This window comes from Citrobacter sp. Cpo103, from assembly GCF_030332605.1.
Lineage (GTDB): Bacteria > Pseudomonadota > Gammaproteobacteria > Enterobacterales > Enterobacteriaceae > Citrobacter > Citrobacter portucalensis.
Window position 1 is genome coordinate 57,672 of the sequence record NZ_JAOWHO010000033.1, and the last position, 95,575, is coordinate 153,246.

At 52.8% G+C, this 95,575-nt stretch carries 83 protein-coding genes and 1 pseudogene (1 of these 84 running past the window's edge); 38 read left to right on the forward strand and 46 right to left on the reverse strand.

The window, feature by feature from the left end:
• Positions 1-297 carry the 5' portion of a quinone oxidoreductase gene (locus OGX89_RS15175; protein WP_123269156.1) on the reverse strand. 687 nt of this gene lie to the left of the window's left edge, so 297 of the gene's 984 nt are visible here — the first part of the coding sequence; the start codon lies at positions 295-297; its stop codon lies off the left edge, out of view.
• A 64-nt stretch (positions 298-361) separates the two neighbouring features.
• Here OGX89_RS15175 and dnaB point away from each other — a divergent pair, with 64 nt between their 5' ends.
• The 5 genes from dnaB (at position 362) to OGX89_RS15200 (ending at position 5,706) form a co-directional block, all read left to right on the forward strand.
• A complete protein-coding gene (gene dnaB / locus OGX89_RS15180; RefSeq protein WP_003826610.1) occupies positions 362-1,777 on the forward strand; it encodes a replicative DNA helicase in 1,416 nt (471 codons plus the stop codon).
• Positions 1,778-1,922: 145 nt separating this feature from the next.
• Positions 1,923-3,002 (forward strand): alanine racemase, encoded by a 1,080-nt coding sequence (gene alr, locus OGX89_RS15185; RefSeq protein ID WP_003826612.1) that lies wholly within the window; start codon positions 1,923-1,925, stop codon positions 3,000-3,002.
• A 128-nt stretch (positions 3,003-3,130) separates the two neighbouring features.
• Positions 3,131-4,324: an aromatic amino acid transaminase gene (gene tyrB, locus OGX89_RS15190; RefSeq protein WP_060683094.1), complete on the forward strand. Its 1,194-nt coding sequence runs from the start codon at positions 3,131-3,133 to the stop codon at positions 4,322-4,324.
• A gap of 184 nt (positions 4,325-4,508) precedes the next feature.
• Entirely contained in the window at positions 4,509-5,222 is a 714-nt protein-coding gene (aphA, locus tag OGX89_RS15195) for an acid phosphatase AphA (protein ID WP_126957369.1), read from the forward strand.
• Positions 5,223-5,349: 127 nt separating this feature from the next.
• The gene (locus tag OGX89_RS15200) at positions 5,350-5,706 is read left to right on the forward strand and encodes an MmcQ/YjbR family DNA-binding protein (RefSeq protein ID WP_008786927.1); all 357 of its coding nucleotides are present in this window, start codon (positions 5,350-5,352) and stop codon (positions 5,704-5,706) included.
• A gap of 581 nt (positions 5,707-6,287) precedes the next feature.
• Here the strand turns inward: OGX89_RS15200 and uvrA are convergent.
• Entirely contained in the window at positions 6,288-9,110 is a 2,823-nt protein-coding gene (gene uvrA / locus OGX89_RS15205) for an excinuclease ABC subunit UvrA (protein WP_126957367.1), read from the reverse strand.
• Between the two features lie 251 nt (positions 9,111-9,361).
• Here uvrA and ssb1 point away from each other — a divergent pair, with 251 nt between their 5' ends.
• Entirely contained in the window at positions 9,362-9,886 is a 525-nt protein-coding gene (gene ssb1 / locus OGX89_RS15210; RefSeq protein WP_003826621.1) for a single-stranded DNA-binding protein SSB1, read from the forward strand.
• A gap of 66 nt (positions 9,887-9,952) precedes the next feature.
• On the opposite strand, the gene OGX89_RS15215 is transcribed toward ssb1, so the two are convergent.
• Positions 9,953-10,234 carry a YjcB family protein gene (locus tag OGX89_RS15215; RefSeq protein ID WP_003826625.1) on the reverse strand — a complete coding sequence of 94 codons (282 nt, stop codon included), beginning with the start codon at positions 10,232-10,234 and terminating at the stop codon, positions 9,953-9,955.
• Between the two features lie 552 nt (positions 10,235-10,786).
• Here OGX89_RS15215 and pdeC point away from each other — a divergent pair.
• Positions 10,787-12,373 (forward strand): cyclic di-3',5'-guanosine monophosphate phosphodiesterase PdeC, encoded by a 1,587-nt coding sequence (gene pdeC, locus OGX89_RS15220; RefSeq protein WP_003826627.1) that lies wholly within the window; start codon positions 10,787-10,789, stop codon positions 12,371-12,373.
• 2 nt (positions 12,374-12,375) lie between these two features.
• Here pdeC and soxS read toward each other — a convergent pair whose 3' ends face one another.
• The gene (gene soxS, locus OGX89_RS15225) at positions 12,376-12,699 is read right to left on the reverse strand and encodes a superoxide response transcriptional regulator SoxS (protein WP_003031731.1); all 324 of its coding nucleotides are present in this window, start codon (positions 12,697-12,699) and stop codon (positions 12,376-12,378) included.
• An 86-nt stretch (positions 12,700-12,785) separates the two neighbouring features.
• On the opposite strand from soxS, the gene soxR reads away from it, so the two are divergent.
• The 4 genes from soxR to OGX89_RS15245 all read left to right on the forward strand — a co-directional run bounded on the left by soxR (position 12,786) and on the right by OGX89_RS15245 (position 17,794).
• On the forward strand, positions 12,786-13,244 hold the full coding sequence (gene soxR, locus OGX89_RS15230; RefSeq protein WP_003826630.1) for a redox-sensitive transcriptional activator SoxR: 459 nt from the start codon (positions 12,786-12,788) through the stop codon (positions 13,242-13,244).
• A gap of 608 nt (positions 13,245-13,852) precedes the next feature.
• Positions 13,853-15,202, forward strand: a complete 1,350-nt coding sequence (ghxP, locus tag OGX89_RS15235; RefSeq protein WP_003826632.1) for a guanine/hypoxanthine transporter GhxP — start codon at positions 13,853-13,855, stop codon at positions 15,200-15,202.
• 157 nt (positions 15,203-15,359) lie between these two features.
• Positions 15,360-17,006, forward strand: a complete 1,647-nt coding sequence (locus OGX89_RS15240) for a Na+/H+ antiporter (protein WP_126957365.1) — start codon at positions 15,360-15,362, stop codon at positions 17,004-17,006.
• 296 nt (positions 17,007-17,302) lie between these two features.
• Positions 17,303-17,794, forward strand: a complete 492-nt coding sequence (locus tag OGX89_RS15245) for an REP-associated tyrosine transposase (protein WP_126957363.1) — start codon at positions 17,303-17,305, stop codon at positions 17,792-17,794.
• Positions 17,795-17,853: 59 nt separating this feature from the next.
• Here OGX89_RS15245 and OGX89_RS15250 read toward each other — a convergent pair whose 3' ends face one another.
• A complete protein-coding gene (locus tag OGX89_RS15250) occupies positions 17,854-18,744 on the reverse strand; it encodes a LysR family transcriptional regulator (protein ID WP_003826636.1) in 891 nt (296 codons plus the stop codon).
• Positions 18,745-18,845: 101 nt separating this feature from the next.
• On the opposite strand from OGX89_RS15250, the gene OGX89_RS15255 reads away from it, so the two are divergent.
• Complete coding sequence (locus OGX89_RS15255; protein ID WP_003826638.1) at positions 18,846-19,256, forward strand: CidA/LrgA family protein; 411 nt, start codon at positions 18,846-18,848, stop codon at positions 19,254-19,256.
• Positions 19,249-19,938, forward strand: a complete 690-nt coding sequence (locus OGX89_RS15260) for an LrgB family protein (protein ID WP_003826639.1) — start codon at positions 19,249-19,251, stop codon at positions 19,936-19,938. The genes OGX89_RS15255 and OGX89_RS15260 overlap by 8 nt, the downstream gene beginning before the upstream one ends.
• 45 nt (positions 19,939-19,983) lie before the next feature.
• Here the strand turns inward: OGX89_RS15260 and actP are convergent, their stop codons facing one another.
• The 3 genes from actP to acs form a co-directional block, all read right to left on the reverse strand.
• Positions 19,984-21,633 (reverse strand): cation/acetate symporter ActP, encoded by a 1,650-nt coding sequence (gene actP / locus OGX89_RS15265; RefSeq protein WP_003826641.1) that lies wholly within the window; start codon positions 21,631-21,633, stop codon positions 19,984-19,986.
• Positions 21,630-21,944 carry a DUF485 domain-containing protein gene (locus tag OGX89_RS15270; protein ID WP_003826643.1) on the reverse strand — a complete coding sequence of 105 codons (315 nt, stop codon included), beginning with the start codon at positions 21,942-21,944 and terminating at the stop codon, positions 21,630-21,632. Before OGX89_RS15270 ends, actP begins: the two co-directional genes overlap by 4 nt.
• Before the next feature lie 191 nt (positions 21,945-22,135).
• Entirely contained in the window at positions 22,136-24,094 is a 1,959-nt protein-coding gene (acs, locus tag OGX89_RS15275; protein ID WP_003826645.1) for an acetate--CoA ligase, read from the reverse strand.
• A gap of 434 nt (positions 24,095-24,528) precedes the next feature.
• On the opposite strand from acs, the gene nrfA reads away from it, so the two are divergent.
• From nrfA to gltP, 7 genes and pseudogenes are all read left to right on the forward strand, one after another.
• A complete protein-coding gene (nrfA, locus tag OGX89_RS15280) occupies positions 24,529-25,965 on the forward strand; it encodes an ammonia-forming nitrite reductase cytochrome c552 subunit (RefSeq protein WP_003826647.1) in 1,437 nt (478 codons plus the stop codon).
• A 44-nt stretch (positions 25,966-26,009) separates the two neighbouring features.
• On the forward strand, positions 26,010-26,576 hold the full coding sequence (gene nrfB / locus OGX89_RS15285; protein ID WP_063941231.1) for a cytochrome c nitrite reductase pentaheme subunit: 567 nt from the start codon (positions 26,010-26,012) through the stop codon (positions 26,574-26,576).
• Positions 26,573-27,244 (forward strand): cytochrome c nitrite reductase Fe-S protein, encoded by a 672-nt coding sequence (gene nrfC, locus OGX89_RS15290; RefSeq protein ID WP_003031761.1) that lies wholly within the window; start codon positions 26,573-26,575, stop codon positions 27,242-27,244. The genes nrfB and nrfC overlap by 4 nt, the downstream gene beginning before the upstream one ends.
• Positions 27,241-28,197, forward strand: a complete 957-nt coding sequence (gene nrfD / locus OGX89_RS15295; RefSeq protein WP_003826653.1) for a cytochrome c nitrite reductase subunit NrfD — start codon at positions 27,241-27,243, stop codon at positions 28,195-28,197. The genes nrfC and nrfD overlap by 4 nt, the downstream gene beginning before the upstream one ends.
• An 8-nt stretch (positions 28,198-28,205) precedes the next feature.
• Positions 28,206-30,435: pseudogene (gene nrfF / locus OGX89_RS15300) on the forward strand (heme lyase NrfEFG subunit NrfF).
• The gene (gene nrfG / locus OGX89_RS15305; protein WP_126957357.1) at positions 30,432-31,043 is read left to right on the forward strand and encodes a heme lyase NrfEFG subunit NrfG; all 612 of its coding nucleotides are present in this window, start codon (positions 30,432-30,434) and stop codon (positions 31,041-31,043) included. Before nrfF ends, nrfG begins: the two are co-directional and overlap by 4 nt.
• A 344-nt stretch (positions 31,044-31,387) precedes the next feature.
• Complete coding sequence (gene gltP, locus OGX89_RS15310) at positions 31,388-32,698, forward strand: glutamate/aspartate:proton symporter GltP (RefSeq protein WP_003826659.1); 1,311 nt, start codon at positions 31,388-31,390, stop codon at positions 32,696-32,698.
• A gap of 78 nt (positions 32,699-32,776) precedes the next feature.
• On the opposite strand, the gene yjcO is transcribed toward gltP, so the two are convergent.
• Positions 32,777-33,460 carry a Sel1 family TPR-like repeat protein YjcO gene (gene yjcO, locus OGX89_RS15315; protein WP_032934129.1) on the reverse strand — a complete coding sequence of 228 codons (684 nt, stop codon included), beginning with the start codon at positions 33,458-33,460 and terminating at the stop codon, positions 32,777-32,779.
• Positions 33,461-33,551: 91 nt separating this feature from the next.
• On the reverse strand, positions 33,552-35,699 hold the full coding sequence (fdhF, locus tag OGX89_RS15320) for a formate dehydrogenase subunit alpha (RefSeq protein WP_126957355.1): 2,148 nt from the start codon (positions 35,697-35,699) through the stop codon (positions 33,552-33,554).
• Positions 35,700-35,987: 288 nt separating this feature from the next.
• Between fdhF and OGX89_RS15325 the strand changes: the two genes are divergently transcribed.
• Entirely contained in the window at positions 35,988-36,719 is a 732-nt protein-coding gene (locus OGX89_RS15325; protein WP_003826666.1) for a response regulator, read from the forward strand.
• A 154-nt stretch (positions 36,720-36,873) separates the two neighbouring features.
• On the opposite strand, the gene OGX89_RS15330 is transcribed toward OGX89_RS15325, so the two are convergent.
• The 3 genes from OGX89_RS15330 to OGX89_RS15340 are packed head-to-tail and all read right to left on the reverse strand — an operon-like array spanning position 36,874 to position 39,433.
• Positions 36,874-37,878: a carbohydrate kinase family protein gene (locus tag OGX89_RS15330; protein ID WP_122973898.1), complete on the reverse strand. Its 1,005-nt coding sequence runs from the start codon at positions 37,876-37,878 to the stop codon at positions 36,874-36,876.
• Positions 37,875-38,735, reverse strand: coding sequence for a ketose 1,6-bisphosphate aldolase (locus OGX89_RS15335; protein WP_126319506.1), 861 nt, complete (start codon positions 38,733-38,735; stop codon positions 37,875-37,877). Before OGX89_RS15335 ends, OGX89_RS15330 begins: the two co-directional genes overlap by 4 nt.
• A gap of 14 nt (positions 38,736-38,749) precedes the next feature.
• A complete protein-coding gene (locus OGX89_RS15340; RefSeq protein ID WP_126957353.1) occupies positions 38,750-39,433 on the reverse strand; it encodes a D-lyxose/D-mannose isomerase in 684 nt (227 codons plus the stop codon).
• Between the two features lie 514 nt (positions 39,434-39,947).
• Here OGX89_RS15340 and OGX89_RS15345 point away from each other — a divergent pair.
• The 7 genes from OGX89_RS15345 to OGX89_RS15375 are packed head-to-tail and all read left to right on the forward strand — an operon-like array spanning position 39,948 to position 48,709.
• Entirely contained in the window at positions 39,948-42,521 is a 2,574-nt protein-coding gene (locus OGX89_RS15345) for a type VI secretion system Vgr family protein (protein WP_232397761.1), read from the forward strand.
• Entirely contained in the window at positions 42,514-44,610 is a 2,097-nt protein-coding gene (locus OGX89_RS15350) for a T6SS effector phospholipase Tle3 domain-containing protein (protein ID WP_126957349.1), read from the forward strand. The genes OGX89_RS15345 and OGX89_RS15350 overlap by 8 nt, the downstream gene beginning before the upstream one ends.
• A 9-nt stretch (positions 44,611-44,619) precedes the next feature.
• Positions 44,620-45,393, forward strand: a complete 774-nt coding sequence (locus OGX89_RS15355; protein WP_126957347.1) for a T6SS immunity protein Tli3 family protein — start codon at positions 44,620-44,622, stop codon at positions 45,391-45,393.
• A 46-nt stretch (positions 45,394-45,439) separates the two neighbouring features.
• The gene (locus OGX89_RS15360) at positions 45,440-46,219 is read left to right on the forward strand and encodes a T6SS immunity protein Tli3 family protein (protein ID WP_126957345.1); all 780 of its coding nucleotides are present in this window, start codon (positions 45,440-45,442) and stop codon (positions 46,217-46,219) included.
• 45 nt (positions 46,220-46,264) lie between these two features.
• Positions 46,265-47,044, forward strand: coding sequence for a T6SS immunity protein Tli3 family protein (locus tag OGX89_RS15365; RefSeq protein WP_286560745.1), 780 nt, complete (start codon positions 46,265-46,267; stop codon positions 47,042-47,044).
• 1 nt (position 47,045) lies between these two features.
• On the forward strand, positions 47,046-47,306 hold the full coding sequence (locus tag OGX89_RS15370) for a PAAR domain-containing protein (protein WP_003826683.1): 261 nt from the start codon (positions 47,046-47,048) through the stop codon (positions 47,304-47,306).
• The gene (locus OGX89_RS15375) at positions 47,303-48,709 is read left to right on the forward strand and encodes a KPHS_23130 family T6SS system protein (RefSeq protein ID WP_286560748.1); all 1,407 of its coding nucleotides are present in this window, start codon (positions 47,303-47,305) and stop codon (positions 48,707-48,709) included. Before OGX89_RS15370 ends, OGX89_RS15375 begins: the two co-directional genes overlap by 4 nt.
• A 71-nt stretch (positions 48,710-48,780) precedes the next feature.
• On the opposite strand, the gene OGX89_RS15380 is transcribed toward OGX89_RS15375, so the two are convergent.
• From OGX89_RS15380 to OGX89_RS15390, 3 genes are all read right to left on the reverse strand, one after another.
• Entirely contained in the window at positions 48,781-49,722 is a 942-nt protein-coding gene (locus OGX89_RS15380) for an ABC transporter substrate-binding protein (RefSeq protein WP_003826688.1), read from the reverse strand.
• An 88-nt stretch (positions 49,723-49,810) separates the two neighbouring features.
• Positions 49,811-50,806 carry an ABC transporter permease subunit gene (locus OGX89_RS15385; protein ID WP_063941242.1) on the reverse strand — a complete coding sequence of 332 codons (996 nt, stop codon included), beginning with the start codon at positions 50,804-50,806 and terminating at the stop codon, positions 49,811-49,813.
• Positions 50,799-52,322, reverse strand: coding sequence for a sugar ABC transporter ATP-binding protein (locus OGX89_RS15390; protein WP_286560749.1), 1,524 nt, complete (start codon positions 52,320-52,322; stop codon positions 50,799-50,801). Before OGX89_RS15390 ends, OGX89_RS15385 begins: the two co-directional genes overlap by 8 nt.
• A gap of 114 nt (positions 52,323-52,436) precedes the next feature.
• Here OGX89_RS15390 and OGX89_RS15395 point away from each other — a divergent pair, with 114 nt between their 5' ends.
• From OGX89_RS15395 to yjdP, 3 genes are all read left to right on the forward strand, one after another.
• Positions 52,437-54,710: a hybrid sensor histidine kinase/response regulator gene (locus OGX89_RS15395; RefSeq protein WP_279892894.1), complete on the forward strand. Its 2,274-nt coding sequence runs from the start codon at positions 52,437-52,439 to the stop codon at positions 54,708-54,710.
• 175 nt (positions 54,711-54,885) lie between these two features.
• Complete coding sequence (locus OGX89_RS15400) at positions 54,886-55,518, forward strand: GNAT family protein (protein WP_063941245.1); 633 nt, start codon at positions 54,886-54,888, stop codon at positions 55,516-55,518.
• Positions 55,519-55,586: 68 nt separating this feature from the next.
• Entirely contained in the window at positions 55,587-55,916 is a 330-nt protein-coding gene (gene yjdP / locus OGX89_RS15405; RefSeq protein ID WP_003826698.1) for a DDRRRQL repeat protein YjdP, read from the forward strand.
• Positions 55,917-55,919: 3 nt separating this feature from the next.
• Here yjdP and phnP read toward each other — a convergent pair whose 3' ends face one another.
• The 17 genes from phnP to OGX89_RS15490 form a co-directional block, all read right to left on the reverse strand.
• The gene (phnP, locus tag OGX89_RS15410) at positions 55,920-56,678 is read right to left on the reverse strand and encodes a phosphonate metabolism protein PhnP (protein ID WP_126957337.1); all 759 of its coding nucleotides are present in this window, start codon (positions 56,676-56,678) and stop codon (positions 55,920-55,922) included.
• Positions 56,679-56,686: 8 nt separating this feature from the next.
• Positions 56,687-57,121, reverse strand: coding sequence for an aminoalkylphosphonate N-acetyltransferase (gene phnO / locus OGX89_RS15415; protein ID WP_126957335.1), 435 nt, complete (start codon positions 57,119-57,121; stop codon positions 56,687-56,689).
• Positions 57,108-57,662 (reverse strand): ribose 1,5-bisphosphokinase, encoded by a 555-nt coding sequence (gene phnN, locus OGX89_RS15420; RefSeq protein ID WP_126957333.1) that lies wholly within the window; start codon positions 57,660-57,662, stop codon positions 57,108-57,110. The genes phnO and phnN overlap by 14 nt, the downstream gene beginning before the upstream one ends.
• 2 nt (positions 57,663-57,664) lie before the next feature.
• Positions 57,665-58,801 carry an alpha-D-ribose 1-methylphosphonate 5-triphosphate diphosphatase gene (gene phnM / locus OGX89_RS15425; protein WP_126957331.1) on the reverse strand — a complete coding sequence of 379 codons (1,137 nt, stop codon included), beginning with the start codon at positions 58,799-58,801 and terminating at the stop codon, positions 57,665-57,667.
• Positions 58,798-59,484, reverse strand: coding sequence for a phosphonate C-P lyase system protein PhnL (gene phnL / locus OGX89_RS15430; protein ID WP_126957329.1), 687 nt, complete (start codon positions 59,482-59,484; stop codon positions 58,798-58,800). The genes phnM and phnL overlap by 4 nt, the downstream gene beginning before the upstream one ends.
• 11 nt (positions 59,485-59,495) lie before the next feature.
• Positions 59,496-59,726: a hypothetical protein gene (locus OGX89_RS15435; protein WP_232397764.1), complete on the reverse strand. Its 231-nt coding sequence runs from the start codon at positions 59,724-59,726 to the stop codon at positions 59,496-59,498.
• 74 nt (positions 59,727-59,800) lie between these two features.
• Entirely contained in the window at positions 59,801-60,559 is a 759-nt protein-coding gene (gene phnK, locus OGX89_RS15440) for a phosphonate C-P lyase system protein PhnK (RefSeq protein WP_003844769.1), read from the reverse strand.
• On the reverse strand, positions 60,556-61,347 hold the full coding sequence (gene phnJ, locus OGX89_RS15445; protein ID WP_049259807.1) for an alpha-D-ribose 1-methylphosphonate 5-phosphate C-P-lyase PhnJ: 792 nt from the start codon (positions 61,345-61,347) through the stop codon (positions 60,556-60,558). Before phnJ ends, phnK begins: the two co-directional genes overlap by 4 nt.
• A 46-nt stretch (positions 61,348-61,393) precedes the next feature.
• Complete coding sequence (locus OGX89_RS15450; RefSeq protein ID WP_003826713.1) at positions 61,394-62,461, reverse strand: carbon-phosphorus lyase complex subunit; 1,068 nt, start codon at positions 62,459-62,461, stop codon at positions 61,394-61,396.
• Entirely contained in the window at positions 62,461-63,045 is a 585-nt protein-coding gene (phnH, locus tag OGX89_RS15455) for a phosphonate C-P lyase system protein PhnH (RefSeq protein WP_003826715.1), read from the reverse strand. The genes OGX89_RS15450 and phnH overlap by 1 nt, the downstream gene beginning before the upstream one ends.
• Positions 63,042-63,494 carry a phosphonate C-P lyase system protein PhnG gene (gene phnG / locus OGX89_RS15460; protein WP_003826718.1) on the reverse strand — a complete coding sequence of 151 codons (453 nt, stop codon included), beginning with the start codon at positions 63,492-63,494 and terminating at the stop codon, positions 63,042-63,044. The genes phnH and phnG overlap by 4 nt, the downstream gene beginning before the upstream one ends.
• Positions 63,495-64,220: a phosphonate metabolism transcriptional regulator PhnF gene (gene phnF, locus OGX89_RS15465; protein ID WP_063941252.1), complete on the reverse strand. Its 726-nt coding sequence runs from the start codon at positions 64,218-64,220 to the stop codon at positions 63,495-63,497.
• 20 nt (positions 64,221-64,240) lie between these two features.
• Positions 64,241-65,020, reverse strand: a complete 780-nt coding sequence (gene phnE / locus OGX89_RS15470) for a phosphonate ABC transporter, permease protein PhnE (RefSeq protein WP_016155398.1) — start codon at positions 65,018-65,020, stop codon at positions 64,241-64,243.
• 133 nt (positions 65,021-65,153) lie between these two features.
• A complete protein-coding gene (gene phnD / locus OGX89_RS15475) occupies positions 65,154-66,170 on the reverse strand; it encodes a phosphonate ABC transporter substrate-binding protein (protein WP_126957327.1) in 1,017 nt (338 codons plus the stop codon).
• A gap of 23 nt (positions 66,171-66,193) precedes the next feature.
• The gene (gene phnC / locus OGX89_RS15480) at positions 66,194-66,982 is read right to left on the reverse strand and encodes a phosphonate ABC transporter ATP-binding protein (protein WP_126957325.1); all 789 of its coding nucleotides are present in this window, start codon (positions 66,980-66,982) and stop codon (positions 66,194-66,196) included.
• A gap of 132 nt (positions 66,983-67,114) precedes the next feature.
• Complete coding sequence (yjdN, locus tag OGX89_RS15485) at positions 67,115-67,564, reverse strand: VOC family metalloprotein YjdN (protein ID WP_003031832.1); 450 nt, start codon at positions 67,562-67,564, stop codon at positions 67,115-67,117.
• Positions 67,565-67,703: 139 nt separating this feature from the next.
• Positions 67,704-68,039 (reverse strand): zinc ribbon domain-containing protein YjdM, encoded by a 336-nt coding sequence (locus OGX89_RS15490; RefSeq protein ID WP_003031835.1) that lies wholly within the window; start codon positions 68,037-68,039, stop codon positions 67,704-67,706.
• A 541-nt stretch (positions 68,040-68,580) separates the two neighbouring features.
• Between OGX89_RS15490 and crfC the strand changes: the two genes are divergently transcribed.
• Together crfC and OGX89_RS15500 are read left to right on the forward strand one after the other, a co-directional pair.
• Positions 68,581-70,938, forward strand: a complete 2,358-nt coding sequence (crfC, locus tag OGX89_RS15495; protein WP_126957323.1) for a clamp-binding protein CrfC — start codon at positions 68,581-68,583, stop codon at positions 70,936-70,938.
• The gene (locus tag OGX89_RS15500; RefSeq protein ID WP_126957321.1) at positions 70,935-71,828 is read left to right on the forward strand and encodes a diguanylate cyclase regulator RdcB family protein; all 894 of its coding nucleotides are present in this window, start codon (positions 70,935-70,937) and stop codon (positions 71,826-71,828) included. The genes crfC and OGX89_RS15500 overlap by 4 nt, the downstream gene beginning before the upstream one ends.
• Positions 71,829-71,858: 30 nt before the next feature.
• Here OGX89_RS15500 and kdgT read toward each other — a convergent pair whose 3' ends face one another.
• Complete coding sequence (gene kdgT / locus OGX89_RS15505; RefSeq protein ID WP_003826735.1) at positions 71,859-72,857, reverse strand: 2-keto-3-deoxygluconate transporter; 999 nt, start codon at positions 72,855-72,857, stop codon at positions 71,859-71,861.
• A gap of 699 nt (positions 72,858-73,556) precedes the next feature.
• Here kdgT and proP point away from each other — a divergent pair.
• Entirely contained in the window at positions 73,557-75,059 is a 1,503-nt protein-coding gene (gene proP / locus OGX89_RS15510; RefSeq protein WP_003826737.1) for a glycine betaine/L-proline transporter ProP, read from the forward strand.
• A gap of 254 nt (positions 75,060-75,313) precedes the next feature.
• Entirely contained in the window at positions 75,314-75,403 is a 90-nt protein-coding gene (gene pmrR, locus OGX89_RS15515; RefSeq protein WP_003826741.1) for an LpxT activity modulator PmrR, read from the forward strand.
• Here the strand turns inward: pmrR and pmrB are convergent.
• The 7 genes from pmrB to melR form a co-directional block, all read right to left on the reverse strand.
• The gene (gene pmrB, locus OGX89_RS15520; protein WP_126957405.1) at positions 75,397-76,470 is read right to left on the reverse strand and encodes a two-component system sensor histidine kinase PmrB; all 1,074 of its coding nucleotides are present in this window, start codon (positions 76,468-76,470) and stop codon (positions 75,397-75,399) included. The genes pmrR and pmrB overlap by 7 nt on opposite strands.
• A 9-nt stretch (positions 76,471-76,479) precedes the next feature.
• Positions 76,480-77,148 (reverse strand): two-component system response regulator PmrA, encoded by a 669-nt coding sequence (gene pmrA / locus OGX89_RS15525; RefSeq protein WP_003826748.1) that lies wholly within the window; start codon positions 77,146-77,148, stop codon positions 76,480-76,482.
• A 4-nt stretch (positions 77,149-77,152) separates the two neighbouring features.
• On the reverse strand, positions 77,153-78,790 hold the full coding sequence (gene eptA, locus OGX89_RS15530) for a phosphoethanolamine transferase EptA (protein ID WP_003826749.1): 1,638 nt from the start codon (positions 78,788-78,790) through the stop codon (positions 77,153-77,155).
• A gap of 146 nt (positions 78,791-78,936) precedes the next feature.
• Positions 78,937-80,274, reverse strand: a complete 1,338-nt coding sequence (adiC, locus tag OGX89_RS15535) for an arginine/agmatine antiporter (RefSeq protein WP_003031853.1) — start codon at positions 80,272-80,274, stop codon at positions 78,937-78,939.
• 127 nt (positions 80,275-80,401) lie between these two features.
• Entirely contained in the window at positions 80,402-81,163 is a 762-nt protein-coding gene (locus tag OGX89_RS15540; RefSeq protein ID WP_008786968.1) for an AraC family transcriptional regulator, read from the reverse strand.
• 314 nt (positions 81,164-81,477) lie between these two features.
• Entirely contained in the window at positions 81,478-83,745 is a 2,268-nt protein-coding gene (gene adiA / locus OGX89_RS15545) for an arginine decarboxylase (protein WP_126957403.1), read from the reverse strand.
• A 237-nt stretch (positions 83,746-83,982) separates the two neighbouring features.
• Complete coding sequence (gene melR / locus OGX89_RS15550) at positions 83,983-84,915, reverse strand: transcriptional regulator MelR (protein WP_003826756.1); 933 nt, start codon at positions 84,913-84,915, stop codon at positions 83,983-83,985.
• A 269-nt stretch (positions 84,916-85,184) separates the two neighbouring features.
• Here melR and melA point away from each other — a divergent pair, with 269 nt between their 5' ends.
• From melA to OGX89_RS15565, 3 genes are all read left to right on the forward strand, one after another.
• Positions 85,185-86,540 (forward strand): alpha-galactosidase, encoded by a 1,356-nt coding sequence (gene melA / locus OGX89_RS15555; RefSeq protein ID WP_126957319.1) that lies wholly within the window; start codon positions 85,185-85,187, stop codon positions 86,538-86,540.
• Between the two features lie 92 nt (positions 86,541-86,632).
• Positions 86,633-88,063: a melibiose:sodium transporter MelB gene (melB, locus tag OGX89_RS15560; protein ID WP_032934134.1), complete on the forward strand. Its 1,431-nt coding sequence runs from the start codon at positions 86,633-86,635 to the stop codon at positions 88,061-88,063.
• 2 nt (positions 88,064-88,065) lie between these two features.
• Positions 88,066-88,320, forward strand: coding sequence for a SemiSWEET transporter (locus tag OGX89_RS15565; protein WP_003826761.1), 255 nt, complete (start codon positions 88,066-88,068; stop codon positions 88,318-88,320).
• A gap of 20 nt (positions 88,321-88,340) precedes the next feature.
• On the opposite strand, the gene OGX89_RS15570 is transcribed toward OGX89_RS15565, so the two are convergent.
• The 5 genes from OGX89_RS15570 to OGX89_RS15590 all read right to left on the reverse strand — a co-directional run bounded on the left by OGX89_RS15570 (position 88,341) and on the right by OGX89_RS15590 (position 95,258).
• Positions 88,341-88,964: a DUF2238 domain-containing protein gene (locus tag OGX89_RS15570; RefSeq protein ID WP_032934135.1), complete on the reverse strand. Its 624-nt coding sequence runs from the start codon at positions 88,962-88,964 to the stop codon at positions 88,341-88,343.
• Between the two features lie 147 nt (positions 88,965-89,111).
• Positions 89,112-90,758, reverse strand: coding sequence for a class I fumarate hydratase FumA (gene fumA, locus OGX89_RS15575; RefSeq protein ID WP_057068411.1), 1,647 nt, complete (start codon positions 90,756-90,758; stop codon positions 89,112-89,114).
• A 96-nt stretch (positions 90,759-90,854) separates the two neighbouring features.
• Positions 90,855-92,195, reverse strand: coding sequence for an anaerobic C4-dicarboxylate transporter DcuB (dcuB, locus tag OGX89_RS15580; RefSeq protein ID WP_003031873.1), 1,341 nt, complete (start codon positions 92,193-92,195; stop codon positions 90,855-90,857).
• A gap of 715 nt (positions 92,196-92,910) precedes the next feature.
• Positions 92,911-93,630: a two-component system response regulator DcuR gene (gene dcuR, locus OGX89_RS15585; RefSeq protein ID WP_008786975.1), complete on the reverse strand. Its 720-nt coding sequence runs from the start codon at positions 93,628-93,630 to the stop codon at positions 92,911-92,913.
• Positions 93,627-95,258 (reverse strand): sensor histidine kinase, encoded by a 1,632-nt coding sequence (locus OGX89_RS15590; protein ID WP_003826772.1) that lies wholly within the window; start codon positions 95,256-95,258, stop codon positions 93,627-93,629. Before OGX89_RS15590 ends, dcuR begins: the two co-directional genes overlap by 4 nt.
• Between the last annotated feature and the right edge of the window lie 317 nt (positions 95,259-95,575).

Consider the following 95,575-nt stretch of genomic DNA (forward strand, 5'->3'; position numbering starts at 1 on the left):
ATGCACTGAGCTGTAGGCGCCAAGGGCAGACTGGGCGTACACCACGCGATCGCCAGCTTTAATGTGTGTCACTTTGCTGCCGACTTTGCTGACCACGCCTGCGGCTTCGGTACCCAGACCGCTGGGCAGGGAAGGCGGTGGATAAAGACCACTGCGGATGTAGGTGTCGATATAGTTGATCCCAATCGCTTTGTTCTCGACCTGGATTTCGTTTTCCGCCGGGTCTACGGGCGTAAACTCCACCGCCTTGAGTACATCAGGGCCACCATGCTTGTGAAATTCAATACGTGTTGCCATGCTTCCTCCAAAAGAAATGTGGTAATCTTTCGACCCAATCATTATCTCGGTAACTCCATTCACTATGGCAGGAAATAAACCCTTCAACAAACAACAGACTGATGCTCGTGAGCGCGATCCCCAGGTCGCCGGGCTGAAAGTACCGCCGCACTCGATTGAAGCGGAACAGTCGGTGTTGGGCGGTTTAATGCTGGATAACGAACGCTGGGACGATGTCGCCGAGCGTGTGGTGGCGGAAGATTTTTATACCCGACCACACCGGCATATCTTCACGGAAATGCATCGCCTGCAGGAGATGGGAAAACCCATCGATCTGATCACGCTGGCAGAGTCGCTGGAGGTTCAGGGACAACTGGACAGCGTCGGCGGTTTTGCTTACCTGGCTGAGTTATCTAAAAATACGCCAAGTGCGGCGAATATTAGCGCTTATGCGGATATCGTCCGCGAACGTGCCGTTGTTCGTGACATGATTTCAGTTGCGAACGAAATCGCGGAAGCCGGTTTTGATCCGCAAGGACGCTCCAGTGAAGATCTGTTGGACCTTGCGGAATCCCGCGTCTTTAAAATCGCGGAAAGCCGCGCTAATAAAGACGAAGGCCCGAAAAATATCACCGATGTGCTCGACGCAACCGTCGCGCGTATCGAGCAACTGTTCCAGCAGCCGCACGACGGCGTCACCGGAGTGAACACCGGTTATGACGACCTCAATAAAAAGACGGCTGGTTTGCAGCCGTCAGACTTAATTATTGTCGCCGCGCGTCCGTCGATGGGTAAAACGACATTTGCAATGAACCTCGTCGAAAATGCGGCGATGTTGCAGGATAAGCCGGTTCTTATCTTTAGTCTTGAAATGCCCTCAGAACAGATCATGATGCGTTCCCTGGCCTCGCTCTCACGCGTCGACCAAACCAAAATCCGTACCGGTCAACTGGATGATGAGGACTGGGCGCGAATTTCCGGAACAATGGGTATTTTGCTGGAGAAACGAAACATCTATATTGATGACTCCTCCGGCCTGACGCCTACGGAAGTGCGCTCGCGTGCCCGTCGTATCGCCCGTGAACATGGCGGTATCGGACTTATCATGATCGACTACCTGCAGCTGATGCGCGTGCCGTCGCTCTCCGACAACCGTACGCTGGAAATTGCAGAAATCTCCCGCTCGCTGAAAGCGTTAGCGAAAGAACTGCATGTGCCGGTGGTGGCGCTGTCGCAGCTTAACCGCTCTCTGGAACAACGTGCCGACAAGCGTCCGGTCAACTCGGATCTGCGTGAGTCCGGCTCCATCGAGCAGGATGCCGACTTAATCATGTTTATCTATCGTGATGAGGTTTATCACGAAAACAGCGACCTGAAAGGGATCGCAGAAATCATTATTGGTAAGCAACGTAACGGCCCGATCGGTACGGTGCGCCTGACGTTTAACGGTCAGTGGTCGCGCTTCGATAACTATGCGGGCCCACAATACGACGACGAATAAATCTCCGTCATCCTTCATGCTGCAGATGTGTTGACTACGCCCGTTCACCCCGATCACTTAGTTTACTAAGCTTCCGGGGATTCTCTGGCTTGTCGCCCTCCAGCAACACGAATGATTTAGAAGATTCTTTTATAAAGGAATACAAATGCAAGCGGCAACTGTAGTCATTAACCGCCGCGCTCTGCGACACAACCTGCAACGTCTGCGTGAACTGGCTCCAGCCAGCAAACTGGTTGCGGTCGTGAAAGCGAACGCCTACGGCCATGGTCTGTTAGAGACCGCGCGAACGCTCCCCGATGCGGACGCTTTTGGTGTCGCTCGTCTTGAAGAAGCCCTGCGCTTGCGAGCGGGAGGGATCACGCAGCCCATCCTGCTGCTGGAGGGTTTTTTTGATGCCTCCGATCTGCCGACTATTTCCGCGCAGCGTCTGCATACTGCCGTCCACAACCAGGAGCAGCTCGAAGCCCTGGAAGCCGCTAAACTGGCTGAACCCGTTACCGTCTGGATGAAGCTCGACACCGGTATGCACCGCCTGGGCGTACGCCCTGAGCAGGCCGAGGCGTTTTATCAGCGCTTAACACAGTGTGAAAACGTGCGCCAACCGGTCAATATCGTCAGCCACTTTGCTCGCGCGGACGAGCCTGAGTGTGGCGCGACCGAAAAACAGCTCGATATCTTCAACAGTTTTTGTGAAGGCAAACCGGGGCAGCGTTCGATTGCCGCGTCGGGTGGTATTTTGCTGTGGCCGCAGTCTCACTTCGACTGGGCGCGTCCGGGGCTGATTCTGTATGGCGTATCGCCACTGGAAAATCACTCCATCGGCGCTGATTTTGGCTGCCAGCCGGTAATGTCGCTGACCTCAAGCCTGATTGCGGTGCGCGAGCACAAAGCGGGGGAGCCGGTTGGTTATGGTGGAACCTGGCTGAGTGAGCGCGACACGCGTCTTGGCGTGGTAGCGATGGGCTATGGAGATGGTTACCCGCGCGCAGCGCCTTCGGGGACGCCGGTACTGGTCAATGGCCGTGAAGTGCCGATCGTCGGTCGCGTCGCGATGGATATGATCTGCGTCGATTTAGGCCCCGAAGCGCAGGATAAAGCCGGCGATTCGGTGATTCTGTGGGGCGAGGGCTTGCCCGTTGAACGCATTGCTGAAATGACGAAAGTAAGTGCTTACGAACTTATTACGCGCCTGACCTCAAGGGTAGCGATGAAGTATATCGATTAGCAGCATGATGTGCCGGACAGGTGGTTACGCCGCCTTCCGGCAATATTCCTCTCAACATCCTCTCGATCTTCTCCCACTTCCGGTTTATTGTGTTCTTAACCCCTGCCTGTAAACCCGGAGAACCACACGTGTTTCAAAAAGTTGACGCCTACGCCGGCGACCCGATCTTATCGCTCATGGAGCGCTTCAAAGAAGATTCACGTAGCGACAAAGTGAATCTCAGCATCGGCCTGTATTACAACGAAGACGGCATTATTCCTCAGCTTAAAGCTGTGGCAGAAGCGGAAGCCCGCCTCAATGCCAAACCGCATGGCGCTTCGCTGTATCTGCCGATGGAAGGTCTGAACACGTATCGCCATACTATTGCGCCGCTGCTGTTTGGCGCAGAACATCCGGTTCTCCAGCAGCAGCGCGTCGCAACCATTCAGACGCTGGGCGGCTCCGGTGCGTTAAAGGTTGGCGCAGACTTCCTGAAACGTTATTTCCCTGATTCTGGCGTGTGGGTCAGCGATCCGACCTGGGAAAACCATATCGCGATTTTTGAAGGTGCCGGATTCGAAGTAAGCACTTACCCATGGTATGACGACACGACCAACGGTGTGCGTTTCAACGACCTGCTGGCAACGCTGAATACCCTACCGGCGCGCAGCATCGTGCTGCTACATCCGTGCTGCCATAACCCGACAGGGGCGGATTTAACGCCTGCGCAGTGGGATAGCGTTATTGAGATCCTGAAAGCACGCGATCTGATTCCGTTCCTGGACATTGCTTACCAGGGCTTTGGTGGTGGAATGGAAGACGATGCCTATGCGATTCGCGCCATTGCCAGCGCCGGATTGCCTGCTCTGGTCAGTAACTCATTCTCGAAGATTTTCTCCTTATACGGCGAGCGTGTCGGCGGACTGTCAGTGGTATGTGAAGACGCTGAAGCCGCTAGCCGCGTGCTGGGGCAGCTAAAAGCGACGGTGCGTCGGAACTACTCCAGCCCGCCAAACTTTGGTGCGCAGGTAGTTGCCGCGGTACTGGGTGATGACGCGCTGAAAGCCAGTTGGCAGGCGGAAGTTGAAGAGATGCGTACCCGCATTCTGGCGATGCGCCAGGAGTTGGTTAACGTATTGAATACGGAGATCCCAGGCCGTAACTTTGACTACCTGCTACAACAGCGCGGGATGTTCAGCTATACCGGGCTTAGCGCAGCCCAGGTTGATCGTCTGCGCGATGAGTTCGGTGTATACCTGATCGCCAGCGGTCGCATGTGCGTGGCCGGGTTGAATCACGGTAACGTGCAGCGCGTGGCGAAGGCATTTGCCGCCGTCATGTAACCGACTTTGCAGGCCTGATAAGCGTCGCGCCATCAGGCCTGTTTTCCAATGTGATCGTGCTCCTTTTCCAGGACAAAACCAGAGAAAATCCTTCCTTTCCCTCCCCCTAAGGGGTAAGGTCAGATAGTTTTTTGACCAGTTGTTAATAAAAAAATGATAACTAACTGACTACTTAGGGAAAAATATGCGCAAGTTTACGTTGGCACTGAGTGCCGTTTGTTTATTGTTCACGCTAAATCAGCCAGCCCAGGCACTCGTTTCTTCTCCCTCTCAGCTCAATCCAGGCACTAACGTTGCAAAGCTCGCTGAGCAGGCTCCCATTCACTGGGTCTCCGTGGCACAAATTGAAAACAGCCTGACCGGACGTCCGCCGATGGCCGTCGGGTTTGATATCGATGACACAGTCCTCTTTTCCAGCCCAGGCTTCTGGCGCGGTAAAAAAACGTATTCTCCGGACAGTGAGGATTACCTGAAGAATCCGGCCTTCTGGGAAAAAATGAACAATGGCTGGGACGAGTTCAGTATTCCAAAAGAAGTCGCGCGCCAACTGATTGATATGCACGTGCGTCGCGGTGACAGCATCTTTTTCGTGACCGGGCGTAGCCAGACGAAGACTGAAACGGTGTCGAAAACGTTGTCTGATAACTTTCACATCCCAGCTGGAAATATGAATCCGGTCATTTTTGCCGGCGACAAGCCGGGTCAGAACACCAAAATGCAGTGGCTGCAGGATAAAAATATCCGCATGTTCTACGGTGACTCCGATAATGACATTACCGCTGCTCGCGACGTGGGTATTCGCGGTATTCGCATTTTGCGCGCCTCTAACTCCACTTATAAGCCGTTGCCACAGGCCGGTGCGTTTGGTGAAGAGGTGATCGTCAACTCGGAATATTGAGGACGCTGGCTGCGGATTGCTGTTTTTTTAAACAAATTTACATTGCTGGCTTTTACCTTTTGCGGACTTGCTGCACACTGAATAAAAGATGTTCTCATGAGGCAATATGCTGGTAAGGGGAATAAAGATGACGAATTCGGAGTTGCTGCAATACTGCATGGCAAAAACGGGCGCGGAGCAGAGCGTTCACAGTGACTGGAAGGCCACGCAAATCAAAGTCGAAGATGTGCTTTTTGCCATGGTAAAAGAGGTGGAAGAACGCCCGGCGGTGTCTCTGAAAACCAGCCCTGAACTGGCAGAACTGTTGCGCCAGCAGCATAGCGATGTTCGGCCAAGCAGGCATCTCAATAAAGCGCACTGGAGTACGGTGTATCTGGACGGCTCGCTGCCGGATTCACAGATTTATTATCTGGTCGACGCCTCTTATCAGCAGGCAGTGAACACGTTGCCGGAAGATAAACGCCGGATACTGACGCAGCCCTGATCCGTTTCGCCGGATGCGGCGCAAGCGCCTTATCCGGCCTACAGGCTTTATGCATATTCTGTAGTTTCGTAGGCGCTGATAAGCGCAGTGCCATCAGGCACAACGGTTGCCGGATGCGGCGTAAGCACCTTATCCGGCCTACAAGATTTATGCCTGGTCTGTAGTTTCGTAGGCGCTGATAAGCGCAGTGCCATCAGGCACAACGGTTGCCGGATGCGGCGCAAGCGCCTTATCCGGCCTACAGGCTTTATGCCTGGTCTGTAGTTTCGTAGGCCTGATAAGCGCAGTGCCATCATGCACAACGGTTGCCGGATGCGGCGCAAGCGCCTTATCCGGCGTACAAGCTTTATGCCTGGTCTGTAGTTTCGTAGGCCTGATAAGCGCAGTGCCATCAGGCACAACCGTAGCCGGATGCGGTGTAAGCGCTTTATCCGGCCTACAAGCTTCATGCCTGGTCTGTAGTTTTGTAGGCCTGATAAGCGTAGCGCTATCAGGCACAACGGTTGCCGGCTGCGGCGCAAGCGCCTTATCCGGCCTACAAGCTTCATGCATATTCTGTAGGCCAGACAAGTGTTGCGTAATTACAACAGTGGTTTGAGGAAGCGGGCTGTGTGTGAGGCTTCACACTCAGCGACCGTTTCTGGTGTGCCGGAGACAAGGATTTCGCCGCCGCCGCTGCCGCCTTCCGGACCGAGATCGACAATCCAGTCTGCGGTCTTAATCACGTCCAGATTGTGCTCAATCACCACGATGGTGTTGCCCTGATCCCGGAGCTGATGCAGCACGTCCAGCAGTTGCTGAATATCCGCAAAATGCAGACCGGTGGTCGGCTCATCGAGAATATACAGCGTTTGCCCGGTACCGCGTTTGGACAGTTCGCGCGCCAGCTTCACGCGCTGTGCTTCACCGCCCGAGAGCGTAGTAGCGGACTGACCCAGTCGAATGTACGTCAGGCCAACGTCCATCAGCGTTTGCAGCTTACGCGCCAGCGCCGGAACGGCATCGAAGAACTCACGTGCTTCTTCAATCGTCATATCCAGCACTTCGTGGATAGTCTTGCCTTTGTACTTAATTTCTAACGTTTCGCGGTTATAGCGCTTGCCTTTGCACTGATCGCACGGCACGTAGATATCCGGCAGGAAGTGCATTTCGACTTTGATCACGCCGTCGCCCTGACAGGCTTCACAGCGTCCGCCACGGACGTTAAAGCTGAAACGCCCCGGCGTGTAACCGCGTGCGCGTGACTCCGGTACACCGGCAAACAGTTCGCGCACTGGCGTAAACACCCCGGTGTAGGTTGCCGGGTTAGAGCGCGGCGTACGGCCAATCGGGCTTTGGTCAATGTCGATCACTTTGTCGAAATGTTCCAGGCCTTGAACGTCGCGATACGGCGCAGGTTCAGCCAGCGTCGCACCGTTTAGCGCCGTCTGTGCAATCGGGAACAGTGTGTCGTTAATCAGCGTCGATTTACCCGAACCGGAAACCCCGGTAATGCAGGTAAATAAACCTACCGGCAGCGTCAGGGTGACATCTTTCAGGTTGTTACCGCGTGCGCCGGTGAGTTTCAGTACTTTCTCTGGGTCAGCCGCAACGCGCTGTTTAGGCACTTCAATCTTGCGTTTACCGCTCATGTACTGGCCGGTCAGCGACTCAGGCACTGCCATGATGTCGTCGAGCGTCCCTTCGGCGACGACCTGACCGCCGTGAACGCCAGCACCGGGGCCGATATCGATAACGTGGTCAGCAGCGCGAATTGCATCTTCATCGTGCTCGACCACAATAACGGTATTACCCAGATTACGCAGGTGGATAAGCGTACCCAGCAGACGTTCGTTATCGCGCTGGTGCAGGCCAATAGACGGCTCATCCAGCACGTACATTACACCGACCAGACCCGCGCCGATCTGGCTTGCCAGACGAATACGCTGGGCCTCACCGCCGGAGAGTGTTTCTGCCGAACGCGATAGCGTCAGGTAGTTGAGGCCGACGTTGACCAGGAACTTCAGACGATCGCCAATCTCTTTAAGAATTTTCTCGGCAATCTTCGCCCGCTGACCCGCAAGCTTCAGATTGTTGAAGAAATCCATTGCATGACCGATGCTCATGTCAGAAATCGCAGGCAGCGGCGTATTTTCAACAAATACGTGACGAGCTTCCCGGCGTAAACGCGTCCCTTCACAGCTGGCGCAAGGTCGGTTACTGATGAACTTGGCTAATTCTTCACGTACTGCGCTGGATTCCGTCTCTTTATAGCGGCGCTCCATATTGTGCAATACGCCTTCGAACGGATGGCGACGTACGGACGTATCACCACGATCGTTCATGTATTTAAATTCGATATTCTCTTTACCGGAACCGTACAGTACCACTTTATGCACGGCAGGGTTCAGGCTGGACCACGGGGCTTCAACGTCGAATTTATAGTGTTCCGCCAGAGACTTAAGCATCTGGAAGTAATAGAAGTTACGGCGATCCCAACCGCGGATAGCACCACCGGCCAGCGACAGTTCCGGGTTTTGGATCACCCGATCAGGATCGAAATATTGCTGCACGCCGAGACCGTCACAGGTTGGACACGCACCCGCCGGGTTGTTAAACGAGAACAGCCGCGGTTCCAGTTCGCGCATGCTATAGCCGCAGATAGGGCAGGCGAAGTTGGCGGAGAACAGCAGCTCCTCCGCTTTCGGGTCGTCCATATCGGCAACGACCGCCGTACCGCCGGACAGTTCCAGCGCGGTTTCAAAGGATTCCGCCAGGCGCTGGGTGAGATCGTCACGGACTTTAAAGCGGTCAATCACCACTTCAATGGTGTGTTTCTTTTGCAGCTCAAGCTTGGGCGGATCGGAAAGGTCACAGACTTCACCGTCGATACGGGCGCGGATATAGCCCTGGCCTGCCAGGTTTTCCAGCGTTTTGGTGTGCTCGCCTTTACGCTCTTTAATCACCGGCGCCAGCAGCATCAGACGCTTACCTTCCGGCTGCGACAGGACGTTATCCACCATCTGGCTTACGGTCTGCGCTGCCAGGGGAACGTCGTGATCCGGACAGCGCGGCTCGCCAACGCGGGCAAACAGCAGACGCAGATAGTCGTGAATTTCGGTAATTGTACCTACCGTGGATCGCGGGTTATGGGACGTCGATTTTTGTTCAATTGAGATGGCAGGAGAGAGCCCCTCAATGTGGTCGACGTCCGGTTTTTCCATCAGCGACAGAAATTGACGCGCGTACGCGGAAAGGGATTCAACGTAACGACGCTGCCCTTCGGCATATAAGGTGTCGAAAGCGAGCGAAGATTTGCCTGAGCCCGAAAGCCCGGTGACGACAATCAGCTTGTCGCGCGGGATGACGAGGTTGATGTTTTTGAGATTATGGGTGCGGGCGCCCCGAACTTCGATCTTATCCATTCATCTTTCCCGGATTAAACGCTTTTTTGCCTGGCTGCATGGTGCTACCGGCGATCACAAACGGTTAATTATGACACAACCTGACCTGAATGGATATACAGTATTGGAATGCAAAACGCAGACGTCTGTGCAACAATGTCTGGCTGGGGTTGTTTACTGGAATCAACTTCGCAACGTAGTAAAAGCGCTATTGGAAATGCTACAATCCCGCGCTTACACTTATTCAGTAACGTTTTTCAGGAGACACGATCATGGCCAGCAGAGGCGTAAACAAGGTGATTCTCGTCGGTAATCTGGGCCAGGACCCGGAAGTACGCTATATGCCGAATGGTGGCGCAGTTGCCAACATTACGCTGGCTACTTCCGAATCCTGGCGTGATAAAGCGACCGGTGAAATGAAAGAGCAGACTGAATGGCACCGTGTTGTGCTGTTTGGCAAACTGGCGGAAGTGGCCAGCGAATATCTGCGTAAAGGTTCTCAGGTCTATATCGAAGGTCAGTTGCGTACCCGCAAATGGACCGATCAGTCCGGCGTAGAAAAGTACACCACAGAAGTTGTGGTTAATGTTGGCGGCACCATGCAAATGCTGGGTGGTCGTCAGGGTGGTGGTGCTCCGGCAGGTGGCGGTCAGCAGCAGGGCGGTTGGGGTCAACCTCAGCAGCCGCAGGGTGGCAACCAGTTCAGCGGCGGCGCGCAGTCTCGTCCGCAACAGTCAGCTCCGGCTGCGCCGTCTAACGAGCCGCCGATGGATTTCGACGACGATATTCCGTTCTAATCCCACTGTGTTACGCTGAAAATAATGGCTACCTCAAGACTGGGGTAGCCATATGCAATTTTGTTATCAGTTCAACACCATCGGCCAATCTGGCGGTGTGTGGCTCATCACGTCAACCATCACGGTTTCAATGTTCTTCCAGATAGCGGACATATCCACCAGGGTTATGCCGAGCAATCCAGTCGCAAACCAGCAGGCAAAAACCAGCCCCAAACCGCTGCTAATGACGGCCAGGCCAATATAATCTGATTTACGAAAACGGATATTGAGCGTACTGGCTAAAAACATCAGCACCGCGCTGAGTAGTTGCCACCGCAGAAGAACCACGCCAGTTGTTATTGTCGCCATGAAAAACGTCCTCAGAAAGTCTGGATGCCCAGGACAGCGCGGGGGTGTTCACCGAGGGTGTGATACTCTGGCTATCGACGGGCAATAACATGAATGAAACATTGTTTCTGTTACATGATTTTTGTGAACTATATCACAACTGGTCGTTTGTTCACCACCATTGGACGTTATTTTTGTAGGGCTAAAACCACTTTAAATGTGTGGCTTTATTTAATGAAGGGTTGATAAAAAATAACCATGCTTTAAACATGCATTTAATCTACTTGTTATATTTATCCTAAATTAAACGTTAAAAAACTTTAATGAATTTCTTAAACGCAGCCAGGATAATGCTCATAAAAAATTACTCCTTGGGGATAATAACGTTATGAAATAAGCATGACTTTAAGTTTGCCTTACGGAAAAATAATATCATCATCAACTATTATCAGACTTTTACATAGAGAAGTCTGTTGCTAATACTGATAGATTCATGCAACTTAATCAGTCGGTGTTTATAGCATCCTGCCTTGATGGGTTCTGGCATATACGAAACAGGGAAATAGGGCTGACATGAATCACAGAGCGCGACGCAAGCTGCTGAAGTTCCTGGGAACATTCATGGTGGTATTGTTCCCCGTGGTGCTGGCGATATGGTTTGCACACATCCGGGCGATGACCGAAACCCATAGCCAACTCCGCTCTTTTGCTCAACTGGTGTTAAATAAAACAGAATTGGTGATCCTACAAGCTGATTTGGCGCGTGATATGGCCCAGTTGTATCAGGGTAAGATGTGTACCCCGGCACATCAGAAAAGTATGCTAAATATTATTCGCGGTCGTTTATATATCAGTGAGCTAATTTATGCGCAGGGCGATCACTTTTTGTGCTCTACGTCGATGGCGCCGCCTGTTACTTATATTATGCCGACAGCCGATTATAAACGTACGCCGGATATCTCCATCTATTACTACCGCGATACCCCTTTTTTCGCTGGCTACAGAATGACGTACATGCAACGCGGGAACTACGTCGCAGTCATCAATCCATTGTCCTACAGCGAAGTCATGTCAGATGATCCGGATCTCTCATGGGGCGTGTATGACACAGTAACAGATACGTTTTTCTCTGCCAGCGAAGCGGCGAATATTGCGCAATTCGCGCCGCTCATACGCGGTGAAGCCTCGACCTTTCAACAAGACGATCGCTTCTACACCATCGTGCATTCAGAAAAACGTCCAATTGCGATTATAGTGTCGACCTCAGACAACCGCGTAAGTCAGATTTTCTATCACGAGGCGGCATTAACCATTCCCTTCGGGATTATCTGCAGCATCCTGATACTGCTAATGTGGTGGCGCACGCGCCAGGAATACTTATCTCCCCGGCGCTTATTAAAACGCGCGATCAAAAAACGTCAGCTTTGCCTGCATTACCAGCCGATCATTGATATTAAGAATGGGCAATGTGTTGGTGCTGAAGCTCTGCTGCGCTGGCCGGGCTGTAAAGGTGAGGTGATGAGCCCGACGGAGTTTATTCCACTGGCTGAAAAAGAGGGAATGATTGAGCGGATCACGGATTATGTCGTTGAAGAGGTGTTCAACGATTTGGGGTATTTTCTTTCGGCGCATCCTCAGCTTTCTATCTCGATTAACCTTTCCGCTTCTGACTTTCATTCATCCCGATTGATTGCTCTGATTAACGACAAAAATCGTGAGTACTCCGTGGCGGCCCAGCAAATTAAAGTCGAAGTGACCGAGCGTGGGTTCATAGATGTACATAAAATGACCCCCGTAATCCAGGCGTTCCGCAAGGCGGGTTATGAAGTGGCATTTGATGATTTTGGCACGGGGTATTCCAATCTGCATAATTTGTCAGCGCTGAATGTCGATATCCTGAAGATCGACAAATCGTTTATTAGCACGTTGTCCACTAATAGCACCAGTCACTTGATTGCCGAACATATTATTGAGATGGCACAAAGCTTACACCTGAAGACGATTGCGGAAGGGGTGGAAACGAAGGAGCAAATCGAATGGCTGCTTGAACGCGGCGTACAGTATTGTCAGGGCTGGTATTTTGCGAAGGCGCTGCCGCCGCAGGAGTTCATGCACTGGATACAACGGTCGCCCGCCATACTGACGCAGAGCGGGCAATAATCTTACAGACGATGGCGGTAGTCGCTGGGAGTACGATCAAATTCGCGGCGAAACACACGCGAGAAGGTTTGTTGCGACACATAACCAAGATCCATCGCGATATCAAAAATAGGTCGCTCAGTTGTCCGTAGTTCAACGGCGGCCAGCAAAAGTCGACGCTGGCGGATGTAGTCACCCAAGGTCTGGCGCGTCACCGTGCGGAACATTCTTTGTAAATACCACTTCGAGTAACCTGATTTTTTCGCCACCGCCTCAATGTTCAGCGGTTGATCGATATGTTCATCAATCCATTCAATAAGGGTCTGAATAATCTGCTGATGGGACATAGGGCTGCCTCTTTCTCAGTATTCGATTCGTCGTTTTGTCTGTGGGCGAGTATAATTCCTCAAGTTAACTTGAGGTAAAGCGATTTATGGAAAAGAAATTACCCCGGATAAAAGCGCTGCTCACACCAGGTGAAGTCGCCAAACGTAGCGGCGTGGCGGTATCGACCCTGCATTTCTATGAAAGCAAAGGGTTAATCAGTAGCATGCGCAATAGCGGCAATCAGCGGCGATACAAACGTGATGTGTTGCGTTACGTCGCGATAATCAAGATTGCTCAACGCATCGGGATCCCGCTGGCCACGATCGGTGACGCGTTAGGTGTATTACCTGAGGGGCATTCGCTTAGTGCCAAAGAGTGGAAGCAGCTCTCTTCGCAATGGCGTGAAGAACTGGACCGACGCATTCATACTTTGGTGGCGCTACGCGATGAGCTGGATGGGTGTATTGGTTGCGGATGCTTGTCACGCAGCGATTGCCCGTTGCGTAACCCAGGCGATCAGCTTGGCGAGCAGGGGACCGGAGCGCGGCTGCTGGAAGATGATTAATTGGTTTAAAATATGTGATGGGTATGAAGGGCATAAAACTAAAGCGCCACAGAGGGCGCTTTAGTTTGGTTCCGGTCTTTGTCTTTCACTCTATCCCGCTGGTTCACGGGAGGGTTTCCCCCGACATCAACACCCCTCAGTCGAGCACATTAGGGGAGGTTCCGGCCTGTGTTGATAATGTAAGTGTAAGCCACCTCCCTCCATTTGCCAGTGAAATGGTGATTTTTTAGCCAAAAAATTTTATGCATCTTCACCTGTTTTCTTGCGCGAGTTGCGCGAAATAAACACGCCGATGTTGTAATAACTCCGCGAAATTTGTTGCCAAATTGCGCATTGACGATAACGTTTGCGCATCGACTGGTTATTTCTTGCGCGTTATAAGAAGAAATGAGTAAAAAGCGGCAAAGTTCAGTTGAAAACCAGCGTATGATCGCTGGATAATCGTTTGCTTTTTTTTACCACCCGTTTTTTATGCGCGGAGCTAAACGTTTGCTTTTTTGCGACACCCCTATTGACGCAAACCTGGCACATGGAGAAAACGTTTAGCAGGCAGTGGATTGTCCAGCACGCATAATGACGAAAAAATAAACTCTCAGGGGATGTTTTCTATGTCTACGCCTTCAGCGCGTACCGGCGGTTCACTCGACGCCTGGTTTAAAATTTCGCTCCGCGGCAGTACCGTTCGTCAGGAAGTCGTTGCCGGATTAACGACCTTCCTGGCCATGGTCTACTCCGTTATCGTGGTTCCGGGGATGCTGGGTAAAGCCGGGTTCCCGCCTGCTGCTGTATTTGTGGCGACCTGTCTGGTCGCAGGCGTCGGTTCAATCGTGATGGGCCTGTGGGCAAACCTGCCGCTGGCAATTGGTTGCGCCATTTCTCTGACCGCATTTACCGCATTCAGTCTGGTGCTGGGCCAACATATTAGCGTGCCCGTTGCGCTGGGTGCGGTGTTCCTGATGGGTGTCCTGTTTACCATCATTTCCGCGACCGGTATCCGTAGCTGGATCCTGCGCAATCTGCCGCAGGGCGTTGCGCATGGCACGGGGATTGGTATCGGCCTGTTCCTGCTGCTGATTGCGGCAAACGGTGTTGGCCTGGTGATTAAGAACCCGCTGGACGGCCTGCCGGTTGCGCTGGGTGACTTCGATACCTTCCCGGTCATTATGTCGTTGATTGGTCTGGCGGTGATTATTGGCCTCGAAAAACTGAAAGTACCGGGTGGCATTCTGCTGACCATTATCGGTATTTCCGTGGTTGGTCTGATTTTCGACCCGGCCGTGCATTTCTCCGGCATTTTTGCTATGCCGTCTCTGAGTGATGAAAACGGCAACTCGTTGATCGGCAGCCTGGATATCATGGGGGCACTGAACCCGATTGTCCTGCCGAGCGTGCTGGCGCTGGTCATGACCGCTGTCTTCGATGCAACCGGAACCATCCGCGCGGTAGCCGGACAGGCGAATCTGCTGGATAAAGACGGACAGATTATCGACGGTGGCAAAGCGCTGACCACTGACTCCCTGAGCAGCGTGTTCTCTGGTCTGGTGGGTGCAGCTCCGGCGGCGGTTTACATTGAATCCGCAGCGGGTACGGCGGCAGGCGGTAAAACCGGCCTGACAGCGATCACCGTTGGCGTACTGTTCCTGCTGATTCTGTTCCTCTCTCCGCTCTCTTATCTTGTACCTGTGTACGCAACGGCACCTGCGCTGATGTATGTGGGCCTGTTGATGCTGAGCAACGTCGCGAAAATCGACTTTGCTGACTTTGTCGACGCGATGGCAGGACTGGTTACGGCCGTATTTATCGTGCTGACCTGTAACATCGTTACCGGCATCATGATTGGCTTTGCTACCCTGGTAATTGGCCGCATCGTTTCTGGTGAATGGCGCAAACTGAACATCGGCACCGTGGTGATCGCCATCGCGCTGGTGGCCTTCTACGCCGGCGGTTGGGCTATCTGATTCTGATTTCCTGACGATCCTAAAAACGGGTGGCTTTGGCCGCCCGTTTTCATTTTCAGAACACACTCGTTGTCTTTTGCGTTACTCTCAATTAGATAGAATTGAGGCACGACGCCTCTCATTAGCAATCATAAGAAACATCGCAAACAGGGAACGCATGGAAATCTTTTTCACCATACTCATCATGACCCTTGTGGTCTCGCTGTCGGGGGTATTTACTCGCGTATTGCCCTTCCAACTTCCTTTACCCCTTATGCAGATCGCCATCGGCGCCTTGCTGGCGTGGCCGACGTTTGGTTTGCATGTGGAATTCGATCCTGAGCTGTTCCTGGTTCTGTTCATCCCGCCGCTGCTCTTTGCCGATGGCTGGAAGACGCCAACGCGTGAGTTTCTCGAGCACGGGCGAGAGATTTTCGGCCTGGCGCTGGCGCTGGTACTGGTCACGGTGGTCGGCATTGGCTTTATGATTTACTGGCTAGTGCCGGGGATCCCTCTCATCCCAGCCTTTGCGCTGGCTGCTGTGCTATCGCCAACCGATGCTGTCGCACTTTCCGGCATTGTGGGAGAGGGACGTATACCGAAGAAAATCATGGGTATCCTGCAGGGCGAAGCGTTGATGAACGACGCCTCCGGTCTGGTCTCTCTGAAGTTTGCCGTCGCCGTGGCGATGGGCACGATGGTATTCACCGTTGGTGGCGCAACGCTTGAGTTCTTCAAAGTGGCGATTGGCGGCATCCTGGCTGGTTTTGTCGTCAGTTGGCTGTACGGCCGCTCCCTGCGCTTCCTCAGCCGCTGGGGCGGTGACGAGCCGGCAACGCAAATCGTCCTGCTGTTCCTGCTGCCGTTTGCGTCTTACCTGATTGCGGAACATATCGGCGTTTCCGGTATCCTCGCGGCGGTCGCTGCCGGGATGACGATCACCCGTTCCGGGGTGATGCGCCGCGCGCCGCTGGCGATGCGTTTACGTGCTAACAGTACCTGGGCGATGCTGGAGTTTGTATTTAACGGCATGGTCTTCTTGCTGTTAGGGCTACAGTTACCGGGAATTCTGGAGTCTTCTTTGGCGGCGGCCGAGGTCGACCCGAACGTTGAAATCTGGATGCTGTTTACCGATGTCGTGCTGATTTACGTGGCGCTAATGCTGGTACGTTTTGGCTGGCTGTGGACCATGAAAAAGTTCAGTCTGCGCTTCCTGAAGAAAAAACCGATGGAGTTTGGATCCTGGACGACGCGTGAAATCATGATCGCCTCTTTTGCCGGTGTACGCGGGGCAATTACTCTTGCTGGTGTGCTCTCCATTCCACTGTTGTTACCAGACGGTAGCGGCTTCCCGGCGCGATATGAGCTGATCTTCCTTGCCGCAGGCGTGATCCTGTTTTCGCTGTTTGTTGGCGTGGTGATGCTGCCGATTCTGCTACAACATCTGGAAGTGGCAGACCACTCGCAGCAGCAGAAGGAGGAACGTATTGCCCGCGCTGCCACGGCAGAAGTGGCGATTGTCGCGATCCAGAAAATGGAGGAGCGACTGGCCGCGGACACCGAAGAGAACATCGATAACCAGTTGCTCACCGAGGTGAGTTCACGCGTGATTGGTAACCTGCGCCGACGCGCCGACGGGCGCAACGATGTGGAAAGCTCGATGCAGGAAGAAAACCTCGAACGGCGTTTCCGCCTGGCAGCGCTACGTTCAGAACGCGCGGAGCTTTATCACCTGCGCGCCACGCGTGAAATCAGCAATGAAACGCTGCAAAAATTACTGCACGACCTGGATTTGCTGGAAGCGCTGTTGATCGAGAATCAGTAAACGGTAGTGCCTGATGCGGCCTACAAGACCGGCATACCGATGTAGGCCGGATAAGGCGCTAACCGCATCCGGCGAGGGGTGTGCCTGATGCGCTACGCTTATCAGGCCTACAAAACCGGCAACAGCGATGTAGGCCGGGTAAGGCGTTAGCCGCATCCGGCGAAGGGTGTGCCAAATGGCGCGCAACTGGCTGCAAGAAATTATTCATCGTGTAATTTGCGAGCGGCTTTCCTGAACGAATCCATCCCTCTTGTTGATTCCCTCTTTTCTCCATACGGTTGAGGAAAGGGGGAAACATGTCCAACTATCGACGAAATTACATCAATGGGGGAACCTGGTTTTTTACGGTAAATCTGCAGGACCGTCGAAGCCATCTTCTGACTGCCAACATTCACGCGCTTCGGTGTGCAATCGCTGCGGTCAAAAAGGTTAGGCCTTTTCGCATTAATGCGTGGGTCGTTTTACCCGAGCATATGCATTGCATATGGACGTTACCTGACAATGATGCGGATTATTCCTCTCGCTGGCGGGAAATTAAGAAGCATTTCACCCACTCATTGTCTTCCCGACATATCTGGCAATCTCGCTTTTGGGAGCACACCATCCGTGATGAACATGATTATCGCCAGCATATTGATTATATTTACATTAACCCGGTGAAGCACGGTTGGGTAAAGCTGGTACAGGACTGGCCTTTTTCAACATTTTATCGTGATGTGAGGCACGGTTTGTACCCGCAAGATTGGGCAGGTGAAATAATGGATTTTAATGCGGGTGAACGTGCCTGATGCGCTACGCTTATCAGGCCTACAAGACCAGCATACCGATGTAGGCCGCATCCGGCATTTTACGACGCTTGCGGTAGCCAAAATCCTTCACAGCATTTGAGCCACGCCTGGGCGCTGTGCGACAGATAAACGCCTTCGCGCCAAATCATGCCCAACTGCCAGCGTAAGTCACTCTCCAGAGGGATCCAGCGCAACGTTTGCTTATCCAGTCGCTGGCAAATCGGCTCTGGTAAAATGGCAATCCCGACTCCGGCTTGTACCATTGCCGCCAGAAAATCCCACTGCCCGCTGCGCACCGCTATGCGGGGCTTGACGTTGTGTTGGCTAAACAGCTCAAGCAATTGGCGGCTCAACGCGAAATCTTCGTTGTAGATAAGCAGCGGATGTTCCGCCAGCGCCTCAGGGGGAATGGATTCGCACGTTGTCCACTGACCGGAGCGAGGAACCAACACGCAGAGTGGATGGCTAAAAAGCGGCAGGGTTGCCAGACCGCTCTCTTCTTCAACCGGCAGCGCGGTCATCGCGACATCCAGGTCACCGTTCATTACCGCCTGCTGAACGGTTAAGCCGCCAAATTCAGAGACCTTCAGCTCCACGCCGGGATAACGCTGGCGAAACAGGCCGATCGGCCCGGCCATCAACATCCCCACCATGGGCGGGATACCGAGGCGCAGCACGCCCTTGTTGAGGTGATTAATGTCACTGAGTTCCGCTTCAAGCTGGCGAAACTCGGCAAGGATCGCCAGGCCGCGTTCGAAAACGACCTGCCCGGTGTCGGTTAACAGCAGTCGCCGACCGTCGCGGATTAACAGCGTGCAGTTAAGCTCGTCTTCAAGGTTCTTCAACATCTTGCTGATGGTGGGCTGGGTGACAAAAAGCTTCTCCGCTGCGCGGGTAAAGCTCTGCTGACGAACCACCTCAACAAAATATCTCAGCGTTCTGATATCCATGATTATTCCTTAAGACTATGCCTGCAATGAGTTTAATTCATTTCAGTCCTGGACGGGGGCTCTCTATACTGGCGCTCTCTATTTTTTAAGGACATACCCTCATGGCTGTGGCGATAAGCCGCGTGACGCCTGCCGTTATTCATCGACTCCAGATCCCCGTTCAGGTTCTGTTGTATGCAGGTCTCTTTGTATTTGCTCAATATCTTGTCTCCTGGCTGCATCTGCCGCTTCCTGCCAACCTGGTAGGGATGGTGCTGATGCTGGCGTTAATTGTCTGTCGAGTTATCCCGCTGAACTGGATTCGCGCAGGTGCTCGCTGGTTACTGGCTGAAATGCTTCTGTTTTTTGTCCCGGCGGTGGTCGCCGTTGTGAACTACACGCAGCTGTTGCTGGTTGATGGCTGGCGTATATTTGCCGTGATTGCGATCAGTACGCTGATGGTGCTCGGCGCAACGGCGTGGGTCGTGGATAAAGTGTATCGCTATGAAATGCGCAGGTTAAACCGTGAGTAATTTCCAGTTAAGCGTATTGTGTCTGGTGATTACGCTGGGTATCTACTTTGCCAATAAGCGTCTGTATCGCCGTTTTCGTAAATTACCCCTGATGCCATTAGTTCTCACCCCGGCCCTGCTGGTGCTGATGCTGGTTTTCGGCCATATCTCCTGGCAAAACTATATTGGTGAATCGCACTGGTTGCTGTGGCTGTTAGGCCCGGCTACCATCGCCTTTGCCGTTCCGGTGTATGACAACCTTGCCGTGATTAAGCGTCACTGGATGTCGCTGACGGCGGGCGTGGTAACGGCAACGCTGGTGGCCGTCACCAGTTCCGTATGGCTGGCGCGCCTGTTTATGTTGCCTGATGAGATCCAACGCAGTCTGGCGGTGCGCTCCGTCACCACACCGTTTGCGCTGGCGGCGGCAGAACCGTTGGGCGGGCAGCCGGACCTGGTGGCATTGTTCGTGGTGGTGACCGGTGTATTTGGTATGGCGGTCGGCGATGTGCTGTTTTTACGGCTTTCTATTCGTGAAGGGATGGCGAAAGGCGCAGGATTTGGCGCAGCATCGCACGGCGCAGGCACGGCACGCTCTTATGAGCTCGGTCAGCAGGAAGGGGTCGTTGCCAGCCTGGTGATGATGCTTTCCGGCGTGGTGATGGTGCTGGTGGCACCACTGGTGGCGAAGCTGATGTTCTGAGAAAGGATGTAATCCTCCGGCCCGAAAGCCGGAGGAGAAGGGAAGTTAGTGCGCGCGACCTTGTTCTACGCCGTACCCGGTCTGGGAACGGATGAACTGAGCACGGAACTGCTCGCGTTCGCGGTTGCCTTCTTCTGAGTTGTCGGTGGCAGAGAAGAACCAGATCCCGAGGAATGCTACGCTGATGGAGAACAGCGCCGGATACTCATACGGGAAAATGGCTTTTTCGTGTCCGAGGATCTGGACCCAAATCGTTGGGCCAAGCACCATCAGCACAACCGCCGTCAGCAGGCCTAACCAGCCACCCAACATTGCGCCACGCGTGGTCAGTTTTGACCAGTACATGGAGAGCAGAATGATAGGGAAGTTGCAGCTGGCCGCGATAGCAAACGCCAGGCCCACCATGAAGGCGATGTTCTGGTTCTCAAACAGCACGCCGAGCAGAATAGCAATCACGCCCAGCACCAGTACGGTAATCTTCGAGACTCGCAGCTCTTCACGTTCAGTTGCGCCTTTACGGAACACGTTGGCGTACAGGTCGTGAGACACTGCCGATGCGCCCGCCAGAGTCAGACCGGCAACCACCGCCAGAATGGTGGCAAACGCCACGGCTGAGATGAAGCCGAGGAACAGGTTACCGCCCACCGCATTCGCCAGGTGAACCGCCGCCATGTTATTACCGCCAATCAGCGCGCCCGCAGCATCTTTGTACGCCGGATTTGCACCTACCAGCATGATTGCGCCAAAGCCGATGATAAAGGTCAGGATGTAGAAATAACCCATAAAACCGGTGGCGTAGAACACGCTCTTACGTGCTTCGCGGGCATCGCTAACCGTGAAGAAGCGCATCAGGATGTGCGGCAAGCCTGCCGTACCAAACATCAGGCCGAGACCCAACGACAGTGCGGAGATTGGGTCTTTTACCAACCCGCCCGGGCTCATAATGGCTGAGCCTTTCGGGTGTACCGCCATCGCTTCGGTGAACAGATTATTGAAGCTAAAGCCGACGTGTTTCATCACCATAAAGGCCATGAAGCTGGCACCGAACAGCAACAGTACGGCTTTGATGATTTGTACCCAGGTGGTCGCCAACATGCCGCCAAACAAAACGTACATCATCATCAGCACGCCAACCAGTACGACAGCGATGTGATAGTTCAGACCAAACAGCAGCTCAATCAGCTTACCTGCACCAACCATCTGCGCGATCAGGTACAGCGCAACCACCACCAGGGAACCACAGGCGGACAGAATACGGATTGGCCCTTGCTTCAGACGATAAGACGCAACGTCGGCAAAGGTGTAACGACCCAGGTTACGCAAACGCTCAGCAATCAGAAACAGGATAATTGGCCAGCCAACCAGGAAGCCGAGGGAATAGATCAGCCCGTCATAACCCGAGGTAAACACCAGCGCGGAAATCCCGAGGAACGATGCCGCCGACATATAGTCGCCCGCAATCGCCAGCCCGTTCTGGAAACCGGTGATGTTACCGCCAGCGGTGTAGTAGTCATTACGCGAACGTACGCGCTTTGACGCCCAGTAGGTAATGCCGAGCGTAAAGATGACGAAAATCAGGAACATGATAATCGCCTGCCAGTTGGTTGGCTGGCGCTGGACTGCACCGCTAATAGCATCCGCCGCGTTTGCGGCGAAGGGCAGCGTGGCGGCAAGCGCCGTCAGGACTCTCTTCATGATGCTTTAACCTCGTGCAGAACCGCATTGTTCAGGCGATCGAATTCACCGTTTGCCCGCCAGATGTAGATCCCGGTCAGGATGAAGGAGATAAGGATCACACCGACCCCAATCGGAATACCGCGGGTGACGCTGGTTCCCGCGTGTAGCGGAGTACCCAGCCAGCCCGGCGCAAAGGCAATCAATAAAATAAAGCCGATATAAACTGCCAGCATGATGATGGACAGAATGGTGGCAAACCGTTGCCGTTTTTCCACTAACTCCCTGAAACGCGCACTGTCTTCTATCCGCTGATAAATTTGGTCATTCATCACAGAGCTCTCCAGAGGTCCCCTTCGTCTTTCGCGCAGCAGGCATGACCTGGCTGCTGTCGCAGTCCTGCAACGCGAAATCCTTTGGGGGAGGTTTTTTATATTTCCCTCCCGGTGAAGAGAGGGTAGGGTCAGATTTGTAGGCCGGATAAGACGCTTTCGCGTCGCCATCCGGCATTTTCAGGACTTTGTTATGATGGCATCGCGATGGCCTGCTTCTCTTCGAGCAGTTTCTCAACTACGCCAGGATCGGCGAGGGTCGAGGTATCGCCCAGATTGCTGGTATCGCCCGCCGCGATTTTACGCAGAATGCGGCGCATGATTTTGCCGGAGCGGGTTTTCGGCAGTGAGTCGGTCCAGTGCAGCACGTCTGGCGTTGCCAGCGGGCCAATTTCTTTACGCACCCAGTTGCGAACCTCGGCGTACAACTCAGGTGACGGTTCTTCGCCGTGATTCAGCGTGACGTAGGCGTAGATCGCCTGACCTTTAATGTTATGCGGGATACCGACCACTGCGGCTTCAGCAATCTTCGGATGCGACACCAGCGCTGATTCGATTTCAGCCGTTCCCAGACGGTGGCCGGAGACGTTCAGCACATCGTCCACTCGTCCGGTGATCCAGTAATAGCCATCTTCGTCACGGCGCGCGCCGTCACCGCTGAAGTACATATTCTTGAAGGTAGAGAAGTAGGTTTGCTCAAAGCGTTCATGATCGCCAAACAGGGTTCTCGCCTGGCCTGGCCACGAGTCGGTAATCACCAGGTTACCTTCCGTCGCGCCTTCCAGCGGATTACCTTCGTTATCGACAATCGCAGGCTGTACGCCAAAGAACGGACGGGTTGCAGAACCGGCTTTCAGCTCGGTAGCGCCCGGCAGTGGGGTGATCATGAATCCCCCGGTTTCGGTTTGCCACCAGGTATCGACGACCGGGCATTTTTCGTTGCCGATCTTCTTCCAGTACCACTCCCACGCTTCCGGGTTGATCGGCTCGCCAACGGAACCCAGGATACGCAGCGACGAACGGTCAGTACCTTCAATCGCTTTGTCGCCTTCTGCCATCAGTGCGCGAATGGCGGTCGGTGCGGTATACAGAATATTGACCTGGTGCTTGTCCACAACCTGCGACATACGCGCAGGCGTTGGCCAGTTTGGCACACCTTCAAACATCAGCGTGGTTGCGCCGCAGGCCAGCGGGCCGTACAGCAGGTAGCTGTGTCCGGTTACCCAACCCACGTCAGCGGTACACCAATAGATATCGCCCTGATGATAATCAAACACGTACTTAAAGGTGGTTGCAGCGTAGACCAGATACCCGCCGGTGGTGTGCAGCACGCCTTTCGGCTTGCCGGTTGAACCGGAGGTATACAGGATAAACAGCGGATCTTCCGCGTTCATCTCTTCCGGTTGGTGTTCTGAGCTGGCTTTCTCGATAAGATCGGACCACCACAGGTCACGGCCTTCCTGCCACTCCGTTTTACCACCGGTACGTTTGAGGACGACCACATGTTCAACGGTTTTCACGTTTGGATTTTTCAGCGCATCATCCACGTTCTTTTTCAGTGGGATAGCGCGTCCGGCGCGTACGCCTTCGTCGGCGGTGATCACCAGGCGTGAATTGGAGTCGATAATACGTCCGGCGACGGCTTCCGGTGAGAAACCGCCGAAGATGACAGAATGCACGGCCCCAATGCGGGCACAGGCCAGCATGGCAACCGCAGCCTCTGGCACCATCGGCATATAAATGGCCACCACGTCACCTTTTTTAATGCCTAAATCCAGTAGCGTATTGGCGAAACGGCAGACATCGCGATGCAACTCGCGATAGGTAATGTTTTTGCTTTGGGTAGCGTCATCGCCTTCCCAGATAATGGCGGTACGATCGCCGTTTGCCTGCAGATGGCGGTCAAGGCAGTTTGCGGCCAGGTTCAGAGTGCCGTCTTCGTACCATTTAATAGACACGTTGCCTGGTGCGAAGGAGGTGTTCTTCACCTGGCTGTACGGCTTGATCCAATCAAGAATCTTTCCCTGCTCGCCCCAAAATGTGTCGGGTTCGTTAACGGATTGCTGGTATTTCTCTGCGTACTGCTCCGGATTTATCAGGCAACGATCCGCAATGTTTGCGGGAATAGCGTGTTTATGTATTTGGCTCATGGCTTTTGTTCTCCTTGTAGGATGTTAATAATATGTCTCATAAACGTTAAATGTAGGGGCTTTGAGAGTTTTGTTTAGTATTTGCGCGGCAGATCACGCAATAAACGAATTGTGCAAATTAGCGACAAACTGAATTTTGAAGGGAACTAGCAAAAATTGATCAAATCTCGCGATAACATGCAGTTATCTAAAGGATTGTTGAAAAGGTGATCTGTCTCTGAATTAGACAAAAGAGTGAGAGGTTAGAGGGGTGTTATAACTCTAAAGTGGTATTTTACATACACTTACAATTGATTAAAAACAACATTTTCAGTGTGGTTTCTTGTTACAAATAGGGTGGAGCAATGTCATGACAGTATTCGTGTGGTTGCTGTTGTGGAAAACAATAAAAGAACCGCCATTGCAGATAATGGCGTCATCTGGATGAGACCCCTATGGCAAGGATAAAATCACGCGTACGCCGTTTCTTCAGCCTGTTATTACCTTTATTATTTATTTCTGCTGTTCACGCTGAACAAACTTCTGTACCTGCAAAAACCGTCACCGTTGAAGCGAAGAATGAAACCTTCGCACCTCAGCATCCCGATCAATATCTCTCCTGGAAAGCCACGTCTGAGCAATCAGCCCGTGAAGATGCACTGGCAGAAGATCCGCGTCTGGTGATCCTGTGGGCGGGATACCCATTCTCGCGCGATTACAACAAACCGCGGGGACACGCGTATGCCGTGACCGATGTCCGTGAAACCTTACGTACCGGCGCACCAAAAACGGCAGAAGATGGTCCGTTGCCGATGGCCTGCTGGAGCTGTAAAAGCCCGGACGTAGCGCGTCTTATCCAGAAAGACGGTGAAGATGGCTACTTCCACGGTAAATGGGCGCGCGGCGGTCCGGAAATTGTTAACAACCTCGGTTGTGCGGATTGCCATAATACCGCGTCACCAGACTTCGCCAAAGGCAAGCCAGAACTGACTCTGTCGCGTCCTTATGCAGAACGTGCGATGGAAGCCATCGGCAAACCGTTTGAGAAAGCCGGTCGCTTTGACCAGCAATCCATGGTCTGCGGCCAGTGTCACGTGGAATACTACTTCGACGGTAAAAACAAAGCCGTTAAGTTCCCGTGGGACGACGGCATGAAAGTCGAGAACATGGAGAAATACTACGACAACATTGCTTTCTCTGACTGGACCAACTCCCTGTCTAAAACGCCGATGCTGAAAGCGCAGCACCCGGAGTATGAAACCTGGAGCGCGGGCATTCACGGCAAGAACAACGTGACCTGTATCGACTGCCACATGCCGAAAGTGCAAAACGCGGAAGGCAAGATCTACACCGACCATAAGATTGGTAATCCGTTCGATAACTTCCCTCAGACCTGCGCGAACTGCCACACCCAGGACAAAGCGTCCCTGCAAAAAGTGGTCGCCGAGCGTAAACAGGCCATTCATGACCTGAAAATCAAGGTTGAAGATCAGCTGGTTCGTGCGCACTTCGAAGCGAAAGCCGCATGGGATGCGGGCGCGACTGAAGCGGAAATGAAGCCGATTCTGGAAGATATCCGTCACGCACAATGGCGCTGGGACCTGTCTATCGCCTCACACGGCATTCATATGCACGCCCCGGAAGAAGGTCTGCGGATGCTGGGTAGCGCAATGGATAAAGCCGCTGACGCGCGTACCAAACTGGTCCGTCTGCTGGCGACCAAAGGCATCACGCATGAAATTCCGTTGCCGGATATCTCGACCAAAGAGAAAGCCCAGGCGGCGATTGGTCTGAACATGCAGCAAATCAATGCTGAGAAGCAGGACTTCATCAAAACGGTGATTCCGCAGTGGGAAGATCAGGCGCGTAAAAACGGTCTGTTAAGCCAATAACCCCATTTCGCCCCGCAAGGGGCGGATAACTCAACGGAGTGAATATGAGCGTATTACGTTCGTTATTAACTGCTGGGGTGCTGGCGTCAGGCTTGTTATGGAGCCTGAGTGGAATCACTGCCACGCCAACGCCACAGGAGTCGGATCAACGCTGGACGGTTACCCAACAGCGTAATCCGGATGCCGCTTGTCTGGACTGTCACAAGCCGGATACCGAAGGCATGCATGGTAAGCATGCGGAAGTCATCAACCCGAATAACAAACTGCCGGTCACCTGCACCAACTGTCACGGCCAGCCGTCACCGAACCACCGTGAAGGGGTGAAAGATGTGATGCGCTTTAATGAGCCGATGTACAACGTGGAGCAGCAGAACAGCGTCTGTATGTCCTGTCACCTGCCTGAGCAGCTGCAAAAAGCGTTCTGGCCGCACGATGTCCACATAACCAAAGTGGCGTGTGCCAGCTGTCACTCACTGCATCCGAAGCAAGACACGATGCAAACGCTGAGCGATAAAGGACGGATCAAGATTTGCGTCGATTGCCACAGCGATCAGCGTAACAATCCGAACTTTAACCCGGCGTCGATTCCGTTGCTTAAGGAGCATCCATGAGTTGCTCTCGTCGCCAGTTTATCACCGGCGTCGGCGCGCTGGTGGCAGTGAGCGGGACGGCGGGGCGCGTTGTGGCGAAGACGCTGAACATCAACGGCGTGCGTTACGGTATGGTACATGATGAGTCATTATGCATCGGCTGTACGGCCTGTATGGATGCTTGTCGCGAAGTCAACAACGTGCCGGAAGGCGTATCGCGTCTGACGATTATTCGCAGTGAGCCACAGGGTACGTTTCCTGATGTGAAGTATCGCTTCTTCCGTCACTCGTGCCAGCACTGCGACCACGCTCCCTGCGTTGACGTCTGCCCGACGGGGGCATCGTATCGCGATGCCGCCAGCGGCATTGTGGATGTGAACCCGGACCTTTGTGTTGGCTGCCAGTACTGCATCGCCGCGTGTCCTTATCGCGTGCGCTTTATCCATCCGGTGAGCAAAACGGCGGATAAATGCGATTTCTGCCGGAAAACCAACCTGAAAGCGGGCAAACAGCCCGCCTGCGTTGAGTCATGTCCGACGAAGGCGCTGACGTTTGGTAATCTGGACGATCCCAACAGCGATATCTCCCGTTTGTTGCAGCAGAAAACGACCTACCGTTACAAGCTGGCGTTGGGTACAAAACCGAAGGTCTACCGCGTTCCCTTTAAATTTGGGGAGGTGAGCCAATGACATCCGCTTCTGCATTTCATTTTGAATCATTGGTGTGGGACTGGCCCATTGCCATCTATCTGTTCCTGATAGGTATCTCTGCCGGACTGGTCACGCTGGCGATTCTGCTGCGTCGCTTCCATCCGGAGGCGGGCGGTTCGGACAGCACGCTGCTGCGCACTACTCTGGTGTTAGGACCGGGGGCGATTATCCTCGGTCTGTTAATTCTGGTGTTCCACCTGACGCGTCCATGGACTTTCTGGAAACTGATGTTCCACTACAGCTTCACTTCGGTGATGTCAATGGGGGTCATGCTGTTCCAGTTGTACATGGTGGTATTAGTGCTGTGGCTGGCAAAAATCTTTGAAAAAGAGGTGATTGCGCTGCAACAGCGCTGGCTGCCGCGGTTAGGTATCGTGCAGAAAGTATTGACGCTGATCGGGCCTTTCCATCGTGCGCTTGAGACGTTAATGCTGGTGCTGGCGGTTCTGCTCGGGGCGTACACCGGCTTCCTGCTGTCGGCGCTGAAATCTTACCCGTTCCTGAATAACCCGATTCTGCCGGTGCTGTTCCTGTTCTCTGGGATCTCCTCCGGCGCCGCGGTGGCGCTGATCGCCATGGCGTTACGCCATCGTAGCAACCCGCACAGCACCGAAGCGCACTTTGTGCACCGCATGGAAGTCCCGGTGGTATGGCTGGAGATCTTCCTGCTGGCGGCGTTCTTCGTCGGTCTGGCGCTGGGCGATGACGGCAAAATGCGCGCGCTGGCGGCGGCACTGGGCGGCGGATTCTGGACCTGGTGGTTCTGGCTTGGCGTGGCTGGGCTTGGGCTGATACTGCCGATGCTGCTAAAACCCTGGGCCAACCGCAGTTCGACGTTTCATGGCGTGCTGGCAGTCTGCGGCGCCAGCCTGACCGGCGTACTGCTGCTGCGTTTTTTTATACTCTATGCGGGTCAGCTAACCGTTGCGTAAGGTGATATCTGGACGTTCTCCTTCCTGAAGCCGGTTTTCTGGCGCTGTTATTAAGCCTTGGGGTCAACGTGTTGACCCCGCTTGCCGTGTTGGTGGGTGTCCGCCAGCGCTGGCAAGGGGTGATGCGGCTTGCAACGGTGGGCGTGTGGGCGCAATTTACCCTGCTACTGCTGGCTTTTGCCATTCTGGTATTCTGCTTTTTGACCAGCGACTTTTCGGTGGTCTACGTTGCTCAGCACAGCTACAGCCTGCTGCCGTGGGGATTAAAACTGGCGGCGGTGTGGGGCGGTCATGAAGGATCGCTGCTGCTGTGGGTGCTGTTTCTTTCCGGCTGGAGCGCGCTGTTCGCTTTACGCTATCGGCGTGATACCGACGCGCTGTTTCCGCTGACGCTCAGCGTCCTTTCAATGATAACGGCCCTGCTGTTGCTGTTTGTGGTGCTATGGTCCGATCCGTTCGTGCGCATCTTCCCGCCAGCCATTGAAGGGCGCGACCTTAACCCGATGCTGCAACATCTCGGGTTAATCCTCCATCCACCTCTGCTGTACCTGGGTTACGGTGGTTTGATGGTGGCGGCAGGCGTGGCGCTGGCCTCGCTGCTACGTGGTGACTTTAATGCGCAGAGCGCCTGGGTGTGCTGGCGCTGGGCGCTGCCCGGCTGGTGCGCGCTGACGCTGGGGATTATCCTCGGCTCCTGGTGGGCCTACTGCGAGCTGGGCTGGGGCGGCTGGTGGTTCTGGGACCCGGTTGAAAATGCCTCCTTATTACCCTGGCTTTCCGCCAGCGCGCTGCTGCATAGCCTGTATATCACGCGCCAGCGCGGAATCTTCCGCCACTGGTCGCTGCTGCTGGCGATCGTCACGCTGATTTTATCGCTGCTGGGGACGCTGATTGTGCGTTCCGGCATTCTCGTTTCGGTGCATGCTTTCGCGCTGGATAACGTCCGCGCCGCGCCGCTGTTTGCGCTGTTTACCGTGTTGAGTCTGGCGTCGCTCGGGCTGTACGCCTGGCGGGGCCAGCAAGTCCGGCAGAATGCACGTTTTGGCGGTTGGTCACGCGAGATGCTGATTCTGGTTGCGCTGCTGCTCTTTAGTGCGGTGCTGCTGATTGTGTTGATTGGCACGCTCTACCCGATGATTTACGGGCTGTTCGGCTGGGGACGGCTCTCCGTAGGCGCACCGTACTTTAACCGTGCTACGCTGCCCTTTGGCCTGCTGATGCTGCTGGTTATCGTGCTGGCAACGGTCAGAAGCCGCAACGTGTCTTTCCGCATCCAGCTTCCGGCACTGCTGGCGCATGCCGGGGTGCTGATGTTTGCGGCGGGGATCGTCTTTTCCAGCGGTAGCCGTCAGGAGATAAGCCTGAACCTGAGCCCTGGGCAGCAGGTTGAACTGGCGGGTTACATTTTCCGTTTTGAGCGTCTCGACCTGGAAGCCAAAGGTAACTACACCAGTGAAAAAGCGCAGATCACGCTGTGGCACAATGAGAAACGTATTGGCAGCCTGCAACCCGAAAGGCGCTTCTATGCCGCGCGCCGTCAACAGATGATGGAGCCGGGGATCCGCTGGAATCTGATGCATGACTGGTACGCGGTAATGGGTGAAAAAACCGGACCTGACCGCTATGCCATGCGTTTGTACGTGCAGACCGGCGTGCGCTGGATTTGGGGTGGGGGACTATTAATGGTCTTTGGCGCGCTGCTGAGCGGATGGCGAGGAAGGAAGCGTGATGCGTAAATTAATAACAGCGTTGCCGGATGGCGGCGTAAACGCCTTATCCGGCCTACAGGCAGCGCGAACCGTAGGCCGGATAAGCGCAGCGCCTTCCGGCAAAAAATTTTTACTCTTAACGCTCCTCCTGTTTTTCATCCCTTTCGCTACCCATGCCCAGGTTGTGGACACATGGACGTTTGCCAACCCGCAGCAGCAAGAACAAGCGCTGTCTATTGCCAGCCAACTGCGCTGCCCGCAGTGTCAAAACCAAAACTTGCTGGAATCCAATGCGCCGGTAGCGGTCAGTATGCGCCATCAGGTTTATAGCATGGTGGCGGAAGGGAAAAGCGAAGCTGAGATCACGACATGGATGACCGAGCGTTATGGTGACTTCGTTCGTTATAATCCGCCGCTGAATGAGCAAACGTTGCTGCTGTGGGCGTTACCGTGCCTGTTGTTATTGCTGGTAGGTGTGGTGGTCTGGCGAGTGAGAAGACGTCAGCATACGGAGGAGGGTGAGCAATGAACCAGTCCGAACCGCTGTTACGCCCAATGCCTGTGAAGCGGCTGACCGCTGCGGCGGTGCTGATGGCTGTGGCCTGCATAGGAGGCTACTTGTTGACGCCAAAATGGCAGGCGGTTCGTCAGGAGCAGACGAGACTGGCGGACCCTTTACATGCTTTCACCGATGAGAATGTTCAGGAAAAACAGCTGCTTTTGCTGCAATCGCAGATTCGTGCTAATCCACAGGACGGCGTGAAATGGGCGCAACTCGGGGAGTATTATCTTTGGCAAAACGCGTATCATAATGCGCTGCTGGCCTACGAACAGGCGCTGCGTGTCGGCGGTGAAAATGCTGAGATCTATTCAGCGATGGCAACGGTATTGTATTACCAGGCCGGACAACATATGACGCCGCCCACTCGCGAGATGATTGATAAGGCTCTGGCGCTGGACCCGGCAGAGGTCACCGCGCTGATGCTGTTAGCCTCAGATGCGTTTATGCAGGCAGACTACGCCCAGGCTATTTCAGTGTGGCAAAAGGTTATGGATTTAAACTCGCCGAGGGTGAACCGGGCACAGCTCGTTGACTCTATTAATATGGCGAAGTTATTACAGAATCGGCAAAAATAAATTTGTTTTTTTTGTGATTTGTATCATTTGGCCTGTTTAAAAAACAGGCAAACGAACAAATGGGCGAAAAAAACTCACACCATGACTTCTTCATTTTTGAACATATTAAAATTCTTTTATAACAAAAAGTTATTCATCAATACCGCGATAAAATTGCATTTTTATGCATAAAATCAGCCAAAAGCCCTGTTCTTAGAGGGTTGCGCGGAATGCCATGCAGATGATAATGATAATAAGCGTTAAAAAACTCCATAAACGAACGCAACACAATTCATACCCTTTCAGTATGTACTATTCCCACACACCGCATGTGGAATAGCGCTCCATCGAGGAAGTCCGTTGTTATGAAAAATTTGAAAGTCAGCCTGGCATGGCAGATTCTAATCGCCATGGTGCTGGGCATTCTGCTAGGGAGTTACCTGCATTACCATAGTGACAGCCGTGAATGGCTGGTTGTAAACCTGCTGTCACCGGCGGGCGATATCTTTATCCATCTGATCAAAATGATCGTTGTGCCCATTGTCATCTCTACGCTGGTTGTCGGTATCGCCGGAGTCGGTGATGCAAAACAGCTGGGCCGCATTGGCGCCAAAACTATTCTCTATTTCGAAGTGATCACCACCGTGGCGATTATCCTTGGGATCACGCTGGCTAATGTGTTCCAGCCGGGTTCCGGGATTGATATGTCGCAACTGGCGACCGTGGATATTTCGAAATATCAAAGCACGACTGCAGAAGTACAGAGCCACGCGCATGGTTTGATGGGGACAATTTTGTCACTGGTGCCGACCAATATCGTCGCCTCAATGGCAAAAGGCGATATGCTGCCGATTATCTTCTTCTCGGTGCTGTTCGGTTTAGGCTTGTCTTCCCTGCCGGCAACTCACCGCGAGCCGCTGGTTACCGTGTTCCGCTCTATTTCCGAAACCATGTTTAAAGTGACCCACATGGTTATGCGCTATGCGCCAGTCGGCGTTTTCGCGCTGATTGCCGTTACCGTCGCGAACTTCGGTTTTGCCTCCCTGTGGCCGCTGGCGAAGCTGGTGCTGTTGGTGCACTTTGCCATCCTGTTCTTCGCGCTGGTGGTGCTGGGGATTGTCGCGCGTATCTGCGGTTTGAGCATCTGGATCCTGATCCGCATTCTGAAAGACGAGTTGATTCTGGCTTACTCTACCGCCAGCTCCGAGAGCGTACTGCCGCGTATTATCGAGAAGATGGAAGCCTATGGCGCACCGGCTTCAATCACCAGCTTTGTGGTGCCGACCGGCTACTCATTCAACCTTGATGGTTCAACGCTGTACCAGAGTATTGCCGCGATCTTTATTGCGCAGCTGTATGGTATCGACCTGTCGCTGTGGCAGGAAATCGTGCTGGTGTTGACGTTGATGGTGACCTCGAAAGGGATTGCGGGCGTGCCGGGCGTATCATTCGTGGTGCTGCTGGCAACGCTGGGCAGCGTGGGGATCCCGCTGGAAGGCCTGGCGTTTATTGCCGGTGTTGACCGTATCCTCGACATGGCGCGTACCGCGCTGAACGTGGTGGGTAACGCACTGGCGGTGCTGGTTATCTCCAAGTGGGAACACAAATTTGACCGCAAAAAAGCGCTGGCCTATGAGCGCGAAGTATTAGGTCAGTTTGATAAGACCGCCTTGTAGGCCGGATAAGGCAACGCCGCCATCCGGCAACCTGCTCCGGGTTGCCTGATGGCGCTACGCTTATCAGGCCTACAACGGCTACCCATTGGTTAACTTATCAAACTCTTCGCAGCCGGTATCGAATCCTTCCGTACAGCTCAAATTCAGCCAGTGCAGTGCCTTCTGTTTATTCTTCACGATAAAACCCTGCTCACCGTTTAAGAACATCATCCCAGCCCAGTATTCGGAATAACCGGTGCGGGAAATGGCAGAGCTACGTTTGAAATACCACGTCGCTTTCTCATCGTCTGCGGGAATACCCACGCCGTTGGCGTAAATCAGCCCAAGCAGCATTTGCGCGTCGACGGCGGAGTCGTTTTCCAGGTCCTCGGAGGCGTTTTGCAGCAAGGTAATGGCTTTGGGGTAATCGGTGTGTCCAGCCTGAGTGTTGACCAGAATACGCGCCAGCGTAATTTCCCCGGTTTTACTGCCTGCCTGGGTCGCTTTTTCCGCCAGCGTTTTGGCCTGGGGGTAATCCAGACTGACCGGATTGGTAATCTTAATCTGAGCCAGCAATGCGTAAGCATCGGCATCACCATTGTCGGCGGCTTTTTGCGCCCAATATTCCGCTTTACCCAAATCGCCTGAGCTAAACCAGGTATCAGCGAGGAAATATTGTGCACGTCGGTCTCCGGACTCGGCGGCTTTCAAAAACTGACTACCGGGCTCTTCGGCATGGACAAAGCATGTCATTAACACCATCAAGGCGAAAAGTCGTTTCATCTTATATTTAGATTTAGTGTAGGGAATGAACAGTATAGAGAGATTATGTGCATAAAAAAACGGCCTCCGAATGGAGGCCGTCAGGGGAAGCTTAACCCATCGCGCTTTCGCGCAGGCTGGCTTTCAGCTTGGTGTACTCATCAATGACATACTGCTCGGCAGCGCGCTGATCGGCAATGCGTTCAACGTTTACAGCACAGTACTTGTACTCCGGCGTTTTGGTAATCGGGCTTAAGTTCTCGGTTACCAGTTCATTACATGCACCAATCCACCACTGGTAGGTCATGTAAATCGCGCCTTTGTTTGGACGATCGCTGACTGCCGCACGGGTAATGACCCGGCCTTTACGCGAGTTCACCCACACCAGCTCTTCATCCTGGATGCCCAGGCGTTCTGCGTCGGCGGTGTTGATCTGGGCATAGCCCGGTTCATCCGCCAGCGCGGCCAACGCCGCACAGTTACCGGTCATCGAACGGCAAGAGTAGTGGCCGACTTCACGCACTGTAGACAGTACCATCGGGTACTCCTCAGTGAGTTTGTCGATTGGCGCTACCCAGTCGCAGGTGAAGAACTGCGCCAGGCCGTTCGGGGTGTCGAACTTCTCTTTGAAGAGATAAGACGTACCCTGGTCGGCTTCTGAGGTGTCGCGGCAAGGCCACTGGATATAACCCAGTTCGCCCATTTTCTCGTAAGTGGCACCGTAGAAATCCGGGCACAGATGACGCAACTCGTCCCAGATTTCCTGGGTGTTGTTGTAGTGCATCGGATAGCCCATACGGGTGGCGATTTCACTGATAATCTGCCAGTCCGTTTTCAGATCCCACTTCGGCTCAACGGCTTTAAAGAAGCGCTGGAAGCCACGGTCAGCTGCGGAGAATACGCCTTCATGCTCACCCCATGACGTAGACGGTAAAATAACGTCTGCGGCAGCGGCAGTTTTGGTCATGAAGATATCCTGCACGATGACCAGTTCCAGATCCTCAAAGCCTTTGCGCACTGCGGAGAGTTCAGCATCGGTTTGTAATGGATCTTCACCCATGATGTACGCCGCGCGTACTTCGCCATGCGCTGCACGGTGCGGCAGTTCGCTGATGCGATAGCCGGTATGAGCAGGCAGACTTTCCACGCCCCAGGCTTTAGCGAACTTCTCGCGGTTAGCCGGATCTTTCACATACTGATAGCCCGGATAAGTATCCGGCAGCGCGCCCATGTCACATGCGCCCTGAACGTTGTTCTGCCCACGAACCGGGTTAACGCCCACGCTCGGCTTACCGAGGTTGCCGGTCAGCATTGCGAGGCTGGTCAGTGAACGCACGGTTTCCACGCCCTGATAGAACTGGGTAACACCCATGCCCCACAGGATTGCCGCGCTTTTCGCCGTGGCATACATACGTGCAGCCTGACGAATATCCTGCGCGCTAACGCCAGTGATATCTTCGACGGACTCCGGCGTGTAGCCTTCGACGATCTTGCTGTACTCTTCGAATCCTTCCGTACGGGAGGCGACGAACGCCTGGTCGTACAGTTTTTCTTCGATGATGACATGCCCCATGGCGTTGAGCAGCGCGATGTTCGAGCCGTTTTTCAACGCGATGTGCATGTCGGCAATACGCGCGGTTTCAATTTTGCGCGGATCGCAGACGATGATTTTCGCCCCGTTACGTTTAGCATTAATCACGTGATTCGCCACGATCGGGTGGGAATCCGCCGGGTTGTACCCGAAGATGAATACTAAATCTGTGTTATCAATTTCATTGATAGCATTACTCATTGCGCCGTTACCGACCGATTGGTGCAGACCTGCAACCGATGGGCCGTGTCAGACGCGAGCGCAGCAGTCAACGTTATTGGTACCAATAACGGCGCGCGCGAATTTTTGCATTACATAGTTGGTTTCGTTACCCGTACCGCGAGATGAACCGGTCGTCTGAATAGCGTCCGGGCCATACTTCGCTTTGATGGCGCTCAGACGACTGGCGACGTAATTCAGCGCTTCATCCCAGGAAACGGATTCCAGTTTGCCGCCACGCTGGCGACGGATCATAGGGGTTTTCAGACGAGGGGTCAGGATCTGGGTATCATTGATAAAATCCCAGCCATAGTAGCCCTTCAGACACAAGGTACCCTGGTTGGTTTTCCCCTGCGCCGCTTCAGCCCGGACGATTTTGCCGTTATCGACCACCAGGTTGATTTTGCAACCTGATGCGCAATATGGGCAAACCGTGACGACTTTTTTCATCGGTCTCGCTCCAGTTAATCAAATCGCGCATACGCGCTTGTCGTTTTTGTTATGCATCTTTTATGCCATGTTTTTATCAGGGGCATTAGTCGATATTACGGGCGAATTTTGCGCAAAACTCTGACGAAAAACAGGCTGTCGTCATATTTGACGTGACGAATCTCCAATACGTGACAGCCCGGCAGTGTGACCGAGGTTATGTTTCCCGCACATCCTTGTGCCTTATCGCTGTCACTCTGTGCAGAATCAATCACACTCATTTAAGTTGGCCAGAAATGGGGAAAAACAATGAAGCCAGCCATACTGGTTGTGGATGATGACATCGCTGTCTGCACGCTTTTACAGGATGTGCTGAGCGAACACGTCTTTACGGTGACCGCCTGTCACACCGGGCAGGAGGCGCTGCGCTGCATTGAGACTCAGCCGGATATCGCTCTGGTATTACTGGATATGATGTTGCCCGATATTAACGGCCTGATGGTGCTACAACAGGTGCAGAAGTTGAGGCCCGGATTACCGGTGGTGATGCTGACTGGGCTTGGCAGCGAGTCGGATGTGGTTGTCGGGCTGGAAATGGGGGCTGACGACTATATCGGTAAGCCGTTCAATGCGCGGGTGCTGGTGGCGCGGGTAAAGGCGGTGCTCAGACGCGTTGGCGTGTTAACGGCAGAAAGCGGCGGCCCGCAAACCACGGGGCTTTCTTTCAATGGCTGGCATCTCGATACCGCCGGTTGCCAGCTGCATAATCCCCAGCAGTTGAAGGTGGAGTTGACGCAGGGGGAATACAGCCTGCTGTTGGCGCTGGCCCAAAATGCCCGCCGGGTGCTGAGTCGGGAACAACTGCTGGAGCTGACGCGCAGCGACAGCGTTGAGGTGTTTGACCGCACTATTGACGTGTTAATCATGCGGCTGCGGCGAAAAATAGAGAACAACCCGCACCAGCCAATGTTGATCAAAACCCTGCGCGGGCTGGGTTATGTGTTTGCCGCCGACGTGCAACATCACGATAAGGCGGCGTGATCGTGTGCAGTTGCCGGATGCGGCGTAAACGCCTTATCCGGCCTACAAAAGCGAAAACGACCCCGTAGGCCTGATACGGTCGTAGGCCTGATAAGCGCAGCGCATCAGGCATATTTCCGGACGATGCGAACGTAGGCCTGATAAGCGCAGCGCATCAGGCGTCAGCCATTTCTGCTTTCAACTCTGCCAGCGTCTTCGCACCGTCTATCGCATTCGCGCACAGCAAGCTTGCCCGCGCACAGGCGTGTGCCAACCTGACGCTGTCCGTCAGCGACCAACGCTCATGACAGCCATACAAAAATCCAGCGCAAAACGCATCTCCCGCCCCGACGCTGCCAACGATCTCCTCCTGCGCCAGGTACTGCGACGGGATCCAGACGCCCGGCACATCCGGCGCTTCACCCCAGGCACCTTCCGGACAGTGGATCACCACCCGCTGGCGCACGCCTGCATTCAATAATTCGTGTGCGGCGGTGGCGATGTGCGCAATATGCAGTTCGCCGTTGGGCTGGCGGATCTCCAGCCCGCTGAACTCCCCGGCTTCCAGCTCGTTAATCACCAGATAGTCGAGATGGCGCAGGGCTGGCATTACCAGTGGTTGGTAGCGCGGGTCGCCCTTGCGTGAGACCAGATCCAGCGACGTTTCAAAGCCGTTGTCGCGCATTTGTGCCAGCAGCCGTGCGCTACGCGTCCCGTACTCCTCATCCGGCATGTCCAGACTGTCGAGCAGCAGCAGATAACCCAGATGGAAGATTTTCATCGAGGTATCCAGTTGCTCAAACGCGGGCAGATCGAGTAGCCGATTGGCTCCCGGTGAGTGGAAAAAGGTGCGCTGACCGCTGGGATCGGTCATCACCTGCGACATCGACGTGGGGGCGAATGTGGTGCGCTGCACGTGTTGGCGATTAACGTGATACTGCTCCAGCATCGCCATGATGTAGTCGCCGTCGCTGTCCTGACCGATTAACCCCACCGCCTGCAACGGCAGCCCAGTGTGCATTTTTGCCAGCGTCAGCAGCACATTAAGCGGCGCACCGCCCGTGGCGCGTTCGCTACGGGTGATTTCCGCCAGCCAGCCACGTTCCGGCCACTGCACAATTTGATGCACGTGATCGACCAGCATGTTGCCTGCGGCGATAACGCCTTTGCGTTCCATCAGACCCGTCCCGCGCTGCCAAAAATGCGCATCTGTTCCGAAACGGTATCGGTAATGGCCTCTTCAATGCCGAGCAGCAGTTCGGCGAATTCGTCGTACAGCGGCTGGCGATTCGCCATCCGTGTTTCTACCGCCGACAGCGCCGCCTGCGACATGCCGGTATAGAAGTTGATTTTGTGAATGCCGAGTCCAATCGCGCGCTTGAAATCGTCGTCGCTGATGCCGGAGCCGCCGTGCAGTACCAGCGGGATTGCCGCCTGCTGGCGAATGGCATCCAGACGCGGGAAGTCGAGCAGCGGTTCGCCTTTATATTTGCCGTGGGCATTGCCAATGGCGACCGCCAGCGCGTCAATCCCGGTTCTGTCGACGAAATCACGCGCCATCATCGGGTCGGTAAATAACGATTCGTCGGCATGACCGTACAGCGCGCCGCCCTCATCACCACCCACCGCGCCCAGTTCGGCTTCCACCGATACGCCGACGGCGTGGCACATCTTTACCACTTCTCGGGTCTGGCGGATATTTTCTTCATACTCCAGCGTGGAGCCATCGAACATTACTGAACTGAACCCTAAGCGTAGTGCCCGAACCACCGACTCAAAGTGCAGGCCGTGGTCAAGGTTCAACACCACCGGAATGTCATGCCGTGCGGCTTCGAATTTGACCGCTTCGACCAGAGAATCCAGCGAGATATATTTAAAGTGCACCTCGGCAATGTTGATGATAAACGGCGAACGTTCTTGCTTTGCCGCGGCAAACAGCGCACGCAGGAAGTGTGAATCCAGAACGTTAAACGCCCCTAAGGCATAGCGATGCTCACGGGCATGGGCAAGGCCATCAGCGAGAGATATCAACGGCATAATGCGCTCCTTGGTTAGCGGAACAGGCGATATTCGTTACACAGCACCAGCTGCGCAGGTTCGTCTTCTTCAATGTCGTTATAGCGGGCGATCGGTTGCAAAAAGTGGTTATCGTGGTCGTCGTCATTAACAGAAGAAACCTCGCCGACCAGCACGTCGCCAAAACCTTCTTCCGCCCAGAAGCTGTGATACAGGCCCGGTGGCAGGCAGATGCTTTCACCCGGCGTCAGGCGCAACTGACTGCCTGCCGCATGGGTTTGCCGACAGCCGTCAATCACCACGCTTACGTCGGTCTGCTCCGTTTGCTCCCGGATCCCCGCATTCCACAGTTCCACTATTAAATTGCCGCCGCCGCGATTGATAATGTCTTCGCGCTTGCGCCAGTGAAAATGCATCGGCGTGACCTGTGCATCGCGAACATGCATGATTTTCTCGGCGTAGCATTTTTCATAAGGCATACCTTTCGGCGAGCCGTTACGCAGAGTGAACAGCGTTAACCCTTGCGCGGCGAAATTGTTGCCGCCAAACGCGGTGACATCCCAACCGAGCTTAAGGTCGAACACTTCGCTCCAGGCTGTGGCATCAAGCTTGCGCCATTGGGTCGGGGGGAAGCTGGCAAAAGGGGGAAGATGCACGTCGTGCTGAGAGAAAAACTGGCGCGTGTGGCCAAGGATCTCGTTTATTGCGGAGCGTTTCATTGATTCTCCTGTGGCTGATAAGATGACCTTTATGCGGCCCTCTCTCAAAAGGAGAGGGAGAAAACCAAAATCTTTCCTTAGGAACACATGGGCATAATCCAGTTACCTCTCCCCTCACAGCAGAATAGGGAATAGTTATATTTTATTGTGTTTTTTTATGGGAGGATGTGATTTATTCAATAAAAAAATAAATAAAAAGAATGCTTCTATAAATGTTATTGTAAATCATTGGGTTAATGTTTTGTTTTTTTAGTTCCCTCTCAGTTTTTGGAACCATTTGGATGTGACTGCTTGATCGTTGCCTCACGGTGAAAAACGAATGCGGCGTTATATAAATCGTTTTGTTAAAAAATTATTTCATTGAATCTAAAATCGCGTCAGTTAATCGTTTATTTATATGTCGTAATTATATTACGTGTTTGACTAATAATAATTAATTTACTTTCCAGATTTTTTCAGTAAAAAAACAACCTTTTTTTATTATTGTTGATATGCTGACTGGACTTTATTTCTTATGTATTACTTTCTTTTTGCAAGGGATGCGATAATGAAAAAAGGTTCGGGTTTCTATAATCTTGAAGGTATAGTTTCAGAGGAGAGTATCAATAAGTATTTATTCTCCGTAAGGGGTGAGAGTAAATTAGGGTTGCTGGATGTTGAAACAATTGAAGGTCATGAAAAATTAAGTAAACCATACAGTTATAAAATTAAATTCACATCAAAACAAAAAAGCATCCCTCCTGACTCACTTCTTAACATTGAAGGCTCGCTGAAAATCAGAGCACCTAATCATAGCTGGAATAAATATATTCAAGGTTCTGAGATGTGGCTATATGAACGGCAAATTGAAGGCGTCATTACGTCATTTTCGCTTATTAGTACATCAGCGGATGAATCACTGTATGAAATCAGGCTGGAGCATAAGCTGGCATTACTCTCACGACGCAAGCGTTCGGCTATTTACCTGAACATAAATGTGCCGAAACTGGTCACGCAGATCCTCAAAGAACATGCTTTTGCTGATTATGAAATCGACTTTGATAATCTTGTTTGTATCTATCCCAACCGGGAAATGATTGTTCAGTGGGAGGAGTCAGATTTAGCGTTTATCAGCCGCATCCTGTCAGAAGTTGGGATCTGGTTCAGGATCGCAAATCATCATGCTGTTTCGCACATTATGGTGGTTATCTTCAGTGATTCACAATGCCAGTACATTTTTGATCAAAAGATTATGCACTCATCCCACGCAGGGCTGACATCAAATGATTATTCGATCGATAAGCTGGTATCAAAGCACAATGTTGTCTCGGCAGACGTTAGGGCGAAGAACTTTGATTACAGGCTGGCAAACTCGCTGATGCTAAATGCTGACGCCGATGTGTCTGCGGAAAGGGCTACGACATATGGCACAGAGTATCGCTATGCGGATATCCATCATCAGCCGGGATCGCAATTTGCCGAGGTGCAGCCAGGTGAATCCAGCTGGTTCTATGCCAAACTGCATCACGAAATTATTCTTAATAATCAGTCCATTTTAAACGGTGTGACCACCAGTCCGTCGATCGTGCCGGGGATGGTGCTGGAAATCGACGGTACCATTCCACATGCTTTCGACTCTGGATTTGTGGTAACGGCAATGCGGGTGACGGGGAGGCGAGATGCAGCGCTCCAGTCCCGGCTTATCGGTATTCCCTACAACCAGAACGTTTGTTTTCGACCTCAGCCGCTACCCCGGCCACGTATTGCGGGTACTGTTCCCGCGATCGTTTCATCATCAATAGACAATGACAAATATGCTCATATCGATGTGCAGGGTCGATATTGGGTTAAGTTTGATTTTGACCTCGACCAGCACAGGCAAGGTTATGAAAGCATGCCCGTTCGTCTGGCGCGGGTTTATGCCGGCGATACTTATGGTCATCACTTTCCGCTCATCCAGGGCACAGAGGTTGCCATTGCGTTTGAAGGCGGCGATCCGGAAAGACCTTTCATTGCGCATGCCCTGCATCATGCTCCAAAGCCAGACCCCGTTACCAGCCGCAACAATACCCGCAACGTCATCCGCACTGCGGGTCTGAATAAGCTGCGAATGGAGGATCGGCGCGGGCAGGAACACGTCAAACTGAGTACCGAGTACGGCAAAACGCAATTGAACATGGGCCATCTGGTTGATGCTGGCGGTAAACCGCGCGGCGAAGGCGCAGAACTGCGCACCGATGACCGCGCGGTCCTGAGGGCGGCAAAGGGGATATTACTCACGACCGAGGCGCAGCCAAAAGCCCAGGGCAAGCAGCTTGATATGAGCGCAGTGGTTCAGCAGCTTCAGGACGCGCTTACGCTGGCAACGTCACTTCAGCAAAGCGCGCTGACGGCGCAGGCGTTAAATGTCGAATTGGGGCCGCAGCAGCAGCTTAACGCTGCGCTTGAACAGCTTACCCGTTCGGGACTGGTGGCCTACGCCGATCACGGTATGGCCCTGCTGACACCACAAACGATGGCATTATCAGCAGACAAAGATTTGTCGCTAAACGCCGCCAGCAACGGCAGTTTTAACGTCTTTAAAAAACTCTCAATGGCCGTTGGACAGGGCCTGTCACTTTTCAGCAGAGCTATCGGAATCAAAATCATCGCCGCAAAAGATGATATTTCCGTCCAGGCGCAGCGCGGCGAAATGGGCCTGCTTTCTGATAAGCATTTTCATATTCAGAGTATGAACGGCAACGTAACCATCAGCGCCAGGAAGAATATCCAGCTTTTGTGCGGTGGTGGCGGTATCAGAATAAATGAAGACGGCTCTGTAAAAATATTCTCCCCCGCAAAAGTGCAGTTGAAAGGCACCTCTCTTGACTGGAGCGGACCGGAGTCGGCGAAAGATAAAACCCCTGTCTTTCAGGAGGAGCAGTTTCATCGCCGCATTAAATTACATGGCTCTGGCAACCCAGACGATGTTCTGAAGAATACAAAATTCAGACTGACTAAGGCATCAGGCGAAACCATTGAAGGCGTCACTGACGATGAAGGAATGACGCCGTTATTGGATATGACTGAAATGGACGAAATGAAAATGGAGATTTTGCCAAATGAGTAACAGTCCCTTTAATCCACGGGTGGTGGCGACAGGTGTACAGGGCGTGCCTAAATCAACGGGCGGAAAAATGGCTGTCTGCGACGTGCCCGTTAAGTATTCCATGCCCTGCATTGTGATCCTTGTGCACGGCGTCAACGATGTGGGCGAGGCCTATCAGAATCAGGAGCAGGGTATTATCGCTGGCCTGAATGAACGTATGGGCCGCACGGATATGTATCCGCATGAATGGCAGAAGTACAAAATGGATACGGGCGATGGTGAGCAGCAGAATGTAAAAATGCCCGGACGCAGCCCGGTAATTCCATTTTATTGGGGGTATAAACCCGTCGATCATGCGACGTATACAGAAGACCAGCGGCGTTATCGCGATGAGCTGGCTAAATCAGGAGACGCCGCAAAACTGCCTTACAACGCCTATCAGGAGGATGACCACGCAAAGCTGGAAAAGCTGGGGCATATTCCCCAAACCACCTTGAAATATCAGAATGATAATTTCGGCAACGTGCTGGACGATGTGTACGCCAAAGGCGGTGGTACCTTTGCCAATGCGACAACTACTATTCCGGATATGTTAGGCCCTGGCTCCGGCGGCCTGGCGAACGGTGCGGCAGGATTTGCATCACTGTATATGAATGCCGGGGATTTTACGCACCCTATTTATGACAATCCGCACCGTATTTATCAGTTTTTTGCCGCGCAGCGGCTGGCTGATTTAATCCTGATGATTCGAAGAGAACCAGCAACAAAATTCGATCCCATTAATATCATTGCGCACTCCCAGGGAACGATCATTACCATGCTGGCCAATATGCTGGTAAAAGCAGCAGGTGCCGATCCTGCCGATTGCGTGATTCTCAACCATTCTCCCTACGCACTGGAAAAAACGGCTGCTGAAGGTATGACGCCCGGACATCATCAAACGGATCGCGCCCGGCAGCAGACGTTCCGCAATTTCTGCCAGTTGATGGCGACCAATGCCAGATATGGCAAGGGGGAATATCACACGCAGGCCGAGATTGATGAATTAGAAGGCGCGCTGTGCCTGAGTAAAACCAATTCACAGTGGCGCAAGCATAAACTTTATACCCGTAATAACTTTGGCAAGGTATATAACTATTTTTGCCCCAATGACAGTGTGGTTTCATTACTTAACGTCCAGGGATTGGGCTGGCGGGGAGTCCCCCATAACATTGCCAGCGGAATAGACAATCTGCGCCAGCGGGTTTTCTGTGAAAATGGTCCGGAAATAGGCGGCAGCCCGCTGAGCGTGCCTTTTGAAATGCCGGCGGTAGAAAAGAATAGCTTTAATCAGGATACGGGCGCGACCAGACAATATACGTTTGCGGATGTTGTTGTGAATGGTGAGCAGCTCCCCGTCACCTTCAGACACCAGTTACAGGGTGCGGGAAGTCAGTATAAATATTCGATAGCGCCAGGTTCACCCGATCAGGACATCTCATTTTCTGCAAAAGCCACGGTTATTGCGCGCACTGAGACAGATTTCAAAAATCTCAGCGGCGCAGGTTTCGATTCTTTACAGCCGGGCCAGGCATTAACGCCTACTGAACTTGCGATGTTCGCCAAAAAATATGGCAAGCCTTATACCAAAGGCGTTGTTCTGGGCGGGGGATACAATAAGACCGTTCAGTTGATTTATGAAAAAACGCCGGATGAGCTGCAAAAAGAATGGCTGCAATCAGAGCAGGTTGGTTACAGCCAGCATTCCTCTATTGTTATGTCGAAAGATGCCTCCGCGAAAGCGATGCCTTTCGATCTGGCGGTGGGAATATGCAGGGCATTTGATCACGAAAATGGTGAGTTCTGGGTAAAACTACTTCGCCGTGGAGACTGGCGTATGAAGCGCAACGGTCTGCAAAAAACTGTGGATTATTATACAACGGGGATTTTGAATAAAGCGGACACAAAAGATTATATGAACAGGCCAGATGATATTTTACCAAAGGGTCAATTTGGTGTGGTTAACGAATATTGTCATTCAACAACGGTTAAACCTGCCAGACACAATGAAATATACAATACCGAGACTCCCAATCTGCAATGGGATATGCCCAAACCGCTTAACGTTTAAGGATAAATTATGAAACTGGGAAATACGGTAGGAATAATAATCGGCGCAGTTTCACTATGCGCTATCACTGCCTGTACAAAAAAAATACCCTCACAGGTAATTTATCAGTTTGATGATAATCGTTACCTGGAGTTGATCGGTTATGATTGTGAAGGATATGTTGTTTACCATGACGTAAAAAGAAAGATCAACAAGTCAATTTATGGCAACCCAATCTATAGAGTATTCACGGGAGTGTATATTCATCCTTCAGAGCAGTACATTCTGGTCCCTGAATGGGAGCCGGGAGCATATAAAATATCTAAAGATTACGGACAAACGTGGCAGGTCGCAACCTATATGTCTCCATTTCAGGGGCAAGAGAAAAATTCAGATGGAAATATGGTCGACAGACCTGAAGGAAAAGAAATAAAAAGAGTGGTGGTGGTCAATAACCAGGCATTTATTACCACGGCGCAGGGGCATTTATATCTGAGTTCATATCCTTTTGACGACCCGCGCTTAGCGCCGGGTGGACCGGGTATAGATTATCAATTCTTTGATGATACATATTATCTCTACAGACCAGGCAAGCATAAATCCAGTGGCGAGTATGTGAACGGCCATATGAGACCAGAATCTCCAGGTGATGCCTGGGGAACGGTGGTGTTTATGAAAGCATCCTTGGCCCATTTAACGGAAGGTTATAAGGCTAACTATCAAAACCTGCCGGACAAAGAGCCGGAGGTAGTGGGCTATAAGGGCTGGACCCGGATGCACTGCGATATGGATGCAGGGAAATAATCTGCAATGGGATATGCCAAAACCGCTTAATGTTTAAGGATGAATTATGAATAAGGGAAGTGCGTTAAAAATAATAATCGGAACTATTTCGCTATGTGCTATCGCTGGCTGTACGAAAAAAACACCCTCACAGATTATTTATCGCTATGATGATAACCGATATCTGGAATTAAAAGGCTATAATTGTGAGGGAGCGCTTTGGTATCATGATACCAGGCGGAATATACATAAGGAATTAGTAAATGGCGTTTATTCAACGTATCAGATCTTTTCCGGAGTATATATTCATCCATCAGATAAGTATATTCTGATACCGCGATGGGAGCCTGGGGCATATAAAATATCTAAAGATTACGGACAAACGTGGCAGGTCGCAACATATATGGCCCCTTTCCCGGCGCTGGAGAGAAACTCAGATGGTGTTATGCGTGACAGCCCTGAAGGAAAAGAAATAAAAAGAGTGGTGGTGGTTAATAATCAGGCATTTATTACCACTGCACAGGGGCATTTGTATATGAGCTCATACCCTTTTGACGATCCGCGTCTGGCGCCGGGTGGTCCGGGTATAGATTATCGATACTTTGATGACACCTATTATCTCTACAGGCCAGGCAAGCATAAATCCGGTGGCGAGTATGTGAACGGCCATACCAGTCCTGAGTTTCCAGGTGCTGCGTGGGGAACGGTGGTGTTTATGAAAGCATCTTTAGCCCATTTAACGGAAGGTTATAAGGCCAACTATCAAAACCTGCCGGACAAAGAGCCGGAGGTGGTGGGCTATAAGGGCTGGACCCGGATGCACTGCGATATGGATGCAGGGAAATAATCTGCAATGGGATATGCCCAAACCGCTTAATGTTTAAGGATAAATATGAAAATGGGAAATGTGGTAAGAGTAATCGTCGCAGCAATTTCACTATGTGTTATCTCTGGCTGTACAAAAAAAACACCCTCACAGGTAATTTACCGGTTTGATGATAACCGATATCTGGAATTAAAAGGCTATAATTGTGAGGGAGCGCTTTGGTATCATGATACCAGGCGGAATATACATAAAGAATTAGTAAATGGCATTTATTCAACGTATCGGATATTTTCCGGAGTATATATTCATTCGTCAGATAAGTATATTCTGATACCGCGATGGGAGCCAGGTGCATACACAATATCTAAAGACTATGGACAAACGTGGCAGGTCGCAACGTATATGTCCCCATCTCAGGGGCAAGAGAAAAATTCTGATGGGAATATGGTAGATAGACCTGAAGGAAAAGAAATAAAAAGAGTGGTGGTGGTTAATAATCAGGCATTTATTTCCACTGCACAAGGACATTTGTATATGAGCTCATACCCTTTTGACGACCCGCGTCTGGCGCCGGGTGGTCCAGGTATAGACTATCAATACTTTAATGACACCTATTATCTCTACAGACCTGGCAAGCATAAATCCGGTGGCGAGTATGTGAACGGCCATATAAGACCTGAATCTCCAGGTGATGCCTGGGGAACGGTGGTATTTATGAAAGAATCCTTAGCCCATTTAACGGAAGGTTATAAGGCCAACTATCAAAACCTGCCGGACAAAGAACCGGAGGTGGTTGGCTATAAGGGCTGGACCCGGATGCACTGCGATATGGATACAGGGAAATAATATGAAAGGTGTAATCAGGCTAAACGATCCGCTGGAAAATGGCGGATATGTCAATAAAGCTTCTGGTAGCAAGTTTATGGGAATTCCTGTCGCTTTACAGGGGGATACTGTGGTTTGTATTCTGCACAAAGGTACCTTCCCAATACTTGATTTTGAGCCAACCTGGACAATGGACGGCAAAGGCGTCGTTGTGGATGGCTGTAGGGCCGCATGTGGTTGTGCAATTAAAACCACGCTACCAACGGCGGGGACAAGCAAATGAGGAAATGGAAGATACCAAACAAGAATCCCTATGAAGAACCAGAAAAATTCCCGCTTAATATTATGCTGATCATTAGCTGTGCTATCTTTCTGTTTTTTATAACGTACAATATATTCAGCTGGTTGCAGGACAAGAAAGTTCCTGATGATCTGATATGGAATGCAATAGGTATCCCGTCGCTAATAGTGTTAGCAATCTGGTGTGTGGTGGTAATCACTTACGGTGTTATATCTTTTCCATGTTACTATGCGGGTTATCTTGAGCAGTATGGTATGAACCAGTGGAAAAACTGGGCAATACGGGCATTGCCTCTTTTAGACTATTCATCCATTCTCCCGGTGCCTGAACTGGCATTAAAAATTCAGAAACTAGAGGGTGAAGCGCCAGAAGGTTCTGCAACGCCGTTACGCATTGATATTGAAGTTGACTCAATGGATGACGCCAGAGTTGATAAAGTACTAAGGCAGTTGATAGAGCCCCTCAAATGTTCTCTTGTCAGGGATTATCGGCCTTTTACTACCTGGCTATACGTTAAGGGAGCGGATGACACTATCGGCAATAGTTTCAAGGCGGTGCTGGCAAGTCTGAGCATCCCCAACGATAAGGTCGGAAAAATCAATATTCTTCACAAATGTCCTGATTATTTTTTAATAAATGAGTGGGTTGATTTAAATATTTCTGAAAATAACCTGGTTATTACCGTTGAATTGCATGATAAAAATAATTCTGATTTTTTTGAAAGTGCTAATGCTTTTATTTTTACCAATACACAACTGCTTAAAGATAAAGACACACCTTTATATTTATTACGCATGATGGACAGTACCCCTTACTATCTTGATGAAATCGTAAGTACATATCTTTCTGCACAGCAAGTTGATGTCAGTAAAATTAAAAAACTATGGTTCAACTCACTGGATAAGCAGTCAAAGTTCGTATTATTTAGTGGGATAGAAAACGCAAAAACGAGCATTTTGGCCGATAGTCGATATGAACTGGAGGCCGTCACTGGGCAAAGCACAGAGGTTCAGCGCTGGGTTGTATTAGCGTTGGCTGCGGATGCTGCAAAATATGGTCAATGCCATCAGTTATTCGCCAGTACATCCGCAGATACTATTCAATCCGGCATAATAGCTGCTAAATATCCAGGATGCTGGCCTGCACTTGATAAGCTGGATTTCCATGATTATTGGAGAGTCATAAAATTGTGCGCAATTATTTTATGGTGTATGGGATTTGTAAGTCTCGTACCACTAGAACTGTTCCAAAGTCACCCCTGGTATACGTTTGCACCTTTGGTTATTGGTATTCTGGTTATTTACACGGCGGTTATGATTTTTTCTTTTATACTGAGTCATAATATAGAAGAGGAAATGGATATTTATTACTCTCAGTTTTTATGAGGTAAGCGCCCTGACGGGCGCTCTTGCTTCTTTGACTCTCTTTGTGGCAGGAGCCTTAGTCGGTTCAGGATTTATTTCACCGTCCAACCCTTATAACTGCCGACGTTGTTTTTATCGATCATCGTCACCGGGATCAGCACGGGTTCTTTCGGGGCGGGTTTCCCCTGCAATATGTCATAGCCGATTTCGACCGCTTTGGCAGCCATCACCTGCGGATCTTGTGCCGGAGTCGCCACAAATAGTGAGTTTTCGCGCTTCAGCGCTTCTTCACCGTCTGGGGATCCATCTACGCCGACAATAAAGAATTCGCTACGCTGCGCCTGTTTTGCCGCCAGATCGGCACCGATCGCCGTCGGATCGTTAATGGCGAATACGCCGTCGATCTTCGGATTCGCCGCCAGCAGCGCGGTCATGATCTCCAGCCCGCCTTCGCGACTGCCTTTGGCGTTTTGGTTATGCGACAGCACCTTGATGTCAGGGTGGCGTTTAAACTCAGTCTGGCAGCCTTCCACGCGGTTCTGGACGGCGGAAACCGGCGGCCCGTTGATGATGACGACGTTGCCTTTGCCTTTCAGGCGGTCGGTAATGTATTTACAGGCCATTTCACCTGCCTGGGTGTTATCGGAGGTAATGGTCGCGTCTGCGCCTTCCGCTGCCACGTCAACGGCAACCACCACGATCCCGGCGTCTTTCGCGCGTTTTACCGCCGGGCCGATGCCCTTGGAGTCGGCGGCGTTAAGGATAATCATGTCGACTTTGGCGGCAATAAAGTTGTCGATCTGCGACACCTGTTGCCCCAAATCGTAACCGCTGGAAACCAGCGTTACTTTAACGCTATCACCTGCCAGCTTGCGTGCTTCCAGCTCCGCGCCTTTGGTGATCTGCACGAAGAACGGGTTGGCCAGATCGCCCACCGTAACGCCAATCGATTTCAGTTCTTTTGCCTGCACAAACGGAGCTGCAGCAAGCAGGGCGCCAGCACAGAGCGCGGTCACTAATGGCTTCAAACGCATACTCGTTTCCTCACGTAGGGTATTGTTGTTATACGCCTGATGGCGCTGCGCTTATCAGGCCTACGAATGAGCAGGCCAGTAAGCTTGTCTATGCACTTTGATGGTGTCGGGTACGGTATTTGTCGATTAGCACCGCTATGATGATCACCGCCCCTTTGATCACCAGTTGCCAGAAATAGGAGACGCCCATTAGCGTCATGCCGTTATTGAGCGTGGCGATTATCAACGCCCCCACCAGCGTGCCGGTTATGGTGCCGATCCCGCCAACAAAGCTGGTGCCGCCGAGGATCACCGCCGCGATGGCGTCCAGCTCGTAACCCATACCTAAGTTGCCGTTGGCGCTATACAGCCGCGAGGCGCTCATCACCCCGCCAAGACCTGAGAGCAAACCGCTCATGCCGTAGACGAACAGCAGCACCAGCCACACTTTGATCCCGGTTAAACGTGCGGCCTGCATATTGCCGCCGACCGCGTAGATATGAACGCCGAGCGTGGTGCGGCGCAGAATGAACCAGCACACCACCACCACCGCCAGCGCAATGACCACCAGCCACGGAACCGGGCCGAGATAGTTGTTACCGATCCACTCAAAGCTGATATTGGAGTTAATCACCGTTGTACCGTCGGCCAGCAGATAGGCCACGCCGCGCAGCGCCGTATAGGTTCCAAGCGTGACGATAAACGGCGGTAGTCCGGCAAAAGCGACCAGCGCGCCGTTAAATAATCCCAGCACCAGGCCGAGCATCAGCGCCGCCGGAATTGACAGCATGGCAAGCTCAGGAATAAGAGAAACGACCATGGCTGCGACGGCGGTGGTGCCGAGAATCGAGCCAACCGAGAGGTCGATCCCGCCGGTCAAAATAATGAAGGTCATGCCAGCCGCCAGCACGATGTTGATCGACGCCTGACGGGTTATATTCAGCAGGTTGCTTTCGGTAAAAAAGTTGGGCGCGATAAAGCCAAATACCGCCACAATCAGGATGAGAATCGGTAAGATGCCGACTGTTTGCATCAGATCGCTCATCAGCATTCTTTTCGCGGAGGCGGATTTCGCCACCTGCTGGGGAGGGGTTGGATTATTCATGGGGCACCGCCTGATGGTGGGAGTCGTTCACGCCGGTAGCCAGCGTCATAATATTTTCCTGGGTAATACTTTGTCCGTTCAGCTCGCCGGCAATGCTGCCTTCCCGCATGACGTACACGCGATCGCTCATGCCGACGACTTCCGGCAGTTCGCTGGAGATCATCAGGATCGCTACGCCTTTGCGCGCCATATCGTTCATGATCCGGTAGATCTCGCTTTTGGCGCCAACATCCACGCCGCGCGTGGGTTCATCGAGGATCAAAATACGTGGGCCGATCGCGACCCAGCGTGAAATCAGCAGTTTTTGCTGATTTCCGCCAGACAGCCCGCCCGCGCGTACCTGTGCGTGCGGCACGCGGATGTTGAGCAGCTTGATGGCGTCATCGGAAATAGCCTGCGCCTTTTTGCGATCGAGCATGCCCCAGTTGGCGTCACGCTCCAGCGTTGCCATGGTGATGTTTTCTGCCGCTGCCAGCTCTAAAAATAATCCCTGCTCTTTGCGGTTTTCCGTCAGAAAGCCAATGCCGTGGTCAATCGCCTCGCGCGGGGAGTGGATCACTACCGGTTCACCGTCTACTTCAATCATGCCGCCGATGGCTTTACGAACGCCAAAAATCAACTGAGCCAGCTCAGAACGCCCGGCACCGACTAACCCGGCCAGGCCAACGATCTCCCCGGAGCGTACCAGCAAGCTGCACGGCTGGACTTTATGGCCGTCGGTCAGGTGATGAACGTTGAGGCGTGCTTTACCTAAGGGAATGTCGCGCTCTTTGTTGAACAGATCGCTTAACGGACGACCCACCATCATGCGCACCAGCTCCGAGGCGTTGAGCTTGTCGCGGGTCAGGCTGCCAACATATTGTCCGTCGCGCAGGACGCTGACGCGGTCCGAGAGTTCGTACACTTCCGCCATGCGGTGGCTGATGTAGATAATCGCCATCCCCTCATCGCGCAGGCGCATGATCAGTTCAAACAGGCGATGGGTTTCACGTGAGGAGAGGGCGGCGGTGGGTTCATCCATCACCAGAATGCGGCTGTTACGGTGCAGGGCGCGGGCAATTTCCACCTGCTGCTGTTCGGCGATGGTCAACGTCATCACGCGGTCGCTGGCCTTAAACTGGGCGCCGAGTCGGTCGATAACTTTCTGCGACTGCATGACCATCTCTTTACGCTGGACCAGACCGCCGCGCGACAGCTCGCTGCCAAGAAAGATATTTTCTGCCACTGTCAGGTTTGGCGCGAGCTGCATCTCCTGATACATCAGCGTGATGCCTGCGCTAAGCGCGTCTTTTGGCCCGCGAATGTGGAACGGCTGACCGTCAATCAGGATCTCACCGCTGGTGGCGGTATAGGCCCCTGCGAGGATCTTCATCAGGGTGCTCTTCCCCGCGCCATTCTCGCCCATCAGGGCATGAATCTCGCCCGGCCAGACCGTTAAATCGACCCCTTTCAGCGCGTAAAATTTGCCAAACGCTTTAGCAATGTTGCGCATCTCCAGAACCGGTGTCCTGCTCATGGCGGATCTCCTGTGGGGTGGCCGATATCAGCAGTCCATCACAGGAATGTAAATGCAAAATGTCAGAAGCCGTTCATATTTGTCATATTGCGATTTTTCTTCACGGAGCGTGATATGCCGCAACCGGGACGTCACTTTTTCGCCAGTGCGCGCGGACGATTGCTGTTCTTCAATCTGCTGGTGGTGGCGGTCACGCTGATGGTGAGCGGCGTGGCGGTGCTGGGTTTTCAGCACGCAAGCCAGATTCAGGAGCAGGTGCAGCAGCAAACCGTTGACGACATGACCGGCAGCATGAACCTGGCGCGCGATACGGCGAACGTGGCGACGGCGGCAGTGCGGCTGTCGCAGGTGGTCGGGGCGCTGGAATACAAAGGGGAAGCGGAGCGGCTGCAGGAGACGCAAAAGGCGCTGAAGCAGTCGCTGGAACAACTGGCTACCGCGCCGCTGGCGCAGCAAGAGCCGGTGCTAGTCGAGCGTATTATCCAGCGCAGTAATGAACTACAAAGCAGCGTAGAAGGGATGTTGCAGCGCGGGCAGCGGCGACACCTGGAGCGTAACGCGTTGCTCAGTTCGCTGTATCAAAATCAAAGCTATTTACGTCATCTGCAAAAGTTGACCGGCGCGCAGGATGATGCGCTGCTGGGGCAGATGGACCGCTTAATTGTTGCCGCCATCGACACGCCCACGCCGCGTTCGGTGGTGAAACAACTGGATGCGGTGATGCCTGCGCTTCCCTTGCGCCATGCTAGTCCGCTGATTAGCGGTATCCTCAACGACTTCAACCAGGAGCTGCATAAGCTGGAGCCGCTCTCTTCCGCGCTGGAGCAGAGCGATTTGGCCATCAACTGGTATATGTTTCATATCAAAGCGCTGGTGGCGATCCTCAACAGCGATATCAATCAGTATGCCTCGCAGGTGGCGCTGATCTCAGAGCAGCGGGTGGCGCAAAGCCATCAGGAACTGCAATCCGGCGCGTTGTTTATTTTAGTGTTTGCGCTGCTGGCGGTGGTGATCACCGGTTTTGCCGGATGGTATATCTACCGTAATCTCGGCTCCAACCTGACGGCCATTTCACGGGCGATGACCCGGCTGGCGCACGGTGAATCAGACGTCAGCGTCCCGGCCCTGCAGCGGCGTGATGAGTTAGGCGAGCTGGCCCGCGCCTTTAGCGTCTTTGCCCGGAATACGGCGTCGCTGGAGCACACCACCCGATTGCTAAAAGAAAAAACCAGCCAGATGGAAATCGATCGCACCGAGCGTCAGGGGCTGGAAGAAGCGCTGTTGCACAGCCAAAAGCTGAAGGCGGTGGGGCAACTGACGGGTGGATTAGCACATGATTTCAATAACCTGCTGGCGGTTATTATTGGCAGTCTGGATCTGGTGAATCCGGAGTCGCCCGATGCGCCACGGGTCAATCGGGCGCTAAAAGCCGCCGAGCGCGGGGCGCTGCTTACCCAGCGACTGCTGGCCTTTTCGCGCAAACAGTCGTTGCACCCTCATGCGGTGGAGCTGAAAACGCTGCTGGAAAATCTGGGCGAACTGATGCGCCACTCTCTTCCGGCCACGTTGACGCTGGAGATTGAAGCCCAGTCTCCCGCCTGGCCCGCGTGGATTGACGTCAGCCAACTGGAAAACGCCATTATCAATCTGGTGATGAACGCCCGTGACGCCATGGACGGGCAGGCGGGCACGATTAAAATCCGTACCTGGAATCAGCGGGTCACGCGCAGCGATGGGCGCAAGCAGGACATGGTGATGCTGGAGGTTGCCGACCAGGGAAGCGGGATGTCACAGGAGGTGAAAGCCCAGGTCTTCGAGCCGTTTTTCACCACCAAACAGACCGGTAGCGGCAGCGGACTGGGGCTGTCGATGGTCTACGGTTTTGTGCGCCAGTCCGGTGGCCGGGTGGAGATTGAAAGCGCTCCCGGGCAGGGAACGACGGTCAGGTTGCAACTACCTCGTGCCGTTGTGCCGGTGCAGGCTCAAGTGGAAGCGGTAGCGGTACATGCGGCGAACAGCGGTGAAAAACTGGTGTTGGTGCTCGAGGATGAGGACGATGTACGCCAGACGTTGTGCGAGCAATTACACCTGCTGGGCTACCTGACGTTAGAGGCCGCAAACGGGGAACAGGCGATGCATATGCTGGCGGCTTCATCCGAGATTGATATTTTTATTAGCGACTTAATGCTGCCAGGTGGTTTAAGCGGCGTGGATGTGGTTAACCATGTCCAGGCACATTATCCGCAGTTGTCCATCCTGCTGATAAGCGGTCAGGATTTACGTCCGGCGCATAACCCGGCGCTGCCGGATGTGGCGCTATTGCGTAAGCCTTTTACCCGGGGAGAGCTTGCGCAGGCGCTGCGGAAAAGTGAACAGTCATACCGCTAAGACATTGTCCTCTTCGCATACTATTTTGCGAGCTTCCTTCGGAAAACTAAACCTGCCAAAGAGATTAGGAATTCATCAAGACCAGGGAGCAAACGGGTGATGCTAATCTGAGCAAACACAGCCCGATTAGGATATAAAAGGAATTATGCCAGTACTAACAAGAGGTGATTCGCAGATGATTGTGATGCCGACAACGTATAGCCCGATGGCCGTCGCCCGCTCGTTTAAGGTGGTGGATACGTTTGAGCTTTCCGGGCGTATTCTGCTGGTTATTTATGACAGGCAAACTCCACGCGCAGCAATCATTGAAGCTGATATTGAGATTTTTAATGGCGTGCCTCGCCATCGGGTTCTTGCTGCACTGGATTTGCAGCGTAAACCCTACCTGGACAACGATATTCTAACGGTGGAGCGATGTTGGGAAGAGGCGTCTGTGTTTCAGATAGAAGGGATATGTGTTAATCCGTCCGAACGAGATAAAGGGTTGGCGACGCGCCTGTATGAAGCACTGATTTTGCGCTGTGGTGTAACGCTGATTAGCGATTTTGAGCAATATGATGGCGGGAAAATGCTCTGGCAGAAAATTGCGCGTGAGTCTGAATACATCTCAGTTTTTATCCTGGACACGGAGCAAAACGCATTCTGGCCGTATGATGGTTCGAAAGTTATATATGATGGGGGATGTATCCCAGAAGAGCGGATATGGAGCATGTCACCAGATACAAAATGCCACGGTGTTGTTTTGGTGGCAGAGGAAAAACAACGCGCTTACCAGTTGATGGAGCCAGGGGCGTCCTATCGAGTTTGAGATTCCTCCGCTACACCTTCTTTTCTGCGTTGACTAACGTAAAGCCAGTTCAACTTCGGGTCTGGCTTATGAAATGTTATCCCATGCTTTTATTGTTTAGCTTGCTGTCACTGACCACCATGTCAGCGCAGGCGGATATTATTGATGACGCCATTGGTAATATTCAGCAGGCGATTAACGACGCATACAAACCGGACAACGGGCGGGATTATGATGACTCCCGTGATGAAAGCTGGCAGCGCCAGATGAGTGACGACCGGCGCAGGCAATATGACAATCGCCGCCGCCAGTTTGAAGATCGACGTCGCCAACTGGATGACCGTCAGCGCCAGCTCGATCAGGAACGGCGTCAGTTAGAAGACGACGAACGCAGAATGGAAGAAGATTACGATCGTTAGCTGTTACTCCAGAACAATCTCCATTCCGTCATATCCTGCCTCAAACCCAGCGGGAAGCTGATTTTCCATCATCCACAGGTCGAACTGGTGGCTGATGTGCGTCAGGATCACTCGTGGACAGCGGATAACCTCGTTCAATGCGATAACGGTGTTTAAATCACAATGATTGCGCGGTGGCTCGGCGCGCGGGGCATGGCTGCAGTCAATGATAATCACCTGAGGCTGGTTATTGTGGAGAAACTTCAACGTCTTGTCGGGAAGTCCGGCGGTATCGGAGAGCCACGCCACGCGGCTATGTGCGGTCTCCAGCAGATAACCAAACGTCAGCTTTGAATGGTTGAGCGGTAGCGGTGTTACCTGCAATCCTTGCAGGTCGAACACCACGAACGGTGCCACGGTATGGCTAAAATCGAGGATGCCGGGATGCTTAAACAGATCGTCGCAACCCTGTTCATCCGGCGGACCGTACACCGGGATGGTCGTCCCCACGCCCCAACGTAGCGGAAACAATCCCTGTACATGATCCATATGATAATGGGTCAGCAGAAACTGCTGGAAGCTGCCCGCCGGCCAGTCGTCCATCAGATGCGGGATCCCCGCGTCCAGCAGCGTCACCGCATTATTGAACTTGACCACCCCGCTACATGGGCGTCGACGGTATTGTGCCTGTAAGCGTGCTCGTTGGCAGGCCGCGCAGTCGCAGCCAAATGTCGGCACTAGCTGTGCGCCGCCCGTTCCCGTCAGCGTAATGGTCAGACTCATGGCTCCCCCTACAACGGTTTGGTGAAGCGAAAATGGCTCATGGTATAGCCTTCACGCTGGTAAAAACGGTGTGCGTCAAGGCGTTGGGTGCTGGTGGAAAGTTCGGTGACTTCTGCGCCCGCTTCGCGCGCGGTGGCTTCGGCCCAGGTCAGTAACTGACTGCCGACCCTTAACCCTCGTGCCTGTGGCATCACCACCAGTTCCTGAATCTCGCCAATCCAGTTGGCGTGGTGCAGATGAAACTGCAGGTGCAGGCCGATCAAGCCGACGACCTGTCCGTCGAGCAGCGCCAGCTGGTAGTGCATATTGGGATCTTGCAGATTTGCGGCGTAGCCAGCGCTAAAGGCCTGCAGATCGAATTGGCCCTGCTTCAACTCACAGACAAGCGCGTAAACCGCATCGGTATCGTATAGCGTGGCGCGGCGTAATTCACAGACAGACATGTTTCTTCTCCTTGCGTCCCATCAGTGTGAGTAGTGTATCGACAGACTGTAGCAAACTTCCATCGTTGTTCAGGACGTGGCAGTCATACGGGGCGTAGCGGGCTGCGCGTTCAAGGCGGGCGGCGATTTCCGTTTCGCTCTCCCGTCCACGCGCCTGCAGGCGCTGGCGTAGAATCGCCGGAGAAACCTGTAAGCAAATGGGGAGTAAAGATGTGCCGTAACGGGCCTGCGCCTGGGGCAGATGCGCGCGCGAGCCGTTGACCACCACATCAAAACCGGCGTGTAGCCAGAGGTCAATCTCCACGCCAACGCCGTAGTAGAAGCCATTGGCGTGCCAGCTCAGCGCCAGTAGGTTCTGCCCGGCGCGGGTAAAAAATTCTTGTTCGCTCAGCGCAATATGATTTTCATTCCCGGCGTTGGCGGCGCGGGTGATGTAACGGTGCGCTACCAGCAGTTGTGTCGGTTCCTGCTGGCGGAGTTCGGCCAGCAGACTGTCCTTACCGGAGCCGGATGGCCCCATCAGCCAGATCAGTTTACCCATAGTCAGAATACCCTTTTTCCCTGACGCCAGACGTGGTCGATATGGATGTTGCCGCCTTTGCGGTGCGCCAGCACCAGATCCGCGCGTTTGCCTTCGGCAACAACGCCACGATCGTCGAGATTTAATGCCCGCGCCGGATTGCGGGTCACCAGACGAATGGCCTGTGGCAGCGTAAAGCGGTTGGCGTCGTCGTCCGCTACGCGAAACGCCGCATCGAGCAGGCTGGCGGGATAGTAGTCGGAGGAGAGAATATCCAAAAGCCCCAGCTCAGCCAGCTTATGTGCCGCTACGTTGCCGGAGTGAGAACCGCCGCGCACGATGTTGGGCGCGCCCATCAGCACGTTCATACCATGCTGGCGCGAGGCTTCAGCCGCTTCGAAGGTGGTAGGAAATTCAGCGATCACGCTGCCAAGCTGGTGCGATTCCAGCACATGATCATGGGTGGCATCATCATGGCTCGCCAGCGCAATCTGGCGCTCACGACACATCTGGGCAATCGCCGTGCGATTGGGCTGTGACCAACGCGCCGCCAGCGCTAACTGTTCTTCTTCATAGCGGGCCATCTGCTCGTCGGTGAGCGAATACTTGCCTTGATAATACTCGCGGTACTTCTCGCGATTGGCGAACTGACGCTGGCCTGGCGAGTGATCCATCAGCGACACCAGCGTTACCGGCTCGCGGCTGACTAGTTTTTCAAACAGCGGCAGGGTAGTGTGATGCGGCAGCTCACAGCGCAGGTGCAGGCGATGCTCGGCGCGATTGACCCCGCGCTTTTGCGTCTCTTCGACCGCATTGATCATCTTCTCCAGATTTTCCAGACGGTCGCCGCCGTCGCGCACATCGCCAATTGCCACCGCGTCCAGTACGGTGGTAATGCCGCTGGCGACCATTAGCGCGTCGTGGCTGCTCATCGCCGAGTGGGCAGGCCAGTCTACCTTTGGGCGCGGGGTGAAAAATTTGTCGAGATTATCGGTATGCAGCTCGATAAGCCCTGGTAGCAGCCAGCCGCCTTCGCCGTCCAGCGCCTCAGGTAGGCTGCTCGGACTTTCAGCAAATGCGCGAATGACCCCGCCTTCGATTTCCAGCGATCCTTGCACCACTTCATCTTCCAGCACCAGCTTTACATTATTGATAATCATGCTGTTGTTCCCATCAGATGCAGACGATCCGCGACGCGGTCGCGCACGGTTTGATCGTGAAAAATGCCGACAATTGCTGCGCCGCGGGCTTTCGCCTCTTCAATTAATGCGACGACGGCGGCGCTATTTTGGGCGTCCAGCGAGGCGGTAGGCTCATCAAGTAGCAGAATTGGGTAATCGACAATAAACCCGCGAGCGATGTTGACGCGCTGCTGTTCGCCGCCGGAAAAGGTCGACGGCGCCAGGTGCCACAACCGCTCCGGCACGTTCAGGCGGGTAAGCAGGTTAGCTGCTTTGGCTGCACACTCCTCACGGGAGACCCCCAGATCCAGCAGCGGTTGCATCACCACATCCAGCGCGGAAATCCTTGGGATCACGCGCAGGAACTGGCTCACCCAGCCGATGGTTGAACGGCGAACCTCCAGTACTTTGCGCGCCGGGGCCTGCACCAGATCGACCCATTCATCGCTGTGGCGGATGTGGATGCGTCCTTCATCCGGCAGGTAGTTGGCGTACAGCGAACGTAGCAATGTGGATTTGCCGCTGCCCGAGTGACCGTGCAGCACCACGCATTCGCCGCTTTTAACGTCCAGAGTGGCGTTTTGCAGCACCGGTAGACGCACGCCGTTTTGCTGATGCAGGACAAAGGTTTTACTGACATTTTCAACGCGGATCGCGTTCATTTTTAGCCTCTTTAGACATTTTTGCGTTCGATTGCCTGATGCGCTTCGCTTATCAGGCCTACAACCAATGCCGCTCCGTAGGCCGGATAAGGCGTAGCCGCCATCCGGCACAAGCGATGCCGTTCCGTAGGCCGGATAAGGCATAGCCGCCATCCGGCACAAGCGATGCCGTTCCGTAGGCCGGATAAGGCATAGCCGCCATCCGGCACAAGCGATGCCGCTCCGTAGGCCGGATAAGGCATAGCCGCCATCCGGCACAAGCGATGCCGCTCCGTAGGCCGGAAAAGGCGTAGCCGCCATCCGGCACAACAAAAAATCAGTTCTGCAACACCGACGACACCAGCAACTGGGTATATGGATGATGCGGATCGTCGAGCACGCGATCGGTTAACCCACTTTCCACCACCTGACCTTGCTTCATCACCAGCAAACGGTCGGCCAGCAGGCGCGCGACGCCCAAATCGTGGGTGACAATAACTACCGCCAGATCCAGTTCCACCACCAGGCCGCGCAGCAGGTCCAGCAGTTTGGCCTGTACGGAAACGTCCAGCCCGCCGGTAGGTTCGTCCATAAACACCAGTTTGGGATGGGTGACGAGGTTGCGGGCAATCTGAAGGCGCTGCTGCATGCCGCCAGAAAAGGTGGTGGGCAGATCGTCGATACGCGAGGCAGGGATCTCTACCTCCTCCAGCCAGCGCTGAGCGGTGGCGCGGATGTCGCCGTAGTGACGCGCGCCGGTGGCCATCAGGCGTTCGCCGATATTGCCGCCTGCGGAGACCTGACGGCGCAGGCCATCCAGCGGATGCTGATGCACCACGCCCCATTCGGTGCGCAGCAGACGGCGACGGTCGGCCTCGTTCATGCCGTACAGCGAACGGTTCTGATACAAAATCTCACCGCTCTGCGGCGTCAGCCGTGAAGAGATCGATTTCAGCAGCGTGGTTTTGCCGGAACCGGACTCGCCGACGATGCCCAGCACTTCGCCTGGCCACAGGTCAAAAGAGACATCGCTGAAGCCCTTGCCCGGCGCGTAGAGATGGGTCAGGTTGTTGACTGAAAGCAGCGGTTGCGTCATTTGCTGAGGGCCTCGCTCTGTTGGCGGCAGTAGTCGGTGTCGGAGCAGACAAACATGCGTTTGCCGGTGTCATCGAGCACCACTTCATCGAGATAGCTGTGGGTTGAGCCGCAGATGGCACAAGGCTCATCCCAGCTCTGCACGGTAAACGGGTGATCGTCGAAATCGAGGCTTTCCACGCGGGTGTAAGGTGGAACGGCATAGATACGCTTTTCGCGGCCAGCGCCAAACAGTTGCAGGGCCGGCATCATGTCCATCTTTGGATTGTCGAATTTCGGGATGGGCGACGGGTCCATGACGTAGCGGTCATTGACCTTCACCGGATAGGCGTAAGTGGTGGCGATATGGCCGAAGCGGGCGATATCTTCATACAGTTTCACCTGCATGATGCCGTACTCTTCCAGCGCGTGCATGGTGCGAGTTTCCGTTTCACGCGGTTCGATAAAGCGCAGCGGCTCAGGGATCGGTACCTGGAAGATGATTATCTGATCTTCCACCAGCGGTGTTTCCGGGATGCGGTGGCGGGTCTGGATCAGCGTCGCATCTTCCGTACGCTCAGTGGTATTCACTCCGGTCACACGCTTGAAGAAATTACGAATCGACACGGCGTTAGTGGTGTCGTCTGCGCCCTGGTCAATCACCTTCAGCACGTCCGGCTCGCCAATCACGCTGGCGGTAAGCTGAATACCGCCGGTTCCCCAGCCGTAGGGCATCGGCATTTCACGTCCGCCAAACGGGACCTGGTAACCCGGGATTGCCACCGCTTTCAGAATTGCGCGGCGGATCATGCGTTTGGTCTGCTCATCAAGATAGGCAAAGTTGTAGCCGGAGAGGTTAGTGGTCACGGGTGGCCTCCTGTTGCAGGCGTTTGAGCAGTTCCAGTTCGGCCTGGAAATCGACGTAATGGGGAAGTTTGAGGTGCGAAACAAAACCCGCCGCCTCGACGTTATCCGCATGCGCCAGCACGAACTCTTCGTCCTGCGCCGGTCCTGTGACCGTTTCATCGTATTCGGCTGCCTGTAGGGCGCGGTCCACCAGCGCCATCGCCATCGCTTTACGTTCGCTCATACCGAACACCAGCCCGTAGCCGCGGGTAAAATGGGGGGATTCATTTTCTGGCGCGACAAACCCGTTAACCATTTCGCATTCGGTCATCAGCAGTTCGCCGACGTTCACCGCAAATCCCAGCTCTTCTGGTACGGTTTCCAGTGCCACATAGCCACTGCGGATTTCGGCGGCAAACGGGTGGTTGCGCCCGTAACCACGCTGAGTGGAGTAGGCCAGCGCCAGCAGATAGCCTTCGTCGCCGCGCATCAGCTGTTGCAGACGTGAAGCACGTGAGCAGGGGTAAACCGGCGGCGTGCGGGTGATGTCGTCGGGTGTCGCGCCATCATCCTCTTCACGCTTTGCCAGTCCCTGGTTGGCCAGAAGGGAAAAGACGTGTGGGGAGGCATCCTGCGCGCCGTCTGCGCTGCGCAGAGACGGCGTTTCGCCATTGGCCAGCAGGGTAAAATCCAGCAGGCGATGGGTGTAATCATAGGTTGGTCCCAACAGTTGCCCGCCGGGAATATCTTTGTAGACCGCCGAGATTCGGCGCTCAAGGCGCATTTCTGCACTGTTAACCGGTTCACTGACCGCCACTTTTGCCAGCGTAGTGCGGTAGGCGCGGAGCAAGAAGATGGCTTCGACGTTATCACCGCTGGCCTGCTTCAGCGCCAGCGCCGCCAGTTCGCGGTCGGCGATGCCGCCTTCGGTCATCACCCGGTCAACGGCCAGGTTCATCTGCTGTTCGATTTGTGCCACGCTCAGTTCAGCAATGGTCTCATCGCCCCGGCGTCGGTTTTCCTGTAGGGCGTGGGCGTTGGCTATCGCCTTTTCGCCCCCTTTGACGGCGACGTACATCAGCACACCTCCACATGGGTGGTTCGCGGAATAGCCAGCAGGCGTTCGCCGCAGGTGAGGATCAGATCGACCCCCAGTGGGAACGGGTGCGGGCGTTCGGTGAGTTCGTGAATCAGGCATTCCGGCAGCTGTGGCGCGATCATGCGCTCTTCGGCAATGCCCGCACCGGTCAGACGCAGCATACGTCCGCCGCTTAAGCCTGCGACCTGCACAATCAGCGTGGCGCTGGTCTCTGGCGCGACGGCTGAACCGGCGGAGAGGGCGTTAAGCTGTTCGCTGCTGATGCGCTCGTCGGCGACGGCAAAGGCCGCCAGCTGCGGCTGATCCACCAGCGGCGCGTTGGTATGAAAACGCAGGTTCTGGCGGGCAATATCGTTATCCATCGACGGCGCCAGCCAGACCGGCGTGTCGCCATCGACCAGGGTCAGCAGCACGCTGGTGGTCGCCAGACCCAGCGGCTGCCAGCCGTGTTTCAGTTGATGCAGGGCGACGATTACGCCCGGTTCGCTCATGGCTTTCAGCAGGCGACGAAAGCTCTGCTGAGCATCCTGAACGGGTAAATTAAAAGCGGTCTGTAAGGTCATGCGTTATCTCCGCGTACCAGCGTGAAGAAGTCGACCCGGCTGGCGTTGACTTCGGCACGGCGTGCGTTAATCAGCGCATCGCGTTCCGCTTCCAGCGGGGCAATTAAGGTTTCCATTAGGTTCTGGAAATGCGTTTGTTCCTGCAGCAGTGCGTCAATCACCGCGCACTGCTCGGCATGTTGTTTATTGCGTCCCAGCAGGTAGCTGTAACCCAGCGTGCCGCTCTTCAGGCGTACTACTGCGCGGGTAAGCGTAGTGTCACCGGCAAAGAAGCGGTTACCGGTACCGCCCATACGGGCCTGGATCTGCATCAGTCCGCTTTCCGGAGCGCGGATAAGTTCATAGTCCGGCGTCAGCTTGAGCGCGGTGATGCGGGCGTTCAGGACATCGGCATTGCTGTATGCCAGCGCGCGCATCCAGCGCTGGCGGGTGGCGGTATCGAAATGCATTCAGTGCTCCATAGTGAATTCGATCATGTCGGCGCGGGTCAGGCTGACGGAGTATTCCGCCGCGTGTTCTTCGCCTTCACGGTGGTTCAGGGTGCGCACGCACAGCAGCGGCGCCATATTGGGGATTTCCAGCACCTTGCTCTCTTTGGCCTGCGCACGGCGGGCGCTGATGCGCGTTTGCGTGCGTAGCAGCCTCAGACCGGACTGTTCGCGCAGGTAGTCATGCAGCGAACCGCTGTTGAAGCCTTGCAGCAGCGGCCACAGCGAGAGGTCGGAAAAATAGTGGTCGATCTGGCACAGTGCGATACCGTTAACCCGGCGCAGGGTGCGCAGGTGAATCACATTATCGCCCTCGTTTATGCTGAGCGCATCGGCAATGTGGCTGGAGGCCGGACGCAGCACCGCCAGCAGTTTTTCGCTGGTGGGATGGCTGCCCTGGTCCAGCAGATTCTGACTAAAGCGCGCCTGGGCATTAAGCGGGTAATCGAACGGGCGCATCAGCACCAGCACGCCGACGCCCTGACGACGCTGAACCCAACCGCGTTCAACCAACTGGTCAATGGCGCGGCGCAGGGTGTGGCGGTTTACCTCGTAGCGCGCGGCAAGCTGATGCTCGGCGGGCAGATAGTCACCGCAGCGATAATGTTGACGTAGCTCCTGCTCAAGTCTCGCGGCAATTTCCTGATAACGCGTTGGATAACTGGTCGGATGTGTAGACAAGTGCATAGCAATCAATGCCTCGCTAATCAGATAAAGTGCTTACGCAAACGCTGGGAAAGAAAATCCAGCAGGCTGACGGTGACGATGATTAACACCATCAGGGCGCAGGTTTGCTGGAACTGAAAGCCGCGAATCGCTTCCCATAAGGTCACGCCAATACCGCCTGCACCCACCATTCCGACCACCGTGGCCGAGCGAACGTTGGATTCAAAGCGATACAGCGAGTAGGAGATAAGCAGCGGCATGACCTGTGGCAGAACGCCGTACAGAATCTCTTCAATTTTGTTGGCACCGGTGGCGCGAATGCCTTCTACCGGACCTGGCTCAATAGCTTCTACTGCTTCGGAAAGCAGCTTGGAGAGTACCCCGGTAGTGTGGATAAACAGCGCCATCACCCCGGCGAATGGGCCTAACCCGACGGCGACCACGAACAGCATGGCGAAGACCATTTCATTGATGGCGCGGCAGGCGTCCATCAGGCGACGCATCGGCTGGTAAATCCACCACGGGACCAGGTTATCGGCGCACATCAGGCCGAAGGGGATCGACAGCACAACGGCGAGGGCGGTACCCCAGACGGCAATTTGCAGAGTGACGGCCATTTCACCGAGATAGTCCTGCCACTGGCTGAAGTCCGGCGGGAAGAAGTCGGCGGCGAAGGTCGCCATATTGCCGGAATCCTGGATTAGCGTGAGCGGAGCCATTTCGGCACCTTTCCACGAGACTACCAGTACGGCGAGAAGAATGGCCCAGCTCAGCAACGAGAACCAGCTACGTTTGGGCGGGGCGACGGTGATGGTTTGCATGTTTAGCTCCTGGGTGTCGATGTTTCGGGTCTGTTGTAGGCCGGATAAGGTGCTGGCACCGCCATCCGGCATGTAATCCTTTGCATTGCCTGATGGCGCTGCGCTTATCAGGCCTACAATTTGGGCACCAGGGTTACTGCACCGCTTTGGTGACGCTGGTCATAGCGCCCAGTGCGGCGGTCAGACGGTCAAGGTCATCGAGCTGCGCTTTCAGCACCGAGGTTTTGCTGGTTTTCTCTTCCTCGTTCAGCCCTTTGTTGTCCTTCACACCCTGCATCTCTTTAAACAGCGCCAGCTGGCGAATCGGCACCAGTTGCAGATCGCTGGAGGCGCGGAACGGTGCCCATCCCAGGCGTTCCAGTACGGTTTTCTGTTCCGGTGTTTTTCCGTAATTCATAAAGAAGTCGTACACCTTGTCCTTGGTGGTTTCGGAAAGGTTTTTACGCCAGACGATCGGATCGCCCGGGATCAGTGGCGACTTCCAGATAACCTTCAGCTCTTTCAGTTTTTCCGGCGCGGAAGTTTTCAGCTTGTCGAGGTTTTCGGTGTTGTTGGTGGCGACATCGACCTGCTTGTTGGCGACGGCCAGCGCGTTGGTTTCGTGTCCGGCGTTAACGGTGCGTTTGAAGTCACTGGCGGAGATGTTGTTTTTGGCGAAGACGTAGTAGCCGGGGACGAGGAAGCCTGACGTTGAGTTAGGATCGCCGTTGCCGAAGGTCAGATCCTTACGTTTAGCGATCAGATCGTTCAGGTTATTGATCGGACTGTCTTTGTTAACGATCAACACGCTCCAGTAACCCGGGGATCCGTCGGCGGCGACGGTCTGGGCAAACACTTGTCCGTTAGCGCGATCCACCGCTTCCATTGCCGAGAGGTTGCCGTACCAGGCGATATCAACTTTGTTAAAGCGCATTCCCTGGATGATCCCGGCGTAGTCCGGGGCGAAGAAGGCGTTCACTTTCACGCCCAGTGATTTTTCCATGTCCTTCAGGAACGGTTCCCACTGCGGTTTCAGGTTTTGCTGTGATTCGGTCGAAATAATGCCAAAGTTCAGCGCTTTTTCTTGCTCTTCGGCATGGGCCGAGGTGAGCAGTGTGCTGAGACTAAACATGCTGGTGAAGGCCAGCGCGGCAATTGTTCTATAACTCATTTCCATTCCTCATTGTGGGGATGTCAGGCAGCCTGCGCGTTCTGTTCGACGCGGTTCATGCTGCGGTAGAGATGGTCAAAACGATCGTTATCAAAATGCTGGCTGCTGCCATCAAAGAAGACGTTGCCCTGGCGCAGCGCGACGATGCGTTCGCAGTAGCGCAGGGCGTAATCCACCTGATGCAGCGTGACGACCACGGTGATGCCGTCGGTCTGGTTTATGTCGCGTAGGGTGTCCATCACGATGCGGGCGGATTCCGGGTCCAGCGAGGCTATCGGCTCGTCGGCGAGGATCACTTTGGCCTGCTGCATCAGTGCGCGGGCGATTGCGACACGCTGCTGCTGACCGCCCGAAAGCGTGGAAACGCGCTGGTATGCAAAGTGCGCCATGCCCACGCGGGTCAGCGCCTGTAATGCACGCTGTTTTTGTTCCTGGCTAAACCAGCTAAAACAGGTACGCCAGAATGGCGTGCTGCCGAGCGCGCCAATCAGGACGTTCTCCAGCACCGTCAGGCGGTTCACCAGATTGAACTGCTGGAAGATGTAGCCGGTGTGGGCGCGGCTTTTGCGGATATCGCGCGCCAGGCGGCCTTCATGTTGAACGGTGCGGCCCAGCAGCTCGACGCGGCTACCGGGGGATTTATCACCGGTGATCAAACCGCTTAAATGACGTAAAAGGGTGGATTTGCCGGAGCCAGACGGCCCAAGCAGAGCCACCATCTCACCGGAACAGATGTTCAGATCAACCGCATTGAGCGCCTGATGTTGATTGAAGGACTTGGAGAGTTTCTCGACGCGAATAATCGTTAGCATGATGCGGCCTCCCTAAAAAAGTGGCCCCATCGTGGCGGATTAATGTGACGTTTTCGTTAAGGGATGGTTACTCGACGATGAAGAGTTGAGCGCTATTTGATGACAGTACGGGAGGGCTGGCCTCCCGTTAGATTACTCTGTAGGGGGTTGCTGTTGTTTGACGACGTTGATCATCCACGGCACGCCATACTGGTCGCTCACTTTACCGAAACCGTGGGCCCAGAAGGTTTCCTGCCAGTCCATTTCGATTTTTCCGTTTGCTGCCAGGTTATCAAACCAGCGTTTGCCTTCATCGACGTTTTGCGTGTCGAGCACCAGCGTAAAGCCAGAGTAGTGAGCATTTCCGTCCGGGGCGCTATCGCTCATCATGATGTCACTACCCGCAACGCGCAGGTTGGCGTGGGCGATGGCGGTATCGGGGAATTTCATGCCTGAAGGGCAACCATCTTCGCTATCCTGCGCCGATTTGGGCATTTCACCGAAGTTGATTTTGTAGAGTAGCTCAGCGCCTAACGTTTTTTGATAGTAGGCGATAGCGTCAGCGCAGTTGCCTGCAAAGGAGATATAGGGACTTAACGGCATAATCTTTACCTCAGGTAAAAGAAGCCAATTAAGTGTAGTTAGCGTCTGCAAAAATAAACCAGGCGGGAAGTATGAGCTTCCCGCCTGGCAGAAGAGCTGGTGTTGACCTGATTAGCGTCGCGCTATCAGGCAAATTGCATCAGTTCTTTTTCACAAACTCAGATTTCAGCTTCATTGGGCCAAAGCCATCGATTTTGCAATCGATGTTGTGGTCGCCTTCAACCAGACGAATGTTTTTCACTTTGGTACCGATCTTCAGCATGGAAGAGCTACCTTTTACTTTCAGATCTTTCACGACGGTAACGCTGTCGCCGTCAGCCAGCAGGTTGCCGTTGGCATCTTTAACGATCAGTTCGTCGCTGTCCTGCGCCGGTTCAGCATCGTTCCATTCGTGAGCGCATTCCGGGCAGATGAACATGCCGTTATCTTCGTAAGTGTATTCGGAGTTGCATTGCGGGCAGTGTGGTAATGACATGTGGATTTCCTCAAAAGTCAGCAGGGGCAAATGCGCCCAAAAAATGGCAGATTGCCGAAAAAGGCCGCAATTATACATAAAATCCCTGCTTTTGTCGGGACTACTGCGTGATTACGCAAAATGATCTGCTGTAAAGACCCTCTGCTTTCACCTCAATGAAAGTATGGCGGAATATTTTTTAAGGGAAATTGCTACGCTTAGATATTTAAGATAAGGTGAGGCGAAATATCTGATATTCATAGGTAACATTGCTTAGAAATGCCTAAGTCATTGTGATTGAATATCATTGAACCCCTTAAATTTAGTAGGGGGATTCCGCTGGCATTTTTTAAAACTGAACTACGCTGTTTATCTTTCTTACTTATTTTCATAAGTGAGAGGCATCAGGCCAGCGGTTATACACCAAATTTATTTTAATAATATCAATTGGTTGTTTTGATTTTAATTATTTCTATACGTAATTATAAAAGCCAAAAAATCTATAAATAAAACGATTGGGCTAAATAAAAGCAATGCCATTTGCGTTAAGGAAAAATTTTCCATGCACACACAGACAATATATGAATTAAGTCAGGAAGCGGAACGCTTGCTGATGCTCTCGCTTGAACATCTCAGGCAATTGCAAAAATTGCCCGTGACCTCGTTGGATGATGTCGCGCTAAAACAAGGAGAGCATAGCAGTCAGGTTGTTCAGCCCCTGCATTTCAGCGCGCGTGGCATGGATGTCCAGCAAGCAACGCTCAATAATGAGCTGCGCAAGATTACGCGTCTGGAAATGGTGCTGGCGATTGTTGGCACGATGAAAGCGGGAAAATCGACGACGATTAACGCGATTGTAGGTACAGAAGTTTTACCTAATCGTAATCGCCCCATGACGGCGTTACCAACGCTAATACGCCATACGCCGGGGCAGAAAGAGCCGGTGCTGCATTTTTCACATGTCGCGCCGATCGATGCCTTAATGAAGGTTTTGCAGCAGCGCGTGCGCGAGTGCGATCGCCTGCGTCTTACGCAGACCCTGGAAATTGACAAGGATATGAATGTTCTGCTGCAACATATTGAAAATGGTGTGGCATTTGAACGGTATTATCTTGGCGCACAGCCTATTTTCCATTGCCTCAAAAGCCTGAACGACCTGGTGCGCCTGTCAAAAGCATTGGACGTTGATTTTCCTTTTGCTGCTTATGCCGCGATTGAGCATATTCCGGTTATTGAAGTTGAGTTTGTCCATTTGGCCGGACAGGCAAGCTACCCAGGGCAATTAACGCTGCTGGATACGCCGGGGCCGAACGAGGCGGGACAACCGCACTTACAAAAAATGCTCAATGAACAGCTGGTGCGGGCCTCTGCGGTGCTAGCGGTGTTGGATTACACCCAACTGAAATCGATTTCCGATGAGGAAGTGCGTCAGGCGATTATGGCGGTCGGCAAGTCAGTACCGCTGTATGCGCTGGTGAACAAGTTCGATCAGAAAGATCGCAACAGTGACGATGAAGAGCAGGTGCGGGCGTTGATCTCTGGCACGTTGATGCAAGGCGGAATCGTCCCTGAGAGAATTTATCCGGTTTCCTCAATGTGGGGCTATCTGGCGAACAGGGCGCGTCATGAGCTGACGATGCGCGGGCGACTGCCGGATCATCAGGAGCAACGTTGGGTGCAGGATTTTGCCGAAGCGGCGCTTGGCAGACGCTGGCGCACCACCGATCTTGACGATACGGAACACATCCGTCATGCCGCCGATCTGTTGTGGGAAGACTCGCTGTTTGAACAGCCGATCCAGAAAGTGATTCACGCCGCTTATGCCAATGCTTCGCTGTATGCGCTTCGCTCAGCGTCACATAAGTTATTGAACTATGCACAAAGCGTGCACGAATATCTGGAATTTCGAGCCCACGGGTTAACGGTCGCCTATGACAAACTGCGGCTGAACATCACGCATATTGAAGAGGATATGCAGCAGTTAGAAGTGAGCCAGGGGCGGGTGAGCGATGAAGTCAGCCATGAAGTAGAACTGGCGCTGGAGGCTGCTGCAACCTATCTCAGTGAGCAACAAACCGAGATTCTTTGCGGCATCAACACGTTCTTTGTCAAAGAAAACGTCCTGATGATGTCACAACACGGTCTGGGGACTGCTGTGAATACGGCAGAAATGGCCGGAGAGATGTTGGTGCTGCATGATGAAGGGCAGGCGAAAATTGTATTAGATAAAATTCGCTCGTCCTGTGAGGGGGTATTGCTGGCGGCGCAGGAAAGTATCAGCCGGGACTTAGCCCTGCGTTTTGAACAGCTTGAGTCGACGCTCTCCCGCGCGCTAAATGATGCGATGCGGCCAATTGAGCAAAGGGTGAAAGAGGAGCTAAACCACGCCGGTTTTCGTGCGCGGATCCGTTTTCCCGCGTTCCATACGGCGATGTTTAATTTCAATACCCGCCAGTTGTTTAACGAGGCCATTGAGCAGGATATTCCGGCAGAAAATGCGCCGTCTACTGGCGGTGTGGTGCGTGACACTTTCTCTCGTTGGCTAAATCAACCCAACTGGGGATGGAATGATTACGTCGAAACAAAAACGCGTTATCTCATAGATATGGGCGCATTGCATAAGAGCCTTGTGCAGTACGTCTCCCAGTTTTGCCAACAAATTCGTAAAGCTTTAGCTGCCCAGGTCGATATTTCCGTTACGGCTGGCATGGCCACATTTTTTGCTGATTTCTCTCTGTGCCTGGCGCAATTGCAGGCGAGTCTGAGTGAGAGTCTGACGCTACGCCAACAAAATGAATCCGCGGTGAATGCAATGAATGAGCAATTGCAACAGCGCATTACGATTGCGGCATGGCTTTATGAAGATTCCCGTTTGCTGCGTGACGATATCAATACCCTTTTTGCAACCGAGCACACATGACTAACGTTTTACTGGAAGGCCCCGGGAGGACGCTGGAGTGTGTCTACCCGAAGTTTATGGTCGATCTGGTTCAGGGAGATGAAACCAAACGTTCCGGCGGTTTTCTGCAACAGCAGCAGCGGCTGCGCGCGCGTCTGACGCAGGAGGTGTTATCCCAAACGCAACTGCGTGCGTGGGTGATGGCAGGAGTGTCCAGCGAACATCTGGTGATGCGCCTTAAGCTGGTGGAGAAGCTGGCAGGCATGATTGACCCGGGTCATCTGGCGCTGGTACGGATCGTTGAAGGGCTGAAGTTTTTGCAACAAACCGAACACCCGCGTGGACTTTCAACCCCCGGTCTTTTGCAGCAAATAAATTCACTGACTGATTGGTTTACCCAACGCGCTGCGTATAAAGAGAAGGCGCTGACCCAGCGCGGCCTGACGGTTCAGGCGGGCGAGCACAGCGAACAAATTTTTACCCGCTGGCGGGCTGGCGCGTATGACGGCTGGTCGTTACCAGGACGCTGTTTTGTCGCGCTGGAGGAGCTACGTTGGGGAGCTTTTGGTGATGCCTGCCGGTTAGCGAATGCCGATGTGGTGTTAATGCTAAAAGACAACCTGCGAACTATGGCTGCTCAGGCGTTGGCGGATAGCGTGAATGCGGCGCCTGCTACGCGTCATTACTATCATCATTGGCTCAGCACGCCAGCTGTCGGCGGATCGGGCGAGTATAACGATATGCTGAGCTGGCTGGGGAGCTGGTGCGATGCGCAACGTCATCCTGTGAGCTGGTCGGTGACGCAGCGTTGGCAAAATGTGGCGCTGGGAATGCCGCGATTGTGTTCGGCAAAGCGGCTGGTCGATGCGATGGTTGAGGAGATTTTTGCACCGACCCTGCTCGTCAATTGAGCAGGGCTGGTGAGTAGGATAAAGGCAGGTTTAGTGGTGCAGAGAGTCTGCCGGGGTGGCCACTGCTTCGTTGGCGACCAGGTTTTTATTAAAACGTTTGGCGTACAGCGCGGTGATAATCGGCACCAGAATGGCGGTGACAATTACGCTGGCGGCAACCAGCGCCGTAGCGGATGCGGCAACCGGTTCGAACGCCGGGTTAATCTGGGCGATAATCACCGGGTTTGCTACCGCAGCACCTGCTGCAGAGGAGGCTGCGACGCCTGCCGTACCGTTCCCGCCACCAATAACACGGTCAGCAATAATCAGCGGAATACCGGTGATGACGATAACCGCGACACCCAGCAGGATACCCAGCAGACCGGTATCAACGATCACGCTCAGGTTAATAGTGTTACCCAACGCGAAGCCGAAGAACGGGATCAGCACCGGTGTGGCTTTGCTGAAGAAAGAACGCAGGTCGTGATCCAGGTTGCCCAACGTAAAACCAATCAGGAACGGTAATACCGCGCCGATGAAATGGTGTGGCTCGAAGGAGGCCAGACCCGCGGAGCCGAGGATCACCATGGTCATTAACGGACCGGATTCCAGAGACATCAACACAAATGCGCCGGACTCTTCTTTGGTGCCGTACTGGTTCATCAGGCTGGCGTACAAACCACCGTTGGTCATGTCCATTGCGGAGACAATTGCCAAAACTGAGAGGCCTGCAAAGAACCCGGTTTGAATACCGGTATCAGGAATAAATGAAGCAGCAATCATTGCCACTACCCACGCCACGGCTATTTTGGTTATTACCAGCGTACCGGACTTGCGTAATACCGTACCGGTCGCCCGTAAATCAATAGATGCGCCGATACAAAAAAACCACACTGCCAGAATCGGTACTGTTCCGCTGATCATTCCTTTGGTAAACGAACCGAAATACGCACCGGTATCCGGGGCTAACGTATTTAACACTGCGCCTAATAACAGAGGAATCAACATCATTCCGCCGGGGATGCGTTCAATCGTGGCTTTAATTTTCATAAACGTCCTCATGTCTTGTCGCTGCTAAAACTCGCGCAAGAGGGTAAAAATTAATAAATTCAAATGGTTACTGGTGTTTCTTAACAAAGAAAATCGCTATCTCTTTGTTTTATAAAATCTAACGCGGCATACGTTGAGCGTGTTGCTGCTCCCAGGGATATTGCGTCTGGAATTAGTTTGCATTCATGGGAACATTGATTCAATCAAAATAAAACGATGTTTTAGTTATCTTCATCACATATTCCGAGCAAAAGTTCTCGGTCGCTCTGATTATTAAAAAAGCTGTGATCTTTTTGTGAAGGGATTAGGTGGTTTTTTTGCTAGCAGAATAATAGTGACCGCTGTGATTGTTGGTGCAATAAAGCGATTTATTTTTGTATTTAATTGTCATTAAATCGCAAGCATTACATGTAAAAAAGCTGACTAAGAATGACCTAATTTACGCATGTTGACGAAATGAAAAACTATATGTGAAGTTGATCACAAATTTAAACGCTGTTAGGGTAAAGAGGTCATTAACCGCCCAATCAGGCGTCAACAGGTTCGGTTGTACTGTGCGTTTCTCGTCAGTGTAAGTAAACCTGCTACGCTTGTTACAGGGAATGCGCCTGTGCGTTCCCCGCTCGGTGATGACCCTGACGCATGGGCGTTGGGGGACTCGAACTGGAGCGTGACAGGGCTAAGTCTATGAGGACGAGTATGCTAAAAAGGAAAAAAATAAAACCAATAACGCTGCGCGACGTTACCATCATTGATGACGGTAAATTGCGAAAAGCCATTACCGCAGCGTCGTTAGGTAATGCGATGGAGTGGTTCGATTTTGGTGTTTATGGATTTGTTGCTTACGCATTAGGTAAAGTGTTCTTCCCGGGGGCTGACCCCAGCGTGCAGATGGTTGCCGCACTCGCCACCTTCTCTGTTCCCTTTCTGATTCGACCGCTTGGCGGATTGTTCTTCGGTATGCTTGGCGATAAATATGGTCGCCAGAAGATACTCGCTATCACCATTGTGATTATGTCGATCAGTACCTTCTGTATCGGTCTTATTCCCTCGTATGCCTCAATTGGTATCTGGGCACCGATTCTGTTGTTGCTGTGTAAGATGGCGCAGGGGTTCTCGGTCGGCGGAGAGTATACCGGGGCATCGATTTTTGTCGCAGAGTACTCGCCAGACCGTAAGCGCGGATTTATGGGCAGTTGGCTGGACTTCGGCTCGATTGCCGGGTTTGTGCTGGGCGCGGGCGTGGTGGTCCTGATCTCAACTATCGTCGGCGAGGATAACTTCCTTGAGTGGGGCTGGCGTATTCCGTTCTTCCTGGCGCTACCGTTAGGGCTGATTGGTCTGTACCTGCGCCATGCGCTGGAAGAGACGCCGGCGTTCCAGCAGCACGTGGATAAACTGGAGCAGGGCGATCGTCAGGGTCTGCAGGAAGGTCCTAAGGTCTCGTTTAAAGAGATTGCAACTAAGCACTGGCGCAGCCTGTTGGCATGTGTTGGTCTGGTGATTGCCACCAACGTCACCTACTACATGCTGCTCACCTATATGCCGAGCTATCTGTCGCATAACCTGCATTACTCTGAAGACCACGGCGTGTTGATTATTATCGCCATCATGATTGGTATGCTGTTTGTGCAGCCGATTATGGGGTTGCTCAGCGACCGTTTCGGGCGTCGTCCGTTTGTGATCATGGGCAGTATTGCGCTGTTTGTGCTGGCGATTCCGGCATTTATTCTGATTAACAGTAACGTCATCGGCCTGATTTTCGCCGGATTGTTGATGTTGGCGGTGATCCTCAACTGCTTTACCGGGGTGATGGCGTCAACGTTACCAGCGATGTTCCCGACGCATATTCGCTACAGTGCGCTGGCCGCCGCGTTTAATATCTCGGTATTAATCGCCGGTCTGACTCCGACATTGGCCGCATGGCTGGTGGAAAGCTCGCAGAATCTGATGATGCCTGCTTATTATCTGATGGTGATTGCGGTAGTAGGTTTGATTACCGGCGTGACCATGAAAGAGACGGCTAATCAGCCGCTGAAAGGCGCGACACCTGCTGCTTCGGATATTCAGGAAGCGAAAGAGATCCTCGGCGAACACTACGATAACATTGAACAGAAAATCGAAGATATCGATCAGGAAATTGCTGAGCTACAGGTTAAGCGCACGCGTCTGGTGCAGCAGCATCCGCGTATTGAAGAGTAACGGTGTTATTGCCTGACGGCACTACGTTTATCAGGCCTACGGGCAGCATTGTACTAAGTAGGCCGGATAAGGCGCTAGCCGCCATCCGGCGCATGGCCTGGACATTCGTGTTATTGCCTGATGGCACTACGTTTATCAGGCCTACGGGCAGCGTTGTACTGAGTAGGCCGGATAAGGTGTCTTATGATATCAACTTAAGGTTGGCTTAATCTGTGTCAGGCAAACTCTCCTCCATAGTTTCGGAGGAGAGTGTCATGAAAACCCGTATTTATGAAAGTTTGACCACCGTATGCAGTGTGCTGATTGTTAGCAGCTTTTTGTATGTGTGGGTGAGCTCTTACTGATTTTTCGCCAATTCCACCCATGCGCGAGTGCCGCTGGCTCCCTGGCGATTTTGCAGATAGAAATGCCCTTGATGTAACTGGGTGATACGACTGACAATGCTCAGCCCCAGCCCAATCCCACCAAAACGGCTGTCCATTCGGACGAATGCTTTACTTAACTCCCCGCATTTACTTTCATCAATGCCCGGCCCTTCATCTTCGACGGCCAGGACGGCATCATGCTCGGTGTTCAGGATAATCGTAATATGGGTGCCTTCCGGGCTGTAACGATGCGCGTTTTCCACCAGATTTCGTAGCAGCATCCGCAACAGCGTAGCATCGCCACGCACGACAACGTCCGCCGCGCTTTGTGGCAGGAGCAGCGTCTGTTTACGTTGGTCCAGCATGGTGTTGAGTTCATCGTAGGAGGGCAGAATAACGTCCTCCAGCAGTTTGACATTCTGGTAACTCCCGGCTGAAAACGACTGTCCGACGCGGGCGAGTTGCAGCAGTTGCGATACGCTGTCCATCATCTGGTCAAGGCGGGCAATTAACGGCGTAACGTCGACCTTATGGGTTTTGGATAATAATTCCAGATGCAGGCGAACGCCTGACAGCGGTGTACGCAGTTCGTGGGCGACATCGGCGGTAAATAAGCGTTCGTTTTCAATAGTGCTGGTCAGCCGTGTCACTAGCTCGTTGAGCGCTGAGACAACGGCCTGAATCTCAACGGTTGAGCTGTGAATTTCAATTGGGGCCAGGTTATCGGCTGCTCGCGCTTCTAACTCTTTTTGCAGATCTGCCAACGGGCGGGTTATTCGTCGCACCGCCTGATAGCAAATCAGCAACGTCAGGCTGACCATAAAGATGCCGGGGACGATCAGGCTGGCGATAGCCTCGCGGATCTCATGCATGATGTGGCGATCGTTATTACGATTTTCGCGTAGCGCCTGTTCGAATAACTGTATTTGTTCGGTACTTTCGTGCCACAACCAGAAGGTACTAATCAACTGAAAGACCAGCAGAATAAGACCAATCGTCAACATCAGGCGATGACGAAGCGGGAGCGGTTGTTTTAGATATTGCAGCGGTTTCACTTAGCTTTCCTCAGTGGCGACCAGCATATAGCCAAATCCCCTGACCGTGCGGATGCGTGATTTACCGACTTTATCGCGCAGATTGTGAATATGCACTTCCAGCGTATTGGTCGACGGTTCGTTATCCCAGCTGTAGATGTCGTTATACAAAATTTCCCGGTGTACCGGGCTGCCCGCTTTGAGCATCAGGCGTGACAGGAGTGCGTATTCTTTCGGCGTCAAGATAACCTCTTGTCCGTCCATCCACACCTGGCGACGACCGATATTCAGCGTCAGATTGCTGACAATTAATTCACTTTCACCCTGATTGTTGTGGCGACGCAGAAGTGCCCGGATGCGGGCGTGCAGTTCTTCCAGTGCGAACGGTTTGACCAGATAGTCATCGGCGCCCACGTCCAACCCGCTGACCCGATCTTTGAGCGTGTCACGGGCGGTGAGAATAAGCACCGGCACGGTGTATTTTTTCTGCCTGATCCGGTTCAGGAAATGCAGGCCGTCTTCATCCGGTAAACCCAGGTCCAGAACAACCAGACTGTAATGTCCGGTTTCCAGACATTGCTCCGCTGCACGGGCCGTTGATACGCCGTCGCAGGCATAGCCTTCTGTTTGCGCGGCGAGTATCAGTCCCTGTAATAACAACGTATCGTCTTCAACAATCAGAATTTTCATTCGTTTAGCCTCCCCGGCAGGGTTGCAGAATATCATCTGCCGCCTGATATTTCTGTGTTTGCACGCCCGTTAATCCCAGCAGAGTTGAGAAGAGATTATCCTGCGAGAAGTCTTCTGAGCTTGCCCGTTTTTGCAAACATGTCTGAGAGACCTGATAGCGTTGCTGATAATCCTCGGAGAGCCACAGCAGCATCGGCACATGTTTTTGCGTATCTGGTGCAATCGAATACGGCAGGCCGTGCAAATAGACGCCATTTTCCCCTAAGGATTCGCCGTGATCGGAAAGATAGACCAGGCTGGTGGTGAAATTATCCTGGTGTTCTTTCAGTATATTGATTGCTTTATCAACAATATAGTCAACGTAAAGAATGGTGTTGTCGTAAGTATTGACCAACTGTTGCTGCGAACAGGTCTGGATTTCGTTGGTATCGCAGGTTGGCGTAAATTTCTTAAACTGCGCAGGATAGCGGTTGTAATAGGTCGGACCGTGGCTGCCGATGGTATGCAGCACAATCACGCCGTCGCCTTGCAGGTTATTAATGTACTCTTCCAGCCCGTGGAACAGGACTTCATCGTAGCATTCACCGTCAATACACTGCCCTGGCAGGTTCAGCTTAGTCATATTCTGGTGTGGAACCCGGTCGCAAGCCCCTTTGCAGCCGCCGTCGTTATCGTTCCACAGAACGTTAATTCCCGCCCGCTGAATGATGTCGAGTACGCCTTCCTGATGCTGTGCCAGTTCTTCGTCGTAGTGCGCGCGTGGCATGTCCGAGAACATGCAGGGTACTGATACTGCCGTTGCCGTTCCGCAGGATGTGGTGCGGGGGAAATAGACCACATCATCTTTTTCCAGCAGCGGGTTGGTCTGGCGCGAGTAGCCTGACAGCGAGAAGTTATCGCCGCGCGAGGTCTCGCCGAGAACCACAATCGTCAGGTTTTTACGCTTTTCTTTTACCATCAATGGATTGCGATGTGCATCCTCGCCAATGCGCACCAGCGGCAGGTGGGCCAGTCGCTGGTGTGAATACCAGGATGACGTCGCCACAATGCTGTTGGATGGACTGAGGGATTTCACCAGTTCTTTGTTGTTACGAAACAGTGAGGCGTAATCTTTATAGAAGAACGCAGCGACCAGCACGATCAGCAGCGCGGAGATCAGAATGTTCGCGCCACGAAACAGTATGCTGCGCATGACTGGCGTGATCGGTTTGATTTTTACCCAGCAGGCAATGAGCGCGGCCAGAATACCGCTGATCCCAAGTGTAAGCACCATTCGTGGCGTCATGAGGGCGAAGGTTTCAGCGGGCGTAGTATCCATCATATTGGCGATCATCGAGCGGTCGATGATGATGCCGTAGGTCATGATGAAATATTGGGCCGATGCACCAACCAGAATGAAAATGCACGCCACAAGGCGATTAAGCCACAGGAATGAGGCCAGCGTCAGCACGATGTTCATGACGCTGAACGCGACCACCGGCATTGATAAAAACACCAGCACGTTACGCACAGAGTCCAGAGGCAGGTCTTGCAGCACTTGTTTATAGAACGCAATGTTCAGGAAGGTCGCAAGATAAAATGAGATCAGCAGGAGCCAGCTGATTAGCCCGAGAGTGGGCCTTTTAAACAAGAGCTTTAACATTAAGGGGGTTCCATCGACTATGTGGCGCAAATCCTCTCAAAGTAAAATTAAGCCAACCTTAAGTTCTTAATGTTGATTTTTCGAATATCAGCGAGGCAGCGTAGGCCCGATGAACTGACGCCATCGGGCAATGACGATTGCTTAAGTTAGTTATTGTTTACCGGGGCATCCAGTGGATACGGGTTTTTATGGATCCGGTTGTAGTTCAGTGCGTACAGCGCGGTGATGATCATCAGCGTGACGAACGACCACATCACTTCTTTGGCGCCGGAACCGACAACCGCCCAGATGCAGTAGACAAAGGCGATAAAGGTCACCAGTAAGTACATCGGGCGTGCTTTACCAAAGTGGCCATGGCCGAGCAGCAGCAGCGCGGCGCAGGTGTACAGATACGGCACCAGGGTGAAAATAACGGAAACCGAAGAGACCAGACCAAACTCTTTCGCTGCGTTCGGCGACATACTGCTGAACTGGAAGATGGTCATCAGGATGCCGACAATAATTAACCCGGCCACTGGCGTACCGGCTTTGTTCACGCGGGCAAAAATCGGTGGGAACAGGCCGTCATCGGCTGCGGCTTTGGCGGTTTGCCCGGCAAGCAGCGTCCAGCCGCCCAGAGAACCAAGACACCCGGCAGCAGCACAGAAGGAAACAATCGCCCCAGCGGTGTCACCCAGCGCCATACGTGCGGCATCACCGAACGGAGAGGCTGATACACGCAGCGCCGCATTAGGGATCATACCCATGATTGCGGTGGTGGAGAGCACGTAGCAAACAGCGGCAATCAGCACGCCGCCCATGGTGGCGATAGGTACGTTACGTTTGGGATTTTTAACCACGCCAGCCGCAACGGAGGCGCTTTCCACCCCGATAAATGACCACAAGGTGACGTTCAGAGTGCTTTGAATCGCGCCAAAGGTGTTCATGCCGCTGACGTTCCAGGCTGCCATATAGGTTTCACCGCGGAACCAGAACCAGCCGAAGACGGCAATCCCGACAATTGGCACCAGTGCCAGTACCGTTGCGACGGCCTGCACGCGGGTGATCATTTTCGGTCCGACAATGTTCAGTAATACGAAGATCCACAGCACTACGACGCAGGTCAGCGTCAGGACCAGCGGATCTTTTAAGATGGGGAAGAAGTAGCTCAGGTAACCGACGCCAATGACCACCATGGCGATGTTACCAATCCAGCAGGCCAGCCAGTACAGCACGTTGGTCTGGTAGCCCAAAAAAGGACCGAAGCAGCGGCGGGCGTAAGCATAAGAACCACCGGGACTGGAGTCTAAGGACGACATTTTGGCGTACACCATCGACAGTGCCAGAGCACCGATAATCGTGACCAACCATCCGTAGATTGCAATCCCGCCAGTTGACGCAAGGTTTGCGGGTAGCAGGAATACACCGGAACCCATAATATTCCCCGACACCATAAGGGTGACGGGGATTAAGCCCACTTTGTGAGCATCAGCATCCGTCGACATATTTTTTAACTCCTGATAAGGATAAATGACGCCTTATCATACCTCGTCAAAAGTCTGTTTAATGATGACGGAGCTGGGGTATCGCTAATGCTGATATTATTATGGCTTATCGCTAACTGATTAAAAATCAGGCGGCGGATGGCTCCCTGTGTTGGCTAACATAATGCAGAGGCGTCATCCCATAGAACTCTTTGAATACGGAGATAAAGTATGAGGTACTGTTATATCCACACAGTTGAGAGACCTGAGAAATGTTTTTGCCGTCCATCAGTAATTGATTGACGGCATATCGCATGCGACATGTGGTAATTATTTGGCTGTAACTTGTATTTTCACTTTTGAGCTTTTTCTTTAACAAACTGGGACTCAGGCATAAGCAACTGGCCACCATGCTTAAATTCCAGTCTTTATGTATATCGCTCTCAATAATGTGATAAACGCTATCGCTGATACAGTTGCGTAGCATATACATGAGCAAAGAAATAAACTTTTTGCTGTCGAGAAAGCGTGATAACACCGTGAACAGTAGCGAGCGTGTACGCTCTCTTTCAGCTTCGTTCACTGTGTCCATTACGCTATGTTGGGCAGCCACCCTGAAGACATCCGGCGTCAGACACGCGGCGGTCATCACTGGGCTGGCACTGCGTTGCCAGAGTGGGATCTGTGAAAGGTCTTTATTTAAAAAGCGCAGATAATCTTTAATGATATCGCGGCTGATATGTACGACCAATGCGTTATTAAGTGATGAGAAATCGATAATATTATTATCGCATGCCACCAGTGCCATATGATTAGCTTTTAAACTGATGGCTTCTTTACCGTTAATCCTTAACCAAACATCCTTCTCCGTTAATACAACAACACAAGCTTCTTTGCTGCAAAGCCTCATACCCAACTCCAGGAATATGAACATAAAACACCGTAGCTCAACATCGGATGAGCCAAATCGGCTAAATTGAAATTGTATGATGAAACCAGGACTGCAATAAAATAACGTGTCTGAAATTAATTACAATGTTTGGCGGGATTTTTCTTATGTACACATTTTTGTACGCAAGTGGAAAGGCGCTATTTGCGTATAAAAAAAGCGCGGGGTGGTCCCGCGCAAAAAGGTATGACAATGTTATTGTTTTGCAGCAATACTCAGGAATTACTCAAGCATGACATGTCTACCTTAAACATCGGACTATCTATAAAACGACATTATGCTTTCACGCACATAACGTGGTACACACCGTCAATAATTTCCGTTCCTTCGGTTTCATGTTCAAATCCAGGGAAGTGGTGGTCCCAGGACTGCAACGAACGTAGATAACTAATCTGCGGGCTATTGGCGTCGCCAAAGTTTTCCCCGGACAGCAGCATCGGAATTCCTGGTGGGTAAGGAATAACGGAATTCGCGGCTATACGACCCGGCAGATTTTCAATGGCCACCATCTCAACGTTATCGCTGACTATCGCGTTATAGGCTTCACGCGGGGTGATTTCAGCAACAGGCAGGCCGGAGTAGGCCGCGTTAAGACGTGCGCCAGGGTTGTTCTCTTTCAGCCAGGCGAACATGGTGTCGCCCAGATCGTGAATGCCCATGTTGGCGTAAGTGTCTGGATGTTCCTCAACCAGTTCTGGCATCACCTGTGCCAGCGGGGTATTGGCATCGTAATGGTGTTTGAAAGAGCACAACGTGTTGATCAGTGTGCCCCATTTCCCGCGGGTAATACCCATGGAGAACAGGAACATAATCTGGAAATCGGTGGTACGGGTCGGCACGATGCCGTGACGGCCAAGCCAGGCGGTGACCAGTGCGGCCGGTACGCCGTTCTCTTCCAGTTCGCCATCGTCGCCCATCCCCGGTGCCAGAATGCTGACTTTGATCGGGTCCAGCATGCTCCAGTTATCCGGCAGGTCTTTAAATCCGTGCCAGGATTCACCCGGGCGCATAACCCAGCAGTTCTGGTCGGTGGTCAGGAGTTGGGTTGGCGCATCGGCAAAGTCATAGGTTTTGCCGGTCTGCGGATCGGTCACAATCTCTTTGTTCCACGGTTTGAAGAACCAGTCGCCTTCGGCGGTGAATTCTTTGTACAACCGTGCCATGGCCTGGCGGAAATCGACCGCTTCGTCGATCACTTCCTGGGTGAGCGACAGGCCGCTGTTACCGTCCATCATGGAAACCGCCACGTCGTTTGAGGCGCAGATGGCATACAGCGGAGAGGTAGTGGCGTGCATCATGTACGCCTGGTTAAAGCGGGAGAAGTTCACGGCCCCACGGCCTTCACGAACGTGAATGTAAGATGCCTGAGAAAGCGCATTCAGCAGTTTGTGGGTCGAGTGGGTGGCAAAAACGGTAGGACCGTTATGATCGCCCGGCGCGCCACGCATGGCGTAGTGATCGGCATAAATTGGGTTGAAGCGAGCATAGCCGTACCAGGCCTCATCGAAGTGGATGCGATCGCTGGTTTGCGCGAGCAGGTCCTGGGCCTCTTTGGCGTTGTAGCAAACACCGTCGTAGGTACAGTTGGTCACAACGCTATAAGACGGTTTTTGCCCGGCTTTACCTTTGGTCAGCGGGCTTTCGCTGATCTTTTTCTGCAATGTTTCAGGCTGCATTTCCTGCGGGTAGATAGGCCCGATAATGCCGTACCGGTTGCGGCTTGGCACCATATACACCGGTTTTGCCCCGGTGAGGATAAGCCCCTGCTCGATGGATTTATGGCAGTTACGATCCAGCACCACGACGTCGTTGTCGGTCATACAAGCTTGCATGATGGTGCGGTTAGAGCCGGAAGTCCCGACCACTACAGACCAGGAGCGATCAGCGCCAAACACGCGGGCGGCATATTTTTCGCTCTCGCCAAACGCGCCGGTATGATCCAGCAGCGAGCCGAGCGATGCACGTTCAATACCCATGTCGCTACGGAATAAGTTTTCACCATAGTAATCATGGTAGAAACGACCGGCCGGCGTTTTGGTGAATCCGACGCCGCCCTGGTGACCCGGTGCTGCCCAGGAGTATTCATGGATGTCGCCGTACTTCATCAGCGCGCTGAACAGCGGTGGCAGAAGCTGTTGGCGGTAGCGGGTCATTGCCGCAACGGCGCGCCCGGCGATAAAGTCTGCGGTGTCTTCCAGAATCCAGGCAAATTCATCGACAAGCTCCAGCAGGTCGCGATCCAGCGATGCGGTGGCTTTTTCGCGATCGCCCAGCAGGAAAACGGGAACGTTTTGCTGGCGCTCGTGGAGCTTGCCGATCAATTGCCTGACGTTCAGGTGCTCGTCTTGTTGTTCCATTTGATAGCTGAACATCAGACTATCAATGGCTTCATTGGCGGCGAGGATTGCATAACCATCGTCGAATGAGGTGGACTTAATGACGGTAACATTTTGGCGGCTTAATGCGTCAGCCAGACGTTCGACAGCGCTACCGACCCAGGTGTCCTGATGCAGAAACTCACTTTCAACAATTAATACTTTCATCATCTTTTACCCGGTTGTGGAAAGGTTGCAATCTATGAATTGCAGACACACCGTATGAATGTGACGCAGGCAAGTATTATCCTGTCAAAATGGGCTGTAAAGCGGGTAAAAAGTAGCCTGATTTGTGTTTAATTTGTTTTTAAACAGTGTGTTATGTTTGCTTGTTGGCGGTTTTTCACCGCCGTTTATCGACAGGGGGAATATTTTTTTGGCTGATACTGATATTGCCGAATGATATCAACCTGCGATTGTTTGCCGATGCTGCTGGCTTAGTTTGCGGTACTGCTGCGGCGACATGCCGACAAACTTGCTAAAGGTGTCATAAAAACGGCTGCTGGATCGGAATCCGGCGGTCAACGCAACGTCGAGAATGGTTTTATCGGTATCGCTGAGCAATGCGCGGACGTGATTGATCCGCATTGCCGTAATGTACTGCTTCAGGGTGAGTTGCATTACGCGTTGGAAAATCCCCATCGCGTAGTTGGCGTTGAGCTTCACGTGTTCCGCGACGTCGTTGATGGTGAGCGCCTGATCGTAGTTGTCGGCAATAAAGCTCAGCATTTGGCTGACGTAAAACTGGGCGTGCCGGGACACGCTGTTTTTGTGGGTCCGCGAGGTTTTATTGACCAGGATAGGCTGCCAACCGGAAAGGCTAAACCGTTTGAGCATCAGACCAATTTCATCAATGGCGAGCTGGCGAATTTGTTCGTTCGGGTTGCTCAGTTCCTGTTGCCAGCGCTGAACCTCAAAGGTGCTCAACTGCTGCGACGCCAGCGATTTGATGACCATTCCATGGGTAACATGGTTGATCAGCTCGCGATCCAGCGGCCAGGAGAGGAAAAGGTGCATCGGTAAATTGAAGATAGCCATACTTTGGCAGCTGCCCGGACGCGTGAGTTGATGCGGTGTACAGGCCCAGAATAGCGTGATGTGTCCCTGTTTTATCTGCACGACTTCATTGTTGATAAGGTACTCGACGTCACCATCAAACGGAACATTGATCTCCACCTGCCCATGCCAGTGGCTGGCAGGCATAGCATGCGGTGAGCGCAACTCGATATCCATCCGTTGATATTCTGAGTACAGCGATAGCGGGCTGCGGGTTTGTTCTTCATCGCTACTGCACATGTGCGGATCGGGAGGGAGAGGCGATGTCGGTAATGTACTCATGGTTGCTCCATTTCCTGAATTATCAGAATCATGTCATTTAACACGTATTAAGGCTGAGAATCAGGACACAAATTGGACCGTTACCATTGAGCATAGCGACATTTTGCGGCCGCATACTCTGCTTTTTGGGTAATTTTGTCCCATAAACTCAGATCTAATAGGGCGCAGAGTGATGATCTGAGTTTATGGGAATGCTCGGCAGGGAAGTCGGAGGTTTTCATCTATGCGCTGTGCCACCATGACTGTGTTCACTAATGTTCTGGAGAGTCATGATGTCTGCACCCAAAATTACCTTTATCGGCGCCGGTTCCACGATTTTCGTCAAAAATATTCTTGGGGATGTCTTTCACCGCGATGCGCTTAAATCTGCGCATATCGCCTTGATGGATCTCGATCCTACGCGTCTGGAAGAATCACACGTTGTTGTGCGCAAGTTGATGGATTCTGCGGGCGCGTCTGGACGAATCACCTGCTATACCGATCAAAAAGCAGCATTACAGGATGCTGATTTTGTAGTGGTCGCTTTCCAGATTGGCGGCTATGAACCTTGTACCGTCACCGATTTTACGGTGTGTAAACGCCATGGTCTGGAGCAGACGATTGCCGACACGCTGGGGCCGGGCGGCATCATGCGCGCGCTGCGTACCATCCCGCATTTATGGCAGATTTGTGAGGATATGACCGAAGTCTGTCCGCAGGCCACGATGCTTAACTACGTTAACCCGATGGCAATGAACACCTGGGCAATGTATGCACGTTATCCGCATATTAAGCAGGTTGGGTTGTGTCATTCGGTGCAGGGGACGGCGGAGGAGTTGGCCCGCGATCTGAACATCGACCCTGCTTCTTTGCGCTATCGCAGTGCCGGGATCAACCATATGGCGTTTTATCTGGAGCTGGAGCGCAAAACGGCGGACGGTGCCTATGTGAATCTCTACCCGGAGCTGCTGGCGGCCTATGAATCCGGTCAGGCGCCGAAACCAAATATTCACGGAAATACCCGTTGCCAGAACATTGTGCGTTATGAAATGTTCAAAAAACTGGGGTATTTCGTCACCGAGTCGTCGGAGCACTTCGCTGAATATACGCCGTGGTTTATCAAACCGGGGCGTGAAGATCTGATTGAGCGCTATAAGGTGCCATTGGATGAATATCCGAAACGTTGTGTGGAACAGTTGGCGAACTGGAAAAAAGAGCTGGAAGAGTACAAAACGGCTGAGCGGATCGACATTAAACCGTCGCGCGAATATGCCAGCACTATCATGAACGCTATCTGGACCGGTGAACCGAGCGTCGTGTATGGCAACGTTCGCAATGACAATCTGATCGATAACCTGCCGCAAGGCTGCTGCGTTGAAGTCGCTTGTCTGGTCGATGCGAATGGTATTCAGCCAACGAAAGTCGGGACTCTCCCGTCACATTTGGCGGCCATGATGCAAACCAATATCAATGTTCAGACCCTGCTAACGGAAGCCATCCTGATGGAGAATCGCGATCGCGTTTATCACGCGGCGATGATGGATCCGCATACCGCCGCTGTACTGGGGATTGAAGAGATTTATGCGCTGGTGGACGACCTGATCGCGTCTCACGGCGACTGGCTGCCGGCCTGGCTGCACCGTTAATACACAATCACGCCGGGCATTGTATCCGGCGTTTAACCTCTGACGTTTCCTCTTACAGAAGGCGGGCGCTGGTAACAGCGACCCGATACCCTATGAGCATATCTCTGACAACAAAACTCAGTTATGGATTTGGAGCGTTTGGTAAGGATTTCGCCATCGGAATTGTGTACATGTACCTGATGTATTACTACACCGACGTGGTGGGATTATCGGTGGGGCTGGTCGGAACGTTGTTCCTGGCGGCAAGGATCTGGGATGCGGTAAACGATCCCATCATGGGCTGGATTGTGAACGCCACCCGATCTCGCTGGGGAAAATTTAAACCCTGGATCTTGCTCGGTACGCTGGCGAACTCATTGGTGCTGTTTTTGCTTTTTAGCGCACATCTTTTTGAGGGTACTGCGCAGGTCGTATTTGTTTGCGTGACGTATATATTATGGGGAATGACCTACACCATTATGGATATTCCATTCTGGTCACTGGTGCCAACCATTACACTGGATAAACGCGAGCGTGAACAACTGGTGCCGTATCCGCGTTTCTTCGCCAGCCTTGCCGGGTTTGTTACCGCAGGCGTGACGCTACCCTTTGTGAGCTATGTTGGCGGAGCCGATCGTGGTTTTGGTTTTCAGATGTTTACGCTCATTCTCATCGCGTTCTTTATCGTTTCCACCGTTGTGACGCTACGGAATGTGCATGAGGTTTTTTCGTCAGACAGTGAGGCCACGGCAGACAGCAGTCGTCTTGGGTTGAAAGCGATCGTTGGGCTCATTTATAAAAATGACCAGCTAACCTGCCTGTTAGGTATGGCACTGGCTTACAATATTGCATCCAATATCATTGCTGGCTTTGCCATTTACTATTTTACCTACGTGATTGGCGATGCAAGTCTCTTCCCGTACTACATGTCTTACGCAGGTGCGGCAAACCTGCTGACGCTGATTTTCTTTCCTCGGTTGGTAAGCGCGTTGTCACGACGGATCTTGTGGGCTGGGGCATCGGTGCTGCCGGTGCTTAGCTGTAGCGTACTACTGGTGATGGCGCTGGCAGATTTCCATAATATCTTACTGATTGTTATTGCTGGTGTTTTACTAAATATTGGATCTGCGCTTTTCTGGGTGTTGCAGGTCATTATGGTGGCGGATACCGTTGATTACGGCGAATACAAACTTAATGTTCGTTGTGAAAGTATCGCTTATTCGGTGCAGACAATGGTGGTAAAAGGTGGGTCAGCATTTGCCGCTTTCTTTATCGCGTTGATACTCGGGGTGATTAATTACGCGCCAAATGTCGCGCAGTCTGCCGAAACCATCGTTGGCATGCAGTTTATTATGATAGCGCTACCCGCACTCTTTTTTGTGGTGACCTTAGTCCTGTATTTCCGCTTTTATCGACTGAATGGCGACACCCTGCGCAGGATCCAGATCCATTTACTGGATAAGTATCGCAAGGTGCCGCAGCACCATGAGCAACCGGATATCCCGGCTATTGCGGTAGTGGCTCCAGGCGATGTGAAGGCATAGCGATGGAATGGCAATCGTTGATTGGATATTTGGCGGCCAGCCTGACGACGCTCTCTTTCTTGCCGCAAGCCATTAAGGTTATTACCACCCGCAATACGCAAGGTATCTCCGGTTTGATGTATGTGATGTTTGTGTGCGGGCTGGTTTTGTGGCTGATTTACGGATTATTGATTGAAGATACTGCCGTCAGCATGGCGAACTTTCTGACACTGTTGTTCGCCTTGCCGATTCTGGTTATCAAGTATCGTAGTAGGTAGCGTAGATTGCCGGAGAAGCGTTAGCGCTCTCCGGCCGTTTTCAACTGCCGATTGTGCCAGCCCGCCAACGCGAGGACCGTTGTTAACGCACCGAGCAGGGCGCAGAACATGTCCGACTGGGTATCCCACGGGTCACCCTGCGTGCCAAGGAAGTCATCCGCACCTTGTCCCATTGCCAGCGCCGCCCACCATTCGATCAGTTCATACATTGCGCTAATCGCCAGCGCTACGCAGCAGACCAGAAATGACAGCATCTTACGACCACGGACAATATTGCCGCGCACTAAAATCTCTCTTGCCGTCAGGGCTGGTACCAGCCCCTGGAAGAAATGGCCCAGCTTGTCATAGGGGTTACGGCTGAGATCCAGCCATTCCTGAACCTGAAAACCAATGGGAACTTTGGCGTAGGTATACATCCCACCTACCATCAGAATGATGGCGTGCAAGAAAATCAACGTATAAAGCAGCGGCGTCAATGGGTACTGCTTCATGGTAGCCAGCAACAGCGGGACGACAATAATGACTGGCGTGACTTCCATCAGCCAGGTGATTTTCTCAGAGGCAGAGATACCGGTGTAGATAAGAATCAGCGCCAGGATCAATGCGCCAGTGCGCAAGATTGTGGGGTTCAGAGTGCGGAGCATTGCGAATTCACACGTAATGGAAAAGGTCACTATTCCCTGTGAACGGCAAAAATTCAATACCAGTAAATGGGGGGATAAAGTTGGCCCGGGGGGATCGCTGGACTGACGCCAAAAATTTAGTGCCAGTCCAGTGCCGGGCCGAATGGGTTACTTCGCGCAGTTAGCGCATTGTTTGCTGACGATTTGCTGGAAGAAATCGTTGCCTTTGTCATCGACCAGGATGAAAGCCGGGAAATCTTCTACTTCGATTTTCCAGATAGCTTCCATTCCCAGCTCCGGGTATTCCACGCATTCCAGATGCTTAATGCTCTGCTGCGCCAGTACCGCTGCCGGTCCACCGATGCTGCCCAAGTAGAAGCCGCCGTGTTTGTGGCAGGCGTCAGTCACCTGCTGGCTACGGTTACCTTTTGCCAGCATGATCATGCTGCCGCCGTGAGACTGCAACAGGTCAACGTAGGAGTCCATACGACCCGCGGTGGTTGGACCTAAAGAACCGGACGGGTAGCCTGCAGGCGTTTTGGCCGGACCCGCGTAGTAGATCGGATGATCTTTCACGTACTGCGGCAGACCTTCGCCGGACTCAATACGTTCTTTTAACTTCGCGTGGGCAATGTCACGACCAACAATGATAGTACCGCTCAGTGACAGACGAGTAGAAACCGGGTACTGAGAGAGCTGGGCGAGGATCTCTTTCATTGGGCGGTTAAGGTCAACTTTAACCACTTCGCCTTCGCCCGCCTGGCGCAGAGATTCTGGAATGTACTGACCTGGGTTATGTTCCAGTTTTTCAATCCAGATCCCTTCGCGGTTGATCTTGGCCTTGATGTTACGGTCTGCGGAGCAAGAAACGCCCATACCAACCGGGCAGGACGCGCCGTGGCGAGGCAGGCGGATCACGCGGATATCGTGTGCGAAGTATTTTCCGCCAAACTGAGCGCCAAGGCCGAGTTTTTGCGCTTCTTCCAGTAGTTCCTGTTCCAGTTGCAGATCGCGGAACGCCTGGCCGTGAGCATTGCCTTCAGTCGGCAGCGCGTCATAGTAGTGTGTGCTGGCCAGCTTCACCGTTTTAAGGGTGCTTTCCGCTGACGTGCCGCCAATGACGAATGCGATGTGGTACGGCGGGCAAGCTGCGGTACCCAGCGTACGCATTTTCTCAACCAGGAAGTTTTTCAGTTTGCCGGGAGTCAGCAGCGCTTTGGTTTCCTGATACAGATAGGTTTTGTTGGCTGAGCCGCCGCCTTTGGCCACGCACAGGAATTTGTATTCGTCACCGTCCACGCTGTACAGATCGATCTGTGCGGGCAGGTTGGTGCCGGTATTCACTTCTTTGTACATATCCAGCGCCGCGTTTTGCGAGTAGCGCAGGTTATCTTCGATATAGGTATTAAATACGCCTTTGGAGAGCGCCGCTTCATCGCCGCCGCCGGTCCAAACACGCTGACCTTTTTTACCCATGATGATTGCCGTACCGGTGTCCTGGCAGGTTGGCAACACGCCTTTGGCGGCGATTTCGGAGTTTCTCAGGAACTGCAGTGCCACGTACTTATCGTTTTCGCTGGCTTCGGGATCATGGAGAATTGAGGCGACTTGCTGTTGGTGTTCTGGGCGGAGCATGAAGGAGGCATCGTGGAAGGCTTGCTGGGCCAGTAGCGTAAGTGCTTCAGGGGCTACTTTCAGGATTGTTTCGCCTTCAAACTCGCCGACGCTGACGTGTTCGGATGTCAGCAGGTAGTACTCAGTTTTGTCTTCCCCCAGTGGGAAAGCCGCCTGGTAAGTGAATTCAACTTTTGACATTTGCTTCCAGCCTTTTCATTTTTCTCAGGAATTTTAAAATTCTCTGTGTCTTCATGGTGGCGTGCCGTACCAACGTGGACGGCACGCGAACTGTGATTACAGGAAACCGTACATTGCGGCGAAGATCCAACCAAAGACACAGGATACGCTTACGCCGATCAAGCCAGGCAGAATGAAGCTGTGGTTGATAACGAAGCGGCCGATGTGGGTGGTGCCGGAACGGTCAAACTGGATAGCAGCCAGATCGCTCGGGTAGGTCGGCAGAATGTAGTAACCGTAACATGCCGGAGCAGAAGCCACGATGTACGCGGGATCAACTCCGATTGCCAGCGCGACCGGAACAATCGCTGCCAGCGCCGCTGCCTGGGAGTTTACAAATTTGGATACCAGCAGCAGAACAATTGCATAGGCCCACGGATACTCTTTCACCATATTGCCCAGCACACCTTCGATTTCTGTCATGTGCGCGCCGAACATTGTTTCGGCCATCCAGGCAATACCGTACACCGCCACAATCGCGATCATACCGGAACGGAAGACTTCGTTTTTAGATATTGAAGCGGGATTGGTCTTCGTCAGGATAATAATCAGCGCACCGGTCAGCAGCATGAACATCTGGATAACCAGCACCATTGACAGCGGTTTGCCGCTAAAGGTAGGACGCAGCTCAGAGAACGCGCCAAGCACGGCAACAACGGCGATAGCGGCCAGGAAGATCCACATGGCCAGCCAGTTGCTTTTCGGCAGCTTTTTGTCTAACAGCGTGGCGGTATCGCCATACACATAGTTGTGGTTTTCAGGTACGGAAATGAACTTCTGGAACTCTTCATCTTTATCCAGATCCTTACCACGGAACCAGCTGAAGATACCGATCGCCAGGATACCCAACAGGGTAGACGGGATGGTGATGCTGAGCAGGTCGAGGAATTCGAGATGCTTGCCTTCAAACGTTACGTTACCCAGCATTGCCACCAGTGACACAACGGCTACAGAAACCGGGCTGGCGATAATCCCCATCTGCGCGCCGATAGAACTCGCCGCCATCGGACGTTCCGGGCGAATATTGTTCTTAATGGCAACGTCATAAATGATTGGCAGGATGGTGTATACCACGTGCCCTGTACCGCAGAGAATCGTCAGGGTGCAGGTAACGAAAGGTGCGACGATGGAAACGTATTTTGGGTTACGGCGCAGCAGCTTTTCAGCGATTTGCAGCATAACGTCAAGGCCGCCGGAGGCTTGCAAGGTTGCCGATGCGGCCACCACGGCAATAATAACCAGCATTACATCTACAGGTGGTTTACCCGGCTGGAGATGGAAAACGAAAACCAGAATGACCAGGCCGATACCGCCTAATAAACCCAGCGCGATACCGCCCTTTCTGGCACCATAAAACAAACATATTAATATTATGAGAAGTTGTATACTAAATAACATTTTATTTACCCTCGCGAAAAACCCAGTCAATTTTTGAAAAATGGATCTGTGCCACATTCTTTTTTGCCAGAATAAGCATCAAAAAATGGTCAGTATTCGATATATCCGTATTTGCGATTAATGTTCAAATGTCTTGCTAGAATGTTTTTTTAAAGTTATGGCGATATTTGGTTTTTTCTGTGGCTTTGATCAGAGGAGAGAATCCTCAGGCGATGGGAAGCAGAGCTAAACATGGAAAGCTGCGGTTGACGCTGTAATTTATCTGTTTTGCGTTTTCCGCTATTACGTGAACCACCGACAGAATGGGTGAGTAGATTATTTATGTGATCACAGTCACGCCATCTCATAATGTGATGAGGTCGGCGTGCGGATACTTTTATTTGCTCACAAAAATGTACGGTGTCCATGGTACGTAGCATGGTCTCCATTGCTACCAGTCTAGATTTTGTATGTCTGGTTAATTTCAGACTAATCCTTTATGGGTAAAAATACACACTCTGCGAGTTAGATAATACTTAATTAACTTTTGTTAGCGATTTTGAAATTAAAAACAGTGTGATATTTGTCAATATTAAAATAATGCATTTAACATGTCGGATACAAATATATTTGATCTAACGCAAATTTATAATTTTACAGTTCCAGCTGGTGAAATTGGGATTTTTCATTATTTTAATAATTGTTACTTTCAAATAACAAATAATCCCAAGTGTATTTATTGGCAATATTGTTTAAGCAATGAGTAGTGTTCAGCCTGCACGCGATAACGATAAACAGGTCTGCCGGTCACGCCATAATGGATGCTGGTAAATAAGATGTGACAATTGACGAGCCAGATAAGGTATTTACGGCAAGAGACGCGCGAGATATTGACCTCGTTGGCCAGCTCATCTGTGGAGAACTCTTGATCCTGGTGCTCATCAATCCACTGACACAGCGTGCGTAACGTTTGTGGCGTTAACCCTTTGGGTAAGCGCCGTGCTTCCTGTTCATTGGAAGAGCTGCCGTGAATCAGCTGGTCAAGCTCAGACTGTTCATAATACTGATGCTTGTCCATCTCATTTTTCTTGTGCAGCCAGCCGGTGAGCGCCTCTTCAAACCGGGAAGCCTGGAAAGGTTTGATCAGGTAGTCAACAACACCGTAGTGAAGTGAATCTTTGATGGTGGTGGCATCAGCGGCGGAAGAGATGACGATGACATCACACTTGCAACCTTCGCTGTGCAGAACCGGTAGCAGGTCCAGACCGTTTTCTTTTTGCATATAAATATCTAGCAAAATCAGATCAATATGATGACCGCTATGAAAGATTATCTCTTTTGCTTTCTCCAGCGTGGAGGCTGTGCCGCAGCAGTGAAAACCGGAGAGTTGCGCGACATAACGGCGGTTTAATTCCGCTACCATTGCATCGTCATCGACAATTAAGACATTGATCATCTGCTGGCCCTCTCACCATTCCACGGTAACTGTACAAAAAATTGGGTGAAGATCCCAGGTTCAGACTCGACGGATATATTGCCGCCAACGTTTTCAACCTGTTGTTTAACAAGCGCTAAACCTACGCCCCGTTCGGTTCCTTTTGACGAAACGCCCTTCTCAAAGATGTGCTCAATGTTTTCGGGGGCAATCCCCGGACCATCGTCATTCACTTCGCAATGCAACCAGCCGTGTCGATAATGCAAGGATACGCTGATCTCACCACCAGGTTCTTGACCTAGCGCTTCCAGGGCGTTTTCAATCAGATTCCCCAGAACGGTAATCAGCACCGCCACCTGATCTTCGTTGCTATTTTCCGGTAACTGGCTTTCATTGCTAATGACCAGACTATGGCCTAAATCAGATGTGCGATTAATCTTACTGAGTAAAAATCCTGCGATCACCGGTGATTTTATTTTTCCTAACAGCGAGCCAATTTCTTCCTGATAATTGTTTGCTGTCTTCAGGATGTAATTTTCAAGCTGCTTATAACTTTTCAGATGCAATAATCCCAGAATCACGTGCAATTTATTCATGAATTCGTGGGATCGTTCACGAAGTGCGTCGGCATAGTTGACCATACCATCCAGACGTTGCATTAGTTTTCGGACTTCAGTCTTATCTCTGAAGGTTGAAATGGCACCGATGATTTTACCGTTGCTGAGTACCGGGACCGTGTTAATTAAGAGTAGCCGATCCTTCACCATGATCTCTTCATCGCGGCGCGGCGTTCCGTCATGTAGTACCTGTGAAAAATCGACCACCTGTGACCACGCATGGCTGAGTGTGGAGAGCTGGGCATCATCTTGTGATTTGTGATAATCCAGCAGCTCCTGCGCCGCTTGGTTAATCAGCGTCACCTCACCGCATTCGTCAACGGCAATGACACCTTCCTTTATAGAGTGCAGCATCGCCTGGCGTTGTTCGAACAGATTGGAGATTTCATAAGGCTCCAGACCAAACAGAATGCGCTTGAGAACTTTGACAAATACCCATGTACCGAGCAGTCCAACCAGCACGCCAAATAAGATGGACCAGATGATGCTGCCGCGGCTGTTATTGATCTGCTCAGTCACCCGGCTTAGCTCAAGGCCGATCGACACGACGCCAATCTGCCGGTGATGTTCGTCATAGATAGGAGTAAATACACGTAGAGCTTTAGCCAGGAATCCGCGATTAATGGCGACATTCTCTTTACCCTGCAGGGCCAGCAATATGTCATCGCCTTTAAATGGCTGACCGATTCTCTGCGCTTCGGGATGGGAGTAACGAATGCTTTGCATATCAGTGACGACGATGAACAAAAAGTCGTTGCTCTTATTCACCGCCTGGGCAATCGCCTGAATGCCGCTTTCCTCGGGCTTTTTCATTAGTCCCTGGCGGATCTCCGGAGAGTTGGCTAGCGTTCGCGCGACCGCAAGCGCTTTACTCGCTAATGCATCGCGCGTCATGTTGCTGATCTGCGAGAAATAAATCAGATGAACGACAAGCAGCACGGAGAAGAGTACTGCACTAACCATGAGGATCACGGTGGTGCCAAGCTTCATCGGGCGTTTACGTATAGCAGTACGTTGCAGGGAGTATCTCATCACGGTCCTGAAATCACGGTTTGTACGGGTATTATTGCCTGATGGGGTGCGTAATTCAAAGGTGGTAGGGATTATGGCGCTTAAGTTGTCAGTCCTTCTTCTTTATATAGCGTAGAGTGAATTTCTTTCTATATAGAGGTTTTCATACCGATTCTCTCCCTTTTTAGGGGCGCTTACAGATAATTTCCTTACGATTGTGGATAACTCTGTGCGTAAATGGGTATAAGGCGGGGTTTTGCTGTGGAATGCAGCAGTCAGTCATTTTTCTGTCATTTAAGGGTTGCGGGCCGCAGGAAACTCCCTATAATGCGCCTCCA

Bases quoted from the DNA above. Each gene is read 5' to 3' on its own strand.
- dnaB (WP_003826610.1), top strand. From the start codon at position 362: ATGGCAGGAAATAAACCCTTCAACAAACAACAGACTGATGCTCGTGAG.
- alr (WP_003826612.1), top strand. From the start codon at position 1,923: ATGCAAGCGGCAACTGTAGTCATTAACCGCCGCGCTCTGCGACACAAC.
- aphA (WP_126957369.1), top strand. From the start codon at position 4,509: ATGCGCAAGTTTACGTTGGCACTGAGTGCCGTTTGTTTATTGTTCACG.
- OGX89_RS15200 (WP_008786927.1), top strand. From the start codon at position 5,350: ATGACGAATTCGGAGTTGCTGCAATACTGCATGGCAAAAACGGGCGCG.
- uvrA (WP_126957367.1), bottom strand. From the start codon at position 9,110: ATGGATAAGATCGAAGTTCGGGGCGCCCGCACCCATAATCTCAAAAAC.
- ssb1 (WP_003826621.1), top strand. From the start codon at position 9,362: ATGGCCAGCAGAGGCGTAAACAAGGTGATTCTCGTCGGTAATCTGGGC.
- OGX89_RS15215 (WP_003826625.1), bottom strand. From the start codon at position 10,234: ATGGCGACAATAACAACTGGCGTGGTTCTTCTGCGGTGGCAACTACTC.
- pdeC (WP_003826627.1), top strand. From the start codon at position 10,787: ATGAATCACAGAGCGCGACGCAAGCTGCTGAAGTTCCTGGGAACATTC.
- soxS (WP_003031731.1), bottom strand. From the start codon at position 12,699: ATGTCCCATCAGCAGATTATTCAGACCCTTATTGAATGGATTGATGAA.
- soxR (WP_003826630.1), top strand. From the start codon at position 12,786: ATGGAAAAGAAATTACCCCGGATAAAAGCGCTGCTCACACCAGGTGAA.
- ghxP (WP_003826632.1), top strand. From the start codon at position 13,853: ATGTCTACGCCTTCAGCGCGTACCGGCGGTTCACTCGACGCCTGGTTT.
- OGX89_RS15240 (WP_126957365.1), top strand. From the start codon at position 15,360: ATGGAAATCTTTTTCACCATACTCATCATGACCCTTGTGGTCTCGCTG.
- OGX89_RS15245 (WP_126957363.1), top strand. From the start codon at position 17,303: ATGTCCAACTATCGACGAAATTACATCAATGGGGGAACCTGGTTTTTT.
- OGX89_RS15250 (WP_003826636.1), bottom strand. From the start codon at position 18,744: ATGGATATCAGAACGCTGAGATATTTTGTTGAGGTGGTTCGTCAGCAG.
- OGX89_RS15255 (WP_003826638.1), top strand. From the start codon at position 18,846: ATGGCTGTGGCGATAAGCCGCGTGACGCCTGCCGTTATTCATCGACTC.
- actP (WP_003826641.1), bottom strand. From the start codon at position 21,633: ATGAAGAGAGTCCTGACGGCGCTTGCCGCCACGCTGCCCTTCGCCGCA.
- OGX89_RS15270 (WP_003826643.1), bottom strand. From the start codon at position 21,944: ATGAATGACCAAATTTATCAGCGGATAGAAGACAGTGCGCGTTTCAGG.
- acs (WP_003826645.1), bottom strand. From the start codon at position 24,094: ATGAGCCAAATACATAAACACGCTATTCCCGCAAACATTGCGGATCGT.
- nrfA (WP_003826647.1), top strand. From the start codon at position 24,529: ATGGCAAGGATAAAATCACGCGTACGCCGTTTCTTCAGCCTGTTATTA.
- nrfB (WP_063941231.1), top strand. From the start codon at position 26,010: ATGAGCGTATTACGTTCGTTATTAACTGCTGGGGTGCTGGCGTCAGGC.
- nrfC (WP_003031761.1), top strand. From the start codon at position 26,573: ATGAGTTGCTCTCGTCGCCAGTTTATCACCGGCGTCGGCGCGCTGGTG.
- nrfD (WP_003826653.1), top strand. From the start codon at position 27,241: ATGACATCCGCTTCTGCATTTCATTTTGAATCATTGGTGTGGGACTGG.
- nrfG (WP_126957357.1), top strand. From the start codon at position 30,432: ATGAACCAGTCCGAACCGCTGTTACGCCCAATGCCTGTGAAGCGGCTG.
- gltP (WP_003826659.1), top strand. From the start codon at position 31,388: ATGAAAAATTTGAAAGTCAGCCTGGCATGGCAGATTCTAATCGCCATG.
- yjcO (WP_032934129.1), bottom strand. From the start codon at position 33,460: ATGAAACGACTTTTCGCCTTGATGGTGTTAATGACATGCTTTGTCCAT.
- OGX89_RS15325 (WP_003826666.1), top strand. From the start codon at position 35,988: ATGAAGCCAGCCATACTGGTTGTGGATGATGACATCGCTGTCTGCACG.
- OGX89_RS15335 (WP_126319506.1), bottom strand. From the start codon at position 38,735: ATGCCGTTGATATCTCTCGCTGATGGCCTTGCCCATGCCCGTGAGCAT.
- OGX89_RS15340 (WP_126957353.1), bottom strand. From the start codon at position 39,433: ATGAAACGCTCCGCAATAAACGAGATCCTTGGCCACACGCGCCAGTTT.
- OGX89_RS15345 (WP_232397761.1), top strand. From the start codon at position 39,948: ATGTATTACTTTCTTTTTGCAAGGGATGCGATAATGAAAAAAGGTTCG.
- OGX89_RS15350 (WP_126957349.1), top strand. From the start codon at position 42,514: ATGAGTAACAGTCCCTTTAATCCACGGGTGGTGGCGACAGGTGTACAG.
- OGX89_RS15355 (WP_126957347.1), top strand. From the start codon at position 44,620: ATGAAACTGGGAAATACGGTAGGAATAATAATCGGCGCAGTTTCACTA.
- OGX89_RS15360 (WP_126957345.1), top strand. From the start codon at position 45,440: ATGAATAAGGGAAGTGCGTTAAAAATAATAATCGGAACTATTTCGCTA.
- OGX89_RS15365 (WP_286560745.1), top strand. From the start codon at position 46,265: ATGAAAATGGGAAATGTGGTAAGAGTAATCGTCGCAGCAATTTCACTA.
- OGX89_RS15370 (WP_003826683.1), top strand. From the start codon at position 47,046: ATGAAAGGTGTAATCAGGCTAAACGATCCGCTGGAAAATGGCGGATAT.
- OGX89_RS15375 (WP_286560748.1), top strand. From the start codon at position 47,303: ATGAGGAAATGGAAGATACCAAACAAGAATCCCTATGAAGAACCAGAA.
- OGX89_RS15380 (WP_003826688.1), bottom strand. From the start codon at position 49,722: ATGCGTTTGAAGCCATTAGTGACCGCGCTCTGTGCTGGCGCCCTGCTT.
- OGX89_RS15385 (WP_063941242.1), bottom strand. From the start codon at position 50,806: ATGAATAATCCAACCCCTCCCCAGCAGGTGGCGAAATCCGCCTCCGCG.
- OGX89_RS15390 (WP_286560749.1), bottom strand. From the start codon at position 52,322: ATGAGCAGGACACCGGTTCTGGAGATGCGCAACATTGCTAAAGCGTTT.
- OGX89_RS15395 (WP_279892894.1), top strand. From the start codon at position 52,437: ATGCCGCAACCGGGACGTCACTTTTTCGCCAGTGCGCGCGGACGATTG.
- OGX89_RS15400 (WP_063941245.1), top strand. From the start codon at position 54,886: ATGATTGTGATGCCGACAACGTATAGCCCGATGGCCGTCGCCCGCTCG.
- yjdP (WP_003826698.1), top strand. From the start codon at position 55,587: ATGAAATGTTATCCCATGCTTTTATTGTTTAGCTTGCTGTCACTGACC.
- phnP (WP_126957337.1), bottom strand. From the start codon at position 56,678: ATGAGTCTGACCATTACGCTGACGGGAACGGGCGGCGCACAGCTAGTG.
- phnO (WP_126957335.1), bottom strand. From the start codon at position 57,121: ATGTCTGTCTGTGAATTACGCCGCGCCACGCTATACGATACCGATGCG.
- phnN (WP_126957333.1), bottom strand. From the start codon at position 57,662: ATGGGTAAACTGATCTGGCTGATGGGGCCATCCGGCTCCGGTAAGGAC.
- phnM (WP_126957331.1), bottom strand. From the start codon at position 58,801: ATGATTATCAATAATGTAAAGCTGGTGCTGGAAGATGAAGTGGTGCAA.
- phnL (WP_126957329.1), bottom strand. From the start codon at position 59,484: ATGAACGCGATCCGCGTTGAAAATGTCAGTAAAACCTTTGTCCTGCAT.
- OGX89_RS15435 (WP_232397764.1), bottom strand. From the start codon at position 59,726: ATGCCTTATCCGGCCTACGGAGCGGCATCGCTTGTGCCGGATGGCGGC.
- phnK (WP_003844769.1), bottom strand. From the start codon at position 60,559: ATGACGCAACCGCTGCTTTCAGTCAACAACCTGACCCATCTCTACGCG.
- phnJ (WP_049259807.1), bottom strand. From the start codon at position 61,347: ATGATCCGCCGCGCAATTCTGAAAGCGGTGGCAATCCCGGGTTACCAG.
- OGX89_RS15450 (WP_003826713.1), bottom strand. From the start codon at position 62,461: ATGTACGTCGCCGTCAAAGGGGGCGAAAAGGCGATAGCCAACGCCCAC.
- phnH (WP_003826715.1), bottom strand. From the start codon at position 63,045: ATGACCTTACAGACCGCTTTTAATTTACCCGTTCAGGATGCTCAGCAG.
- phnG (WP_003826718.1), bottom strand. From the start codon at position 63,494: ATGCATTTCGATACCGCCACCCGCCAGCGCTGGATGCGCGCGCTGGCA.
- phnF (WP_063941252.1), bottom strand. From the start codon at position 64,220: ATGCACTTGTCTACACATCCGACCAGTTATCCAACGCGTTATCAGGAA.
- phnE (WP_016155398.1), bottom strand. From the start codon at position 65,020: ATGCAAACCATCACCGTCGCCCCGCCCAAACGTAGCTGGTTCTCGTTG.
- phnD (WP_126957327.1), bottom strand. From the start codon at position 66,170: ATGAGTTATAGAACAATTGCCGCGCTGGCCTTCACCAGCATGTTTAGT.
- phnC (WP_126957325.1), bottom strand. From the start codon at position 66,982: ATGCTAACGATTATTCGCGTCGAGAAACTCTCCAAGTCCTTCAATCAA.
- yjdN (WP_003031832.1), bottom strand. From the start codon at position 67,564: ATGCCGTTAAGTCCCTATATCTCCTTTGCAGGCAACTGCGCTGACGCT.
- OGX89_RS15490 (WP_003031835.1), bottom strand. From the start codon at position 68,039: ATGTCATTACCACACTGCCCGCAATGCAACTCCGAATACACTTACGAA.
- crfC (WP_126957323.1), top strand. From the start codon at position 68,581: ATGCACACACAGACAATATATGAATTAAGTCAGGAAGCGGAACGCTTG.
- OGX89_RS15500 (WP_126957321.1), top strand. From the start codon at position 70,935: ATGACTAACGTTTTACTGGAAGGCCCCGGGAGGACGCTGGAGTGTGTC.
- kdgT (WP_003826735.1), bottom strand. From the start codon at position 72,857: ATGAAAATTAAAGCCACGATTGAACGCATCCCCGGCGGAATGATGTTG.
- proP (WP_003826737.1), top strand. From the start codon at position 73,557: ATGCTAAAAAGGAAAAAAATAAAACCAATAACGCTGCGCGACGTTACC.
- pmrR (WP_003826741.1), top strand. From the start codon at position 75,314: ATGAAAACCCGTATTTATGAAAGTTTGACCACCGTATGCAGTGTGCTG.
- pmrA (WP_003826748.1), bottom strand. From the start codon at position 77,148: ATGAAAATTCTGATTGTTGAAGACGATACGTTGTTATTACAGGGACTG.
- eptA (WP_003826749.1), bottom strand. From the start codon at position 78,790: ATGTTAAAGCTCTTGTTTAAAAGGCCCACTCTCGGGCTAATCAGCTGG.
- adiC (WP_003031853.1), bottom strand. From the start codon at position 80,274: ATGTCGACGGATGCTGATGCTCACAAAGTGGGCTTAATCCCCGTCACC.
- OGX89_RS15540 (WP_008786968.1), bottom strand. From the start codon at position 81,163: ATGAGGCTTTGCAGCAAAGAAGCTTGTGTTGTTGTATTAACGGAGAAG.
- adiA (WP_126957403.1), bottom strand. From the start codon at position 83,745: ATGAAAGTATTAATTGTTGAAAGTGAGTTTCTGCATCAGGACACCTGG.
- melR (WP_003826756.1), bottom strand. From the start codon at position 84,915: ATGAGTACATTACCGACATCGCCTCTCCCTCCCGATCCGCACATGTGC.
- melA (WP_126957319.1), top strand. From the start codon at position 85,185: ATGATGTCTGCACCCAAAATTACCTTTATCGGCGCCGGTTCCACGATT.
- melB (WP_032934134.1), top strand. From the start codon at position 86,633: ATGAGCATATCTCTGACAACAAAACTCAGTTATGGATTTGGAGCGTTT.
- OGX89_RS15565 (WP_003826761.1), top strand. From the start codon at position 88,066: ATGGAATGGCAATCGTTGATTGGATATTTGGCGGCCAGCCTGACGACG.
- OGX89_RS15570 (WP_032934135.1), bottom strand. From the start codon at position 88,964: ATGCTCCGCACTCTGAACCCCACAATCTTGCGCACTGGCGCATTGATC.
- fumA (WP_057068411.1), bottom strand. From the start codon at position 90,758: ATGTCAAAAGTTGAATTCACTTACCAGGCGGCTTTCCCACTGGGGGAA.
- dcuB (WP_003031873.1), bottom strand. From the start codon at position 92,195: ATGTTATTTAGTATACAACTTCTCATAATATTAATATGTTTGTTTTAT.
- dcuR (WP_008786975.1), bottom strand. From the start codon at position 93,630: ATGATCAATGTCTTAATTGTCGATGACGATGCAATGGTAGCGGAATTA.
- OGX89_RS15590 (WP_003826772.1), bottom strand. From the start codon at position 95,258: ATGAGATACTCCCTGCAACGTACTGCTATACGTAAACGCCCGATGAAG.